The sequence below is a fragment of the Flavobacteriales bacterium genome (genome assembly GCA_016704485.1).
Lineage (GTDB): Bacteria > Bacteroidota > Bacteroidia > Flavobacteriales_F > PHOS-HE28 > PHOS-HE28.
The window spans coordinates 403,700-519,042 of the sequence record JADJAA010000002.1; the positions used below are offsets into that span (position 1 = coordinate 403,700).

Consider the following 115,343-nt stretch of genomic DNA (forward strand, 5'->3'; position numbering starts at 1 on the left):
GGGCCAGAATTGCTGTGCTTGTTCAGTGCTCAGGTTCAATTTGGTGGTGATGTAGGCACTTTTCTGTGCTTTGAGCTCAGCTAGTTTTTCTTTCGGTGGCTGCTGGTCATCATCCGTTTCCTGTGCAACCACTGGCGCGAATACTGCCGCGCAAAAGGCGATCAATACGGTGATCCGTTGAAGTGTTCGTTTCATAGTTCTTCGGTCAAAAAATAGAGCGATAGGTTTTCATTCTCCAGGTAATCGATCAGCACCTCGTCGTCCATGGAAAGATCCACATCGGCCATGGTATTGTCGGAATTCGCGAATAACGCAGAGAGATCTTGGTCGTCAAGGTCTTCCACAACGAGGATCTCGGCCTCCTGCGCGATCTTCTGTTGTGCAATTTCCGGTGCTTGATCAGTAGGCTTCCAGATCCACCAGCTCAACAACGCCATAAGGATCATGCTGATACTTCCGATCAATGCAGGTTTGGATAGAAGCCGCGACCAAGCGGGAGCGGAGCCCTGTGCTTTTGCTGCGACAATGTGGCTTTGGACCTGATGTGGGAACTGTTCGAAGAATCCATTGGGTACCACAAAAGGGTTTTGTTTGGGAATGCTCCGGAGAAGCGGGGCATCATTAAATTCGTTTTTGGAGTGATCGTTCTGCATGGTATTGCTTGTTGGACGCATCAACTGCTATTTGGTTTGATCCGTTCGAACACATAGTATCATAACGAACAAAACCTCCGGAAAGGAGGCTTTGTCGCTTTGATATGTGCGGATCAGAAGATCTTGTATCACCAAGGTCAAGGCAGTTGTTCCAAAATGGAATTAGTTGGAACTACGCCTCCGATATTTGTAAGGATGATGTCGCGGTCATTATCCTGTCCAGTGTAAACAACGGATCCATCCATGTTCACGTCTTCAGCGCGATAGCCGGCTATGGTATTGGTAGGGACAATGCCGCCGATCGCTGTTAGGATCTGGTCCCGGTCGTTACCTGAATTGGTATAGAGGATCTCGCCATTGAATGTGACGTCGCCTGCCCATAGGGCTAGTGTAGGAAACGCTCCGGTGATCGATCTTCTCGCGTTGCTACCGAATGTTGCAGTCCCTGATTGAGTAAGATCCACAGTAGCAGCAACCGCGCTAAGTGGAACAGGGTTCAAGGTCACAATGCCGAGGTGGTTCCTGTGGCGCACCACGACGTGATAATTTCCTGCCGCAAGTCCGAAGCTAACGGGAGAGGTGCCATTCAAGTCCACAATATCGCCATCACGTTGGATCAAAGCGCTTCTCGATGCTGCGATGGCGGGGATCAGGCCAGTTCTTAACTCAAGGATCACCCAATCCACGATCGCATTTGCACCGGTCACAGTAAATACGGAAGGTGCAATGGTCTCTCCACCTCCACCTTCAAAGCTATATCCAAGTAGCGTAAACGGTTCCGTGGTGGGGATCAAGGTAGCAAGGCGAAGATCATCTTTCATGAGTCCGGTCGATGCATCATACGGACCATTCAAGAATGCTTTTGCGGCAACTTGGATCGCAGAAGGCGCATTGAAGATGATACCGTATTCTTCAACCTGTCCGTATTGTAGGTTCGTGCATGGACCCGCTGTTGTGTTAGTGAAATCGGTGATCACGCGCATCCGCAACAACGTGCCGGTAGTTGGTGCAACCGGTGTCGTGAAGGATCCACTGCGAACACCTGTACCAGTGGCTGGTGTGAAGATCTCCTCGCCTGGATCCACGAGGTCACCATCGTTGTTGTAATCCACGTAAGCCCGTAACCACTGGTTGTTCGGGCTACCTACCGTCACTGAGATGGTGTACAATGTGTTCGCACTCAAGGTGGTTGCATCGGAGCATGTGTAGTCGTTCATGACCGCACCGTTGTAGACCGTGGTCTTGTTGATCGTGTTCAACTGCACATTCGTGATCCCGATACCCGCAGCGGGAGAGGTGCTTCGAGTTACCGTACAACCCGACGTAGGCACAGCAAGCACGGTAACGTGATCGGTCTTTGTTCGCGTTGTTCCAGTTCCATTCCCGTTGGAGGCGATCAATGTAACAGTGTAGGTGCCAGGACCTGCATAGGAAATAACCGGGTTCTGCGCTGTTGAATTCGAAGGAGTACCACCCGGGAAACTCCATGACCAAGAAGTAGGGCTAAGCAAGGATGCGTCAGTGAAAGTCACACTATTGCCTGCGCATAGTTGCGTAATACTTTCATTGAATTCAGACAAGGGCGGACCTGTGACAACCATGATAACTGTGTTGGATAAGGCCGGTGATGCGATCACACCAGCAAGGTTCGACGCCATGGAACATTGGATCGTTTCACCGGGAAGTAGATCGTTGCTCACGTAGGTTGCACTTGTTCCCACATCCACTCCATTGCGCAACCATGTGTACAGCGGGGCACCACCGCCATTTACTGGTGTTGGTGTGAATGTTACCGAAGTGCCGTACGTGATGGTGCTACCAGGAGCAGCCGCTATGCTCACCGCTGCAACGCTGTTGGAAATATAAACGCCGTAATCTTCAACATCACCAATAGAGAATGTTGATGTGCAGTTGCGCTTGGTCGAACTGACCGCAGAGAATGTTTCACCATAGATCCGCATGCGCAGCAACGTATTGGTAACCGCAGTTCCGGGAATGGTAACGTTAGCAGTTACTGTACCTGAGCTATTCACAGGTTGGGAACCGGATGCGACCAACTCACTTGGATCCTCGAAAGCTCCATTGTTGTTGTAATCGATGTAGGCATTCATGAATTCGGCACCACTGCCCCCAGCTCGCAAAGAGATTGCCAATGAATACGTGTTTCCAACAGCAACCACTGTGTTTTGGGCACAAGAGAAGTCGGTATAAGCAACATTCGTAATGGTGCTTGTTGCATTCGAAATGCTATTGAAGACAACATTATTAACCGTTTGTGCGAAGTTGCCAGCGTTGCTTGATGTGGGCGTACAAGCATTCACCGGAGTTGCGGCCACAACTACAATGCCTTGCTCTGTTCTAGTGAAGGTTCCAAGACCAGTGTTAATACTTACTGAAGCGTTGTAAACGCCCGCACTAGTCAATGTAAAGACCGGATTTTGCTGAACGGAAGTATGTGTTTCGGTGCCGTTGGTGATGCTCCATGAGAACGTGATGCCCGGTAGGCCTGTTCCACTCAGGAACGTGTTCGGTATGCAGGAGGACTTATCGAATAATTGTACGCTTTGTCCGGTTCCGCACAAAAAGCCCTGAGAAGAATAAAAATCCAACATAGGCGCTGCTGGTGGCACCAATGACAGGTTGCCATTTACAGCCAGGAAGGATGCCCGTGGTCCAATGATCGCTGCCTGAATACGTGTGTTCTGCCCAGTGGTGAACATGTTCTGGCACGCATCTCCAGCGTAGTCCATGTAGTTGTTCTTGAAAAGTGAGATTGCCGAACCACCATCACAAGCGTTGGTACCGCTGAAATCACAATCGCTGTTACTGCGGATATGTGGTGGGGTGTCGCAGACCAGATCTCCATCAGCATTACAGTCGCCATTGGCGGGGCACGAGGCTCCTCCATCATCTCCTTGGAAGGTGTGGTATACATTGAACGCATGGCCAAGCTCGTGAGCCAGTGTAATGCCATCGCGGTTCTTATACGCATTCACCAGCATTACGGTGCCATCATTGGGTTGGCCGTGGCTACTGCTGAAGTAGGCATAGCCTTGGGTACCGCTACCACCATTGTTATTATCGAACTCGGAGATCAGCCAGATATTATAGAACTGCGTTTGTGGCCAAACATCCAAAAGCTTCAACGATGCATCGGTAATTCCCGAAACATCATCGAATACACCACTGGCCATGTAGGTTGCGTTGCCGGTCATATCGCGCCGCGTTATGCCATTGGTGCAATTACCATTCGGATCGCGCACGGCCAGAGCGAACTCGATATTGATATCCACGCCATTCCCATCACCAGGTGTTCCAGGAACTTTACGGTACCGTTCATTGAGCCATTTGATACCGTCCTGAACCTGATCATCGGTGATCGCCGTGATCGCTGTACCCGTTTCCATCACGTGTACAACTACTGGAACATACAAGGTGCCACCACCTCGCTGTGCATCCTGAGTGAAGTTCAAGACCTGTTGGTCAAAGGCGTTCACACGTTGTTGGTACCCTTGATCAGTAAGCATTAGCTCATTGTGGCGATGATCGAAACCACAGCTTTCCTGTTGAGGGTTGTGCGTTGTTTGTGCGGAGAGGCCAGGCATGTTCAACATGCATAGGACCGAGGTTCCGTACACGGAGAGTTCACGGTAGTTGGAGAGTATATTCATTTGGTTCAAGAAAGTGATGTTTTTTTAAAATAGACGGTACCTGATCGGATCGAATGATCCACGCAAGGTCCTCAAAGAAAAGTAGCGGGATCCAAGATACCTAATTGAAAAAGCGAATAGTTGTCTGTCCGATCTGGTAGGCAAGGAATTACCTGTTCCATCGCTCGGTCGTAAGCCAACTTTCTATCTTTTTCACCGCAATATGATAACTGCTTTTCAGCGCGCCAACGCTGGTTCCCGTGATCGCGCTGATCTCTTCATACTTCATTGCATCGAAGTATTTCATGTTGAATACCGCACGTTGCTTATCCGGTAATCGCATGATCGCCTTTTGCAGTTTCCGTTGGATCGCATCTCCGGAGAAATGTTCACTGCTATCCAAGGTGGTCGTGAGCTTTTCAAGGACGATGGCTTCACTTGTGAATAGGCCGCGCTTCATTTTGCGCAAATGGTTGAGGCTCTCGTTGTGCGCTATACGGAAGAGCCAACTGTAGAGTTGAGCGTCGGCCCTGAAGCTATCCAGACCGTTCCATGCTTTTATGAATGTGTTCTGCAACACGTCCTTTGTCTCGTCATGATCGGTGACCATACGACGAATGGATGTGTACAAGCGTTGCTGATACTGACGCACCAACAAATTGAATGCGTAGTGTTTCGAATCCTCCTTTCGGAATAGCGCGAGCAGTTCACCGTCTGAGAGGTCGGTCATACTACTCCGATCGCATGTTCTAGTTTTTCCGCTTCATCACCTTGTTGGTGGCAGCCACGATATCCGGAACATCCAACCCGTATTTCTTCAGCAATTCGTTTGCTGTCCCACTCTCCCCGAAGCTGTCGTTCACCGCGACGTATTCCTGCGGTGCTGGAAATTGCGTAGCCAATGCTTGAGCAATGGTATCGCCCAAACCACCATACTTGTTGTGTTCCTCGCAGGTCACCACGCATCCGGTCTTCCTAACGGAACGTAGGACAGCTTCCGTATCCAAAGGTTTGATCGTGTGTACGTTGATCACTTCGGCCTTAATGCTTTGCTTGGCCAATTCCTCTGCTGCTTGTAACGCACGCCAAACGAGGTGACCACAGGCGAAAATGCTTACATCTGAACCTTCGATCAACAGTTGCGCTTTACCGATCTCGAATGGCATGACAGCTGGGATGAACACCGGCCATTTCGGTCTACCGAATCGCAGGTAAACAGGACCTTCATGGGCGCCAATGGCGATGGTGGCCTGCTTGGTTTGATTGTAGTCGCACGGCACGATCACGGTCATGCCCGGCAACATGCGCATCAAACCGATATCCTCCAGGATCTGGTGTGTTGCACCGTCTTCACCAAGGGTAAGTCCTGCATGGCTAGCACAGATCTTCACGTTCTTACCGGAATAGGCGATGCTCTGCCGGATCTGATCATAAACGCGTCCGGTCGAGAAATTCGCGAACGTACCGGTGAAGGGGATCTTACCTCCAATGGTAAGACCGGCGGCGATGCCCATCATATTGGCTTCAGCAATACCAACCTGGAAAAAGCGATCGGGGAAGTCCTTTACGAAGGCATCCATTTTCAACGAGCCGATAAGGTCTGCGCACAATGCCACAACGTTCGGGTCCTTCTTACCGAGTTCATGGAGTCCTGCACCGAAACCACTACGTGTGTCTTTTTGATCGAGTTGGGGGAACGCTGTCATTTCTTAGAAATTAACGGTTGTTGAACGTCCGCTTTCAATGGTGACGTCCTTGGTGATGGATAGTTCGGTTCGTTGTGCCTTACCACTTCTATAAAGCACTTGGTAGTTGCCGGGTAATAACCGGTATTGGGATCGCACGGAAAGCGGGTCCATATCAGCGACCCATTCCAGTTCATCGCCACGTTTTACGAATATGGCACCCGGCCCACTTGCCGAGGGCAGAATGTTCAATGTGCCAGGACGTGGAACCGCGATCTCAGTGGTCTTGCCTTGTTGGACCTTTACATCGGTGATCAAAAGGCGGGGTAGGGTAAGCACCTCCAGATCGTAAAAGCCGGTGCGCAGTCGTTGGCTGGTTCCTAGGGATTGGACATGAAGCGTTGATAGTTCATCTTTGCGACGGATGATGCATGGAATTGTCTGCGCATCCGGAGGGCCACTCCCCAAGTTGAGTTGTAAGGTCCCAAGGCCTGCATCAACGGCAATGATGTTGTGTATGCCAGGCCGCACCTTCACATCTTCGCGTACGCTAGGGGGTAAGGTATGAGCTACCACGCGGTAGGTATGGATCGGGTCTATGCTCAGGGTATCCGGAATATTCCGGTCGTTCATAGTGTGTACGAAGTGATACAATGGTAGACCGGTTTTCTGATCATAGAACGTCACGGGTACGTCGGTCTCAGTGGGTTGGCCGTTCTCGGTCATTAAGCTTACTTGAGCCGTTGTGCTGTTCAACGCTTGCGTCACCACCACTTTCAGCACGTGTTCGAAAAGTTCCGGTGTGCTTGCATCAAAATAATTTCCAACGCACTGAAGGCTGTACTTGTCCGCTTCGATCAGGCCAACACCGATAACGAAGGGTTTCAGCGTGATCCCTTTTGCTTGCAGTGCGCGACTGACCGCACAGGGATCCTCATCGCACGCTTCAATGCCATCTGTAATAAGAATGATCACGTTCCTCACCTTTCGATCGCCCGGACCGGTCGCAGGAAAATCGCCACCGGATTTTTCCAATGATCGTGCTATTGGTGTAGTGCCTTGGCAACGCACGCTGTTCAATACGTTGCGCATAGCTGGAATTGCGTTCGCGCTGAACGGAACTTCCAACTTGGTATCATCGCAATCCTGATTTCCAGGGACGATCGCGGTCTGGTGCCCGTACAACCGCAATGCCAGTTCGAGGTCCGGTTGCCCTTCCAATTCCTTTAGGCTTTTCAGTAAGAGTTCACGCGCGGTGTTGATCTTCGGTTGATTGCCCCAGAACGCATTCATGCTATTGCTGGCGTCCATTACGAACAACATGCGCGTAAGGGCAGGTTCGGGTGCTTGTTCTTGGGCAAACGCGTTTCCTCCGATACCCATAGCGAAAGCAATAGCCAAGAAATGCTTCGGGAAAAAACGCGAATAGTACCACATTGTGTTAGTCATTCAACCTACAACGAGAAAAGCGTGCCGAACTCTCCATTCGTGCTGAGGCCCCATGATCCCGTTCCATTCAATTCTTTGCTCATTCTTACCGCGACAGCGTGTCTTCCTTATTCTGATCAGTCACCCCGGAGAGCGTGGAACGATCATCCGGGGCTGATCTTCTGATCATTTTTCAGTAATCACCAAGTGTTTCTTCCAACTGTGCCAGCGCGTCCTTCAATTGTTGGTCATTCGGTGCGATACCGTGCCATTCATGACTGTTCATCATGAAATCCACGCCTTGGCCCATTTCGGTGCGCATCAGGATCATCACTGGTTTTCCTTTGCCAGTCAATTTCTTGGCTTGATCCAAGGTCTTCACGACTTCGGCCATAACATTCCCGTTCATCGCCAGAACGGTCCAGCCGAATGCTTCCCATTTACCACGCAGGTCTCCAAGTGGCATCACATCATCAACATCCCCATCGATCTGTCGACCATTGTAGTCTATGGTGCTTATCAGGTTGTCGACTTTCTTACCCGCAGCGAACATCGCGGCTTCCCAGATCTGCCCTTCTTGTAACTCTCCGTCACCATGCAAGGTGTATACGATGCGGTCGTCATTGTTTAGCTTCTTCGCCAACGCAGCCCCGATGGCAACACTAAGTCCTTGACCCAAGGAGCCACTTGCAACGCGAACGCCCGGCAGGTCTTCGTGTGTTGTTGGGTGACCTTGCAAACGCGTATTGAGTTTTCGGAACGTGGAAAGCTCCTCCACAGGAAAATAGCCACTGCGAGCAAGAACACTATAGAATACCGGGCTGATATGGCCATTGCTCAAAAAGAACAGGTCCTGTCCTTTTCCATCCATATCCCATACCGAAGGATCATGCTGCATGACATGAAAATACAATGCTGTAAGAAAGTCGGTACAGCCAAGCGAACCACCGGGGTGACCGCTTTGTACTCCATGAACCTGTCGTACGATGTCCCGTCTTACTTGGGAGGCCGTGCGTTCCAGTTCGGCAATGTTCAATTGAGTAACAACGGTCGGGGATGTAGGCATCTATTGTGGGGCTATGCTAAGCTGCCAAAAGTAGCCAGCACAGAACGGGGAGAACCGGTGTGTGCAGAACTTTTCAAAAGTGCTGTTCATACATTGCAGTTGCGCCAGAATTGTTCATGTTGTTCGATCGGGCGAAAAGGGTCTTTGATCGTTAATTAATTCCGTGCTCGTCGAAATAATGCATTCACGCAGGCAACACATTGACATTCCTGCGTTGTCTATATGTCACCAAGGGAGTTGATCAAAGGTTGGTACTTTTGGTTTTGGACCAACCTCAGTTAGAGCGGGAGCAGTATTGCTTCCGCTCTACTATTTTGTGGATGTTGATTGTTTTGGTTCAGGTACCTTCGCGCCCGCCTGCCAAAGCAGGGCCCGAAAACCTCCACCATGGCATTGAAATGCGGCATTGTAGGCCTACCGAATGTAGGCAAGAGCACTTTGTTCAATTGTTTGAGCAATGCGAAAGCACAAGCAGCGAATTTTCCGTTCTGCACCATAGAACCCAATGTTGGCATCATTACAGTACCTGACGCTCGGTTGAATAAGCTTGCGGAACTCGTAAAGCCACAACGCATTCTACCTACAACGGTGGAGATCGTTGACATTGCCGGTCTGGTAAAAGGAGCGAGCAAGGGCGAAGGACTTGGGAATCAATTTCTAGGAAATATTCGTGAGTGCGATGCTATACTGCACGTATTGCGTTGCTTCGATGACCCGAACGTGGTTCATGTGGATGGCAATGTGGATCCTGTCCGTGACAAAGAAGTGATCGATATCGAATTGCAATTGAAGGATCTGGAAACGGTTGAGGCGCGGATCAAGAAAGTTGAGAAAGGAGCGAGCACTGGTGATAAGGATGCAAAGAAGCGGTTCGAACTGCTCTCCAAGATCCGCGAGCATTTGCTGAAAGGCGAAAGTGCCCGCGCAGCGATCGATGAGAATACCGATCCCGTATTGTTGAACGAGTTCCAACTTCTTACCACCAAGCCCGTGATGTACGTGTGCAACGTGGATGAGAAGAGTGCGGTAACCGGTAATGCATACGTCGAGAAAGTGAAGGCGGCAGTGGCACATGAGAATGCAGAAGTGATCTTCGTCACTGCTGCGATCGAAGCGGAGATCGCATCGCTGGACACCCCGGAAGAGCGCGAAATGTTTCTTGCTGACATGGGTTTGAATGAGCCGGGGGTGAACAAATTGATCCACGCAGCATACCACCTGTTGAAACTTCAGACCTACTTCACTGCGGGTGTTCAAGAAGTCCGTGCGTGGACGATACACCAAGGCGATACAGGTCCTAAGGCAGCTGGTGTTATTCACAGCGATTTCGAGAAAGGCTACATCCGAGCCGAGGTCATGGCCTACGCTGATTTCATTACGCTAGGCAGCGAAGCTGCTTGTCGCGCTGCGGGTAAACTGCGCGTGGAAGGGAAGGAGTATATCGTAAAGGATGGGGATGTGATGCACTTTTTGTTCAATGTGTGAGTCTTTGGTGCAAAGCGATTTCGGATACTGAAGGCCGATACGAACACAAGCTCACCGCTTCATTATCTGCCTAGCCATAGCCCTTCCTTATCCTGATCCAGCCGCAATGTTCAATGGCGCAATAGCTCCATGGACGGGCGATCGGTACTCCGTGGTACCGGTAAATTTGCGACCCCTTAGTTTCAGAACGAATGAAGAATAGAGCTTCCATGATCGGCACCACGGCCGTGCTATCATAACTAATTTGTGCTTGTGGCGATAGGAATGTTGAGAAAACCACAATAGAGACCCGAATGAATCCCTTCGCAGCAGAAAGTACATTGCCCTTTCATGCACCACCTTTCGATAAGATCAAGACCAGTGATTTCCAACCGGCGATCGAGCAGGGTATGGCTGCACAGTTGAAAGAGGTGGAAGCTATTGCGAACAGCGCGGATGCTCCTACATTCGAGAATACGATCGTGGCCATTGAGAGAACAGGTCAAATGCTCGTACGTGCTTCATCCACGTTCTTCAACCTGACTGGAAGCGCAACAAACGACAGCTTGCAAGCGATCAAAGAGGATCTAGCACCGAAGTTGGCAGCACACGGTGATGCGATCAGTTTGGATCCGAAACTCTTCGTCCGCATTAAAGCATTGTACGACCAGCGCACCACATTAGGTCTGGACCCTGTTTCTGACCGTTTGTTGGAGCGGTACTACACCCGCTTCGTGCGTTCTGGTGCCTTGCTGGATGAGGAGGCCAAAACGCAGATGAAGAAGTTGAACGAGGAAGAAGCTGGATTGAAGACCAAGTTCGAGGATAACATATTGAAAGAGCGTGCGGCATTGGCCGTTGTCGTGGATGATGTGAAGCAGTTGGATGGCTTAACTCCAGATGCGATCGAAGCGGCAGCAGCGGCGGCAAAGGCAAAAGGGCAGGAGGGCAAGTGGTTGATCGATCTGCGGAACACAACGTCCCAACCAGCATTGACCGACTTGAAAGATCGCGCATTACGCGAGCGTGTTTTCAAAGCGTCGATCTCGCGTAACAGCCACGGCGGCGAATACGACAACAGCAAGATCATTACCCGGTTGGCACAGTTGCGCGCGGAAAAGGCCAAGCTGTTGGGCTTCCCGAATTGGGGTGCGTATGTGATGGACGATCAGATGGCGAAGGACCCGGCCACCGCGATGAAGTTATTGAGCGGCATGGCCCCGGCGGCCGCCAAGAATGCAAAAGCGGAACTCGCAAAATTGCAGGCCTTGGCAGACAAACAGAAAGCGGGTATCCAAGTGGAGGCCTGGGATTGGGACTTCTACGCCGAGCAAGTGCGCAAGGCCGAATTCGATCTGGACGAAGCTGCCGTTAAGCCCTATTTGGAGTTCGAAAGCGTATTGCAGAACGGTGTGTTCTACGCAGCGAACCAGTTGTACGGACTGTCATTCAAAGAGCGCAAGGACCTACCGGTCTATCAGCCGGACGTGCGCGTCTTCGACATCATCGACACCAACGGTGAAGCGATCGGTCTGTTCTACGGCGACTACTACGCACGCGACAACAAGAACGGCGGTGCGTGGATGAGCAGCTTCGTGGACCAGAGCACCTTGCTTGAAAATCAGCCGGTGATCACCCAGAACTGCAACTACATCAAGCCCGCTGCTGGTCAACCCTTGCTCTTGAGCTGGGACGATGTGACCACGCTCTTCCATGAGTTTGGTCATGCGCTGCACGGCATGATGTCCGACCAGAAGTATCCGAAGTTCAGCGGTACCGCTACAAGCACCGACTTTGTGGAATTCCCAAGTCAGGTGAATGAGAATTGGGCTATGGTGCCGCAGGTCTTCAACAACTACGCGAAGCATTACGATACCGGTGTAGTGATGCCGAAGGAGCTCGCAGTGAAACTACGGAAGGCCAGCAAATTCAACCAAGGCTATGCCACCACTGAGTACTTGGCCGCTGCATTGCTCGATCTGGAATGGCACAGCTTAAGTGCCGATGCACCGCGTGTTACCGACGTTGCCGCATTCGAAGCCGCTGCCTTGAAGAAGTACGGTTTGGACATTGCGCAGGTACCACCACGCTACAAGAGCTGCTACTTCAATCATAGCTGGACGGATTATGCGGCCAACTACTACGCCTACATCTGGAGCGAAGTGATGGATGCCGATGCCTTCGCGTGGTTCAACGAACACGGCGGATTGACCCGTGCGAACGGAGATAAGTTCCGCGCAGCGATCCTGAGCCAAGGTGGCAGTAAGCCGGAAGAGCAGATGTACCGCGACTTTACAGGCAGGGATCCACGCGTGGAACCGTTGCTCGTGAAGCGGGGACTGAAGTAGATCGCGAACGGATATCCTATTTTCCCACAGCACTTCAGCAAAAGTGATCTGAACGAATACCATTGGGTGAAGGTGATCAGGCCATCGGTGGTGAGGTTCCGATGCAGACCATGAAAATTGATCGGATGATGACTGAATACAGTGGTCTTCATATCTTTTTGTGATCGATCCGGCGAATTTTACTGTTCCTGTCCTTGACACTTGCTTAGTTTTGGGTTTCTTGCTGCAATGGCTGAACACTTCCCCGTTCAACGCATTTACTGCTAGTTCACTCTCCCACAGTGACACTATCTCCTCTGTTTTTGTAAGTGCTGATCGGATCAAAAAATTCCATGATGAGGATATTCCTACTTAGTCTTAGTGCTGCTCTTGTGTTCTCTAATTCATATTCGCAGGAAGCGCATCATGGCGGTTTGGTCGCTAAGCGGATCGAATTATTGACCGCGAAAGGGACCCGTTTCGTTCCAGTGGATCTTTTCAAGGTTGTTCCGAGTTCATCAAGTACCGATGCCCTTTGGAAGGATGCATGCAAAGCGGCAACCCTCTTACAGTTGGATGCAACCAAGTGTACCGAGCTCATCGCGGAAGTTGATGCTTTTATCCGTTTAACGCTGCCATCACCAACGGGTAACGTGGTACTGGAACTTGAGCGCATTGACATTACGACGGATGATTTTTCCTTAATAGCGGCCAGCACAGGGCGCCGCGTGGAACTGGCAAAAGCTGCACATTACCGAGGCATGATAGCGGGTGACCCGAATTCAGTGGTCGCACTAAGTGTTTTTGAAGAACAGGTGATGGGAATTATCAGTAATGGATCGGGCGAGCGGGTACTTGGTCCACTTGAAAATGACAGGACCGGTTTTCATATTCTATATCATGAAGATGACCTCCTCGGAATCAACAATACGATGTGTGGCACTACGGAAGCTACGCATTCTGTTGTATCGGATCATGGAACGGACCCGGTGCCGGATGCTTCGCGCACAACGAAATGTGTTCGATACTATTGGGAGGTCGGCTATGACATTTATCAGAACAAGGGAAGTCTGGCTGCAACCACATCTTTTATAACCGGTTTATTCAATCAGTCGGCAACATTGTTCGCCAATGATGGTATCGATGTAACACTATCCGAAGTATTTGTTTGGGATGTAGCAAGTCCTTACGGACAAACAACTTCCAATGGTAGGTTGAATCAATTCGGTGTTACACGTACCAGTTTTAATGGTGACATGGCGCATTTGATCGACCTAGGGAGTTATGGTGGGGTTGCATGGCTTAATACGCTATGTAACGCGCAAACGAGATACCGCATGGCCTACAGTGGAATTTATTCCAGCTATTCGAATGTCCCTACTTACAGTTGGAGCGTTGAAGTAGTTACGCATGAACAAGGCCATAGTCTGGGAAGTCAGCATACGCATGCTTGCTCATGGAATGGGAACAATACGGCGATAGACGGCTGCGGCCCCACCTACGGTTCACAGTACTCCGAAGGCAGTTGCCCAATAGGCCCGGTACCTACATCTGCGGTGGGTGGCACGATCATGAGCTATTGCCATTTGGTCAGTGCAGGAATAAAGTTCGTCAATGGCTTCGGTCCTCAACCTACTGGCCGGATCGTGACTGCTGTCAATGGTGCGTCCTGCTTAACAGTTTGTGGAAATTCATGCGATGCTCCCGGAAGCCTTTTTGCAGCTGGAGTTTCCGCAACAGCGGCTACATTGACCTGGGCAGCGATCGGAGCTACAACTTATACGTTGCAGTGGAAACCGACTTCAAGCGGGACGTGGACAACCGTAACGGGAATTGCGGGCAACACCTATCCGCTTACAGGATTAACTGCGACCACATCCTATGACTTTCGTGTACTAAGCGTTTGTGGAGGCACCAATTCTGGTTACTCCGCAACATACACTTTCATTTCAGCAACTCCATGTCCGGATAATTTGGAACCCAATAATTCGATCACAACTGCCGGTGCAATAGTGCTTCCAAGAGAATTGAATGCGTTGATCGCAACAGCTGTGGATGTTGATTATTATTCATTCACGACCACTGTTACAAGCGATATTTATATTACCCTATCGGGTCTGGCCGGTGACTATGATCTTTATCTTAGGAATAGTTCAGGTACCCAACTGGCATACTCACAAGCTTCAGGAACGTCCTCCGAATCGATCAATTATCCGAACGCAGCGCCTGGGAATTATATCATCCACGTTTTTGGCTACAACGGAGCATTCAGTGCGGACCAATGTTATTTACTGTATGCCAATGCCGTTGCGCAGTCCTGTCCTGTGCCATCGGATCTAAATGCTGATTCAATAACCTATAATGGTGCGTTATTGGAATGGGGATCGAATGGGGTGCTAGGTGAATTCTCATTACAGTATCGGGTTGCGCCGCAAGGCAACTGGACAACGGTCGCTCCGGTCACACAGACCTCGTATTCGGTTACAGGGCTACTACCCAGTACAGCCTATAATTTTCGTGTAGCAAAGATCTGTGCGGGTGGGCAATTAACGTATTCGGGTATCGGTAATTTCGTAACGCTTGCGTTACCCTGCGAATTGGCGCCTACCGTGGTCGTTGCAGCGAAAGTGTTTTTGGATGGTCCGTATAATTCAAGTACCCAGCTCATGAATGATGGGTTGCGTACGAATGGTCTTATCCCCACAACACAACCTTACAGCCAACTGGGATACACGGTCCTTGGTGCATTGACCACTACTTCAGCTGTTCTGGCCGTGTCCGGTAATAACGCCATTGTTGACTGGGTCCTTGTCGAGTTACGCGGAACCAGTTCGCCCTATGCAGTTGTAGAAACCCGGGCGGGACTTTTACAGCGTGATGGAGATATCGTAGCAGTGAATGGAACGAGTGCATTAGGATTTTGTGTGAATCCAGGAAATTACAGGATCGCCATCCGTCATCGCAATCATTTGGCCTGTATGTCCGGATCATCCTTTGCGCTCAGCAGCACAGCAACTTCCATTGATCTCACAACGTCCACGACGATCACCTACGGCACTAACGCACGCAAAATTTCGGGTAATAAAATGCTGCTTTGGGCGGGAAACACTGAGCCGGACCAAGAGCTCCTTTACACGGGGCAGAACAACGACCGTGACCTCATCCTCCTGACTATCGGAGGGATTACGCCTACGAACTCCGTAACGGGTTATCTCCTTGCCGATGTGAACTTGGACGGTACCGTACTCTACACCGGACAGAACAACGACCGCGATATCATCCTCACGAATATCGGTGGCGTAGTGCCCACCGCCACTGTTTTGGAGCAGATGCCGTAGCGGCGAGCACCAATTTTCTGGTCAATGGGTATGGTCCATTTCCACTGGTAATGAGGGCGCTTCGCCGCGTCTGTTCGGGATAAAATGACATGGCTCCCAAGTTTTCAACACCCTTCATCGGCCCGGCCCTAAGCGCTAATTTCGTCCCATCAAAGGAAAAGCGTTGAGAATAGTGGGTTCCAGAAGGTGGAAGAATGAGTGAAGCGATCTATAACGAAGACAATATCCGGTCCCTCGATTGGAAAGAACACATCCGGTTACGACCGGGTATGTACATCGGGAAACTAGGCGATGGTAGCAGTTTCGATGATGGTGTGTACATCCTGATCAAGGAAGTGCTGGACAATTGCATCGACGAATTCGTGATGGGCCACGGTAAGAAAGTGGACGTCATCATTGAAGGAACACGCGTGGAAGTGCGAGACTATGGGCGTGGTGTGCCGTTAGGGAAGGTGGTGGATGTTGTGAGCAAGATCAACACCGGTGCCAAGTATGACAGTAAGGCATTCAAGAAGAGCGTGGGACTGAACGGAGTAGGTACCAAGGCGGTGAATGCCTTAAGCGGTTATTTCAAGATCGAAAGTGTACGCGATGGCCAGATGAAGCGGGCTGAATTTGATCGCGGTGTGTTACGGAAGGACGAGAAATTGGTGAAGACAGACGAGTCCAACGGAACCCGAGTGGTGTTCGAGCCGGACGCGGAGATGTTCAAGAGCTACCAGTTCAGGACCCAGCACATAGAACGCTTGCTTTGGAATTATTGCTACTTGAACACGGGTCTTGCGATCTACTTCAACGGGCAGAAGTATCAAAGCAAGAATGGACTCTTGGATCTGCTGGAGGTGAAGATGGATGGCGACCCGCTTTATCCGATCATTCACTTGAAAGGCAATGATATCGAGGTGGCCATCACACACGCGAACCATTATGGTGAGGAGTATTACAGCTTCGTGAATGGCCAGCATACCACGCAAGGAGGTACGCACCAAGGAGCGTTCAGGGAGGCAGTTGCCAAAACGATAAAGGACTACTTTAAGAAGGATTGGGAAGCAGGCGATGTGCGCACCGGTATAGTGGCAGCGATCAGCGTAAAGGTGATGGAGCCGGTCTTCGAAAGCCAGACCAAGACCAAGTTGGGAAGTTTGGAAGTGGAACCAGGTGGGCAGAGCATGCGCTCGTTCATTGGTGATTTCATGGGCCGCGAGCTCAATAACTTTCTTCACAAGAATACGGAAGTAGCAGATGTGCTTCAACAACGCATCCTCAACAACGAACGGGAGCGTAAGGAACTCAGCGGCATTCGCAAACTGGCCAGGGATCGTGCGAAGAAGGCAAGCTTGCACAACCGCAAATTGCGCGATTGCCGCATCCACCTCAACGATCCGAAGAAGGACGACCGCAAAGAGGGTAGCACGCTCTTCATCACGGAAGGAGACAGTGCCAGTGGTAGTATTACGAAAAGCCGCGATGTGAATCTGCAAGCCGTATTCAGTTTGAAAGGAAAGCCATTGAACTGTTACGGATTAACGAAAAAGGTGGTTTACGAGAACGAGGAATTCAACCTGATCCAAGCGGCGCTGAACATCGAGGATGGCATGGACGGTCTGCGCTACAATCGGATCGTGATCGCGACGGATGCGGACGTTGACGGTATGCACATCAGGTTATTGCTCATGACCTTCTTCCTGCAATTCTTTCCGGACCTCGTGAAGAACGATCACTTATACATTCTGCAAACGCCGCTGTTCCGTGTGCGGAACAAGAAAGAGACCATCTACTGTTACAGCGACGAGGAGCGGCAACGTGCGCTGATCAAGTTGGGCAAGACCGCGGAGATCACCCGGTTCAAAGGATTGGGTGAGATCAGTCCGGATGAATTCAAGAACTTCATTGGCGAGGATATCCGCTTGGAGCCAGTGATGATCACCAAGGATGCCGTGGTGCAGGAACTCCTCGGTTTCTACATGGGCAAGAACACGCCTACACGCCAAGAGTTCATCATTGCCAATTTGGTGGTGGAGAAGGATCTTGTGGAAGAGATCGCGGAAGATCCGGTAAAGACCATTGCGCGCAAATTGGAGGCGAACGAAGTGGAAATGGACGTATGACCTTGCGCAGTGCATACCTGTATCTTTTTTTAGTTGCGCCATTCGTGGTATCCGCGCAATCCGCGGGCAAGATCCGCTTATTGGTGGATCCTGGACACAACTTCAAATTCGTAGTGGACAAGCAGTTCAAAATGGAGCAACGGGAAGTGGAGTTGTCCGAGGGGTTGCATCATTTCTCGGTGTGGGCACCTGAACGTATGGTTGTTGATACGCCTGTATTCGTTGTGGCTGATCACACCACCGATCTTGTGGTAAGGCTACCGTATAGTCCGGAGTATGAACACTACCGGAATGCGTTAAGCCGGTATAATTCAGTGCGTAGGAGTCGGATCATATCGACCGTAGCACTTGCAGGCGGTTTGGTCTGGACGGGGGTCAGTTACAGTATATACGCGTCGGCAAAGAACCAATTGGATGCGGATCGGATGGCCTATGAAGAGCTAAGTACCCCAGGAGAAATATCCGTGCTGAAGGATAAGACCATTCCTGAGCATAACGATGATCTTGTAAAAGCAAGAACAGGGCTTTATGTGAGCGCCGCCATTACAACAGTGGCAGCGGGAGCCATGGTGTATTTCAGGCTTGTTACGAAACGTGGTGATAAACCCGTATTCGAGGATAAGGAAAAGGTCCGGTTCGAAGGATTGGCCTGGGTCCCTGATGCGCAGGGAAGTTTTTGGATGGCTGGTATTACGATCCCGATCAACAAATGAAACTAGGAGCATACTGCGTTGCGATCGGTATTGGTCTGCTAGCATTAGCGGGCTGTGGCAAACAGAAGATCGATATTGATACACTCACGAACAATCCTTTTGATCCTGATTACGCGGGTCCATCTTTATTTGAACTTGCGGATAGCCGCACAGTGACGTATACGGTCGATGGACAGGTGCATTATGATCTTGAGGTGGACATTCGTGTGCGCGAAGACCTTTTCCTGAGCCCAATTCCGGAGTATGAAGTTTACGTGACCGGAACCGGGGTATCCCCAGAGGCCTTCTCAGGTCATCCATTGTTGACCTTCACGATATCAGATGTTGGGCTTGGTGCCGTGATCTGTAGGGATCTTGCGCTGCGAAGAAGCCAAGGAGGACAGGGAGCGAGTAATAGCGTGTGTGCAATTGCGGCATTGTAAAAGATCGGATGAGCGAAGAATTGGACCAGAACGAAGAACAGGAAGAGACCGGTGGTGAAGACCAACCGGGTAAAGGCATTCCCGGAACAGGCGGCAACGCAGCGTTCTCGGTAAGCGGTATGTACCGGACATGGTTCCTGGATTATGCGAGCTACGTGATCCTGGAACGTGCAGTGCCAGCATTGTACGATGGACTGAAACCCGTGCAACGCCGTATCCTGCATAGCATGGATGATCTGGATGATGGCCGCTACAACAAAGTGGCGAATATCATCGGACATACCATGCAGTACCATCCGCATGGTGATGCCAGTATCGGTGATGCGCTGGTCCAACTTGGACAGAAGGACCTGTTGATAGACTGCCAAGGAAACTGGGGCAACACACTTACCGGCGATAGTGCAGCTGCACCACGTTACATCGAAGCACGACTCAGCAAATTCGCGAAGGATGTTGTCTTCAACCCGAAGACGACCGAGTGGCAATTGAGCTATGACGGCAGGAACAAGGAACCCGTTAATCTACCTGTGAAATTCCCGTTGTTGTTGGCGCAAGGTGGAGAAGGAATTGCCGTAGGTCTGAGTTGCAAAGTGCTTCCGCACAATTTCGTGGAACTCATCGATGCAAGTATTGCATGCCTTCGGAAACGTTCATTCGATCTGGTGCCCGACTTCCCAACAGGCGGCATGGCCGATGCGCAGAACTACAATGAAGGGAAGCGCGGTGGTCGCATACGTACGCGAGCTCGGATCCGAAAGGAGGATAACAAGACGCTGATCATCCACGAGATCCCGTTCGGTACGACTACCACCAATTTGATCGAGAGCATCATCAAGGCCAATGACAAGGGCAAGATCAAGGTTCGGCACATCGAGGATAACACCGCCGAGAATGCGGAGATCCTTATCCATTTGGCAGCTGGTGTTAGTCCGGATACGACCATTGATGCATTGTATGCGTTCACCGATTGCGAGATCAGTATTGCGCCCAATGCTGTTGTGATCGAAACGGGTACAGGCCCGAATGGTGGTGATAAGCCACGCTTTATCGGAGTGATCGAACTGTTGAGGATCAGCACCGCGAATACGTTGCGGCTGTTGGAGTTGGAGCTGAAGATCAAGAAGGGAGAACTTCAGGAGCAATGGCATTTCTCATCGTTGGAGAAGATCTTCATTGAAAAGAAAGTGTACCGCAAGATCGAAGATGCTGAGACCTGGGAACAGGTGATCTCATTCATTGATAAAGGGTTGAAGCCGCATATCCATGAATTGCGTCGCCCGGTTACGGAAGAGGATATCGTGCGGTTAACGGAGATCAAGATCAAACGGATCTCCAAGTTCGATGCGTTCAAAGCCGATGAACACATCCGCAATTTGGAAGACACATTGGCCGAAGTGCAGAACAAGCTGGATCATATCGTGGACCACGCCGTTGAGCATTTCAAGGACCTAAAGAAGAAGTATGCGGCGGGCCGCGAGCGCAAGACCGAGATCCGCACGTTCGATACGATCGTTGCTACGGCAGTCGCCGTTGCTAACCGTAAGCTTTACGTGGATCGTGCCGAAGGATTTGCCGGATGGGGTCTACGGAATTTCGAGCTGGTAGGCGAGTGTTCAGATATTGATGATATCATCGTATTCCGCGACGATGGAACGATGATGGTGACCAAGGTTGCCGATAAAAAATTCATTGGCAAAGGAATTCTGCACGTCGGCGTTTGGAAGAAAGGTGATGACCGTACGATCTACCACTTGATCTACCAGGATGGTCCGAAGGGTGCGTATTTCATGAAGCGCTTTACGGTAACGGCCATTACGCGGGACAAGGAGTACGATATGACCAATGGTGTCAAAGGCTCCAAGATCGAGTACTTCACGGTGAACCCGGACGGTGCTTCAGAGACCGTTCAGATCCTGCTACGTCCACGGCCGAATCTGCGGAAGAACAAGTTCGATATTGATTTTGCGAAACTGGGTGTGAAAGGTCGCGGATCCAAGGGAAACTTGCTGACGCGTTATTTGGTGAGCAAGATCACCCAAAAGGAACGTGGCGGATCAACGCTTGGAGCGATACCGATCTGGTTCGATGAAACGATACGTCGGTTGAATGATACCGGCCACGGTCGATACCTCGGTCGGTTCACAGGCGATGATCGGATCCTTGCCATACTGAGCAATGGTACCTATCAACTTTTCCCGTTCACATTGAGCACGCACTTCCCGGATGCGGCATTGACCATCGTGAAATGGAATCCGAAGGTCGTTGTAAGTGCGGTGTATTGGGAAGGTGAGAAGCAGCAATACCAAGTGAAGCGATTCATGGTTGAGCAGAGCAAGGAACCGGTGCACTTCATTACGGATCATGCTGATAGCAAATTGGCGATCCATAGCTTGGTTCCGCATCCGAACATAACCGTTCGGTTTGATAAGCGCAGCAATGATCGACCCGATGAGGTTGTGGACCTGGAGGACTTCATCACGGTAAAAGGTTATAAAGCATTGGGTAACCGACTTACACAGTACAAAGTGAAGGATCTTGAACTTATGGATCCGGTCTTCACACCGATGACCCCGGACCTGGAGGAAAAACAATCCATGTTGATCTCCGATGATGAGATAGGCAATCTTGATCCACCGGAGGAAGAAGGGTTGGAGGAATCGCCGATGAAGAAATTCCGTCGAGCAAAAGCTGCTGAAGAAGATGAACGTTCGCCTAACGATCCGCTACTAGGAGATTCCCCAGGCAAGCAGATCAAACTAGGATTGGATTGAGTCGCTCGTGATCCTTGGTTCTGCCTTAGGAACACGCATTAAAAAACGATAGCCCGGCATTCAATGCCGGGCTTTTATTTTTTCTTGGGTCGGATCAATATTGGCCCGATGTTCTGCTGAACGTAGATGTCATTCTCAATTCACCTTAACGGCTTTCAGGTAATGAACGCTGCCATTGAGCAATACGCTGATGCTGTACGTGCCGTTCGCTTCATTGCTTAGGTCCAACGTATGTATTGTTGAGCCTTGTACCGCTATCGTATTGCTCAATACCAAACGTCCAGTAGCATCGCGCACATCGATCTGGGCTTTGCCCGTGCCATGAACCGTGAGCATACTTTGTGTATTGAACGGATTCGGCGAGAGTGTGATCCCTACTTCCGAGGGTAATTCCTCAATTCCAACGCACAGATCTACCACTACGTTGATCGAGGTTGATCCTGCACACATGCCGGTCTCTTGTGCGATAAGTATTACGGGCCACGTGCCTTCTCCCTGTGTCGATGGGTCAAAGGTGATGCTTGACCCGGTTCCATTGACGGACCCGGACCACGTGCCCGATAAGGATCCCACGATCTCAAATGCCGGATGGTTCAAACACACCACACCGATCGGAGTGATCGTGACAGGCGTATTCGGAAGTATCTCCGGCACCACCATACCACTTGCAACGATACAGCCATTCACATCCGTCCAGGTGTATTGCAAGAGGTACATTCCTTCCGTGTAGAAGAAAGGATCGAACACACCATTCGATGTAACGTCTCCACTCCAAACTCCACCAGCAGGTGTTGCAGTGAATTGAACCGGTTCATCGACAGTACAGAATTGCAGGTCATCGGCATTCCAGTCCAGCACGATATCAGCAACGAATTCCACGGTGACCTCAGCAGAATTAGAACACCCTTCAGGTGCTTGATACACGTAGTTCACAATGTGTGTTCCAGGGCCAACAACGTTCGGGTCCAACTGCCCATTGATGACTCCATTACCATTCCATTCGCCACCGGTCGGTGTTGCACCGCTCAGATCTACCGGCTGTCCTGCACAATAGGGCGGGAGTGTGGTAACATCGATCTGCGGTATTGCGTCACTTACAGAAATGATAAGCGTGTCAGTGGCACCGCATTCTTGCGCCATTGAACCGTTGCGTTGCAGCACTATGGTGTATTCACCGGGTCCTTGTGTCGGGTCGAAGAACGCGGTATTATCACCAGTTACGTTCACGTCACCCATCCAGTTATTATTGGGGAGTTCGATCGCTGGAAAGATCTGTTGAGCCGTATCCGTAACACAGAACGGACCAGCGGGTAGAAGCTCTGCAGAAATGGAATTCCAAACATTGAACGGACCGACCACGGTACCACAAACGATACCGGAAGGATCTTCGTAGACGCAGTTGATCACTTGGCCAGCGTAGGTCATGGGGTCAAGAATGTTTCCAGGCTCTAGTCCGTTCCACACGGTGTTCGATGGCTCAGAGGTCATGAGGTACGGACCGGTTCCGCGGCATATCACCGGGCCTAGAACGGGTTCAACGATCGGGGCTGTTACAACATGCAGGTCAGCAAGTCCAGCAACCGGGCAACCCTGTACTTCACGGACCGTATAGGCCACAGCAACATCTGTTTGGAAACCGATGTTACTTCGGTAGAATAGGCCGTTGGTTACCCAAGGTCCGCTCCACTCTCCATCTGAGGGAATTCCTTGTGGTAATTCGATCGGTGGTCCTGATTTACAGTAGGTCTCAAATGTCGGAAGCTCAATGACCGTGGTAGGCGGTTCAACGATGCTGAAGTACACTTCTGCTCCGACCGAGGTGGTCATGATAATATCGTCCCTACCATCGGCATTGACATCGGCCAGGATCAAGTTCGAACCGCGGGGGACATTCTGCAACTCCACGCTACCGGTAAATCCATTTGTTGCGGGCAAATACGTATCCCAGTTAACAGGAAGTTGTGGATCGGCTGGAACATACACCACCGAGGATCCTATGCCACAACCGACCGAACCGAAAGCTCCGTTTCCAGCAGAAGTGAATGGTTCAAGCTCGTGTGTATTGAACGCATCGAATTGAGGATCCGTATTCAAAATGTTCTCCGCCCATTGAACAACGGAGCTACTCGCTTCTGCTATGTCGAGATCACCATCACCATCAACATCGATCAGCTGCGGGTTGGTATACGGGTAGGAGAATATCTGAAAAAGAGTGTCCAATGTCCATTCCGATCCATCTCCATTGGTATTCAGCGCTGCCATGGTCAAGCCCTCTGAATTGATCACGAACATGTCCTTTCCTTCCTCATCGTCCAGGTCGCCCGTAAGCAGCACAGTGGGGACATCTCCCATGAACCATTCAGGAAGCTCGATCTTCGGTTGGAACACCCCGGCAACATTCGGGAAGATCGCTATATGGCCCACACCGTTGCTCTCTAGTGTTACGATGATCTCAGGTAACTCCGTGTCATTCACATCGGCCACTTTCAGGGCACCAATTGAACTGTTGGGCAATGCGCCAATGATCACAGGCGTTTCGAAATTTCCTGCATTGTTCCAGGAAACGCGCACTGTTGAATCGTTCGCATGATACCAGACCAGGTCATGATCAAGGTCACCATCAAGATCCGCGAAAACGGCGAATTGGCTGGAACCTCCAGAATGGATCAGTTCAGTTGTTGGTGCAAAGGTGCCGGCACCATCCGTGTTCTCGTTCCATTTGAAAAAACCGTCCGTATATGACCCGGCCAGATCAATGTCGCCGTCGCCATCAAGGTCCACGGCTTGGAGCAATGGTGTATCCACGATGGAATTGACCAACGTTCCCGTCGCGAATTGACCAAAGGAAATTGTTGTGGTGGAAAGGAACAAGATCGACCAGAGAACGGAACGTAGAATATTAGCCATGCATTCGGCTCACCGTAATGGGCGGAAAAGCCGCCGCAAAGGTATGATCTGGCACAGGAGAAGTACACCAGTATTCGTAATGAATTTGTGGTCCACAATTGCAGTGTATTCTAAAAGCCGTTCTGCGGCACGAAAACAAGAATGTCCACCTTTAGTCACCATCTTCATCAAAAGGATCAGGATACCTCCCTACATTGCAGCATGATCTTCAAACACACTCTAGCAGCGGTCATCGTCGGCACGCTGTTCTTACTCGACCCTGGCACCTCGAAGGCGCAGATCAACATTACGGAATTGGGTCGATTGGATTACCAAGCAGCACGCAATAGCGATCTCAGCAACCTTTGGGGCTATACGGATGAGGAGGGGAATGAATACGCCATTGTAGGCGTGAACGGGAATAGCAATGACCCTGGTGGGGTTGCTGTTGTGGATGTTACCGATCCCGCGAACCCGGTAGAACTCTTCTTTTTTCCTGGCCCAGCGAGTATCTGGAGAGAGATCAAGGTGTATAATGACCATGCGTATGTTACAACTGAAGCGAACAGTGGCGGGCTCACCATCGTGGATCTAAGCCCATTACCGCAAAGCACTGCCCTGCCAGCAACGGTATGGCAAGCACCCGATTGGGAAACATCACATTCTTTGTTCATCGATGAGAATGGGCGGTTGTACGTTTTCGGATCATCTCGTGGAGTAGGAGGGGCCATCATGTATGACATTACTGGAGATCCCATGGTACCAGTGGAGGTTGGTGCATTTGAACAATGGTATGTACATGACGGATACGCAAGAGGCGATACCTTGTATGCGGGGCATATCTATGATGGATTCTTCTCCATAGTGGATGTTTCGGATCCAGCGGCACCTGTGTTGTTGGGCACGCAAGCCACCCCGAACAATTTCACGCACAATGTGTGGTTGGATGATAGCGGTGACCACCTCTACACGACGGATGAACGCACGGATTCCTACGTAGGTTCCTATGATATCAGTGATCCAACGGATATTTTGTACGAAGATCAACTTCAAAGCGATCCGGGCTCAGGTACCATACCGCACAATACATATTGGTTGGATCATTATGTGGTAACATCCTACTACACGTATGGCGTGGTCATTTACGATGTGACCCATCCGAATAACATGATCGAAGTGGGGCATTATGATACTTCTCCGAATTTTCAGGGAGATGGTTTCAATGGTGATTGGGGCGTGTATCCTTATTTTCCAAGCGGCAATTTGATCTGCAGCGATATTGAGCGCGGTCTCGTTATCCTCGGTCCCGACTATCAGCGCGGATGCTACTTGGAAGGCATGATCACGAATGCGAATACAAGCGCTCCTGTCGGACAGGCCACGGTGATCATCGAAGGTCTTTCAGTCTCTGACATCACGGAATTCGATGGTAACTATGCGACCGGTTATTACCTCGCTGGAACGTATCAAGTAACCGTTTCGGCTCCAGGGTATGTTAGCCAGACCTTGGATAATGTGGTGTTGGTGAACGGTCAGATCACGGATCTGGACGTTGCACTGGTACCCTTGGTGTCATTCGCGCTACAAGGCAGTGTTGTAGATGAGTTGACCAATGACCCTGTGCCGAACGCCCAAGTTCTGGTGTACAATGATGCTTACGCATTCACTGCCACAAGTGATGCATCCGGAATGTTCGAATTGTCAGCGGTTTATTCGGATGACTATGACGTGTTAGCGGGGGCTTGGGGATGGCATACCGTGTGTCCTTCAACACAGTCAATTAATACGGGGACCGGCGTATTGACGATCCAGTTGCCATCAGGCTATTATGACGACTTTGCGTTGGATCTGGGATGGGACGTTGAGACCAATGGTGCCACCGCCGGGATATGGGAGCGTGGCTTTCCGATCGGTACTGATCTACAAGGCAATACGTCAAACCCGGATGTTGATGTGAGCGGGGATTGCAGCGGCCAAGCCTATGTTACCGGTAATGGTGGCGGTGGAGCTGGTGATGATGATGTGGACGATGGAAGTACGAGCCTTGTTTCACCGGAATTTGATGCATCCAATATGATCGAACCTCATGTTCGGTATAGCCGTTGGTTCTTTAATGCCGGTGGAAGTGGTACGCCGAACGACCAAATGCAAATATCGTTGGATAATGGCCTTGAATCCGTTGAGGTAGAGTTGATCACAGCACAAACAGCTGGTATGGGCTCTTGGCAGTCTGTGGACATACGGATCTCCGATTTCCTTGTTCCGACCGCTAATATGCAGCTGCGTGTTTTAGCTGCGGATGATGCCCAGGGTCATTTGGTAGAAGGCGGTTTGGATGTATTCGAGGTGGTGGACACTGGTATTGACCGCATATCCGATGTGCCTGAACTAGAGGTGTACGTGAGACCAAATCCGAGCAATGGACAATTTGATGTGCGTTCAACGGCGATCAACGCAACTGCCCGATTGTTGGATGCAACAGGCCGTGAAATGATCGTTCCAATACGTAGTCTGAACGGAATGTGGACGATCAACGCGGATCACCTCCGTGCCGGTACCTATCTGTTGGTCATTGAAGAAACCGATGGCGGGCGCAGCGTACAGCGGGTCGTGCTGCAATAGCGGGTCAAACGTAGGGTAGATTTCAATAGCTCACCGAGGAGCATTGTCAGAGGCGCAATGCTCCTTCACTAATCTGTCCACTTCGGGTATTTCACCAAGTGCTTTGGCAAGCGTAAGGTCTTCACAGGCTTTCTCGCGGTCACCTTTTCGGATACGTAGTAACGCTCTTGTGCGCAAAGCATAAGGGTTAGCGGGATAGAATCGCAGGCTACGATCAATATCGTGATCAGCCTCTTTGATACGATCCATGGTGTAGTAGATGTAACCTCTATTGCTCAATGCCACAGGTTCATCCTTGTCGATATCCAGGGCTTTTTCCACCATGATCAGTGCTTCAGGATAGCGTCCCAGAGCGATCAGCTCGAAACTGCGGTTGCTCCAATGGCCAACATCCGTAGAATCCTTAACACAAAGCGAGGTCAGAATACGTAATGCATCTTCATGCCTACCCGCAGCGTCATACAACCTTGCCAGGGTCCGCAACACCTCCAGGTCACTGTCGTCAACAGCAGTGCCGGCCTCGAGATCCAGAATAGCAGGGATGGTGCGCTTAAGTTCCGCACGCGTTTCTCCGCGTAGGATCAGTGTTCTGGTCTGAAGCTTTTTGTCAGTGGCATGGTTCAGTGCCTTGGTAGCGTGGTAATCCGCCATGGCCAGGTCATTCGCTCGATAGGCATACATGGCCCGGTTGAAGTGTGCTTCAGCATTACCCGTATCCAACCGCAGCGCCTTGTCAACATCCTTCAGGAATAGGTCCAGCCGGTCCAATTCGTAGTATGCCCGGGCCCTTGCAATGTGGGTCTCTGCAGTACTAGCTTTTTGAACCGCCTGCTCGTACACATCCAACGCCCGCTGAGGTTTATCCAATGCGAGCAGCGAATCTCCCGTTGCGATGAGTTGTTTGGCATCCTGAGCGTTCCCTTGAAATGCGCAACTGAGCATCGCGCAAAGCGAAACCGCTCGCACAATAGGTCGAAGAAGCAAATGGGTAGAGGCTAGCATGTACCGGTGCAAATGTAACGGAGCCAACCCTTGCGGATCGCGTGCCACGGTGCAGAAGTTGTCACCAACGCGCCATTGGAACTGTGTCCAATGCTGCGAAAATGCTGCTTTGATAGAGAAAATGGCCACTTATGGCGATCATGGCCGCATTATCCGTGCAATACGCGAACGGCGGAACGAAAACGGCCCATCCTTCGCGGTCACCCATTGCTTGTACTTGGGTCCGCAATGCACTGTTCGCGCTAACACCACCGGAAATGGCAATGCGAGTAATAGCGTGCGCGCGTGCAGCCTTGTACAGTTTTTTCATAACGGTGTTCACGATCGTAGCTTGCAATGATGCACAGAGATGCGGTAACTCAACTTCAATGAAACCTGGTGTCTTCTTCTCGTTGAATAGCACCTTGTCCCGGAAAGCGGTCTTGATCCCGCTGAAACTCATGTTGAAACCCGCCATTTGCGGCTCCGGTAATTTGTATTTCTTGGGATCACCATTTACTGCGTACTTATCTATCAACGGGCCACCGGGGTAGGGCAGTCCCATCACTTTTGCACCTTTGTCGAACGCTTCGCCAGCGGCATCATCCACTGTAGTGCCAATGATCTCCATATCCAGCGGCCCGCGTACAAGAATTAGCTGCGTGTGGCCTCCACTCACGGTAAGGTTGATGAATGGGAATTCAGGCGTAGGCCGTGGATCATCATCCGTTATGAAATGCGCTAGTACGTGCGCCTTCAAGTGATCTACTGCGATCAACGGTATACCAAGGCCCTGAGCAAAAGACCGCGCGAAACAGGCTCCTACCAGCAAAGAACCCATCAGGCCGGGTCCTTGTGTAAAGGCAATGGCACTCAATTCCTCCTTCGTAATACCAGCTTTTTTAAGCGCTTGATGAACGACCGGAACAATATTCTCCTGATGGGCCCTACTCGCCAATTCGGGAACAACGCCACCCCATTCCCGGTGTACATCCTGCCCGGCCACCACGTTACTGCGCACCACACCATCCACCAGAACAGCTGCGGCCGTGTCATCGCAGGAACTTTCTATTCCTAGAATTATGATCGATCCGTTCACAGGCATGGCAGAGAGGCTACTTTTGGGAGATCTTGTAAAGGGTAATGCGATCAGGCTTAATGATTGCTAAGGATAGAGGACAAAACTAAGGGCGTTGGCGGAGAACAAGGCATATCACTGGCTCAAATTGATACTGCGTGGCATTGGCACCATTGTGCTCTTTGTCCTCGCTTTGGTAGTCATATTCCTGCTGTTGATCTCCATACCCGCCGTACAGCGCAGTGTTGCTAAGTATGCCGGTCAATTCGCAACGGAGCAATTGGGTGCCGAGGTTCGTATTGGTAGCATCTATGTGCAACCCCTAGGTCCAATAGTACTCAAGGACATCTATGTGGGCGATCTTAGGAATGATACGCTTTTTGCCGTTGGCACGCTCAAAGTGAAGGGTATCGGGATAGATGCGGATGCCAATACGATCAACCTGAATGCATTCGAGTTAGAGAATGGGCGCTTTGCTTTGGCTATAGCAGCGGACGACGAGCACAGTAACCTTACCAATTTATTCGCCCAATTCAAGGATGATGACACGACAACAACCGCCGAGATCTGGACGATACGAGCAAACAGGTTCGTGATAGATGGGTTGCATTTTTCGTTTCACGATGCGCGTGTTCCGATAAAACCGTTCGGCATTGACTTCTCCCATGTGGATGTGAACAAAGCGAGTTTGGCCGGCTACGAACTTGCCGTGATCGGGGATTCCATAACCGCACATCTGGAACAGTTCAGTTTGCGTGAACGAAGCGGTTTCCGAGTGGACCAACTTACAGGCATCGCCAATGTCAGTGGCTCGGGTATCATTATTGATAGTCTAGCCTTGCGCACACCTGTCACCTCGGTCGAAGGGCGCATGCAATTCAGTTCTGAGAATTGGTCGGCCTACAGCCGTTTCATTGATGAGGTAATGATACGTGTCGACCTGAAACCTTCACGATTGGATTTTGCGGATATCAGCTACTTCGCACCAGAGTTGGAAGGTGTACACTTTCCGATAGATGTCCAGGGCAACATCCGTGGAACAATTTCTGAGCTTAAAGGCCGCAACCTGGACATAGCGTTCGGTGAACGGTCCATCTTTCGGGGTAGCGCAGAGCTGAGTGGTCTTCCGGACATTGAGAATACGTTCATGTTGTTGGACCTCGACGAGCTATTGACGGATCATCAAGATCTTGCGCAACTACCGGCGCCACCTTTCATATCCGGCGATCGGCTAAAGGTGCCACAGGAGTTGAAGGAACTTGGTACGATCAAGTTCCGAGGAAATTTTACGGGTTTCATCCGCTCATTCACGGCATACGGAGTGGCCAATACGGCTATCGGTGGAATGCGAACGGATATTTCGTTCGAACGGGATACGTTGCGCAAGGACTTCTCATTGTCGGGTAGGCTGGCAACGGACAGTATTCGATTGGGTCCCTTATTGCATGCTGATATTCTCGGCCCTTTGGCTGCTAATATCCGCATCAACGCGAAAGGAAAGGATATTGCTGGCATGCGGGCTGAAGTGGAAGGTGACTTCCCGTTCTTCACGGTGAATGGAGTACGTATAAAGGGCATCTCCGCCAAGGGGAAACTGGAACGCAATCTGTTTAATGGTGCATTGTCCGTGAACGATAATGCGTTGATCCTGGATTTCGAAGGACTGGCTGATATGCGAGGTAGATGGCCTTTGGTGGATTTCCATGCAGAATTGGGGCATGCCAACCTTACAGCACTCGGTATTGCACCTTTTGATGGGTATAACACATTGCGGATGGATGTCGATGCACAAGGGCGATTATCCCCTGATAGTTTATTGGGCAAATTGTCGATGCGTGATATTGCATTCTGTCGCGGGGATCAAGAGCACGAATTGGGCGATATTGATCTTGTAAGCAGCCGCATGGATGGAGAGAATGTATTGAACTTGAATGCGTCTTTTGCGGATGTGGAGGTGAGCGGAGAGTTTCTGCCGACACGGTTGCCCCGCACTATTGAGAACGTGATCTACAGCGTATTCCCATCGCTGGAGGATAAAGTGGACTTCGCTGAAGCCGAACAGAATTTTCGGTTCACATTGGAGACCAAGAATACCGGACCGGTATTGGATCTGGTAATGCCAGGGTTGAAGATCGACAGCGGATCAACAGCAAAAGGAGCCCTGGATAGCCGTTCGTTGGATATTGAATTGGTCGCGGATCTGCCTGGAATGTCTTACGGTCATATGCGGATCAACAATATGAAGGTGGTTACCGAAAAGACCATGGATGTTTTCCTGTTCAGCGTTAAAAGTGATCGCCAGATCTGGAAGGACAGCATTTGGTTCGCTGGCACGTCGCTCACCGGAAAAGCATATCAGGATGAATTGGAATTCGCCCTTGGATGGGATGATAGCAATGGCGGCACCAATGGCGACCTCTATCTTTTAGGCGACGTTGATTCACCCAATTCGCTTTCACTGGATCTCCTCCCCAGTCATTTGCAGTTCGGCAGGGGAGATTGGTTGAATCTGAAACCGGCACATGCAAGGATCGAAGGATCCACCATCCGTATCGATTCACTTACACTGCTGAATAACGGGCAGCGGATAACCTTGGATGGCACGATCTCCGATGACCCTGGAGATGCGCTGCACTTCGATCTATTGAACGTTGATCTACGCAACATCGATCCGTTCTATGAAGGGCCCCAACTGAGCGGTATGGTATCCGGCGATGGCGCTGTATTCGATATCCGTAATACGCCGAAAATGTTCAGCTATATGTGCTTGGATAGTCTTAAGGTACAGGAACATCCAATTGGAGATCTGCAATTCGCTGCGCAATGGGTGGATGCAAAAAAAGCCGTGGACCTCAGCGGTGTCCTCAGTCGAGGAGCGATCAAGGCATTGGATTTCAGAGGAGAGATCAGTTTGAAGGATGATCAAGAAATGGATATGGAATTGATCATGGATCGCTTCGACCTTGGCTTCATAGATCCCTATCTGCCGAAAGGAATAAGCGAGATACAAGGGCTTGTATCCGGAAGCATTGCGGTGAACGGAAAACTGATCGATCCGCAGATCGCTGGTGAATTAGCGCTAACGAATGCCGGTCTTCGCATCGATTACCTCAATACGCTGTACAGGTTTTCGCATGAGTTGAAGGTGCGTCCGGATATGTTTGCGTTGGACCAGGTAGTCGTACGGGATGAAGAAGGACATAAGGCGGTGATCAATGGAACCATCCAGCATAAGGGATTGAAGGATTGGAACTTCAACGTTTCCGGTGAATTGGATACGATGCTTGTATTGAATACGGATCTGTCCCAGAATGAACTCTTCTACGGTAAGGCATATGGCACTGGAGATTTTGAACTAAGTGCCTATGCTGGGAACATGGAGATCACCGTCGATGCCAAGACTTCACCGGGCACATCGATCCATTTACCGCTCGGCGGTAGCACCGATGTTTCGGACATCGGTTTCGTGCAATTCGTAAGCGGCGATAGTTCTGATGTGGAGGTGCGGGTAGTGGATCTGACAGGGGTGACATTGGACCTGAATGTGGAGGTAACGCCGGACGCCATGTTCGAGTTGATCTTCGATCCAACAGTGGGAGACATACTCAGAGGTAGAGGAACCGGGAATATTGAAATGAGCGTTGATCAAGCTGGTGGTCTGGACATGAGAGGTGCGGTGCAAGTGAATGAAGGAGATTATCTCTTCACCCTACGGAATGTAGTGAACAAACGATTCCAAATTGCACCCGGAGGAACCATTACCTGGTTCGGCGACCCCTTGGATGCACAATTGGATCTTGAGGCCGTCTATCGACTTCGCGCACCGCTGTATGACATCATGTACGAGAAGAACGATGTGTACCGCAAACGTGTGCCAGTGGATGTGACCATGCGCTTGAAGGATCGCTTGTTGAACCCGGAGATCGGTTTCAGTGTGAGGCTTCCAACCGTAGATGAAAGCATCAGGACCCAGGTGAACAGCGTTCTAAGCACCGAACAGGAATTGAATAGACAGGTCTTCGCATTGATCGTCATGAATAGATTCGTTCAACCGCCGAACTATACCGGAGCAGGTTCACCCGGTACGGGAGACCTTGGAGCAAGTGCGACGGGGTTCGAGCTTATGAGCAATCAAGTGAGCAACTGGCTATCGCAGATCAGCAGTGATTTCGATCTTGGCTTGAATTATCGACCCGGAGATAACGTAACACAGAAGGAACTCGAAGTCGCCTTGAGCACGCAGCTCTTCAATGAACGATTACTGTTCAGCACGAACGTAGGCGTACAATATGGGGCAGCTCAAACAACCCAGAACTCCAATGCGTTGGTAGGCGATTTCCAATTGGAATACCTGCTGACCGAGGACGGTAAATTGCGAATGAAAGGCTACAGCATCAGCAACGACCGTAATTTGAACAGGGCCTCACAAGCATCCACGACACAAGGAGTTGGTATCGGCTACCGCGAAGAGTTCAATACGTTCAGGGAATTCCGCCAGAAGATCGCGAACATCTTCCGCAGCGATGCGAAGGACATGAAGTTTGATTGAAGGCAATGGTCGAAGTACATATTTACTTAGGCACCACCTATCCGGATTGTTCGGAGGATAGTTACAACTCCATTGCCCTGAATGAAAGTCAGCCTAGTTATACGGCACAGGCAAAAAATGGTCAACAGGCGCTGCAGTTGCAATTTGCCCCTTCTGTTTTAGTTGAACACTACTTGAAAGTAAGTCCGAATCCCTTTCAGTCTGATATCGTCGTATCGTTACCCTCAGAAGCGACCGGTTCACTTCAACTCGTTGATCTATTGGGCAAAAGTCTGGGCAGATGGAAGGCCATTCCCGGCAATTCTACCATCGATCTATCATCTCTAACTAACGGAGCTTACCAACTCATTTGGAGAGCGCTAGAATGCACAGAGAGCATTACGATTCTTAAAAGCAACTGAACATGACTTTAGTTAAGATATTTCTGGCGCTAAGTGTGAGCATCACCTTGCTTTTTCCGACAAGTATCGAAGGCCAAGATCTTCAGTGGGTGCAACAGATAGGTGGTAATTGGTCGGAAACAGTGAACGGCGTTTGCGAAGATGCAAACGGAAATGTTTACGTAACAGGCGCTCTTGGTGGCTACAATGCTCCTGGTGGCACAATCGGCGGCGTTTTATTCCCTGTATTAGGAACTAGGGATATTTTCTTGGCGAAATTTGATGCATCGGGAAATTACGTATGGGGCGTTACTGCGGGTGGTGAAAAGGTTCCTGAGGATGTAAATGAAGCAGAATACGGTCGCAACATCCTGTATGACTCTATAACGAACACGATAGTACTTCAAGGAACTTACGACTCCGAAGATGCCTATTTTGGGCCAGGCATAAGTGCCGCAGGGCGCGGTATGTTCGTCGCTAAATATGACCTGAATGGTACGTGCTTGTGGTTGCAAACCGTTCCATGGGGCATTGTTTATGGAATGACGATAGATGATAGTGGGAATATTTATGCTGAGACGGCCCGAACTGTTTTATTTGATGATTTGCTTCTTGTAAAGTATTCGCCTGGAGGTGAGGTTATATGGTCGAAGGACATCGGATACAATATTGGGGATGCTTGGGCCGCAGATGATAATGGCACGTTAATTATTGCTGGTGCTTGCTTTGAGAATTCTAATTTGTTGGGAACAACATTCACGCCCGCAGCATCAGGCTGGGATGCATTGATAGCGCGGATCGATACTTCTTGTACTCAAGTTCTTGCAACCCAGCAACTAGGTGCAGATAGTCTTGCATTATATCATGATCTTGAAATTCTTTCCAATGGAGCATTGATCATCACTGGAGCTTTCATAAATCGTTTGTATGTACCAAATGACACAGTGGTCTCAATTCCTGACCAGTTGGTTCGGTTTCTAATGAAAGCAGATAGCGCTGGTAATCCAGAATGGGTAGAAACTTTGCCAATGGTTGGCACGATCAATTCGGCAGCACTACTATCAATGAGCGGTGAAAGCACATTCTAGGTTGCTTTTGAAATCAATTCGTCTACTACGATCGGTCAATTCGTTATTGAACCAACCACCAATAGGGATTTTGTAATTGCACGTTTCGACCTGAGTGGAAACTGTTTAGGCGTATTGCATGGTGGAGAGGTTAGACCGGCGCGGGTCTACGTTCTGGGTACGAATGATGGCGGAGTGGTTATTTCTGCTGGCTTCACCCAACCTTTACAGTTAGGTCAAGGCTTAACCACATCTGGTGCAAATGATGGCTTCATCGCCAAATTCAGCGCCATAACCGGCATACAAACCTTCGGAAATCTTGGTGGAGGGCAACTGCACATTTACGCCAATCCCAACAACGGGTTATGCACTGTTGATCTACCACAAGACCTGCGGTATACTTCGGATCTGGTGCTTACCATTTTCGATGCACAAGGCCGCGCCGTACAAAGTAGCCCCGTGCGTTCTTCCGAAACAGGCATTAAACTGGATATTACCGCACAAGCCAAAGGCAGTTACTTCGTAGAACTGAGCGATGGGCAACAACGGTATACGGGTACGATCGTGTTTGATTGAATGCGTACAACCTCGCATGACGAAATCGTATAACTGGTATTTGGTACCCAATACGCTGTACCCTATACCCTGTACCCAATACCAGTGACCAAGACCTACTCCCCCAACTTCAACGAATGCCCCATGCGCTCTTTCTTCGCTTTGAGGTACTTGTGGTTGTGCTCGTTACTTGCAATTTCGATCGGAACATTCTCCGTGATCTCCAGGCCATAGCCTACTAGCCCCGTGCGCTTTTTGGGATTGTTCGTTAGCAAGCGCATTCTTCGCACGCCAAGGTCGAATAGGATCTGAGCGCCAACGCCATAATCCCGTGCGTCCATATCGAAGCCGAGCATCAGGTTCGCATCCACAGTATCTGCTCCTTGTTCCTGCAGTTTATAGGCTTTCAATTTATTGAGCAATCCAATGCCGCGACCTTCTTGCTGCATGTATACGATCACGCCCTTTCCGGCCTTTTCGATCATCTCCATGGCCTGCTGCAACTGTGGTCCACAATCGCACCGGCAACTCCCGAAAATATCACCGGTAACACATGAGCTGTGTACGCGCACAAGGATCGGTTCATCCGGTTCCCAAGTGCCTTTTACCAAGGCCAAATGCTCTTCACCTGTCGTGCTTTGCTTGTATGCTACAAGGTCAAAATCACCGTGCAGCGTAGGAAGTTTCACATCGATCTGGCGTTCCACCAAACGCTCAGTGCGCATGCGATAGGCGACCAGGTCTTCGATACTGATGAGCTTCAGGTCGAATTTTTCGGCGATCAATTGTAGCTCTGGTAAACGGGCCATGGTGCCGTCGTCGTTCATGATCTCAACGATCACACCTGCGGGTTCGAATCCTGCCAAGCGAGCGAGATCAACAGCTGCTTCCGTATGTCCGGTTCGGCGTAGAACTCCGCCCTTACGCGCCTTCAACGGAAAGATGTGACCGGGTCTTGCGAGATCGTTGGCTGTAATTTCTGGATCGATCAACGCTAACATGGTCTGGGATCTATCACTGGCGCTAATGCCCGTGGTGGTCCCGCGTCCCTTGACATCAACGCTCACCGTGAAAGGGGTTTCATGCAGCGCAGTGTTGTCATTCACCATCAGGTCCAGCCCAAGTTCTTCGCAACGTTCTTCGAGAAGCGGCGCACAGATCAGTCCACGCCCATGTTTGGCCATGAAGTTGATCACTTCCGGTGTAGCATTTCGGGCAGCGGTCAAGAAATCACCTTCATTCTCACGGTCCTCATCATCCACTACAATAACCACCTTTCCTTGGCGGATATCAGCAATGGCTTCTTCAATGGTATTGAACGGCTTCTTCATACACTAACGGCTTAATGGTGTAAAGGTACGTAGGTGCAGGGTAGCACAGTCTTTGGTCAATGAACCGGACGCGGGTCACTCACCAAGGCATCCAAGGCTTGCGCAGCGCGGTCCCAATCGAAATGGGAACGAACGAAATCGTAACCACTTTCCGCAACTCGTTGGCGTTCGGCAGGGTCATTCAGTAAGCGCAGAATGTGTTCTGCGTAATCTTCCGGCGAGTTGCCTATCAGTATCGCGGTGCCTGCAGGTGCGCCGACCGCGTTGTTCGCCAAGGCCGATGTAACGCACGGTATGCGCATGGCCATAGCTTCCAGTAGTTTATTCTGGAGGCCGGTTCCGATCTGCATGGGAGCGGCAAAGATCCGTGCGGTAGCGTAGGATACACGAATGTCTTTCACCCAACCGGAAACGGAGATCAATGGATCATTTTTGGCAAGGTCACGTACGGCTTGGCTGGGATCAACACCGGAAATAAGTAGGCTGGTCTCCGGACGCACCTTTCGCACGATCGGTAATACCTGCTCAGCAAGGAACACCACACTATCAATATTCGGCGGATAATTCATATTGCCTGTGAAGAGCAGATCGAATTTCGGTTCCAGCGGCAACGGAGCAAAATGGTCCGTGTCCACGCCATTTGGGATCACGGCCATCTCATCACGCAAAGGATGGTAGATGTAATCGCGGTCCTGCGCGCTGATGATGACACTGTGATCGAACTGGTCGAACATGAGATTCTCGTACCGGATCAATCGCCGTGTTTCGGTCTGGAACAAGGGGCGGAACAACCAAGGAGCATTCTCGGTTCTTCGTTCCATACCCTTGCTCAAGGTGTCCATGTAATCCAGCGTCTTCGGCAGTGCATATTTGCGTCGCACGTACTCCGTTGTCCTCACGAGCTGGCACAATACGTGATCGGGTTTGAAGCGTTCAATGGCAGCATCCATCCGTTGCTGTGCGCTGCGGTGATGGAAATAGGCCACCTGAAATGGTAGTCGGGAAAAGATCGCGCCGAACAATTTCAAGAAGATGGACCACCGCCTTAACCGTACCACCTCGATGTGCTTACAGAACTGATGGAGATGATCCAAATGTTCAGGTTCGGTGTTCGTATCGCTCAAGCAAAAAAGAAAGACCTCATGTTTGTCTGCCAAACGACGGATCAAGTGATATGCTCTGAGCTTATCACCCTTCTCCAACGGATACGGAACACGGGAAAGGATCACCAACAACTTCATTCTCCTGCGAACTGCTATTACTTGCCCAAACGCTTGTAGAATGCCACAAGGTCTTTGATGATCTTCTTCTCTTCATATGCGGATTCGATCAACGCGCGGGCATGTTGCCCTAATTCTTCCAACCTTTCAGGGTGATCGATAAGTGCGATCATGTGTTCAACGAATTCCTTTGCATTGCGGGCAATTAAGATCTCCTTACCCTCCGAGTACGCAATGCCTTCCGCACCGATGGGTGTGGAAATGATCGCTTTACCCAGTGCCATGCCCTCAATGATCTTCACGCGCATGCCGCCGGCACTGAACAATGGCACTACCATGATGTCCCTGGCCTTCATGTAGTCGAACGCATCTTTCACGCGGCCCCGGCAAAGCACACCTTTGTTCTTGGTGCCCATGAGGTCTTTCGGCATTCGGTTCCCGGCAAGATTCAAACGCGCTTCAGGTCGTTTTTCCATCACTTTTGGCCAAACCGACTTCAACAGCCATCTCACTCCTTCTTCATTAGGCAACCAATCCATACTTCCCAAGTGGAAGAATACGGGCTTTTTGGAATGAGTTCGCGGTGCCCATTCGTAATCATTGGGTTCAACACCGAACGGTATGGAGATGATCGGGGTTTTAGTTCCGTGGGCAACGAAATGCTTAGCGTCCGCTGGGCTGATCGCCGCGACGCCGTCCACGCGGTCGAGAACGGCCATTTCATATTCCTGCAATTGCTTGGCAAGGAATTTTCGGTAGGGTTTCTTAAGAAAATTCTTCTCGCCAATAGCGATCCGTTCCTGGATCACATGTTCCAGGTTATGAGAACGCAGAACAATGGGCGCACCGGTATACCTGCGAAGGGTAGGTATGTACGGGGTCATGAACAAGCTCTCCAACTGAATGATATCGAACTTCTCTTCGCTCAATAACCGGATCAATCGGATATCCATATCGGGCGAGAAGAATCGGCTGATATTATAATTGTCCGCATTGAGCAGATCATTGAACGCATCCACCACGTTCAGGGAAGTATCCACGAAAACGCCTTCAATACCGGTGCTTTCGCGAAACTCTTTTGGCAATGCATCCATGTTCAACGCATGCTTAGCAGTGGAAATGCACAACACCTTAACATGGTGCCCTGCATTGATCAACCCCCTGGCCAGGTTGTGCATGGCCATGGTGCCGCCATCAATGGGCGGGTAGGGGGGTTTATTACAAAGCTGAAGAATTCGCATCGGACCGCTTAAAGAGGGAGAGAATACGTTGCCAACCGCGATAATACGAATCGGCATCGAAGAGTGGGCTATCAGTTGCCGCTTTCCACGTTAATAGAACACCGACCGGGAGGAGGACCAATGTACTGATCCACATGCCTGGCCAAGGTGTAATGCCTCCTGCAATGGCTAATTTTTCCATGGAGAATGAAATGATGTGGAATACCAGAAAGAACATGATAGCGAAGACGGTTGGTAGTCCCATTCCACCTTTTCGGATAATGGCTCCCAGAGGCGCACCAATGAAAAAGAATACAAGACAAGCGAAGGCGAGCATCAATTTACGATGCCATTCGATCCGGAACCTGTTCACCTGTTCAATTCGGCCTTTCCTTTCATCCAAACTGCGTTGGATGTAATTGACGTTGTTCCGCACCATATTGGTCGCAACGTCATACACAGCGTTCCGGGCTTGGAGGTCGAGCTCGGGTTCCAAGGCCTTTTCCGCAGGTTCAAGCAATAGCTCACTCTTCGAAAGAACGGGAGGTGTATCCTGCTTATGCAACTTCTTGTCCCGCAAAATGTAAAGACTGTTCCGTAAATGTGCTTGTTGTTCACTCATGCGCATATCCAATGATCGCAACAAGCTATCCTCTGCCACCTGTAACTGGCCGATGGTAAGCATCTTGTAATGGTCCTTGAAGAGGTCCTCATCCGTCCGGACCATACCCAGGCCAGTAAGGTCCAAACGCAACCTATCCTCTTTGAACGTCCCGCGAATCATGGCATATTTGGCATCATCATTACCGGCTGGTCCGTGTTCATCATAGAAATGACCATCGTGCAATGAAAGGAATAGGTAATGATCATCCGGGCTGCGGCTCATAGTACCGGTCTTTGCACGCACCACGGTCCGGTTTCCTTGGAACGCTGCTCTGTGGTCGTAGATCAACACGTCATACAATGTACCGGTTTCCTTGTCCTTGTCCTGCACACGGATACTGAAGCCATCAATACCGTTGTAAAAGATACCGGGGCGTAAGTTCAGGGCAGGCTTTTTACGCGTAACATCCCATAAAAGCGATTGGAATTTCAGATTGGCTATTGGCAACAGGTTGTTGCTGAAATAGAATGAGCCCAACGAGAGCAGCCCAATGAAAATGACCAACGGGCTCATGATCTTGAAAAGCCCAAGACCTGCGGATCTCATCGGCACCAATTCGGAGTTCTCTCCCAGGCCACCCATGGTCATTATGCTGCTCAATAGAATGGCCAGTGGCAGTGCTAAGGGCACAAAACTGGCCGTAGCATAGGTCATCAATTCCAATAGAACGTACCACTCGAGTCCTTTGCCCATAAGGTCATCGACGTACTTCCATAGGAATTGCATGACCAGAATGAACAGCACGATCAAGAATGTGATCAGCAAGGGCCCTATAAAAGCCCGGATGATCATGATGTGCAACCGTTTCATTCCGGAATGGTTCGGATACAAAGGTCGGGAGTAAAAGAGTAGGAAGGGATGAGCGCTATCAAGCCCCAAGTACACGGATGAGTGACCCGATCTGTGTATTCCACAGATTACGCACGGATTCCACTTCGCGCGGCCAAGCATGATCCGTTACGATCAACGCCACATCATTGGTCATATCATCAATACGGATGCGGAACTCAAAGAATGAATCCGGATCATCCTCATCATCATTTCGGTGGAAACGGATCACCTCGCCCAGTTTACGCCCGATCAACGTTGTGGCCTCTTCTTCACCATCCTCCCATTTGAACGTGTACTGGTCATCCTGAACATCAACATCCACACAGTACCATTCCGCAAATCCACTCGGAGTGGAGATCAAGTCGTAGAGTACGGTAGGCGCACTGCGCACGTTGAATTCCATCTGGACCCGCTGCTTCAGCGGCTTTTTGGCCTCTTTTAGAGGTACTGCGGGGCTGTTCTTTATTGCTTTGGCCGGAGCGGCCGCTTCAGTTGGCTTTGCGATCGGAGCTGTGGCTTTCTTAGTCACTGTTTTGGCAATGATCTTGGGTTTCGCAATAACTTTTTCAACCACAGGCTTTGGTGTCTTTGCGGTCTTCTTGGTTGTGCTGGCCAGTTTTTTCGGAACCTTGGATGCAGCTGATGGTTTGGGTGAATTTCCCTTTTTCGGTGCCGGACGGGCTATTTTCTTCGCCACTTTGGGAATTGCCGCCTTGGCTGCTTTTTTCTTTACGATGGTGGTTTTAGTACGAGAAACAGGTTTCGATGCACTTTTTTTCGCTACAGGCTTCTTACCGGCAACCTTCTTGGTCGTGGCTGGTTTCGCTTTGCCTGCACTTTTTTTGGCAGCTATGCGCCCAGTTTTCGATGTTGCAGCTTTTTTCACAGGCGCAGTTTTTTTCTTGGGTGTAACAGTTTTTCTCTTCTTCTTAACCGTTGAATTCTTCTTAGGCGAGTTCGGTCTGCCTTTTTTAATAACGGTCTTCTTCTTGGCCATGGTGGTAATATTCGCGTACACTGCGTTGCGGCTAAAGATAGAGAAAACCAGTGCCTTTGCAAGTCGATGTAATTTTCAACCATTTCCATGACTATCACAGGTTTCGTGGAACCTATGGCATCAAGTTTTATATTTGCCGCCCCTTGGATCGCAGCTTGGGGACTTATGGCGCGGTAGCTCAGCTGGTTAGAGCGCAGGATTCATAATCCTGAGGTCGGGAGTTCAAGTCTCCCTCGCGCTACTGGAATTTTGAGAAAGGCCTCGGTATGATACCGGGGCCTTTCTTGCAACGCATTTCCTAGTAGTTATATCGGCATGTGGAAGTATTTTCCGATCATTGTCCTATTCAGCTGTGGTGACGGGCCAGTAGTACGCGATCAAAGCGCTATCCGAGTGGCCATGACCGAACAACAAAAAGCTTGGAACGCAGGAGACATCAAAGGTTTCATGAGCAGTTATTCGGATACGATCTGTTTCATCAGTTCCAAAGGAACCACGTGCGGAAAGGAAGGTGTTACAGCGAATTATGAGCGCTCTTATCCGGACAAAGCCGCCATGGGGCAGTTGAACTTCGGTATTAATGAGGTTGTTCCCGTAGGCAATGAGCATGCTTGGGTGACCGGGACGTGGGCGTTGGCACGCACGGCGGATACGTTAAGTGGTGGATTTTCATTGCTTTGGACAAAGGAGCGGAAAGGTTGGCGGATCGTGCGTGATCATACGTATTGATCCGAAGGGGATATCTTCGGCACATACCTTGGAATTTTGACCATCTCGATCACTCTGATCATCATCATCGTTACCGCAGCGGTATCGATCATAGCCTTCAGCAATAGGGAATTCTACACCTATTTGTTGTTTGAGCCGTATGTTATCAATGCGCGTAAGGAATACCATCGCTTCATTTCACATGCATTCGTGCACGCCAACTGGACGCATCTTGCCGTGAACATGTTCGTGCTTTGGATGTTCGGCACGAGCGTGGAAATGTTGTACTCCATGATCACCGATGGAGGTCGGCTACTACCGTTTCTAGGGCTTTATTTCGGTGGAGTGTTGTTCGCGTCGATCCCATCCTACAAGAAACATATTCTGAACCCTTCATATAGAGCAGTGGGTGCAAGCGGAGCAGTGAGTGCCGTATTGTTCGCCCAGATCTTAATGTTACCGACCCGATCCGTGGAAATGCTATTCATTCCGGTGCCAATGCCAGCTTGGGTATTCGGTGGTCTGTATTTGGCCTATTCGTGGTACATGGATAAGCAAAGCACGGACAATGTCGCGCACGATGCCCACTTCTATGGAGCGGTATTTGGCCTTGTGTACACAGCCTTATTGGAGCCTCAGCTGATCATTAGCATTGGTAGTTTCCAATCTTCACTTGGTCTATGAAGCGCAGAGCACTTTTCCTGGATCGCGATGGAGTGATCAACAAAGAGCGCGGGATCCATACGTGGAAGGTTGAGGATACGGAGCTATTACCGGATGTTGCGCAAGCGTTGCGAAAGGCACAGGATGCAGGATTTGCCTTGATCGTAATTACCAACCAGAGCGGCATCGGTCTGGGTATGTATGGGCATGATGATGTTGCCAAAGTACATGCGTATCTTGAGGCCGAACTTTCAGTAGCAGGTGTTCACTTGACCGATATTTTCTATTGCCCGCATCATCCTGAACAAGGAAAGTGCCTTTGTCGCAAGCCAGGATCATTGCTGTTAGAACGAGCTATTGCTCGGCATGGCCTTCAACTGGAAGGGTCCGCTATGATCGGAGATCGGGATCGCGACGTGCAAGCAGCCGAAGCAGCGGGAGTTCGTGGTATTCTTGTACCTGCAAATGGGGAGTTGCTTCCTATTGTGTTGAACGTAGTATCAAGAGGATGAAAGACCTAGTGAACGTGAATGGTAAAGTTGTGCCCGGAAACGAACCGGTCATAACGTTACGTAACCGCGCATTCCATTATGGAGATGGGTTGTTCGAGAGCATGCGCATCATTAAAGGTCGCTTGTGTTTCGCTGATTCGCATTGGGCAAGACTAGTAACGGGTGCAGGATTGTTGCGGATCGGGCTCCCAGTTGGTCTGGACGTACGTTCTTTTGAACAATACGCATTGGAGTTGGCCGAGCAGTGCGGTCTTCACGGAGGGAGATGCCGATTTACACTATATCGTGGCGGAAATGGAAATTACCGACCGACTTCGAATACCGGAGGATTCACGTTTGAAGTAACGTCTTTGGAGGATCAACATCACACATTGAATGAACAGGGGTTGATGGTGGATATTTGGCCAGAGACCCGTAAGCCAATCAATGAACTTTCGGTTCATAAGACGTTGAACTGCCAGCTTTATGTGATGGCATCATTGTGGTGTACGGACCGTGGCCTGGATGATTGCATGCTGCAGAACGAGCGTGGAAATATCATTGAAAGCAGCAGCGGGAATATATTCATTGTTAGCAATGGTGTGCTATATACACCTTCACTGACCGATGGATGCATAGGTGGTGTGATGCGCGCACAGGTGATCAATTTGGCACTGAAACACGGGATCAAAGTTTATGAGTGCTCGTTGAACCCACAGAATTTATTGGCTGCGGATGAGTTGTTCTTTACGAACGCCGTCTCCGGAATTCGCTGGGTTGCGACATACCGCACAAAGCGTTACACGCATAGATTGGCAGGTACGTTATTGGAGCATTTGATCAAGAAGACACTAGACCAGTGATCGGGTCAATTCAACGCCGGGTCATCAGGAAAATTGGCGAGTGGAGCAAATTCCGGTCCCATATCGCGCAGCGTTTCTGCCCAAATGTTCTTTTTACCGGTGTGCATGATCCGCTTTTTGTCGACATTGGCGACCAGCCATGCACGTTCAGCTAACTCCTTATCAAGCTGACCTTCGGTCCATCCGGAATACCCTACGAAAAAACGCACGTGCCTTGCCAGTTTTGGATCTGTGCTGAGGATGGATCTCAACTGATCGAAATCTCCACCCATGTGGACACCATCAACAACTTCAGTGCTGCCATCAAGGTGTGGTCCGAGCGTGTGCAAGTAATAAAGATTGCTGCTCTGCACGGGTCCGCCGATGCTCACTTTCGATCCTATCGGTGGCATTCTATCCATAAGTTGATCGATGTCCATATCCATATGCCGGTTCAATACGAATCCAAAAGACCCTTCATCGTTATGCTCACAGAGAAGTACAACGGTTCTTCGGAAATAGGGATCCGGTAGAAACGGTTCGCTGACCAATAACCTTCCTCGCGCTGGTTCGAGTTTGTTCTCTGGTCGTAGATCAAGAAAGTTATTGCTCATATTATGCTACAAGGTACGGTCTTGGCTTGGAAACAATACCGGATCAGGCTTGCAGGATAAGCTTGGCAGCGGAATTCCTTTTCGTGAATATCAGTGATCAATTGAAATTGGTAGGGTGTATTGAACGCTTTCGAGTAGTGTGTGTTTGGCGAATAACTTAGCGGCCAAGAAATTCGAGAAGAGAATGGATCAGGATAACAAGCGAACGGATTTTAGAAAGCATAAATTGATCGAGAACGAGGCTGGTAATGACCCCATTGCCTTGTTCGATCGCTGGTACGGAGAGGCCAACTCTGAAAATGTTCTGGAACCGAAAGCAATGTCGTTGGCGACGGCTGGCTCGGTTACGATAAGCTGCCGTATTGTTTATCTACAGAAATTCGATCAGAACGGATTCGTGTTCTATACGAACCAGAATAGTCGCAAGGCAATGGATCTGGAACGCGACCCGCGTGCTGCGTTAACATTCTTCTGGCCGGAATTCGAACGGCAAGTACGAATTGAGGGAAAGGCAGAACATGTCACTGCCGAAGAGAGCGATGCATATTTTGCTTCACGGCCACGCGAGAGTCGGATCGGTGCGTGGGCAAGTGATCAGAGCAGAGCCGCAGGGACAAGAGAAGAAATGGATGAACGGTATTCGCGGTGGGTTGAACGTTTTGGAGAAGAGGATATTCCGCGCCCGTTGCATTGGGGTGGGATCCGTGTTAAGCCAGTACGGATCGAATTCTGGCAGGGACGCGCAGATCGAATGCATGACAGGATCGTATTCGAGCATGCAGGAGATGAGTGGATACGTTTGCGTCTACAACCGTAGTAGGACCCATTACCATTTCGAATTATGGAATAGTCCGAAGAGCGAGTAGATCGGCGGATTCTGTAGTTCGAATGGGTATAATATCCATAATGCAGAAGACCCCTCGTTGATGAGGGGTCTTTGCTTCTGTAACGAATTTAGAATTACTTCTTCTTCGCAGCGGTGGTCTTCTTTGCAACCTTCTTAGGCGCTGCCTTTTTTGGAGCAGCTTTCTTAGCAGTTGGCTTCTTTGCGGCAGCGCGCTTTACAACCTTCTTCGCGGTCTTCTTAGCAGCTTTCTTCGGAGCAACTTTCTTAGCGGTCGGCTTTTTCGCGTCAGCACGCTTAGTAACCTTCTTACGGGTAACTTTCTTCGCGGTCGGCTTTACAGCAGATGCTTTTTTAGCAGCCGCTTTTTTCGGGGCAGCTTTTTTAGCAGCCGCTTTTTTCGGAGCGGCTGTTTTAGCCGCAGCCTTTTTCGGAGCGGCTGTCTTGGTCGCAACTTTTTTCGCAACTACTTTTTTCGGAGCAGCCTTTTTAGCGACCTTCTTCGGTGCCGCCTTTTCAGCGGTCGTTTTCTTGGCAGCAGCTGCACGTTTCTTACGTTTCGAAGGACGACTAACACCAGCGCTTCCGATGGTGCGTTTTCCTTTCTTGGTTTTCTTATCACCTTTTCCCATTGTTTTGTTCTTGTTAATGATTTCGCCAAATGTATTCGCGTGCTTCAACGAGGGTCATACGAATTAGGTTTCACTTTTCAACGCGGATATGTCAACAGCTTCATGGGAGACGTGCATGTGCCGTTCAAGTTCGATCGCAAAGAAGCGATCGATCCCATGATGCTTCATTGAACGACACGATCGTAGATGATCGTTGGTACCATTGATGATCTCCGGGTCAATGGTCAGTCGAAGAAGGATCTGATGTGCGTCTGAAATGTTCTTCCAAATGCGCTGCGCTTTGTACTGTTTTTCTCGTCCATTTCAATTTCAGTTCGAACAGTTCTTTCTCCGATAAGCGCCACTTGATGTCGCTTGTGCGTAGTCTTTCCATCACGGTGTACAACGTAATGGCGGCAGAGACCGAGATGTTATAGCTCTCCGTGAACCCGTACATCGGTATGCGCAATTGGTGATCAGCATGTTCCATCAACTCGTCACTAGCCCCTGTCAATTCAGTTCCGAAACAGAATGCCAATGGCTTATCCAGGGCAATGGTGCCCGGTGTGATTTCTGGGGCACGGGGTGAAGTAACTACGATCCCATAACCTTGATCGCGCAGTTTTTCAATACACCGCATCGTATTGTTCTCATGTTCATGATGCCGTTCTATGTCCACCCATTTGGAAGACCCCAATGTGACGTCGGGATTCACGGTGAACTTGTTGCGGTTCTCAATGATATGCAGCCGTTGAATTCCGAGTAGGTCCGCAGTACGGACCACGGCACTGGCATTGTGCGGTTGATAGATGTCCTCCATTACCGCAGTTATATGATAGGTTCGCTCAGCAGCAAGCTCATCGAACAAGTTGCGTTTATGGTCCGTGACAAAGGCTGAAAGCTTCTCGTAGAGTTCTTGATCGGTCATTGATACAAGTGTAATGCTCAATGGATGATCCATGTACAACTCTTGCAGAAGAGCAGGGGATCGGACGATGGTATATCCATAAAAAGAGGATCCCCCGCCGAAGCGAGGGATCCTCAAGAATGATAAGTGGAAGTTCTTACTTCACTTTGCTGGAAAGATCCGCACCAGCTTTGAACTTCACAACTTTCTTAGCTGCGATCTTGATCTCCTTACCGGTCTGTGGGTTACGACCTTTGCGTGCAGCACGCTTGGTGATGGAGAATGTACCGAAGCCAACGAGAGCTACGCGCTCGCCTTTCTTCAACGCTTTGGTAGTGCTAGTTACAAATGCATCCAATGCACGCTTTGCATCAGCCTTTGAAAGTTTTGCATCTGCTGCGATCGATTCGATCAATTCTGCTTTGTTCAATCCCATGTCAGTTAGTTTTTGAATTGGTTAGTTGTTAGTGGACTCTGGGACAAATGTATTTGGAAATGCCCGTCTGTCAAGGGTTTCAGGCGTAAAAGGGTCAGAATGTTGATAAACAGGGCGTTTTGTTGATAACTGTCTCTGTATCCCGCCCCCAGCAAGGTTTTTAGAAACCGCTCGTTTTGAACTTACTAGTCGTTGAGTCAACGGTAGTTCAGCGCTTATCTTAGCAGGACCCATATCAAAGTGAACGTAAATTCACAACAGTGAGATACCATGAATGGTTCGAAGACCGTGTACGAATTCTTTAGCGTTCATCCGTCGTTTGCCTTCTGCTTGTACCTCCATTGCTTCTATCCATTTGTCTGAACATGCAATTTGCATTACACCTTCAAGAATGCGCACAGTACCCGGTTCCTCTGTACACGATGTATTGGTCATTCGTGTCCGCAATACCTTGAAGTGAGAAGTAGTTCCTTCACTTTGCCAGTGGCACCAAGCTCCTGGGAATGGAGACATACCGCGCACAAGATCATGAACTGAACGTGCTGTTCCGTTGAAATGGATCCGGGTTCGTTCAGGTCCGATCTTGGGTGCAACACGCGGTTCGCGATCTACTGGTAGGACTTGTGGTCTGGCTATTGCGGTACCATTGAACAGGTCATGAACTGTACGGACCATGAGTGTCGCACCAATGACCATCATTCGATCATGCAGTTCACCAGCGGTTTCATCCGGTCCGATCTCCAGTGGCGCTTGTAAAAGGATATCACCAGTGTCGATGGCATGCTGGATCTTGAATGTGGTAACGCCCGTGGTACGTTCACCATTGATCACCGCCCAGTTGATCGGAGCCGCTCCACGATAGTCAGGTAATAGGGATGCATGCAAGTTGACCGTACCATATTCCGGTCTGTTCCATACGACCTCTGGCAACATGCGGAATGCAACAACAACATAAAGCGACGCATTGATCTGGTCCAGTTCTTCCAAGAATGCGGGGTCCTTCAACTTGGGTGGTTGAAGTACAGGAATATTCAATTCCAATGCGCGCTCTTTAACTGCCGATCCACGCAACTGCCTCCCACGTCCTGCGGGTTTATCGGGTGCCGTGATCACAGCCGCTACATCTAACCCAGCAGAGACCAATGCGTTAAGTGTACCCACAGCAAACTCTGGAGTACCCATGAAAATAATGCGGTCGTTGTTCATAGTAGGTGCGAAGGTGCGATCCGGAATCGATATGGCAATAAAGCATCCGGTCCGGCATAGTCGATCCCGATACGTGGCCCAACGATCACGTGCGATGGCGTTACAGTAATTCCATGATCCTCCAACCGAATTAGGCCGGAAGAAAGGTCTGTTCCGGAATGATCGGTCCGAATGCCGAGCGCTTGCGTCAACGTACCCGGACCAGCGGTGGTGAGCGTATCGGAACCACGTCTTTCCTTCATGGTTGGTAACCCCGTTGTCGGATGCATGGCCCTTACCAAGACCGCATGCGGGACACCGGTAACATTGGTCACCACATTGAATAGATGATGGATCCCATAGCATAGATATACATAAGCAATTCCTCCCGCTGCGTACATGGGTTCGTTACGCGCTGTGCGTTTGCCTCCGTGAGCATGAGAAGCTTTATCGGTCGCTCCTGCATATGCTTCGGTTTCCGTAATGATACCAGAAGTGCGTATCCCGTTAAAGTTGGTCACGATCACTTTTCCAAGTAGTTCACGTGCAATACGAACAACATCCGTTCCTTGATAGAAGCTGGAAGGAAGCGTGTTCAGAACAGAATTCATTGATCTTTTGCTGATGGCTTTTCGAATTCGTCATTCCTCCACCGTTTCTCACGATCGGGTATATCGAATTCCGTCAAGGGCTCATTCACTGCGCTACTGACAGGACCCGGTGTATAAGCAACCGCCGCTCGACATACATCGCATTGGCCACAATCATTGAGGTCGGGCTCATCGAAATAGGAGAGTAGGACGCGGACCCGACAGGTGCTCGTATTCTTTACGTATGCCAACATAGCTTCTAAACGTTGCATGGCACGTTGTTTCCGCAGTTCCAAAGCGGCCGGGTCAAGCCTAAGCCGGTCGGAATCCACGCGCGGTGTGAGCAGCGTTACCGTAGGGGCATCATTCTTTGGTTTGTAGGCTATCATTTTTTGATGGTCCAATTCCTTCAATAAGGAATTGACCTTGCGGGCATCAGTACCTATCAGTTTTGCAAGACGAACTTCATCAACAACCGCACTTTCCTCGTAGAGACCACCATAGAGTCTTAGCAATGCTTCCAAGATGGGTCCATGCTTTTTGCTGGTAACACGCAAGTCATAGACAACCTTATGTGTCGTACGAATGAACACACGAGAAGGAGAACTAACGCCTTCTGATAACACGATCTTGCCATCGAGCTCCAATGCTTTGAGCGAATGGTGAACAACGGTTGGCGGCAAGGAAGTGCGAGTGCTCAACGCCGCTGTATCGAGATCATACGTTTCCAGCTCACCTGAACCAAGTGCGATCCCATGGATATCCGCGAAAGCTTGGTAAACACGCCTCACATCCGTAAGTTCAGGGAAAGCCGCCAGTGTGCGGTCGCGCAAATTCTCATCATCTCCAGGTCCTACGATCAGGAAGGCATAAGCCATTTTTCCATCTCGCCCACCGCGTCCTGCTTCCTGGTACAAGCTCTCCATATCCGGAGGTAGCTCCATATGCACAACGGCACGTACGTCGGGCTTGTCGATCCCCATCCCGAAAGCGTTCGTAGCTACTACGCACCGTAGTTTTCCGGAAGTCCATTCCTTTTGGATACGATCACGCTCGGCGGAACTTAGCCCCGCATGATATGCTTCTGCCGAGATGCCGTGATGGTGTAGGAATCGGGCTGTACGGATCGTTCCTTTTCTGGTCCTTAAATACACAATGGAACTACCATCAACCTTTTGCATTACCCGAAGCAAACGTCCGTGCTTATCATCTCCTTGGCTGGTCCATAGGACCAATTCAGGCCGTAGAAAACTGCCTCGTACCATGTGCGGTCCACGGAAGGCGAGTTTCTCCATGATATCCGTTGCCACCACGCTGGTCGCTGATGCCGTAAGTGCAAGCACGGGTATGTTCGGCACCCGCTCCCGTACAAGTCGGATCTTTAAGTACGCCGGCCTGAAATCATAACCCCATTGTGAAATACAATGTGCTTCATCAATGGCAATCAAACCCAAAGGAAGCCGTGGAAGACGAGCTTCGAAAAGCTCACTTCCCAACCGTTCCGGCGAAACATAGAGGAACGAAAGTTTGCCAACGGCTGCGCTTTCGAGCACATTCTCCATTTCCGGATAGGACATTCCGGAAGTGATCGCGCGTGCTGCCACACCTGCCTTTTGCAAGTGTTCAACTTGGTCTTTCATCAATGCGATCAATGGTGACACAACCAAACAAAGTTTCCCCATGGCAAGCGCGGGCACCTGGAAACACACGCTTTTTCCACCTCCTGTTGGTAAAAGGGCAAGTGTGTCCTTACCGGCCATCACAGCGTGAATGATCTCTTCCTGCTTGGGTCGAAAATCAGTATGTCCCCAGTATTTTTGGAGGACCTCATTGATCGATAGTGGCGAATAACCGCCCTTAGTTAGCATCTTTTATATCTTGTGGAACGGATATGTCAGTTCGTGGCATGTCCAAAACGCTACATTTGTTATTAACAGATAAAGACGAAGTTGGATGATAACCACCGGGCAAAAGATAGCCATACAACCGACCACTGCCTCACGATTGCCTGATACAGACCTCGCGAATATCAAGTTCGGTCGAGTATTCTGCGACCATATGTTCATGATGGACTATAAGGATGGAGAGTGGCGGACACCTACAATTTCACCGTTCGCAGATCTTCGGATGAGTCCAGCAAGTTTGGTGTTGCATTACAGCCAGACCATTTTTGAGGGAATGAAGGCGTACAAACAAAAGAATGGTACGACCGCCATATTCAGACCGAAGGAGAATATAGCGCGCATGAACAAGAGCACGGAACGCATGTGCATGCCGCATATACCGGAAGATCTGTTCTTGGAGGCATTGATCGAACTTGTGCGTTTGGATCGCAATTGGATCCCGGACGGAGAGGAATCCGCGATGTACATCCGTCCGTTCATGTTCGCCAGTGATGAATACATCGGAGTGCGACCGAGCGATGGTTATAAATTCATCATTTTCACTGGACCTGTGCGAGGTTATTACGCCAAACCAGTGAATGTAAAGATAGAGACCAAATACAGCCGGGCATTTCCAGGAGGTACTGGTGAGGCGAAGTGCGGAGGAAATTATGCGGGTGGTCTTTATCCCGCGATGTTAGGAGCTAAGGAAGGTTTCGATCAGCTGATCTGGACGGATGGACTTACCCATGAACACATCGAAGAGAGCGGCACGATGAACGTATTCTTCAACATCGATGGTACACTGGTGACCCCTGACCTGGATGGGACCATACTCCATGGCATTACACGCGATAGCATTCTACGCATCGCCGGTGATCAAGGAAACAAAGTGGAAACCAGGAAGGTCAGCGTAAAGGAAATAGTGGAAGCGGCACGAAAAGGAACACTGCGTTCTGCATTTGGAGCTGGAACTGCTGCTACGATCGCACACATCCAAAGCATTACGCACAACGGAGAACGTTTCGAGCTTCCCGAAGTTTCGAACCGTGAGATCGCGAATAGTATTGGCACTGTTCTGAGCGATATCCGTCTGGGAAGGATTGCTGATCCATATGGATGGATGGTCCCTGTTTGACGTAATTCAAATGATCTGAACAAGAAAAGACCTTTTTAAGGTCTTTTCTTGTTTTGGGATATTGAACTTATCACAGAAGCGCAATATCATCACGGTCTATCCGTATTGCTGCGCATTGCGATCCTCAACCCATCAATACTATCGGGAATTACTACTAGACCGGGTACGGTCAAGAGCATTACGTATGCTGGCCAATCAAGCAATGTGTAGCCGGCCATAACGCCAAGAACGATCGAAATGCCAAAGATCAAACCTGTAAGATGGAGTCCGACAAATGCAAAATAAGGCACACTACGATCCTGTTCCGCGTCGTGTTGATGCGAAGCTTTCCGGCGTCTATCCGTTGCTTTAGGAGTGACGTGTTTTGAACAATGACCGACCAAATGATGGTCGAAGATCATGCGGCGATACGGGTCGCTAAGCACGTTGTAGGCCTCGCTGACCAGGATGAACCGCGTGTGAGCACCAGGCGAAGCATTCACGTCCGGATGACATTGTTTCACACGATCACGATACGCACGCTTAATGGTTTCCGAGCTTGCGTCATTGCGCACACCCAGCACTTTGTAATGGTCATAGTTGAGCCGTTCTGCCATGCAAAGAATTGATCGGACACGTAATAATTGAGGTGAATTTATGCAATATCAGAATGCCATGCATCCTAAATTAGTAACACATTGGGGATGAAGATCCATATCATGTTGGTCATTTTACTGTTCTCCATGGGACCGTTGTGCAACGCACAAAATGGATCCTACTCGGGACTGGTATTGGATAGCGCAGGAGGCTTTCCATTGGCCGGAGTGCATGTAAAAGGTGGAGAACACGGCGATGCGATCACAGATAATGTAGGGGAATTCAAATTACGTTCCAGCTCGAAGCGAAGTGTTGAGCTCGAGTTCTCGTTCACTGGTTACTACAACCAACGTCGAACGATCAAGTGGAGCGAAGTTGATCAGGACGAACAATTGGTTGTGTACTTATCATCAAGGTCCGAAGAGCTTTTGCCTGTTGTGATCAGGTCCGGGCCGGAAGTGGTGTATCAACGAAAAGACCTGCATGTTGGGGCTTACCATGTGAACGGTGATGGCCTGTGGGTGCTGGTCTATGAAAAGCCAAAGCTCTGGCATAGCACTGGATCGGTTGGCGAGCAAGTATTCAAAGGCGCACGGATGTATTTGTTGGATACGCTGTTCAATGAACGGTCTGTTGTCGACCTGGATGGAGAGGTACTTGCACTGTACCATGATCGCGATCAGCAGCCGATCATTGAGGGCCGTTCAATGGCTTGGTATGCCCATGAAGAAAGCGCGGATATCATCCTGCATCCAATAGATAAACAAGTGCTTCATGACGGGATCCTTCCATGGACCGACAGTGTGCCTGGCTATTTATTGGGCAGCAACCTTTCCCATACCTATCCTGCATTCAGCCACATTGCGTATGACCCGGAACGAAATGAAGCAAACGCCTTTTGTTCCGTAGAGGATGAATTTCTGGTTGAGCTGTTCCGCAGTGAATACAAGTACATGACCGGTACCAACAAAGTCATCGCCATGAACTTGGAAACAGAACTTGGCATCGACAAGGAGATCATTGCGGGCTATATGACACGATTCTACGAACACCTTTATTTCAAAGTGCCTTATGCGCCATTGTTCCGGATGAACGACACGTTATGCGTGTTCGACAAATACAAGCAAACCATCCGCAAATACGCATTGGACTTGCAACCCGCAGGCGAAGTGCACTTCAGTGAAAGCTGCGGGCGAGAGCGTTGGGACCACTTAGTGCAGGATGCAAGTACTGGAACGGTCTATGCGCAATTTTCACATGGACCGATCACCACGCTACGTGCTATAGATACCACTACCGGTTCCTTCGGTAAAGCATTTGCGCTGGGACATCCGTTTCCGGAAGAGGTACAAGTGAATGACGGGTTTGTCTATTTCGTTTACCGGACATTCGGGTCTTTGCAGCGGCGGACCTTGTATCGGGAGCTGGTGGAGTGATCTTGTCATATTAGAAGCCATCTCAAAAATAACTTTTGAGAATTATCATTACGCAAGCCAACTGCACCATGCCTAAGAAGAGGTCTGCATGGTATTCATACCGAACGAATGTACGGCGCGAGTTAAACAACCACGCGAACAACCTTTCGACCTTCCAGCGGCGTTTGTAGCGCCGTAATTCCCGTCCATCTTGATGCACTTGTCGTTTTCTGTTACTCCTGTGCGGACATACCAGTTGGATTCCGCGTTTCTTCAATGTGCGTCTTAGTTTGTCACTGTCGTACGCCCTGTCGGCGATCACACGTTTGGGCTTTATGGCACACGAACGGATCGTCCTATCGGCTAGCTTTACTTCATGGGTGCTGGCGCTAAAGGCCCGTACGGTGAGAGGAATACCAACAGCGTCTGTGACTGCCATGATCTTGGTGCCTTTCCCTTTCTTAGTAGGTCCAACACAAGCCCCCCTTTTTTGGCACTTGCGAAGGTGCCATCGATAAAGCATTCGGTAATGTCGATCTTCCTCGATCGCGTAGATCCGATGCAAGAGCATGCAGCAGTTTATCCCAAGAACCGCTCTTGCACCAGTGTTTGTGGTACCGATGGCAAGTCTGGTATGGCGGGTATCTGCCAGGTAGATCTGCCCATGGTGCACCGGTCCGGCATATCCACAAGATCCCGTTAAGCACCGCACGTGGATCTTGTCTGGGCCTGCCACGTGTTTCGCTCTTATGAAAAATACTTGTAAGCGGTTTTTCCAACACTTCCCATTGCTTGTCGCTGATGTCCATCGCTTTTCTTAGCGAAGTACATTGCGCCAAAGAAGAAGATCAACTGGAACATTAAAAAGTTGATCAAAGCCCAGTGTTCATAGATAACTTAGGCAATGCTTATTTTTGAGATTCCTTCTAGTAGTATGATTAGGCTTAATGTCAAGACGCTATGCATTAATGCAGCGGAAGTTCTGAAATTGTGATTACCTATGGTCATGTCACCAGCCCATTGGACACACTATGGTTCTTCTACGTATTGCTAAGGGCGTATTTCAGTGCCATAAATGCATTGGGATAGTCTTCAATTACATACCACAATTGTTCACATCTGTCGGATACAGGAGCTATCAACGGATTTTGATAGGTTGTGTGATGTACAAAGGTTCTTCGCGTAGATCAGTCATTTGCACAGCAACGCGCGGATTAAATCTGCCGATATACAAAGCTCTATGCTGCGCCCCGACCATCACTCTTTAGCAGATCTGAGAAGTTTCGCTTCTGTTCTGTAGCTTCGGTCCAACGTAAATCGAAACAGCACAGATCCACGCACTGTCATGAAAAAGCATAAAATTGCAGTTATCGTAGGAAGTCTTCGTAAAGAGTCCTTTAACTTAAAAATAGCCAAAGCTATGATGGCTATGGCACCAGGGGCATTGTCAATGGAACTGGTGGATATATCAGGCCTTCCAATGTTCAATGAAGATCTAGAAAGCGATCCGCCTGAAGAATGGCTATCGTTCAAGGAACAGATCAATGCTTCAGACGGGCTTCTATTCTTCACTCCTGAATACAATCGCTCTGTACCTGGGGTCTTGAAGAACGCCATAGATGTCGGTTCTCGACCTTATGGACAAAATTCCTGGGGCGGAAAACCTGGCGCTATTGTAAGCGTATCCATTGGTGGTATCGGTGGCTTTGGAGCCAATCACCATTTGAGGCAGTCTCTAACGTTCGCTAACGTGCCTACTATGGCACAACCAGAAGCTTACATCAGTGGAGCTACCGAACTTTTTGACGCTGAAGGAAACCTGAAGAACGACTCCACCAAAGGATTCTTGAAGAGCTTTATCGAAGCCTTTGAAAAATGGGTTGGTACGAATGCACAGAAATAGAGAACGTAAAATATTCACTAACGTTAAATTCATCAACCATGAAGAAGAAGTTTTTTAATGCGAAAATTTATCGCAACGAAGCTGCAACTGAAATAATTGTAGAAAATGGAAAAATCAGTCAAATAGGAACTGATTTGCCCAAATGCGATGAAGAAATTGATCTTAATGGCAAACTAGTATTGCCACCTTATGTAGATCCACATTTACATTTAGACTATGTTTATACATTATCGGAACTTGGGCAAGAAGGTGCTGGTTCTGGAACCTTGTTCGAAGCGATAGAATTATGGCCACAATTCAAAAAAACGCTAACTGTAGAAAGCGTAAAAAGGTTGGCTATGAAGGGGATTAAAGACGAAGTTTCCCAAGGTGTACAACATATTAGAACACATATAGATGTGACAGATCCCAACTTTACAGCGCTAAAAGCAATGTTGGAAATGAAACAAGATTTAAAAGATATTGTTGATATTCAAATTGTTGCCTTTCCACAAGAAGGAATGTACATGTATAAAGGTGGACGAGATTTAGTGGAAGAAGCACTTAGAATGGGAGCTGATGCAGTAGGTGGAATTCCACATTATGAACCTGCTAGAGAGTTTGGTGAAAAATCCATTCACGATACTGTTGAGCTTGCTCTAAAATATGACAAATTGATTGATGTACATTGTGACGAAACTGATGATCCGCATTCGCGCTTTTTAGAACTATTAAATGCACTTGTTTACTTAGAAGGTTATGGTAGTAAAGCCACAGCAAGTCATACGTGTTCTTTTGGTTCCGCAGATGATTCTTATGCCTTTAGAATGATGGATATATTCAAAAAGAGTGAGATTAACTTTATCTCGTGTCCAACTGAAAATGTCTATCTACAAGGTCGTCAAGACACCTATCCTAAACGTCGTGGATTAACGAGAGTGAAGGAATTTATAGAATACGGAATAAATGTAGCTTTTGCTCAAGACTCTATCAACGATCCATGGTATCCAATGGGGAATGGTAACATGATGAATATTTTGGACAATGGAATTCACTTAGCTCAAATTATGTCTTCGGATGATGTAAAAACAAATTTTGATCTAATCACTTATAACGGTGCACGTTGCATGAACATTCAGGACAGTTATGGTTTAGAAGTAGGTAAAGCAGCCAATTTTATTGTGTTGAATGAAGATTCGGTTTACGAAGCCATTCGGAAAAGAGTTGATGTATTGGCTTCTGTACGTAATGGGGACTTCCTATTCCGCAGAAAGGAAATGGCGTACTCAATTCCATTGAGTCTATAAACATACTTCTGCATTATTGCGCATTAACACAAAAAGACCGTTATCAATAAAGATAACGGTCTTTTTCATTACAAACTGAATTTCTATACAAAGCTAACCTAACGTCTTTTTAGCAAAAAAGGAAATGAGCAGACCCGGTATAGCCAAGGCAATTGCAAAATAGATCAAACTCATGGGAGAATAAATTCCGAGTAGCAGCCCTGCTACAGAAGTTGCAAGCATTATGGATGAATTAAATACGGAAGACTGTACCGAAGTGGCTACATCTATCGCACTCTCTACTTGCCTGCTTACGGCCGCTTGTAACAAGGTCACTAGCGGGCCAAACGACAGCCCCCATAAAAAGAAGGCTAAATGCCCCATACCTATAGTTCTACCGAACATGAGAAAAACAGCCATAGAAATAATTAGCAAAGCAAACATGGATATCGTTAGCAGTCTCAAGTGCTTGTCGGTGTATTTTATTGCCAACAAAACAGAAATCAAAGAGCCCGTACCAAAAAGTAGCAAGGCACTTTCGATCCCTCCGGCCAGCTGAATTTCATCTACTAGGCTTGTGATATACACGTATACCCCATAATGCCCGATCACACCAAGCAGTGTAAGCAGAACTACAAGCAATACTGCCGGTATTTTTAAGAGTGCTAAGGGCGAGGAGCTATTGGTAAGTTTCTCTCCCGGTGTGGATGGCAATGTAAAAAAACTGATCAAGGCAATAATAAGAATAACGACTCCAAGACCAATAAATTCGGTACGCCATCCATAGTTGTTTCCGATAGAAGTAACAATGGGCATTCCGATACTAATACCCAACGTATTTCCTGCCATTATCACTGCGATGGCCTTCCCGTGTTGCTTTTCATCTACAAGTCGCATTCCGTAAGCTGCTATCATTGGCCACATCACACCAGCACAAATTCCTCCGACGACCCTTAGGGCAATAATAGCGGTATAGTCATTTAAAAACCCTGCTACAATATTGGAAATAGCAAACCCACCAAGCAAGATCAACAATAAATATTTGCGGTTGAAACGCATTGTCATTGAAATGAGAGGTATTGCGAAAATAGCAGAAGCGATGGCGTAGTAACCCACCAGGTTACCGGTTTGCACCTCACTAATATTTAAATCGGCCATTATTTGCGGAAGAACCCCCGATGGCATCAACTCAGATAGTATGCCAACAAAAGTTACGGAAGACATCAAGATCATGATTAGCCATGGAAAAACAACTTTAGTTTTTTTAGTTAAGCTTTGTTTGCTCATGGCTAATGTTTTTCCTGGTTAACAATTGGAAATTATTCGGATGTTAATTTAAGCATAATTCGAAAGGCGGGAGACATTTTGGCGCAATTTCTATTTAGGGTATCGATAAGAGATTAAAGAAGTACAAATCACCTGCTCTGAATTGAAGATAGCCGAATTTCAGAATGACAAATGGGCCTTGAAAAACCAAATTTAAGTGTAAGTCGACGTTCAATGGAGGTGGCATTGTTGAGCCCAGAAAAGGGTGGGTACGTCAGTATTTGAAGCTCTTTTGCTAAGCCTCGACTTTCTTTTATTCCTTTTCTTGATTTTGAACATACCGCTTGGTCAAATCTCTACCCGAACCTATTATACTCACGAAATGCCCATTTGCTTAAAAGTGATTCCCAAGTCACTGCCGTCCGGAACAATAGAACGGACCGGATAATTTTGCACTGCTAAAATAGGAAAGGGACCCCTGATTGCGTCGCGGATCCCTTTCCATAATTAATGGTACCATGGGCAAAATTAAGGCAAAGGCTGGAACTCCGGTTTACGGACAGCTGTTATCGCTTATCAACCGAAAAGACTTCCATAATGCGGTAGTTGAAACCGGTGCAGACTTCGCTGTAAAGAAGCTCAATACATGGACCTTGATGGGGTCTATGATTTTTGCCGTGTTGCAAAGAACTTCAGGGCTTCGCGAACTCACCAGTGGTTTAGCGGGTTATAGCGAAGGTCTGAAACACTTGGGGTTTACTCACCTGCCCAAACGCAGCACCGTAAGCGATGCGAATAAGAAGCGGCCACCAGAGTTGTTCGCTAGGGTTTTTGCGGACATATACCGCCGATATAGACACTATTTATCGGACAGCAGTTTGCCAAAGAACGAACGTTGGCTACGTAATTTGTTCTTGGTAGACTCAACCACAATTACACTTTTCAAAGAGATCATGAAGGCTTGTGGGCGCACTCCTGCCGACGGAAAACGCAAGGGCGGGGTGAAGGTCCACATGGGTATGCACCTTACTGAAGAAGTGCCATCTCTGATTCGGATTACCAAAGCGGCCACCAACGACAAGCAGTTCATGCCTGAGTTCAAGAACATGGCCAAGGGAACCATATTGGTGTTCGACAAGGCGTACATGAACTACCCTTTGTATAGGCACTGGGGTAAGACCGGGGTGCATTTTGTTACGCGCCTAAACCTGCGAAGCACAGGTGCAAATACTTCGCGATCGCACGGTAAGCGCAAGCGCCAAGAAGGCTGGAGTACTCAAAGACCAATGGGTTCTGCTGGGCCACGAAGGCGAACTCAACCCTATACTGTTGCGCTTGATAACCTACTACGACCAGACCTTCAAACGCACCTTGCAATTCATTACCAACATGGGTAAAATGGGACCGGTGAACGTAGCCCAAGCCTATAAACAGCGGTGGCAAATTGAGATACTATTCAAGCGTCTCAAGCAGAACCTGAAGTTTACCGACTTCCTAGGTGACAATGAGAACGCGATCCGGATCCAGATCTGGTGCGCCTTGATCGCGGATCTATTGGTAACGATCAAGCGCAAATTATTCTCCTTCAAGATCCAGCCAGCATATTCAACGATGGTGGGCCTAGTGCGATTGCATTTAATGCGTTATGTGGATCTAAAGGAATTGTTGCTGAGCCCTGATGATCCTACACTTTTCGGATCGCCACCAACTCAACAACTTACGTTTTTTAACTTCGGACCACCCTAACTTTAGTGTCCAGCAGACCAGTTCAACAAAACCAGGTCTTCCAGAACGTCAATCTGCCGAGCTAGGATTGTTCCGGACGGCAGTGATTATGAAATCACTAAAAAACATCATCGTTGCAACCGACTTTAACGACTCTTCGGTCAATGTTCTGGATAACGCAATACATCTCGCCCAAGCATTCAAGTCCAAGGTCACCCTCAAACACGAAGACGCATTCGAAATAGCGATGACCACCTAGCATTATGAAATAGTATCGCGAATGTTGAAAAAGCCGACCACCTATATTTCCGAGTACCTCAAGGAGCTACTACAAATCTTAAAGAGTACCAGTTTCTCAAGAGCTGTACTGGTCGGAATTGCAGTCTCCCTACCTATCATACTGGGCATACGGTTCGACCAGTACGAGATCGGTCTGGCTCTCTGTTTCGGAGCATTCTGGAGTTCGCCCAGCGATATCAGTGGGAGTTTCCGCCACAAAAAGATCGGTATTCTCACCTCAGCGGCACTGGCCATGGTCGTTGGATTCATCGGGGGTTATCTGCACTATGAGACCTGGCTTGCCCTGTCCGTGATCGGTTTTCTCGGCTTTGGTATCGCTTACCTCTCGATCTATGGATTCAGGGCCTCGCTCGTCAGCTTCTCTGGTCTACTGGCTTTAGTACTCAGCTTTGCTCACGACGCCGAAGAAATTGCGATCTATCAATTCGCGCTGTTCATTGGCCTAGGAGGTGTCTGGTATTTGCTATTAGCTAAGATCTGGTATCATATCCACCCTACCGAAGAAACAGAAGAATTGTTTTCGGAGACTTATGTGCTCACAGCTGAGTTCTTAGAAACTCGCAGGAAATTGGTCGACCCGTACAACGACCGCGAAGACTTGATGTCCAAGAACATGAAGTTGCAAAGCGAGCCTACTACAAAGCACGAGTCTCTAAGAAGGATACTGATCAGTAAGAGATCTACTCGTGGTCATTCCGACTATCAGGATAGGCGGCTGTTAGTATTCGTACAATTGGTCGAAATGATGGAGACTGCCATCGCCAATCCGGTAAACTACGATCGTATGGACGTGCTCTTCAGCGCTAATCTTAGATACCTTCAACTAATTCAGGATCTAATATACGAAATGGCGCGCCAACTGCGAAGGATCTCCGAGGCGGGAAACGATACAAGAAAACTCCCAGCAAGCGATGCATTGGAAAAATGTTTTGAAGCAACACGCATTGAATTATCCTCAAGATATCGAACACTAAGGTCTGAGGAATATCTCATGCTCGAAAATCTGCTAGGCTATCAGGAAAAGCAATTCAAAAAACTAAAAAGGATAAAGCAACTATTGGACGAAAAAGGCACCATAGATATCAATATCATCGATAGAAAAGCAGCTAAACGATTTGTTGTTTCTCAAGAATTAGATCCGGATCTTGTACTCAGGAACTTCAGTTTCAAGTCCACCATATTCAGGCACTCTCTACGCTTGGCCGTCACTATCATGATCGGCTATACACTGGGTTCGCTCTTCCCATTTCAGAATCCATACTGGATCCTGCTGACGATCATCGTCATAATGCGACCTAGTTACGGCCTCACAAAAAGTAGGGCCAAAGACCGTATGGTTGGCACACTCATCGGGGGGCTTGTCGCCATCGGCATGGTCTTCTTCATACAGAATCCCTATGCCTACGGAGTCTTAGCTATCGTCTTTCTCGTCTTTGCCATTGCACTCGCGCAGAGGAACGCCAGGTCGGCAGCCATCTTCATCACCTTGAATGTGGTCTTCATCTTTGCCCTGCTCAGTCCTGATATCATGACCGTGATCAAGTTCCGCATTGTCGACACCCTGGTCGGTGCAGGATTGTCGTATGCCGCGATGCGCTGGCTGTGGCCCACGTGGGAGTCGACTGAGATCAAGGCGAGCATCGAGAAAAGCCTGCGGGCCAATAAGGAGTTCCTCCACGAGATAGGCGAATACTATCAGAAGAAGGGTGACCTTCCGATCGGCTATAGGTTGGCACGCAGAGAAGCATTTTTACAGACCTCCGATCTGAATTCAGCCTTTCAACGCATGGCACAGGAGCCCAAGTCCAAACAGTATGCGATGGAAAGGAACTATGAACTAGTTGTCCTCAACCATACTTTTCTCGCTTCACTCGCTTCTTTGAGTACCTTTATTCAGAGCCATGAGACCACCGAGGCATCGGAACAATTCGAACATGCTATCGGGAAGATCAGGCAGAACTTGGATATGACGCTGCAATGCACAAAAGACGCTTCTTGCGAAGTGGCGAAGACCTATACTGACAATGCAGCATTTTTCGAGGATCAGCTACCAGACTTCAGCGCAACAGGGTCAGAGCACTTTACCGCAAAGAGCGAGCGTATGATACGTATTTTACAAGAGGCGCATCTGGTGTGGGAACAATTGCAGTGGCTGTACTCGATAAGTGCGAGAATGCTCAAGGTGACTGTATCATGAGTTGGCGATAGAGAGTGGTAGATGTAGAAGAAATACGATAAACAATACAAAGAGAACGAAAACATGAAAAAATCAGCAAAAGCTGTAGTAGACACCATGTTCGCGGCATTCGCCAGTGGCGATGTGGACGCATTCGTAGCCACCGTCTCTGAGGACACCGTGTGGATATATCATGGCACACAGATCATTCCCAGTGGAGTGTTCGAGAAGAAAGAAGGTGTGCGGGCATTCATGAACAGCATCCTCAACAGGACCGAGATCATCAACTTCGAACCACTCGAATTCATCACGGAGGGCAACAAGGTTGTAGTCCGGGGTAGGGAGCATCAGCGTGTGAAGCGATCGGGCCGCGAGCTCAAACAGGAATGGGTGCAGATCTATACCGTTGAGAACCACCTGATCACGCAGATGGAGGAGTTTGCAGCTTCAGAAGAAGTGAAGAAATGAAACGATGAAAATCCGACTGGATCTCTTTATACTGATCACGTCACTGCTCAGCCTTACAGCATGTCAGGGACAATCAAATGCAAAGAACATGAACGAGGACAAGACAAAGAACAATCCCTTGCTATGCGACCCTGAAACGGGTAGCTGTGAACTTCCCGGAGGCGAAACCAAAGAGGCGAGCATCACCCCATCTCCTACCACTGATAAGAAAGTGAAGCTCGTCTACTTCACTGATCCCATCTGCTCTTCCTGCTGGGGCATCGAGCCTCAATTGAGAAAGATCAAACTCGAATATGGTGATCACATCGATATCGAGTACCGCATGGGCGGCCTCTTACCCGATTGGAGTTATAACAGCGGAGGCATCAGCGGGCCTACTGATGTGGCCGGTCATTGGGACGAGGTGAGTATACATTATGATATGCCTATTGATGGCGACCTGTGGCTGGAAGACCCACTCGACTCTTCATATCCTCCATCGATCGCTTTCAAGGCTGCTCAACTGCAGGATGAAGCCAAAGCTCAATTGTTCATGCGAGAGATACGCGAGATGGTCTTTCTACAGAAAAAGAACATCGCTAAATGGGAGCACCTGGCCACGGCCGCAGCCGCAGTCGGGCTGAACGTAGAACAATTGAAAACAGACTTCGATGGCAAGGCCAAGTCGCTCTTTGAAGAAGATCTGAAGCTATCCAGAGAAAGCGGTGTCAGAGGATTTCCAACGATCATCGTTCTGGACAATTCTGGTCGGCAAGAAGTTGTTCATGGATCCAAACCCTATGCCTTCTACGAGATGGCCATTCTTAAGCTCGACCCGAACATCAGCAAGAATGAATACAGCAAGGATCCGGGGTCGCTCTTCTCAACGTATCATACGCTTACCGCCAAAGAGTATTCTGTGCTTTCGGGTACCCCAAGAGTGGAGAGTGAAGTGCTACTCAATGAGCTAACAGAAAAGGGAGTGCTCACTAGATCGACCACTAAGAATGGGTCGATCTGGGTGCGAAAGAACAGCAAGTGAACAAGCATGCAGATGTAGATGTCTTTGATCGAGAAACACAGCCAATAAATTATGGAAGAGTACTTCAACTCACACAGTTCAGATCTTATGTATGCCGCTTTGGTGGTTGCTGTGGTCATAGTACTTATTATAATTACACGCCTCTTAAACAAACGCTTTTTCAAAAGGAGGATGCAGCGAGCAGGTTATGACCTCATGCCCTCTCTTGACATAGCACAGCGACTGCTTACCCTACTTTGGATAGTCCTCGGTGTGATGGCCATCAGCTTCATCTTTGTTGATGATGGGTCTTATGGTATCATAGATGCTAATTTCAAGCTGGTCTTTTACTTAGGGGTGTTGACTGTGGTCACGATCATCGGTTCCGCAGCGATCAACCTTTGGTTTAAGCATGTGATACAGCGTAAGATCAGAGAAGGAGAAGACCCTACCAATGTCAAGTTTCTGCAATATGTGGCCGTAGGTGGAGTATATCTCACAGGTATACTATTTGGCTTGCTCGCCATACCCTCACTGCATGGAGTAGCGCAGACCGCGCTCGGTGGTGCAGGTGTCATTGCACTTATCGTAGGTATCTCATCACAAGAGGCATTATCCAACCTCATAGGCGGCATGTTTATCATCGCATTTAAGCCTTTTCGAATGGGTGATATCGTATCCATTGATGGTTCAATTGAAGGGGTCGTCACAGATATTACTTTACGTCATACGGTGATCCGTACTTGGCAGAACAGAAGAGTGGTCATTCCCAATTCGATCATCAATAAAGAGAAGGTGGTCAACTTCAATCTCGATGAAGAAAAATGCTGCGAGTACGTGGTCATTGGTATCTCTTATGACAGTAATGTAGACCTCGCCAAAGAGATCATGCGTGAGGAATGTGCCAAGCATCCATTCTACCTCGACAATCGTACCGAAGCGGAAAAGGCAGACGGAACTTCACTGGTAAGAGTTGCGGTGGTAGAGCTAGGAGACTCTGCTGTTAAAATACGTGCCTGGGCTTGGGCCGCGACTTACGGGCAATCCATTGCCATAAAGCGAGATGTATTTGAAACCATTAAAAAACGCTTTGACGCAGAAGGAATAGAAATACCATTCCCGCATAGCACGGTCTATGTAAGAGATGGTAAGAAAAAACAGAAGGAGACCGTATCAACAAGTGAGTAGAAGACGCTAGTGGATCAAGATCATTGAACCTGGTCAACAAAGTGCAAGAACTAACTATTCATCACACCAATGACACACACCTATCACATACACGGAATGACCTGCCAAGGCTGCCGCAGCCATGTGGAAGGAGTGCTCTCGAAGGTCAAAGGTGTTTCCAAGGCAACGGTCGACTTAGAAAAGGAAGAAGGTACCATCGTGATGGAGGAGCATATTTCCATTGAAGAACTTCAAACTGCACTGAAAAACGATGGTGGCAGCTATAGCATTCACCCGCTCGGAGATATGCCCAGAACAACTGAGAAGAAAGCGTCAAAAGGAACAGGCACCGGCAACTTCTATTGCCCCATGCACTGCGAGGGCGACAAGACCTACGACTCATCCGGAGACTGCCCCGTATGCGGCATGGACCTAGTAGTGGAGCAGAATTTATCCACTGTGTCATCAGCGCAATGGACCTGTCCGATGCATCCGGAGGTGGTGAAGGATGAATCAGGTTCCTGCCCGGTCTGCGGCATGGACTTAGTCCCTATGCAGGTTGACCTTTCTGCGGAAGAAAAGAACTATAAGGATCTTCTCCGAAAGTTCTGGATCGCAACGGCCTTCACTTTACCCATCTTCATCATTGCGATGAGCGAAATGATCCCGAAGAATCCGCTCTATGATCTCATGGAGCAGAAATATTGGAACTGGATCCAATTTGCGCTCTCCATCCCAGTCGTTTTCTATGCCACTTGGATGTTCTTCGAGCGAGCTTATCGTAGCATCAGGACGTGGAATCTCAACATGTTCACACTCATTGGGATCGGTGCGGGGGTGGCATGGTTGTTCAGCCTTATCGGGATGTTCTTCCCCGATGTATTTCCTGATCAGTTCAAGTCTCCTTCAGGCGCGGTACACGTCTATTTTGAAGCAGCAACCGTCATACTCACATTGGTTCTATTGGGCCAACTGCTAGAAGCCAGAGCGCATAGCCAGACCAATACCGCAGTAAAAGAACTCTTGAAACTCGCGCCTAACAAAGCCACACGCGTACTGGATGGGCACGAACAAGAAGTCAGCATTGATGAGATCCAATTGAACGATATACTCCGGGTAAGGCCGGGAGAAAAAATACCGGTCGATGGGAGTATCACTGAGGGCCAAACGAGCATCGATGAGTCCATGATCTCGGGCGAACCCATTCCAGTGAGCAAGGTGCAAGGCGACCAAGTGAGCAGCGGCACCATCAATGGCAATCAGACCTTCCTCATGAGGGCCGAGAAAGTAGGTAGCGACACCCTGCTCTCTCAGATCATCCACATGGTCAATGATGCCAGCCGCAGCCGGGCACCCATACAGAACCTGGCCGATACGGTATCCGGGTATTTCGTGCCAGCGGTGGTCATCATCTCGGTCATCACCTTCATAGTATGGGCGCTATGGGGGCCAGAACCCGCTTATGTCTATGCATTTGTGAATGCCATCGCTGTCCTGATCATTGCTTGTCCCTGTGCGCTGGGCCTGGCCACTCCAATGTCGGTGATGGTAGGCGTAGGTAAAGGAGCTCAAAACGGGGTCTTGATCAAAAATGCCGAAGCTCTAGAGAAGATGGATAGGGTGGATACACTCATCATCGACAAGACAGGTACCATCACCGAGGGTAGGCCAAGGGTGGAGAAGATCGGTGCTTTCGGCCAAGCGCTAAGTGAAAATGAAGTACTGCAGTACATTGTCTCACTCAACTCCAATAGCGAACACCCACTGGCCGATGCCACGGTGGAGTATGGCAAGGAGAAAGCAGTGGATATCGGGTCAAGTGGACTTGAGTCGGATAATTTCACGGCCGTCACCGGTATGGGCGTAAAGGCGAGTATCAAGGGGAAGCATGTGGCGCTGGGCAACCCGAAGATGATGGAGCAGGCCGAGGCAGAGATCGGTCATGAAATGGAATCGGAGGCGAAGCGCTATCAACAAGAAGGCAAGACCGTTTCCTATCTCTCCATTGATAAAACAGTAGTCGGCTATGTGGTCATAGGCGATAGGATCAAGGAGACGAGTGCAAAAGCGATCCGTGCACTTCAAGATATAGGGATCGAAGTCATTATGCTGACTGGCGACAATCACAATACCGCACAGGCAGTGGCCACTGAACTCGATCTGGCCGAATTCAAGGCCAGCATGTTGCCTGAAGACAAACTCAAAGAAGTAGAGCGACTACAAGCAGCTGGTAAGGTGGTGGCGATGGCCGGTGATGGCATCAATGATGCACCCGCCTTGGCCAAAAGCGATGTGGGTATCGCCATGGGCACAGGGACAGATGTGGCGATAGAGAGCGCCATGATCACCTTGGTGAAGGGAGACCTACAAGGCATCGTAAAAGCACGACATCTGAGTGATGGAGTGATGAAGAACATCAAGCAAAATTTATTTTTCGCCTTTATCTATAATTCCATCGGAGTGCCGATAGCAGCAGGAGTGCTATTCCCATTCTTCGGCATCCTTCTGTCACCCATGATCGCTGCATTGGCCATGAGTTTCAGTTCAGTTTCCGTGATTGTTAATGCCTTGAGATTAAGGAGTCTAAAACTTTGAATTTCATTCTATCCCTTTGGTGTTTTCTCTTTAATATATTCTCTATCGGTGCAGGGCTGAGGCAATCTAATTTCACAAACAACTCTTAACCACAGCTACGCTGACAGAAGTCATTAAAAGGGCAGATCAATACATATATAACAATTCACTCGAATCATCCTTTAATTTCGTAAGTTTGAAGTTCATAGAAAAGGAAGAATTATGGCAACTATGAAAGCCGCTCGCTGGCATGCAGCAAAAGACATTCGGGTAGAGGAGGCCACCATTCCAACACCCAACGACGACCAAGTAAAAATAGAAGTGAAATTCGCAGGTATCTGTGGCTCTGATCTCCACGAGTACAACCACGGCCCACAACTCATTCCCATTGATGCGCCATACCCCCTCAACGGCCATCAGGGCACCACAACACTGGGTCACGAGTTCGCAGGTGTTGTGAGTGAAGTTGGAAGAAACGTGACCAAGGTCAAGATCGGTGACCGAGTGATCGTAGAGCCGATCTTCAGAAATCCAGAGAGCCCTTTTATTGAAAGTGGAGAGTATAACCTCTCAGAGCCGTTGGGATTTGTAGGGCTCACGGCCAATGGTGCTTTCGCCAAGTATGTGGTGGTGGAGGAGTATATGGCGCACAAGATGCCTAAGAGCATGTCCTTTGAGCAAGGGGCCATCGTAGAGCCCGCAGCAGTCGCAGCCTACGGACTCCAGCAGAGCGGAATGAAGATGGGTGACACGGTGCTCGTCACAGGAGCTGGTCCGATCGGCTTGCTCACTGTTCAAGTCGCCATAGCCAGTGGTGCATCCCAGGTATTTGTTACGGATGTTTCAGAGGCCAGGCTGGTGAAGGCCAAAGAAGTTGGAGCCACGCAGACCTTTGATGCCAAGGATAAGGATATCCCAACGAAGATCCGAGAGATGACAGGTCATGGTGTCGATGTTTACATTGATGCCGCGGGTGTACAAGCATCATTCGACACGGGCATCAAGAGTTTGCGCAATGGAGGTACGGCGGTCTTGGTCGCACTCTTCTCCAAAAATGTTAGTCACGATGCCTTGGATCAGGCCTTGCGGGAGTTGACGATAAAAGGCATCATCGGTTATCGCAATATCTTCCCAGAGGTCATTGCGCTCATCAGCAGTGGAAGACTACCTGTGGAGAAGTTGGTCACCAGGACCATATCACTGGACGAGATCGTGGAAAAGGGCTTTGAAGCACTCGTCAATGACCCTTCAGAAGTAAAGGTCCTTGTTGATATGGCTCGATAAAATTCACACAAGACTCACCCGTTAAAACTAAGAAAATGGCAAAATTGAATGCGATCGGACTGGATATCAAGAAGTCCAAAGTCCTAGCAGATAAACTCAATGAACTGTTGGCGGACTATTCGGTCTTCTATCAGAACGTGAGAGGGTATCACTGGAATATCAGAGGAGATAAATTCTTTGAACTCCACGATAAGTTCCAGGAGATGTATGAGGATCTATTCATAAAGATCGATGAAGTGGCTGAGCGCATACAAACGCTCGGACACACGCCTAACCATCAGTTCTCCGCTTATCTAAAAGAAGCCAAGGTAAAAGAGAGCGCTGAGGTAGCCGATGGAATAAAGGATGTGAAAGACACCCTCGATTCCTTGAAGATCATCATCGCTCTCCAACGTGAGATCTTGGATCTATCTGCCGATGCTGATGATGAAGGAACCAACGCACTTATGAGCGACTACATCCGCGAGCAAGAGAAATTGGTCTGGATGTACTCTGCTTATTTGAATTGATCTTTTGTGGATCGATCTCCCGTCATTAAAACCAACATAGAACTATGGCTAAGAAGGATGATAAGAAGAAATTGGCCTCCGTTTCGGGCAGGCCTATCGCGGAGAATCAAAACGTAAAGACAGCGGGAAAGAGAGGCCCCATGATACTAGAAGACTTTTGGTTTCTAGAAAAACTGGCCCACTTCGATCGAGAAGTGATCCCTGAAAGGCGTATGCACGCCAAAGGTTCAGGAGCTTTTGGAACGTTCAAGGTCACGCACGATATTTCCAAGTATACACGAGCAAAATTGTTCTCAGACGTTGGAAAGAAGTCCGATGTCTTTGTTCGTTTTTCCACTGTAGCTGGAGAGCGGGGCGCAGCCGATGCAGAAAGAGATATTCGAGGATTTGCGATCAAGTTCTACACCGAAGAGGGCAATTGGGATCTAACGGGAAACAATACACCTGTATTCTTCTTGCGCGACCCCTATCGATTCCCTGACCTCAACAAAGCGGTGAAACGAGACCCCAAGACCAATTTGCGCAGTGCTAACCATAATTGGGATTTCTGGACTTTATTGCCCGAGGCATTACATCAGGTCACGATCACGATGAGTGACAGGGGAATACCTAGATCCTTTCGCCATATGCATGGATTCGGAAGCCACACATTCAGCATGATCGATGCTGATAATAAGAGGGTATGGGTCAAGTTCCACTTCAAAACGGAACAGGGAATCGAAAATCTGAGCAATGAGGAAGCGGGAGCCATCATAGCTGGTGATCGAGAAAGTAATCAGCGCGACTTGTTCGATGCCATTGAGAGAGGCGACTTCCCTAAGTGGAAAATGAAGATCCAAGTTATGACCGAGGCACAGGCAAAGGACTGTCCTTTTAACCCCTTCGACCTGACCAAAGTTTGGCCACATGGCGATTATCCCCTCATCGATGTCGGTGTAATGGAGTTGAATAGAAACCCCGAAAACTACTTCGCCGATGTAGAGCAAGCAGCCTTCAACCCGGCCAATGTAGTGCCTGGTATCGGCTTCTCTCCTGACAAGATGTTACAGGCCAGACTGTTTTCTTACGGAGATGCTCAGCGGTATCGACTCGGTGTGAATCACTATCAGATACCCGTGAATAAACCGCAGTGCCCCTTCCATAATTCATCCCGAGATGGAGCTATGCGCGTAGATGGCAATGAAGGTGGAACACTGCATTATTTCCCGAACAGCTACAGCCAATGGGAAGAACAAAAGGAGTTTACAGAACCGGGACTGAGCATCGAGGGCGAAGCCGATCATTATGACTTCAGGGAAGATGATAGCGACTACTTTTCTCAGCCCGGAAACCTTTTCCGATTGCTCACTGCGGATAAAAAAGAGCTCTTGTTTAAGAATACAGCGGCTGAAGTGGGTGGTGCCGAGATCTTTATTCAAGTGCGACACGCTCATAATTGCTATAAAGCGGATCCAGCCTATGGTGAAGGTGTGGCGAAAGCACTTGGATTGGATATTGAAGAAATCTTAAAAAAATAAACAACATGGAATACACGGAGAACATAACGGGGATCAAGATCAACGTGCAAGCGGTAGACATCACCATCGGAGAGGATGTGAAGGACGCGATACGCAAGTCCATTACGCGCTTGAGGCGCTATTTTGACCACATCGAATGGGCGGATATTTACTTGGAAGATAAAACGGAGAAAAAGACCGAGCAAAAGCAGGTAAGCATCCGCTTGGGCATTCCTGGTAATGATGCTTTCGCTTCAGAATACGGGGACAACTTCCACGCGCTATTGACGAGCGTAGAGGATAAGTTGAAAAGTCAATTAGAGAAGTGATAATGTTATTAAGCTATCTCATTCTTGAAACAAAGTCGAGTAGCTTTATTTTTCCTTGATAAACCATCTGCTTTGCTTGTGGTCATGTGCTTGAGGCCATGCCTATGTTTGCCTTCTGGGTAAATATAAGCGACTCAGCCATGTGGTTTATTAGTGCGATTACCATATGTGTGGGTGCCCAAGTACCGGTTTCGGATATTGAAAGGTGCAGTTAAGGAGCTGGTAGAGCATGATGATTGAATGCTTTGTGAGTGGAAACGATGCGTTGTTGAAGACTTAAGCGTTCAAGAGGATCATATCCATTTGCTTGTGTCTGTTCCATCGAAGATTTCTATATCGCAGCTTCTGGGAGTATTTGAAGGCAAACTGGCGATCAAAATATTCAGGAGCTATCCACAATTCAAACAGAAGCCGAACTGGGGGAATCACTTTTGGGCAAGAGGCTATTTCGGGAGCACGCTAGGTCTGGATGAGGATATGATCAAGCGGTACGTTCAGCATCAAGAAAAAGAGGAAAAGAAAGTCGAGGCTCTCCAACAGAGTTTCGAGTTCTGACGTGCCGCCCCTTAAAGGGACTTCTCAACACCACCTTCTATGAAGGTGGCTTTTTTACTTCAATTCGTACTAAAGTTACTAATTTTTGCTGATCTTCGATCAGAGTAAAAAGCAAAGAAAACAGTCAAAATGATAGTTAGCGAATTTAGCGATACCTGTAGGTTGTATGAGGGTTTCCAGGTGTGGGAGATCGAAAGCATAGATGCGTTCTTCAAAGGGAGTGAAATATTAGCCACCATCCTGAATGATTTCTATAAGATTCCAATTCAGGAATTTTCTGAAAAACGAAAGGACATTCCGGATAGCGACTTTGACATCATGAAAAACCTGTTAAGCCTAGTGGATAACAAATCGTTCTATCTATTTACCCTTCATGATGAGAACCATGTGGAACTAGTGGGGATGCAGAAAATGAAGACAATGGATTTCGGGATGGATATTGAGCATATAAGAAATGATCGTGTCTATGCCATGATAATGGACAAAAGGAAATAGGTGCAGTTAACATTGTAGGGTTAATGGACAAAACGAATGGTAAAACCTTCTGAAAGTCCTACCTGGCTTAGGTTAGAGGCCTTTCAAAGGTCATGAACCAAAAAAGTGCTCTTTGTGTGGTGGTCCAGTTATTAACAAATACGGCCAAGGTTCGGGGTAAGCAACGGTACCGTTGCCGCACTTGTGGTAAGCAATTTTTAGGCGGCCAAACAAAGCAGCCCGAAGAACTATGGTTTGAGTATCAAGCTGGCAAACAGACTTACAGGCAGTTGGCTCTCAAGTATGGTTGTTCTATTCGGACCATACAGCGGACGTTGGACAAATACACAGGCACTGAAGCCAAGGCTGTTCTGCCATCTTCAGCCGTGGTTTTAATGGATACGACCTACTTCGGGAGAACCTTCGGTGTAATGGTGTTCAGGGATGCAACTACAGGCACAGTCCTGTATAGGAAATACGTAAAACATGAGACCAACCAGCTTTATGCGGATGGTCTGAAATTCCTTCGTGGACAAGGCGTGGAGATAAGCGCCGTTGTTTGTGATGGCCGACGAGGCCTGTTGCAACTCTGCAGAGGAATCCCGGTGCAAATGTGCCAATTTCATCAAGTAGCGATCATTACCCGCTATCTCACTAGAAGGAATCTCAAAAATAAGCATTGCCTAAGTTATCTATGAACACTGGGCTTTGATCAACTTTTTAATGTTCCAGTTGATCTTCTTCTTTGGCGCAATGTACTTCGCTAAGAAAAGCGATGGACATCAGCGACAAGCAATGGGAAGTGTTGGAAAAACCGCTTACAAGTATTTTTCATAAGAGCGAAACACGTGGCAGGCCCAGACAAGATCCACGTGCGGTGCTTAACGGGATCTTGTGGATATGCCGGACCGGTGCACCATGGGCAGATCTACCTGGCAGATACCCGCCATACCAGACTTGCCATCGGTACCACAAACACTGGTGCAAGAGCGGTTCTTGGGATAAACTGCTGCATGCTCTTGCATCGGATCTACGCGATCGAGGGAAGATCGACATTACCGAATGCTTTATCGATGGCACCTTCGCAAGTGCCAAAAAAGGGGGGGCTTGTGTTGGACCTACTAAGAAAGGGAAAGGCACCAAGATCATGGCAGTCACAGACGCTGTTGGTATTCCTCTCACCGTACGGGCCTTTAGCGCCAGCACCCATGAAGTAAAGCTAGCCGATAGGACGATCCGTTCGTGTGCCATAAAGCCCAAACGTGTGATCGCCGACAGGGCGTACGACAGTGACAAACTAAGACGCACATTGAAGAAACGCGGAATCCAACTGGTATGTCCGCACAGGAGTAACAGAAAACGACAAGTGCATCAAGATGGACGGGAATTACGGCGCTACAAACGCCGCTGGAAGGTCGAAAGGTTGTTCGCGTGGTTGTTTAACTCGCGCCGTACATTCGTTCGGTATGAATACCATGCAGACCTCTTCTTAGGCATGGTGCAGTTGGCTTGCGTAATGATAATTCTCAAAAGTTATGTTGAGATGGCTTCTAGAAAGCCCAAGTTGCCAGCAGCCATTGAGCTGCGCCAATTGACACAGATGCTGAAGAAGACCGATAAGGAAAGCTTCACTGGGGGTCTACAACTATGGCATACCAAATGGAAGGCCTTCCTCGCTGAACGAACTGTGGAATCAACCACCGGCAAGTCACGTTATACGCACGGTCGCCTGCGGAGCGCACACCGGAGCCTATCGTGCAATCTGCCTTGGTTGTTCACTTGGTACGACTATCCTGAACTGGATATTCCCAACACCACCAATGCAATAGATGGCTACTTCGCAGACCTGAAGAACAAGCTTCGCAATCACAATGGCCTCTCCTTGACTCGGAAACAAAAATTTATCGATGAGTTTTTGAAGGCATGCGGACCTCGCGATGGGAACGGTTGATCCGAAGGTTCCGTTCCCATCCGATCATCGCTCAGTCATCAGGTTTATCCCTGGCAGGTTGCTCTCCAGCAGAGCCTACTTCCGTTTCGCCAGACACCCAAAGATCAGAATCGCAATTAGGTTCTCCAACAACGGTTGATAACTCGCCATTCGTTTTGTCCATTAGAGACAAACGTCTCCCAAAAGCCATTCGTTTTGTCTATTACACCACATTGTATGAAGTCAGTGCACCCTATGGGATGCATCACTTCAAATACAGAGCGTTCGCTGGTCTGCGCACAATTCACGCCTGCCCAGGATGCCGCTTCGGGTACTCGTGCCAGACCATGTTCCCCAGTCCTTTGCTAGCGTGCTCCCATTGATCAATTTCCAGATCGATGCGCACCATGGCGCACGTGGAAAGCGCGATCGGATCTTCGTCACAGAGATAGTAAGCGAGTTCAGAAAAGCCAGGATTGTGTCCGAAGAGCATTACGTGTTCCGCATGATCCGGTAGTGCTTGAACAATGCGCATCAACGAACCTACGGATGCTTCATAAATAGAAGCATTAAAGTGAATTTGATCGGTTGGGATGTTCAATTCCTTTGCAAAGAAGCTTGCCGTGGTCTGCGCTCTGTTCGCCGGACTGGAAATGATAAGTTCCACAGGTTCATTCAGCGCTTTGAAGACTTTCGCCATCATAGGAGCATCATGCATACCGCGTTCGTTCAACGGTCTATCATGGTCGCGCATGCCTGGATCGGCCCAACTGCTCTTGGCGTGCCGAACAACATAGAGCGTCCTCATGGTGAGGTTTTAGACGGTTACTCCCTTCAGGCCATCGTACAAACTGATCAACAGAACGTTCGGATCATTCGTGATCGGCAACTCCATTGTTGCAAGTTTGGCATCGCTGAATTGTGTGGAATTCCGGAAGCCTTTTGAAACGGTCAGGTGAAGGGCTTCGGGATAGATCCCCGTGAAATGAAGTTGCGAAACGTTACCGCCTGCCATGCGCAGCAAGTAGCGCGGGTAGTGGCTTTCCTTATCGTCCCACGATTTATCTTCTTCCAATACGTGGCCTAATTGTCTCAGGTCGGCAGCCCATTCGTCCATAACGTAAAGCAGCACATCCTCCACAAAGATCTCTGGATCCCGCGGCAATTGCTGCTGGCTGAAATCCAACGGTGCAAGAAGGCGGGAACGCGTGTTCCGAAGTGCATCCACCAACGTATTGATCTGGGCAGTAAAAGTCATCATATCCAACTCTAATTCGAGTGCAAACTACTCGATGGAAAACTGTTCGCACCAATTTGAGTAAACAGGTTATGCACGATCCCATCAACGATCCGCCCTAAATTAACAAATGCCTCTCCAGAATACTGGGAAAGGCATTTGTTTAAAAAGAAGGGGTTAGCGTATTCAATGCGCTGCTCACGTTCGGGTAGCTTGTCAAGCTTTCTTTAATTTCTTTCCGTTCCGGTTCTCATCTCGGCCATCTATCCGGGTCTCCTTCTCATCGATCGGCTTCCGGAACACGATCTTGCCATCAAACACATCTATCACCTGTGGAATACTGGTCTCAACAGTTCCCGCAATGATCTGCGTCGAAAGCGCATTCAGCAATTCCTTTTGGATCATCCGTTTGATCGGGCGTGCCCCGAATTGTGGGTCGTAACCACCTTCCACGATGTGCTCGACCAACTCTTCGCTCGGAGTAAGATGAATATCCTTTTCCTCCAACTTTTTCATCAGTTGGTCCAACTGCAATTCCACGATCTGTTTTACATCGGTTTTGCTCAACGGGCGGAACATGATCAGTTCATCCACACGGTTCAGGAATTCCGGACGCACCGTTTTGCGCAACAGGTCCATCACTTCGGCTTGCGTTTTTTCAACCACCGCTTCCAGATCCTTGTCTTTCAAGTTCTCGAAGTTCTCCTGAATGATGTGCGATCCGATGTTGCTGGTCATGATGATGATGGTGTTCTTGAAGTTCACCACCCGGCCTTTGTTATCCGTAAGGCGACCATCGTCCAACACTTGCAAAAGGATGTTCCAAACATCCGGATGTGCTTTCTCGATCTCGTCGAGCAGCACCACACTATACGGTTTACGTCGTACCGCTTCGGTGAGCTGGCCACCTTCGTCATAACCAACGTAGCCCGGAGGCGCACCTACCAAGCGGCTTACCGCGTGACGTTCCTGATACTCGCTCATGTCGATCCGCGTCATTGCGTTCTCGTCGTTGAACAGTACTTCGCTCAGCGCTTTCGCCAATTCGGTTTTTCCAACACCGGTAGTACCCAGGAAAATGAACGAACCGATCGGGCGTTTTTCATCACCCATACCGGCACGGTTGCGTCGCACGGCATCGCTTACGGCGCGTACCGCATCATCCTGACCGATCACACGTTTATGCAACTCGTCCTCCAGTTTCAAGAGCTTCGAACGTTCGGCTTCGAGCATCCGGCTTACGGGAACACCGGTCCAACGGCTCACCACATCAGCGATCTCTTCAACGTCCACTTCCTCTTTGATCATCTTGGAGCTGGACTGCATCTCTGCAAGAGCTTCTTTTGCTTTGGCCAATTCATCTTCGGTCTCGGTCATGCGACCATAACGGATCTCGGCGACTTTACCAAAATCCCCGTCACGTTCAGCTTGGGCAGCATCGAATTTCAGTTGTTCGATCTTGTCTTTTGCCGTGTTGATATTCTCAACCAACCCGCGCTCACTTTCCCATCGGGCTTTCATGCCATCGCGCTTTTCGCTCAGGTCGGCAAGTTCACGGTTGATATCCGTTAACTGTGATTCATCTTTTTCACGTTTTATCGCTTCACGTTCGATCTCCAATTGCATTACACGTCGATCGATCTCATCCAACTCCTCGGGTTTGGAATTGATCTCCATGCGCAGTTTGCTCGCGGCCTCGTCGATCAGGTCGATCGCCTTATCGGGTAGGAATCGATCAGCGATGTAGCGGGTACTCAACTCCACAGCGGCAATTATCGCTGCATCCTTGATCAACACTTTGTGGTGGCTCTCGTATTTCTCTTTCAAGCCGCGCAGTATACTGATGGCATCTTCGCGTGAAGGTTCATTCACCATCACCTTTTGGAAGCGACGCTCCAACGCCTTATCCTTCTCGAAATACTTTTGGTATTCGTTCAATGTGGTTGCACCAATGGCACGTAATTCTCCTCGGGCCAATGCAGGCTTCAGGATATTCGCGGCATCCATGGCGCCGTCGCCACCACCTGCTCCAACGAGTGTGTGGATCTCATCAATGAACAACACGATCCTACCTTCGCCACTGATCACCTCTTTCACAACGGACTTCAACCGTTCTTCGAACTCTCCTTTGTATTTAGCTCCGGCGATCAACGCGCCCATATCCAAACTGAATACTTGCTTGTTCTTAAGGTCATCTGGAATATCTCCACTCACGATACGTTGCGCAATACCTTCTGCGATCGCGGTCTTGCCTACGCCAGGTTCTCCGATCAGGATCGGGTTGTTCTTTGTGCGTCTGCTCAGGATCTGCAACACGCGGCGGATCTCTTCATCACGCCCAATGACCGGATCGAGTTTATTTTGTTTTGCAAGTTGATTGAGATCCTTCGCATACTTGTTCAGCGCGTTATAGGTCTCTTCTTGACTTTGGCTCGTAACGGTTTGGCCCTTCCGAAGCTCTTTGATAGCTGCAATAAGATCCTTCTTCGTTACACCGTTATCCTTGAGCAATTGTGCAATGGTATCTCCACTTTGTAATATGCCTAAAAGCAAATGTTCCACGCTTGCGAATTCATCGCCGAATTCGGGCATGGCAGCAAGTGCTTTTGTTAGGGCATCTTGTGCCGATCGGCTCAGGGTGATCTGGCCTCCGGTTACTTTAGGGTAGCCTTGCACAATGCGATCCAGCGCTTGTTGAAGAGAAGGAAGGTTAACGTTCAATTTCTTCAATAGGAAAGGCGTAACGTCCGCATCCACTTCAAGAATACCTTTCAGGAAGTGTCCGTTCTCGAGCACTTGCTGTCCGTAACCGCTAGCAATGGTCTGTGCTTGCTGTATGGCTTGTTGGGAGCGTATGGTGAATTTGTTCAGGTCCATTTTAGGTTGAATTGTTATGCTTGCACGCTCCACATAAACCACGCCGTGATCAAAACTCCATCAATTTAGGAAATTTCGTCAGCACTTGAGCAATAACACGGCCATTCGGACAGCTATATGAATTTCGGAACGCCAAAAGCGCATGTTTTCGGAAGGCAATTGGCCTTCTACATTTGCGCCCATCACGAATATCGGTACATATGCATTGATCGCTTCTGGTGATCGGAATGCTTTTGAGGAAGCGTTCAGAATGTATTACGCGCCACTTTGCGCGTTTGCAGTGCAGTATGTCAAGGATCAGGATGTAGCAGAAGATCTGGTTCAAGACCTCTTCGTCCGCATATGGCAGGATCGCGAGAAGATCAACGTGTCGACATCATTGAAGTCGTATCTATTTGCTTCTGTAAGGAATAGAGCGTTGAATGCAATGAAAGTGAGCGCACGCATGCGGCCCTTGGACGAGCAGAACATCGGTCATGTGGCCGACTCCGATAGGGACGAAGCAGAGTATACAGATCGGTCTGCTCGGGTTCTTGCTGCAATAGAGCTGCTTCCGGAAGAACGCAGAAAGGTGTTCAAACTTAGTCGGAACGAGGGGTTGAAATACCACGAGATCGCAGCACGGTTGGGCATTAGCATAAAGACGGTGGAGAATCAGATGGGCAAGGCTTTGAAGACGTTAAGGGCCGAATTGGCGGACCTGGTGCCAGCCGCATTGATCGGTTGGCTTATCTGGTTTTTTGGAGGGCAATAGGGGTAAATGGGAAATGGATTGTCATAGAAAGGAACACACGTGAATAAAGGACCACATATCGATAGCGATCTGCTCGCGCGTTACCTCGCTGGGGAATGTACTCATGAGGAACGCCTTGAGGTTGAGCAATGGGCCGATGCGGATATTTCGAATGCTCAAGAGCTCGAGGTATTGCGTGCCATCTGGAGCGATGCCGGGACCGGTATTCGTTCTGCTGTTGATGTGCATGCTGCTTGGCAAAACGTCAGTGATCGCATGGAGGTTTCAGAGGGTAGGGGCCGGGTAATTCCGATCTTACGTTCTAGGATCTTATTGCGTTTGTTGGCTGCCGCTGCTGTGGTTACTGCTGTTTTCGTTGGGGTTCGTTCTCTATTGACCAACCAAACTCAAGATCTCATGGCTACAACGGAATACCTACGGTCCACATTACCCGACAGCAGTCACATAATCTTATCTCCAGGATCTCGTCTTAGTTCGCGCATGAGCGATGTAAGACATATTGCTCTTTCCGGTGAGGCCTATTTTGAGGTTGAACGAGATACTGCAAGGCCCTTCGTGGTGGAGACGGATGACGTAAGGGTCACCGTTCTGGGAACTGCATTCGAAGTGAGTTCGATCGATACGAGCAATAGCGTTCTTGTGCGGGTTCGGCATGGAAGAGTGCAAGTGAGTACATCCGAGGATACGGTCATCCTGAACGGTGATGAATATGCGCGGTATACTAAGTTGGCCCATTTGTTAGAGCGAATGCCAGCACCGCATTCTCAGGTCTGGGGAGACCGGATCATCCAATTCAAGGAAGCGCCACTTTCTGAAGTTGTTGATCAGCTTGAAGTATTATATCATGTGCGTATTCGCTTAGCTAACGAAGGGTTGATACATTGTAAGCTCACGGCAACCTTCGATGACGAGCCTATCGATTATATACTTCGCGTGATCGCCGATACATATGGGTTTACGCTAACAATGGGATCACCAGGGTCATACACATTGGATGGCGATGGCTGCTGACCTGCGCCTATTCTTATTTGTCGTCTTCCTTCTGCCTGTGACCGTCTTCGGCCAGAAGATCATTGAACGCCACGTAGAGGTCAATGCTTCTCGCGTACGCTTGGGCGAAGCTCTTGCTTGGTTGCAAAGGATGGTGATTTCAAGCTGAGTTATAATTCTGCTGTGGTGAATGGCGATAGTGTAGTAAGCGTTAACGCCAACGGTACTGTTGAAGAAGCGCTGAGAACGTTGGTCGGTTCTGGGTTTCAGATAAAGGAAACCGGTGAACACATCATCCTATTAGGCTCACGAGGCGATCGAAAACGATCCACCATAAGCGGTACGATCTACGATGCTGACTCTAAACGGCCAGTTCTGCATGCGTACTTGCATGAAGTAGGTGGAAGTGCCATGGTAACGACTGATGGTTCTGGGGCATTTGAACTGACCGTTTCAGGAGACCATGATCGTACGGCGATCCTGGTAATGCGGAAAGAATATCATGACACCGTTATCTATGTCCCAAAGGGCAGTGCGTTCGGTCAAGTACCAATGCGCAAACGGGACATATTGGAAAGGGTAGAACCGATATGCTTATATGAGCGCTGCCAGGTAGAGGATCTTGGCGTAACGCGCTTATTAGTCCCGCGGTCCGAATTGGATCAAGCGCAGAATATCACCATCGAAGAGGAGCGGCCTTGGCAGATCTCGCTGATACCGAATGTCAGTACTAACGGTCCAATTGCGAGTGCGGTGGTGAATAAGTTATCGCTCAATATTCTTGGTGGTTACGCACGCGGGTTGAACGGGTTGGAGGTAGGAGGTCTTGCGAACATCATAGGAGGGGATGTAAGAGGGATGCAGATCGCTGGAGTAACGAATCTGGTGGGAAGAAATACGCAAGGCGTGCAGATCGCTGGGGGTGTCAATCACACCATGCGGTCGCTGGAGGGTGTGCAGATCTCGGGCCTAGCGAACATCGTATGGGATACCTTAACAGGCGTGCAGATAAGTTACGGTGTCAATGTTGTGAAAGGTGGGTTACGAGGTACACAGATCTCGGGTTCCTGCAACGTGGCTACGCAGAACGTTGATGGCATGCAGGTGTCTTACGGTGTGAACGTAACACCGAAGGACGTGCGAAAATTACAGATCGCTGGTACTGGGAATTATGCCCGAAATGTTTCAGGTGCGCAGCTCGCGATCGGTGTGAACATTGCGCGTGATACGGTCGGTGGTGGTCAGGTGGGCTTCGGTGGGAATTATGCGCGTTATGTAACAGGTGGTCAGTTCAGTTTCGGTGCGAACATTGTACCAAGGACCGTAAGTGGAGGCCAAGTTGGATTCGGTTTGAATTATGCAGGTTCCTGCACGGGTGGTCAGTTCTCTTTCGGTGCCAATATCGTCCCAGGTTCCGTAATGGCTGGCCAAGTTGGATTCGGTTTGAATTATGCGGGAAATATTACGGGAGCGCAGTTCTCATTTGGGTTGAATGCTGTTGGAGGAACAGCAAGAGGAACGCAGGTGGGTGCCTTGAATTTTGCGCGGAAATGTGAGGGTGGTCAGGTCGGCTTTCTCAATCTTAGTGATTCACTTTCGGGGTTCGCGATCGGATTATTGTCGGTTTCATTGAGAGGATATCATCGCTTCGATGTGATCACTGGAAATGTGATGCCACTGAGCGTGCAAGTACGAACGGGCACAAAAGGCTTTCATAATATCTTGGGCTATTCGCCAGCGATCGAGGCTAATGGGCGATGGGGATTCCTTTACGGGATCGGGACGGAACCACGCATTAGCAAGAATGGTTTCATGAACATTGATCTTACGGCCGAACAGATCGTGGAACAAAAGGAATGGGTCGATGCCGTGAATATCGTTGGGCGTTTTTCACTGAGTTACGGACATCGCATTGCTGGTCCTCTGGTGATCAGTGGAGGGGCTGTGCTCAATACGCAATTCACGGATTGGCGTAGTGCGGAGAACGGACTTTATTTGAGCCAATTATCGCCCTCGGTCCGGCTATTCACTGGAGGCAATGGTGCTACGCGCATTTACGGGTGGATAGGTTGGAAAGCAGCATTAGGAGTGCGGTTCTAGCTGGATCGGGGCAAGTTTTTCAGAACGTGTTGCCCACTCATTCACACATCGGAAAATTGATCGAAATTTAGTTGAGAATGGAGTAGGGGTATTTGAAGGAACGGTTGTCCTATTAAAAAACAACCAATACCTGAACCCCAAATGAAATCCCTTTCTCATCGGATCCTGTTGAATTTTCTTTTCCTGCTTCCTCTTCTGTGCCATGCTCAAGAAGACCAAAAGCCACGAACACTTTTTGGTGGTGATCAAAAGGTGAGTCATGGAGGTTGGGGCGCTCCATCGGCCATGTACACACGTATCATGGATACAGATGCATTGTTGGTCGGCGGCCGTGCGGGTTGGTTGATCAACCATCGCGTTACCATCGGTTTGGCGGGATATGGCCTCACTACTGCTTTGCCCAATTCCAAGTACGATGATCACCTGCAAGGGCTTGGTGATTCCCTTACGCGTGGATCTCAATTCGAGATGGGTTATGGCGGGCTATTGATCGAGCCTATCATCGCGTACCGATCACCTGTGCATGTGAGTTTACCGATACTGATCGGTGTTGGTGGTTGCGGCTACCAGTATTCGTCACGCAGTCCGATCGAGGTGGACTACGCCAACTACCGCGACCTGGCCCAAGCATTTCTGGTGGTGGAGCCGGGCGTTGATCTGGAGATCAACGTTGTACCCCTCGTACGCTTGGCATTGGGCGCATCCTACAGATACACGAGCGAACTGGATCTGCCTGCTACACCAAAGGATGCACTCCAAGGAATGAACGCTTCGTTCACCATCAAGGTCGGCTGGTTCTGATCGATCCGTATTTCAGAGACTATCAATAAGAAAGCAACATGAAAATGCTAGTGTCAATTCGGTCCGTTCTAATAGTTCTGATCTCGGCTTTTGCCGTGAAAGCGTCAGCCCAAGGCAACACCCAGACCGTGCGCGGTAAAGTGTTGGATATCGACTCTCGACAACCACTGATCGGCGCCACAATAACTATTGTGGGCAGCGAACCGCTTTTAGGCGTAAGCACGGATATTGACGGTCAGTTCGCCATTCCGCAGGTGCCCACGGGCCGCATCGAACTGCTGATCAGAATGCTCGAATATGACGAACAAAGGATGCCAGATCTGCTTGTGAACAGCGCAAAGGAATTGGTCCTCACCATTCGCATGGAAGAATCCTTGACACAGTTAAAGGAATTCGCAGTGCATGGAGAGGGGAACAAGGGAGAGGTCCGAAATGATATGGCTACCCTTAGTGCGCGGCGAATTAGTGTTGAGGAAACGTCCAGAGTTGCAGGCGGAATAAATGATCCGGCCCGTATGGTAAGTTCCTTCGCAGGGGTGGCAGGGGATGCGACCGGCAATAACGACATCATTGCAAGAGGAAATTCATCCAAAGGTGTTCTTTGGAGATTGGAAGGAATAGAGATACCCAACCCCAATCACTTCAGTGATGAAGGGAGCACGGGTGGTCCGATAAATGTTCTGAATAGTGATATGCTTGATAACTCCGATTTCTACACCGGAGCATTTGCACCCGAATATGGCAATGCATTAAGCGCGATCTTCGATATGCGATTACGTGATGGTAACGACACGGAACAGGAGTACACTTTTAAGTTGGGTGTGCTGGGCACGGATCTCACTGCGGAAGGACCAATTCCAGGAACGAAAGGTGGTTCATATTTGGCCAACTTTCGGTATTCCACATTGGCGCTGTTGGATGGCGCTGGGATCGTAGATTACGGTGGTGTTCCAAAATATTCGGATGCCTCATTCAAACTAAAACTACCAACGGCCAAAGCTGGAACATTCTCATTGTTCGGGCTCGGAGGGAAAAGTCATATTATTGATCAGGACCAAGGCGAAGGGGGAGATACACTATTCTCTCGTGCGGATTACGGATCCCGCATGGGTGTCATCGGTCTCACCAATACGCGCACCTTGAGCGATAATAGTTTTGTTTACACTACCGTCTCATTGAGCGGAAACGGCAGTAGTACGGAATATGATGAAAGCGACTTTACAGGAATTTCTCCTTTGGAACGAAAGCACACAAGTGATCTTGGAAAGTGGACGGTTCGGGCATCTACAGTTGTCAATAATCGCTTAAGCGCGAGTCATAAATTGAGAACAGGGGTGATCCTGTCATCCGAAATGTTCCGAATGGGGTCAGCAAGTTTCGATGATGATCTTCAACGGAATGTAACGGAGCTTGAAGGGCAGGGAGCTTCAACAACGTTGCAAGCGTTCACAAGCTGGAAGTGGCGAATGAATGAAAAGTTGACCATGACCAGTGGGGTGCATGTTCTGCACTATTCATTGAACAATGCCACAAGCGTAGAACCAAGGCTTGGTCTGAAATATCAATTCCATCCCGGCAAGGCCATAAGCATTGCTGGTGGGTTACATTCCAGAACCGAAGCCATCATGACCTATAACGTTCAAATTCCCGGTGCTGATGGTAAACCGATCCGACCGAATGAAAAGCTCGGACTTTCAAAAGCTGCGCATGCCGTGCTTGGTTACGAACACATGTTCGCCGAGGACATACAGATGAAGGTGGAGGCTTACTACCAACACCACTTCAATGTTCCAGTGGAGAATGATGCGAACAGTTCATATAGCCTAACGAATTATACGGGTTGGTTCACAACCAAGCCCTTGGTGAATAAAGGTGTTGGACGCAATTACGGATTGGAGGTCTCACTGGAGAAATTTTTCACGCACGGCTATCATTTCATGGCTACGGCCTCGTTGAGCGACACACGGTACAAAGCGTTGGATGGCGTTTGGCGGAATTCCCGTTTCAATATGGGTATTGTCGCAAATGCACTTGCGGGAAAAGAATGGAAGCTTGGTCCTGTCGGAAAGGACAGGGTATTAACGACGGGTTTCAGGTATTCCATACTTGGAGGGCAATACGGAACTCCGATCGACTTACAAGCAAGCCTAGCCGCAGGAGAAGAAGTTGCTGGTGGACCGGCTTGGAGTAAGAAGGGCGATCCCATCCATAAGTTGGACCTGGTCATTTCATACCGTGTCGGAAGGCCGCGCGTAAGCCACGAGTTCAAAGTGGATGTTCAGAATGTATTGAATGGTAAGACGAACGTTAACCAATACTTCAACAGGCAGGACGGCAGAATTGAAGGCAATTCACAGTTAGCAATACTACCTGTAGTTCAATACATGCTAAGGTTCTGACCGAGCTGGAACAGATCAAAAAGGGCGCAGTGTTCGATCACTGCGCCCATTTTTCTGATAGAGTGTTTGTTACAACATCCGCCGTACCATCCTCAACTTATGAGAATAGCTATTCTCCTCCTTGTTGAATATCCCTTGCTGATCGAAGTTGTCGATCCTCACGCGGCCACTGGCATGAACTATTCGCAGATCTCCTTCTTCCGATCGTGTAAGGATCATTCCTACATGGATGATCCTTCCCTCTTCATTATCGAAGAATGCGAGGTCTCCAGGCTCTACCAGATCCAATAGTTCCACCACATCGCCTTCTTCAGCTTGCTGCGAGGCATCGCGAGGCAAGTAGATCCCTTGAAAGATGTAGAGCATTTGGACCAGTCCACTGCAATCGATCCCAGTAGGTGTGCGTCCGCCCCATAGGTACGGTGCACCGAGATATGGATGTAGATGAAGGTCGATCAATTCTGCCCGCGTACTCTCGCTTGGTTGATTCGTCAATGCACTAACGGGAATGCGCCTGTCCTGCCAAGTGATCTGTTCATTCTCATAGAATGGTAGAACAGAACCGTAGGGGAGTATCACCTGCCTTTCACCTAGGTCCACTATCGCGGACTGATCGATCACCCGAAGGTCGGGCTCGTTGTTCGGTGTTGTACACACCGCGATCTGTTTATTGTCAACCCAACCTGTGTAGCCATCATGATCGAACTCGAGCTTGGTCCATTTGGGAGTACGTTCCAGCACTTCTGCGGTTTCACCGAAAAGCCATTGGCTTACCATTTCCGACGTGTCCGTCGGGTCCTTACGCACAGGTACTATTGAAAGTGGGCAGATGACTGCTGTCATGGTTTCTGGGTCTTTCACAGCAATTCGATGACGATCGCGCTTGCTCCGCCTCCGCCATTACAAATTCCAGCTGCACCGTATTTGGCTTTGTTCTGCTTTAGCACGTTCAAAAGCGTTACTACGATCCGTGCACCACTGCATCCCAATGGATGACCCAGGGAAACCGCGCCTCCGTTCACATTCACTTTTGATGGATCCAGGTTCAACATTTTTGTATTCGCAATACCAACTACTGAAAAAGCCTCGTTGAGTTCGACATACTGAATATCGCTCATTTTCAATCCAGCTTTTTCTACGGCGATCGGAACAGCCTTGGCAGGCGTTGTGGTGAACCATTCCGGTGCTTGTTCTGCATCTGCGTATCCAACCACTTTCGCCAACGGGGTCAAACCAAGCTCTTTGGCTTTGTCAGCGCTCATTAACACTAAAGCTGCCGCACCGTCATTAATGGTACTTGCGTTACCGGCCGTAACGGTTCCATCTTTGGTGAAAACGCCTTTCAAGGCCTTGAGCTTGTCAAAGTTCACGTTCTTGAATTCTTCGTCCTCGGACACTACGATGTCGCCTTTTCGTGTCTTTACGGTGACAGGAACCACTTCATCACTGAATTTTCCGGCCTTCCATGCATTAGCGCTTCGGGTATAGCTTTCGATCGCAAAAGCATCTTGCTCCTCTCTGCTGATCTTGTTCTCCGTTGCACACAGATCCGCACATACACCCATGGCTTGCTGATCATACACGTTCATTAAGCCATCCTTGCTTATACCGTCAATTAGCGCACCATCGCCGAATCGGTATCCGTATCGGGCTTTCTCAAGATAATATGGTGTACGGCTCATGCTTTCCATACCTCCGGCAACCACGATCTCGGCATCACCTAATAGGATGTCCTGGGTCGCCATCATAATGGCCTTCATACCGCTCGCACACACTTTATTCACAGTGGTGCAGGCTACTTCATTCGGCAATCCAGCTGCTTTGGAAGCTTGTCTAGCTGGGGCTTGGCCCAGATTTGCCTGTAATACACTGCCCATGATCACTTCATTGACGAGTTCAGGTTTGATCCCCGCCCTTTCAACAGCGGCTTTAATTGCCGTTGCTCCAAGTTCAGTTGCAGAAACTTCGGCCAAACTGCCGCCAAAGCTGCCAATAGGTGTTCGCACTGCGGATACAATTACTACTTCACGCGCCATGATCTAAGGAATAGTTGATGTTTTTTGAGGCTGCAAAGGTAACCTTAGAAAGAAGATAGTGCTGATATCAAACCTACTTCTATCTTTGCCGCCCCGCCGAACGTGGTGGGGCCCAAAAGGAGAGGTGGGTGAGTGGCTGAAACCAGTAGTTTGCTAAACTGCCGTACGGGTTATTCTGTACCGGGGGTTCGAATCCCCCCCTCTCCGCAAAAAAAAAAAAGCCCCGCGCAAGTGGGGTTTTTGTTTTTGTTGAAAAGGTCAGAGGTACTAGGTCTTTAGCAGATAGGTTTGCTGTAGTGTGGGCGGTCAGCCCAGAATAAGTGCGATCGCGGTTGGTGGTGTCCGACCTTCTCTCCGATAATCAGATGATCAATTCGATCATCAAGTGATCCCGGTTGGATTGGCTTCGCCTTTCCACTGGGATCCGTGAAGTGGATCAAATTGATCGAAGATCCTGTGCCTGAAAATTTACAAGCGAGCTTGCATCTTCAGACTCCGTATCTTCTGAAGATCAATTCGATCATCAAGTGATCCCGGTTGGATTGGCTTCGCCTTTCCACTGGGATCCGTGAAGTGGATCAAATTGATCGAAGATCCTGTGCCTGAAAATTTACAAGCGAGCTTGCATTTTCAGACTCCGTATCTTCTGAAGATCAATTCGATCATCAAGTGATCCCGGTTGGATTGGCTTCGCCTTTCCACTGGGATCCGTGAAGTGGATCAATTGATCGAAGATCCTGTGCCTGAAAATTTACAAGCGAGCTTGCATTTTCAGACTCCGTATCTTCTGAAGATCAATTCGATCATCAAGTGATCCCGGTTGGATTGGCTTCGCCTTTCCACTGGGATCCGTGAAGTGGATCAAATTGATCGAAGATCCTGTGCCTGAAAATTTACAAGCGAGCTTGCATTTTCAGACTCCGTATCTTCTGAAGATCAATTCGATCATCAAGTGATCCCGGTTGGATTCGAACCAACGGCCGCCTGCTTAGAAGGCAGGTGCTCTATCCAGCTGAGCTACGGGACCAATATTTGACGGCAAATGTCGGTATTTCTTCGGGGTGCTCGGCTGGACGATGGCGATTCTTTTAATACTAGTACACGAGTTGCACCACAGCATGAAGTATCAGTGCAATTCAGGATCATCATTAAGCATCCTGATACAAAAAAGAGCCGACCGGATGGTCAGCTCTTATGTCGGGGCGGCCAGATTCGAACTGACGACCTCCTGCTCCCAAAGCAGGCGCGATACCGGGCTACGCTACGCCCCGAAAGGGCGGCAAATGTATGCTAAATATCCTATTCAATACTATTTGTTTTTAAAGATCCACTAGATCAGGTCGGGTATTAGTAATGAAGCACTTTTTCAACACCCTCATTCACGTCAAATAACGAACCGTCACGGAAGTACTTGCATTGATTGAAATCGGCACCCATCTAAGCAAAATCGGTTGGCCGCTGCCGTAAGGTCCACATTTTCAGGACAGATCGTTGGGCATGCACTTGGATCCATCGGGCACATAGGAGAACTGGTCGAAATGTTGATCAAGACTCCGTTGGTGGCATCGGTAGTAAGGCAGGAAGCGCAACCTTCGCGGCGTCAATAAAGAAAAGTTGACTTCAATAATGACCCGCAATTTTCAGATCTTTCTTGCGCTACTGTTGCCACTTCATTTAGGAGCGACCAACTATTACGTCTCTGCCACTGGCAATGATGTTAATGCCGGTACCTCGGAAGCTACTGCATGGAAGACCATTGCTCGCGTGCAGCAGCAAATGGTGAACCTCGCTCCCGGCGATCAGGTGCTTTTTCAGCGTGGTGGTACGTTTCCAGGGGAACTGGATATCTACCAGAACGGCACGGAAGGCTCACCGATCGTATTTGGTGCATATGGGACAGGTGAAGCGCCTATCATTAGTGGAGGCCTTCCAGTTGTCAATTGGACGCCCTATCAGGGTAATATTTGGCGTGCACCCGCACCTGGGCCCGTTAAGTACCTATTGGTGAATAATGAACCAATGACATTGGCACGCTACCCGAACACCGGATGGTTGAGAAACGTCAACGGTAGTACTACGCAGATCAATACAGGTGGTGCGCTGACACAGTCTTCGGGTTATTGGAACGGGGCTCAGGTCGTGGTGAGGAGCACCAATTGGTGTTATGAGACTGGCACGGTTACAGGTTACAACAACGGAACGCTTACGTTCAGTGCGATCACAAGTAGCTTGAATAATAACGACTGGGGCTTCTTTCTTACGAATAAATTGAGCGAACTGGATTCGCCGGGCGAGTGGTATTACGATGCGACCTCGGGACAGGTGTTTTTCTGGGCACTCAATAATGAGAACCCTAATGCATTGAATGTAATAGGGTCCGTTTATACACAAGGAATCATTCCAGGTTGGCAAAAACACCACTTTCTGATCGAGAATTTGTGTTTTCAAGGTCAAACCGCAGCGGGAGTAAGTACCGAGACAAGCAACAACGTAACGGTGAGGAATTGCACTTTCCGACATTTGTATAAGGCGATCAGCAGTTCAGGACACTCGAATTCCTACATCAACAATACGATCTACGATGTATATGCTACTGCGGTGAACATCTACGATGACAACACCTTGATCGAGGGAAACACCTTGACGGATTGCGGAAATCGTCCTGGACTTGGAGAGAATATCTGGGGGCAGATCGGTATAAACATTACCGGAATGGACAATGTTGTTCGGAGCAATCGTTTGGAGAGTATCGGCTACATTGGTATTGCCGCCCGGAACAATACACTGATCGAGAAGAATGTGGTCAGCAATGCCATGTCCAGCTTCAACGATGGAGGGGGAATAGCTTTCGATAATGCGGATGGCATGATCATTCAGGACAACGTGGTAACTGACCTGGTCGGCAACGTGGAAAGCGCAGCACCCAATTATATCAGCTATCACAAGATCTGTCATGGTCTTTACTTCGGAAATACCACGATAAAGAATACCATTGTTAGGCGTAACACTGTGGCCCATTGCAATGGTGCAGGCATTCATGTCGACCACACAATGGTGTCTCAGGGCAATCAAGTAAAGGATAATGTGTTATTCGATAATTTGATCCAGCTCAGTATATCCGATTTCAGCAATCCCGCAGGCCCCGGTGCAACAGCACCGTATTATGTGCCTAATTTCAATACGGTCTATACGGGAAATCAGATGTACAGCATTCGCCCGGAACAGCTTTGCATGCACCAATACAATGTGTATGATCCAGGCCCAGTGGATTTCGGTACGTTCACGAACAATAAATACTTCAATGCATACGAGGAGCTTAGCATTGAGATCTTCAATACGAATAGTGGCTGGCGTAAGACCTATACAATGGAACAATGGCAGCTGGAGCATTCTGAAGATGTGGGTAGTGCGAGGAGTCCATTACGCTCTTCCAAATATGCGACCATCAGTGAGTTGAGTGGTGATCTGATCGTAAACGGTGCGATCGATGCATCCATTTCAGGTTGGTCCGCTTTCCCGTCGAACGGTCAGTTAACACGGGATGATTCGTACTTGGATGGCGGATCGCTCAAAACGTATTTGCCGGACAATAGTCTGTATTATGACATGTTCACTCAGAATACGAATCTGTTCAGCGTGCAGAACGGCCAATGGTACCGCATGCGATTCAGCATTCAGTCGGATATTCATGGCGTAGTTCGTTCCGGGATAAAGGGTGAATCAGAATGGGGCTTGCCGCACGGAATTGAAGAGAAGCCAATTCCATTTTCTCCAGAACGGAGGGATGTGGAAATGTATTTCCAATCAGATCTTACGGACCAGGCGCATATGCTGTTCATCAGCAACTATTTGGAGCCACGTTATTGGGTTGATAATGCTCAATTGCACAAGGTTACCGTTGCTGAATTGGATCCAACACTGGACCACGTACTCTTACTGAACGATCAAGCAACGTCGCAGACGTTAGCATATCCTTCAGGCTGTTGGAGTGACTTGAATGGCAATGTCGTTACGGGTTCAGTTCAGCTTGCTCCTTATTCCTCGAAGATCGTATACCGGATCCCTGGAACAGGATGCAACCAAAGTCCATCAAATTCGGTATCCGCGAAGGTGTTGCTTTCCGGTCCTTTGGACACGAATACCGGTTTAATGCGAACCAACCTGCGCATGCAAGGGTTGTTGCCAATGACCGAACCGTATTCCGCAATGGGAGTTGCACTTGAAAATGCAGGAACTGGCATTGAAACGTCTGTTCTTGTAGGCACCGGAACGCAGATGTTAGTGGATTGGGTGTTGATGGAACTCTGGAATGCGGATGGTACGATCTCCGCTCAACGTGCCGCATTGGTACGCGCAGATGGTGTAGTGATGGCCGCAGAAGGTGGCTCCGTTGTTCAATTCAACACAACAACCCAAGGTAAGCGTTTGGCGATCCGTCACCGGAATCATTTAGCGGCAATGGCAAATTCAGTGCTTTCATCGAATCTGGATATGATCAACATGACCTCGGCCAGCACGCCCATGTTCGGTCAAGATCCGCTGAATGAGGAAAATGGCTATCGGGCACTTTGGAGTGGTGACGTGAATTTTGATGGTGTTGTCCGGTATACAGGTACGGACAATGACCGGGATCTGATCCTGATGACCATTGGTTCGATCGTACCTTCGAATACCATTACGGGTTATTTGCCCGATGATGTGAATCTGGACGGCGTCATTATGTACACCGGCACCAATAATGATCGTGATATTATTCTCCAGAATATTGGTGGCGTATCGCCTACGGTTGTGCGCCTGGAGCAACTTCCGTAAAATTTTATTGAGCAAAGGGGCTGCGACCATCCTTAGGGTGGTCGCAGTTCCTTTTGTGATCAACTGAAACGGTATTCTGCTCTTGCCTCCGCCATAACGTATACAAAAACCAATTGCCTAGATCCGCTCCAACGTTGCCGGCGGCATCCAGCCTACCGTCCCGTTCGGTAACGAAACTTCGAACCAACTGTTCGTCTCCTGAAGAATATCGACCTTGGTTCCTTTATGCAGTACGAAAAGTACCGTTGATCCTTCTCTAGGTTCGCTGCGGACATCGACTTTTGGAGTTAGAATTATTGCCTGGGAATTATCGTCGATCTCGAGATAACGATAAGATGCGAATGAGATAACTATGATGCTCGTGATCACTGCCACTGTACTAAGGGCAAATAGGAGCCTACGTAGCATCCGTTGTTTGAAGTAAAGTGCGCATGCCAGGCATACGAATATGGCAAGCACGGACCACAACGCATAACGTGCCCATTGATCCGGATCACCGCCAGCGCGGAATCGGCTCCATGCGGAACCAAGCGAAAACGCTTCGGGTGCATTTACGCGGTCAACGATCTGTTCACGTGCCAACCTCAAATTGGAGAGCACATCTTCATCCCCAGGTGCTAACCGTAGTGCTCTTTCAAAGAACAATATGGCACGTGGAACATCTCCCAACTTGAAGTGGCAGTTACCAATGTTGTAAAGCAGTGTTGTTCCTGAATATTCAACATTCAGAGAGTCATAAATGGCAAGTGCTTCAGTGTAGTTTCCTTCGGCATAATTTTCCTCGGCAAGCTTCATCAACGTGTTCGCATGATCCTGACCTATGCCGTTTGCATTGGAAAATGGAATAAGACAAGCAATTGCCAACAGGGATACGAAATGGAATAGGCGCATCATTTCTTTTGATCTTGTTCGATCTTTCCGATCAATATAACAGCATCGCCGAACAACTCCTTGCGTGATCGATCCTCAACAGGCGCGAACCGTGCCATATCGCACGCAGTGATCAGTCGTACATAATCATCGGCCAGTGCATTGCCGTTCTTAAGGTCGGCCAGTTTTTCGCGGACCAGGGTTTGATTCAATTGAGCCAGCCCCAATCCGAATTTATTGGCCATGTATCCCTGTAAAGCTTTTGAAAGCGCGGCATAGAATGGTGCACGGTCTTTCTGTTCCACTAATTTCCCGGCTTCCGCCATGTGCTTTCTGGCGATCCGGTCGGCTTGTTTCCGCCGTGTTCCTTCTACATCAGCAAGTGCGGCTTCGTGCCTTCTTCGCCAGGCAAGGAAGATCAGAAAAGCAAGTACTGGAGCACCGAGCCCCGCGAACCAGAAAGTCGATCCGAATAGCCATTTCCCCTTTAAACGAAGATCTGGATCTCCGGTGCGTATGTAACGAATATCTTTTTCAAGCTGTGTTACATCCGATCGATCCTGTCGTTGGACGGAACTGGTTCCACCACTTTCTCCCGCTGCAATGGAAAGGTGCAATGGACCGGAGGAAAGAGTCTTATAATCATTGCTTTTTGGGTCAAAGTAGCTGAACGTGATCGGCTCCAGGTCGAACTCTCCCTCGTGCCGCGGGATCACGATGTATTCGAATTCACGGGAGCCGGACATTCCTGTGCCGGTAACACTGATCTTGTCATTCACCTTCGGATCGTACGCTTCCAGATCACCAGGTAGATCCAGCTTCGGTGCGTCCAATAGCTTGAGGTTTCCGCGACCACTGTATTTCACGTTTAGCTGAATGGCTTCGTTCGCTTTAACGGAAGTGCGATCCAAATTCACCACCATTTCCATATCGCCTACTGTTCCATAGAAATCCGAAGGTGTGGGAGAGGGTAGGCTCGCTACTTGCAATTCTGCCGTATTACTGCGGAAGTTGATCTCGGTCCCTGGGTTGAAGAAGGATCGATCCACCACACATCCAAGTTCCATTGGTTCTATACGGAGCTTGCCACTTTTCTGTGGGAAGAGAACTTGCCTTTTCAGGATCGCGACCTTGTATTGAATGCCATTGATCGTCTGTAGGTCCCGCTCCCAGTCCAGTTTACCGGTATCGATATCCTCAGACCAGAACCCGGTCATCTTGGAGTACTCAAGTTTGTTCAGGTTCAAATTGGCATAATGAGAGTAGAGTGAATATGTGGCCACCACTTGTTCACCAACAAAAGCCTTGCTCTTGTTCAGGGAGATCGACGCGAAAATGTATTTGTCCTTGCTCTGGGCTTGAGATCGGGTGGCATCAGGTCCTGTAGAAGATGCCTTTGTTACCTCTATTTGGATCGGATCGGTCGACATGATCCCACCTCCGATCTTAACCTGAGCTGCACCAATTGTGTAGTTGCCCGGAGTCTTGCCGGTCAAGACCCAAGTGCGGCTTAAAGCGAATGACATTTGCCCGTTGATCGTGGTGATCTGTTGACTTTCGCTAGGTCCACGTAGCACGGACAGCCCACCGAGATCCGGAGCACCGTAACCCTGCTGACTATTGGAAAGTGTAATGGTCAGTTTCAAATACTCACCTACCGCAATGGAGTTACGATCCACTGTTGCGGTAAAGCTGATCTGCTGTGCAACTGCATTTCCGCAACCTGCAAGCAGAACAAACCCCAAAATAATATGCTGAAAGATCTTATGCATCACCAGTCCTTATCGATCGTTCTGCGTTCCGTGGGTCGTAGTTTTTCGCGCACTTTATCCTGAACTGCTTTTTCTTCTCGGTCCATGGCATCAAGTATACGCTCCGCATCCTTTTCGGAAATGCGCCCCGGCTCCTGTTTCTGCTCTTCACCACTTTTCTTTTCTTCCGCCTCCTTTTCCTTGCTATCCTCCGGCTTTTCCTTTTCGTCTTGCTCTTTGCGGTCTTCTGGCCGTGACTCCTGCTCTTTCTGGTCTTGTTGTTGTTGCTGCTCCTGTTGTTGCTGCTGTTGTTGTTGCTGCTGCTGCTGTTTATTCTCTTCTTCTTTGATCAGTTCTTCCGCAAGTTTCAGCAGTCGGGGGTCACCGGGATAAGCTTTTAACCCTTTATCCAGCGTCTTTAACGCTTCGATCTTCTGTTCCTTCACGTATTTCTTGCTCGCTGTGTTGAAATAATCCGTTGCCTCCAATTTCTTTCCGGTGCTATCCCCAACCGCAATTCGGGTCTGCGCCAAGGACCAATGCGATGTACACAGGAACAAAGCCCATAAACCGTATTTGATCCACTTGCTCATTTCGTTCTCAGCAACCATCATCTATTCGGCTTTCGCCGCATCCGTTACCGTTTCCAACTTCTTCATGTATTCTTCTTCTTTCTTCAAGGAGGGGTCTCGTTTCAACCCACCTTCCAGCACATCAAGCGCCTCGTTGAATCTGTACTGCTCCACAAGCGAATCCGCTCTTTGTACCAATTGGAGTGCCATAGCGGTCAGTTTTGTTTCTTCCTTGTCTTTATCGTCTCCATTTTTCTTCCTTCGCTCTTCCTCTTCCTTTTTCAACTTATCGATGGTGTTCTGTACCACCATCAAATTGTATCGTGCATCTTCGTTCGAAGGGTCCACCTTTAAAGCGTTCCGGAGTGATGTTTTCGAAGCGACCAATGTTGAGTCAAAGACCTTACTCATCTGAATGCTCAGTTTCCAAAGTGAATCGCGCATCACGATACCTTCTACCTTCTGTGCAATATCATTCCCTTCGATAACGATACCCGTGAAATCCTTGGCGGCTTTCTTTGAAATACTATCCGCTGCGAATGCATACCGGGCCTGGGTGGTTCCCAAATTGTAGAATGTCGGTCCCTTAACGCTGTCTGGTTGCAATTGCAACGCATCGTTATATGCAGCAGCACTTTCCAGCCATTTAGCAAGTCTATGGTTCGCGTTGCCCAGGCCGAATAGTGCGCTCGGGTCCTTCGGTGCTGCTGAGTAAGCGGTGATCGCATCCTCGTAGCGTTCAGCGTGGATATCCGCATTGCCCGCTTGAAGTGCTTTATGCACAGCACGCTCCGATGAGGTGCCGCAGGCAACCATTGAAAAGAGAGCTATGGCTATGAACGGTTTCATCTTCCAAATGAAAGGTTCCGAACACTCCAACTTCGTGTCCCGAATGAAAACGATAATGCGATCAGCAACATACCGAGCGCGAGTGGATATTGATACTGGTCCTCATGCGCTGTGTATTGATAGGTACCGACCTCCGTTTTTTGCAAAGCCTTGAGGTCGCTGATGATCTGATCCATTCCGGTGGATGAGGAGGTAGCACGGGAGTATGATCCTCCTCCTGCTCCTGCGATCGCACGAAGCATTTCTTCGTTCAGTTTTGTAATGACCGTAGTTCCGTTGCTATCTTTTTTGAAGCCAAGCATCTGGCCATTTCTGCGGATCGGGATCGGTCCGCCTTGTACGGATCCCATACCCACCGTGTAAACGAGGATCTTGTCGGCAGCCGCTTTCCGCGCAGCGCCTTCCGCATCATCCTCAAAGTTCTCACCGTCGGTGATCACCACGATCGCCTTGCTGGAACCGTTCTTCATATCGAAACATTCTGCTGCTAATTCGATCGCGTCGCCGATGGCAGTCCCTTGTGTTGCGATATTTCCAGGGCCTACACCAGCAAGGAACATTTTAGCTGCGGATCGATCCGCGGTTATAGGGAGTTGAACGAATGAATTGCCTGCAAAAACAACGATCCCCAATCGGTCTCCCTGCATTTTTTCGATCAACTGACCCATTGCGCGACGTGCTACCTCCATGCGGTTGGGGATAAGGTCCTCACAAAGCATACTATTGCTCACATCAATTGCCACCACCACATCAATTCCTTCGGACCTTACCGTATTCGGTCTGGATCCGAATTGAGGGGCGGCCAGAGCAAGAACAACAAAGCCTAGTCCATGTCGAACCAAAAGAAAGCGCAATAGTGATCGCCTGCTTGAAATGCCCGGAACCATCCGGACCAAGGTGGATTCCGAAGCAAAACGGCTCATGGCCCGGTTTCGCCAAGCCATGTCCAATAGGAACAGAAGAACCATCACTGGACCGATCACCATCGCCCAAAGTGCGCGTGGTTCATTGAACCGGAAGGCAGGGACCTCTCGATCCAAGTACCACCAAAGGCTCAGCATAATTGCCCAGGCGACCAATTCCAGAATGATGGCGATCAATGCCATTACCCCGATCTTATATGTGCCTGGCCTCATCATGCCATACTGCGTAAAAAGGTGCGGTCAAGTAAGAATGCGAGCAACAGAAAAGCCGCTCCGATGGCAGCGAAAGGGAAGAACTCCTCGTTCCGCTGGCTGTATTCGGTCACTTTGATCCGTGTCGTTTCCAAACGGTCGATCTCACCATATATCTCACGGAGCTTTTGTTCATCGGTCGCGCGGAAATACTTACCTCCGGTCATCTCCGCGATCTGCTTCATGGTCGGTTCGTCGATCTTCACGTCCACATAATCAAAGCGGTACTTGCCTGGGGCATAGATATCAACCGGGTACAGCGCTTTACCGATCGTGCCAACGCCAATAGTGTAAACACGTACACCCATGGTCTCTGCTATTTGTGCTGCATCCAAGGGTTGAAGGGATCCGGTATTGTTCACACCATCGGAAAGCAGGATCACCACTTTGCTTTGGGCCTCACTTTCCCGTAAACGGTTTACTGCTGTGGCAAGCCCCATTCCGATCGCAGTACGTCCCTCGACCAGCCCGATCTGCAGGTCTGCGAAGAGTTGTTTCAATACGCGATGATCCGTTGTAAGCGGACATTGTGTATAGGCCTCGCTCCCATACACTACAAGTCCGATCCGATCGTTCGGGCGTCCATCGATGAAGTCCGCGGCTACGGCTTTCGATGCTTCCAAACGATCAGGGCGAAGATCTTTTGCAAGCATGCTCTCGGACACATCCAGTGCAATTACGATGTCTATTCCTTCGCGCTGCACATCTTCCCAATCCTCTTTGCTTTGCGGGCGAGCCATTGCCAATACCAAGAAACCCAGACCTGCCAGACCAAGTGCGCTGGGCAACGGTTGCAGGAGTGCGAACAGGTCCATTGGACCGTTGATCAATGCACCAAGTGTGGGCAATTGTACCTGCGGTGTTCTGCGTTTGGAACGCCATAGGTTTAGCGCTCCAAGCAGAATAACTACCGATAGACCCATCAATAACTTGGGTTGAAGTACATCGAACCGTCGGAACATATACCAACCTGCAACAGCCACGGCCGTGGCAGCAATGATCAACCAGAATGGTCCCGCTATGTTATCGCGATCACTTCGCATGCGATGATCTGTTTGGCATTTCCGGCAGTGGTGCGGTCTGCTGTATGAATCTGATGGCTTCCGTCATCATTTGTTCATTTTCAGCAGGGGCGGGTAGTGCTTTGGCGAATTTCACCATGTCCGCAAGACGCAGCACATTGGCCAATTGGTTCTGTTGATCGCGATCAAGTGGACTCACCTTCAACTCGTGGATCAACTCATCCGTAGTGCGCTCCAATGCAGGAATATTGTACCGTTCCTCAATGTATCCGCGCAATAGATCGGTAAGGCTGGATTGGTATTCCTTGTGTGAACCAGCTTGCCATAGTCGTTTGCCTTCAAGTACCCGCAGTTCCTGAAGATAACGCTCGTGAATGGCGACTTCGATCGCCACTGGAGCAGCAGCCTCGGCCGGTTTTCTATTCTTCAGATAGCGGAGTACGATCAGCGCTAATAAGAGGATCGCACCTATGAACGCGAACCAATACCAGTTCTCCAAGAACCAATAGCCAAAATGGAATGGGACATCGATCACATCGTGGATATCATGCAACGAAGCGGGAGTACCTACAGGAATTCCTTTCACGTAGATCAACAAGGGTGTGGTTTCCTGTGAGGTGCCATTCACGGTTAGTTTCAACGGTGGTATCGCCCAATATCCGGTATCGAATGAAGTGATCACCAATTCACGTACGAGTAATTTTTGGTCGTTAGGGGCATTGGCAATGGTATCGATCCCGTTGTCATGAACGACTTCCACGTGTTTCGTCAGTGTGTCCTGGATCAGAGGCCAATCAACTGACGCCTCACCATCGTGTACGATCAATTTCAGCGTGGTCTGTTCACCAATAAGGATGGTATCCAAGCCAAGTTCAACAGCAACGCCGCCGCTCTGCGCGACCGCTTCAGTAATGAATAGGATACTGAGAAGGAGAACTGTGCGCATTACCCTGCTTAACGCTGTTTGAAGAGGTTCATCAGTGGTTTTACATAGCCCGCATCCGTGCTGATGGTCGTATTGTCCACACCCGATCTGCGCAATAGTTCGCGCGTACGGTTCTGATGTTTCAGCGCAGTTGCCCTGTATGAATTCCTGATCGCCCGGCTGCTTGTATCGACCCAACGTACAACACCAGTTTCTGGATCGATGAATTGCACCAGACCAACATTCGGAAGTTCTCCTTCACGGGGATCGGTGGTGCGTAGAACAACCAGGTCATGTTTGCGATTTGCGATCTTCAACGCATCATCATAACCTTCATCCATAAGGTCACTGATCAAGAATGCAATACTGCGTTTTTTGATCACATTATTCAAATAGCGCAACGCCTCTGTTATATCGGTTCCCTTACTGGTAGCACGGAATTCCAGTAGCTCGCGTACCATACGAAGGATATGGGATCTGCCTTTTTTCGGTGGAATGAATTTCTCGACCTTGTCACTGAACAGGATCAAACCCACCTTATCGTTGTTCTTGATGGCGCTAAAGGCTATCGTGGCGCACACTTCGGTGATCAATTCACGTTTCAATTGCAACGCTGTTCCAAAATCCGCAGATGCACTAACGTCCGCTACCAGCATTACAGTAAGCTCACGTTCCTCTTCGAATACCTTAACGAAGGGATGCCCGAACCGAGCGGTCACGTTCCAATCGATCGTCCGCACTTCATCGCCAGGCGTGTATTCCCGCACCTCACTAAAGGTCATGCCTTTTCCTTTGAAGGCACTGTGGTATTCGCCACTGAAAATATGCTCACTCAAGCCGCGTGTTTTCAACTCGATCAAGCGCACCTTTTTCAGGAGTTCCTTGGTATGTTGGGCGGTATCCATGCAATCTCTGTAGATCGGAAAGCCAGGGCTATTGAATGGTCAGAGTGTTTGTGAAGATCCCAAAAGCAGATTGAAAATGATTGGTTCAATTTCTGCGTCTTCGTCAAAATATAGAATACGACTAGCCACTTCATTGAACCATTCAGCCCGCCATTTATCAGCATTGATCATATTGATCTGCGTCATCAGCGTTCAAAAAGATCATGGAACTTCAACCGTATTCATCACTCGTTCAATGATCTCCATAACGGAAATATTCTCTGCTTCTGCCTCGTAGGTAAGGCCGATACGATGACGCAGAACATCCGGGCAAACAGCACGGACATCCTCCGGAATAACGTACCCACGACGCTTCGTGAATGCCAAGGCTTTTGCAGCCAATGCCATGTTGATACTCGCTCGTGGCGATCCACCAATAGCGATCAAAGATGTCAGGTCCGTCAATTTGTATTGATCCGGTTTACGCGTCGCGTATACGATATCCACGATGTATTGCTCGATCTTTTCGTCCATGTAAACCTCACGCACTAATTGGCGTGCAGCCAGGATCTCTGCTGGCTTCACCACCTTTTGTGCAGTTGGCATACCACCTACGCGTACATTTTGCCGAATAATGGCTTTTTCTTCTTCGCGCTTCGGATAATCAAGAACCACCTTCAGCATGAAACGGTCGGTCTGTGCTTCCGGTAAGGGATATGTTCCTTCCTGTTCGATGGGGTTCATGGTGGCCATTACCAAGAAGGGTTGTGGCAGTTGGTAAGTGCTGGTACCGATGGTTACCTGCCTTTCCTGCATTGCTTCCAACAAGGCACTTTGCACTTTTGCAGGCGCACGGTTGATCTCATCCGCCAATACGAAATTGCTGAAGATGGGTCCTTTCTTAACGCTGAACTCTTCGTTGCGTGGGCTGTAGATCAGCGTTCCGATAAGGTCAGCGGGCAAGAGGTCCGGCGTGAATTGGATACGACTGAAATCAACATCCACCGTGCTTGCAAGGGCTTTGATCGCCATGGTCTTGGCCAGACCAGGTACACCTTCCAAGAGGATATGCCCATCAGCCAACAACGCGACCAATAGCTTTTGGATCATGTCCTTCTGGCCAATGATCACCCGCTCCATTTGCTGATCGATCAGGTCCACAAAAGCACTGGCCTGCTGAATGCGATCGTTAAGTGCCCGAATACTCTCGGATGTAACGGTTTCAGGTGTATCGGAAAATGTCTGTTCCATGTTGCAATAGGTGCGTTTCCCTTAAGTTGAAGTCAAAGATCAACTTACGTTCCGGACGAGCGAAAAATGCGCCGTTAAATGGTGTTAACCGAAACGTTGTTTAGCATCGTAAAATTGGTTGAGGGACGAATAGACCGATCGAAAGACGTGCTGTACCTTCGACGGCATGACCATCACCACAGAAACCTTATCACTTGAAGAAGCAACCGGACATGTTCGCGCATTCCACGATGCGTTCGGGATTTCTAACGCATCGGAACCGACCGGTGCGATCGGTGACCGCGATGCATTGTTGCGGTATAAGCTGATCCGGGAAGAGAACGAAGAATACCTGGATGCCGCCATGAACGGAGACCTGGTGGAAGTTGCCGATGCCTTGGGTGATATCCTTTACATCGTTTGCGGCACCATGTTGAAGCATGGGTTGGAGCACAAAATGGGAGAAGTATTCCGTGAGATCCAGCGCAGCAACATGAGCAAGTTGGATGCGAACGGAAAGGCCATCTATCGCGAGGATGGAAAAGTGCTGAAGAGCGACATGTACTTCAAGCCGGATATTGTAGCGATCCTGGCAAAAGAATGATCAGCATGCACCTCCCTACATTGCTTTCGAAAGCCCGTACCAGCCGGTTTACGCGGTGGTACATGAACCTGGGCTTGAATTGGACGATCCCGTTCAATAGGCCGCATGGATTCAAAGTAGTTCCCTTGGAGCAAGGTGGCATTTCCGTTCAGATCCCGAACTGGCGGATCAATCGCAACCACATCAATGGGATCCATGCATGCGCAATGGCAACCGCATCGGAAATGTGCAGTGGCCTTAGCGTTCTGGAAAAGCTGAATCCGAAAAAATACCGGTTGATCATGCGTAGCCTGCACATGGAATATCATTATCAGGCCAAGCAAAAGGCCAGCGCTGTCTGCGTTCCAACAGATGAGGAATTGGAACAGAGCGTCCTAGGACCATTGCGTACAGCAGATTCAGCGGATCATACGAGCATTGTGAAAGTTCACGATGTAAGTGGTAACCATTTAGCAACAGGTACTGTTACCTGGCAAGTAAAAGAGTGGAGTAAGGTGCGTACGAAGCGATAACGGATGGGTCTCATATTCGTATAAGGTTAACACGCGCGATCAAGTACTGCGTGCAGCCTTTTTTAACGTAGAGGATACTAGAAGGAATCTCAAAAATAAGCATTGCCTAAGTTATCTATGAACACTGGGCTTTGATCAACTTTTTAATGTTCCAGTTGATCTTCTTCTTTGGCGCAATGTACTTCGCTAAGAAAAGCGATGGACATCAGCGACAAGCAATGGGAAGTGTTGGAAAAACCGCTTACAAGTATTTTTCATAAGAGCGAAACACGTGGCAGGCCCAGACAAGATCCACGTGCGGTGCTTAACGGGATCTTGTGGATATGCCGGACCGGTGCACCATGGGCAGATCTACCTGGCAGATACCCGCCATACCAGACTTGCCATCGGTACCACAAACACTGGTGCAAGAGCGGTTCTTGGGATAAACTGCTGCATGCTCTTGCATCGGATCTACGCGATCGAGGGAAGATCGACATTACCGAATGCTTTATCGATGGCACCTTCGCAAGTGCCAAAAAAGGGGGGCTTGTGTTGGACCTACTAAGAAAGGGAAAGGCACCAAGATCATGGCAGTCACAGACGCTGTTGGTATTCCTCTCACCGTACGGGCCTTTAGCGCCAGCACCCATGAAGTAAAGCTAGCCGATAGGACGATCCGTTCGTGTGCCATAAAGCCCAAACGTGTGATCGCCGACAGGGCGTACGACAGTGACAAACTAAGACGCACATTGAAGAAACGCGGAATCCAACTGGTATGTCCGCACAGGAGTAACAGAAAACGACAAGTGCATCAAGATGGACGGGAATTACGGCGCTACAAACGCCGCTGGAAGGTCGAAAGGTTGTTCGCGTGGTTGTTTAACTCGCGCCGTACATTCGTTCGGTATGAATACCATGCAGACCTCTTCTTAGGCATGGTGCAGTTGGCTTGCGTAATGATAATTCTCAAAAGTTATTTTTGAGATGGCTTCTAGCATGATCACGATCGCACCGGTAAGTGCGATCCCCATGTCTTTCTGCGCATCCCAAATATCACCTTGGCTGCCGAGGTATGCCGCACCCTGAGCAGGGAAGAATACATCGGCCACGGCCCATTCTATCAATTCGTAAGCACCGCTGAAACTGAGGGTGATCTCGACAGGCAACACCCAACATACCCATTTGGGCCATTGAAAATGGTTCTTGAAATAATCGCGCATGGGGTAGGCGAGGAGCAAACCGAAACTGCAGTGTACAATTCGGTCGTACGGGTTCCGCTCCAAGATCATCGAGTCCTTCAACCAATAGCCGAAAGGGTTTTCCGCGTACGTATACATCGCACCGTAGATGTGGAGTAGGATGTACACGAACATCATGGTGTAGCTGAGGTCGCTGAACTTGAATTTGCGGTGGCTCAGTGCAAGGCCAACAATGAACACCGCCGTAAGTACATTCTCTGTAACCCAGTTTGCATGATCCGTAGTTCCTAAGAACGTCCAGGCCCAGACTGCCAGAAAAATGCCAAGAAAGACCTTCAGTAAGGTATGCTCACGAAAGGGGACCCGACCAATTGAAGAAGCGGTAGTGAAGGACATCGTGTGATCTATTGGGTCTGAACGAATAGGCTAAAAATTATCTTCTTCGAGTGCATCATCCTTCTCCTTCTTCTTCGTTGAGAAGCGATAGCCAACCGTTACCGCATAGACCACGTTCTGCACCCTAAGAAGGCGATCAAAAGGTGTAAGGCTGGTCTGAGCTCTTACATCGAATGTCATACGTTCACTTTCAAGGCCAATGCCAGCGAGACCACTGAATTGGAATCGTCTTTGGGAATTGGTCAGGTCAATCTTTATATCATCGATTTTCACCCCATTGGTCCAGCTTTTGTACCTACTACTGACCAAATAACCAAAACTAGGACCAATAAGAAGGAAGAGACCATTGGGTTCTTTATTCGTGGAGATCTTGGCAAGAAAGGGAATCTCGATGTAACGATAGGTATTCTGTGTACGATTGCTTATTGCGGGGTTTCGGTAAGCTGAGCCTTTGGTAAGCCAAAGCGCTTCCACCAAAAGACCAACCTGCTGATGAAGTGGCGCTTCGATGTACCATCCTAGAACGGGTGCCAAACGCAAATTACTTGAGTTCTGGAAGAGCGCACCAGTTGTCTGCGTTGCCATGCCCAACCCAATACGCGGGCCATGGTGGCCTCCCTGAGCAAAACAAGTTCCAGCGAAAAGCACGAATGAGAATAGTATTGATCTATACATGCCACGAAGATCGTAGGATCTTGCGTATCCGAAGCGAAAAAGGAAAAAAGGTCGGTCCAAGTAGAACTACGACTTGCTCTTTAACGCAGCCATCTTCAGAACAGCTACGGCACAATCGATGCCTTTGTTGCCGTGTACACCACCACTTCGGGCACGTGCTTGTTCCATGGTATCGTCGGTGAGCACACCGAAGATCACGGGAATACTGAACTTAAGGGCAACATCCATTATCCCTTGCGTGGTTCCGTGGCAAACGAAATCGAAGTGAGGCGTTTCGCCACGAACCACGCTGCCAAGACAGATAACGCCATGAAGGTCTTCTTTCTCCAACAGGTATTGAGCGCCGCTTGCTAATTCGAAGCTACCGGGCACCCAACATTCAATAATGTCGGTTGAAGCAACCCCATATTTCAATAAGGTCTCACGTGATCCCGCACGAAGCGCATCGGTTACGTCCAGATTCCATTCGCTCACCACTAGGGCAAAACGAAGACCAGCGCCACTAGGGACGCTGGACGGATCATGTTCGGAAAGGTTATGTGTTGCTGTGGCCATGGACTATCCGCCCATTGCCTCCGCGCGCCCAGCATACTTTTTCGCTTGGTTAGCATCCGGGCTATTCGGAAACTCAGTTGCTACGCGATTGAAGGCTTTCGCTGCACCAGCCCAATTCCCGGCCTGTTGGTGCAGGATCCCTGCTTTCATAAGGTACATCGGAGTAGTGAATTCGTTGCGAACCATGCTGGCAGCCTTTTCGAATTCCTTCACGGCTTCATCGGTCCGGTCCAATTCAACCAATGCATCTCCAACATTGCCAACGGCCATTACACGAAGCACATCATCATCCAGATCGGCCTTTTTGTAGTGGTCGATGGCAAGTTCATAATCACCCTTTTTCATGTAGATCGCACCCAGGTAATAGTTGGCCAAATTGCCAGTTGGTGTGCTGGAATACTGATCGGCGATCGAAATGAAGCCAGGCCACTCGGTATCGCCGTTCAATGCGCGGTCAAGAGAGTCGATCTCAAAGTAATATTCCGCTTTCCACATCAATTCCGCTGCTTCTTTTGCCTTAGGTCCAGAAACGAAATTCTTATAGAGAAGAGCGCCACCAACTATCGCCAAAAGAGCGACAACGCCGATCAGGATCGCCTGTTTGTTCTTTTCCAGGAATAACTCGGTACGTGTATAGACTTCTCCAAGGTCAACGTCTTGCTCAGTTCCCTTAGGCTTGTCTTGTGAAGTGATCTTATTGCTCATGTAGGTTAGCCGATGTTCACGGCCGGTATTTTTGCTAACGAGGCGCGAAAATAGGCGTTTTCCCGATCCCTGCATGTCTTGGATCGTAGGCAGTTGTGCTCATATGATCGTTCGATCTTGACCGGCGCGGGTTTGGACCAGAAAGAACCATTGAAAATTCCTGCTCAAATGGTCTGTGCTAGGCTCCTACCTTTGTGATCCATGGATTTCCATCTCGGCCGCTTGCATATTCTGAATTTCCGCAATCATCGGGATGCTGAGCTGGAGCTGGGTCCTCAGGTGAACTGTTTGGTTGGCTCAAATGGTACCGGTAAGACCAACTTATTGGATACGGTGCATTACCTCTCGCTGACCAAGAGCTACTTCGATCCCATCGATGTGCACAATATCCAGCACGGTGAGGATCAGTTCATGGTTCAGGGGACACTGCACACTGCAAATGGGGAGGATACCTTATTGTGCAGTGTGCGTAGAGGCCATCGAAAGGTATTCAACCGAAATCGAAAGGAATATCCACGGTTGGCCAATCACATTGGGCGCTATCCCGTGGTGATGGTAACACCGTATGACGGGCAATTGGTGCTGGATGGGTCGGAGGTCCGGCGAAAGTTCATCGATGGGCTTATTGCGCAATTCGACAAGAATTATTTGGATTCCTTGATCAGGTATAACCGTGCCCTGTTGCAGCGGAACGCCATGTTGAAGCAATTCGCGATGGATGGGCGAGGATCAATGGAAATGCTTGAACCGTGGGACGAACAATTGGTGAACCATGGAACGCTGGTCTTTGAAGTGCGCCGGGCATTCATGAAAGAGATGGTACCGTTGCTGGAAAGTCATTACCACGGCATCAGTTCTGGCCCCGAAAAGGTGGCCCTTACATACCGCTCAGCGCTGTTGGAGACGTCGATGCGTGAATTATTGCACAATTCCTTACAGAAGGATCGGGCTGCGCAATACACTACGGTTGGTATTCATCGGGACGAACTGCTCTTTACGATCAATGACCAACCCTTGAAACGATACGGTTCTCAAGGTCAACAAAAAACCTATTTGATCGCATTGAAATTGGCCCAGTTCGATCTTACACAAGCGCGATCAGGACTCAGGCCCATTTTACTGCTTGATGATATCTTCGACAAGATCGATCCGCAACGCATGCGCCATTTGCTGAAATTATTGAGTGATCGCAAGTTCGGGCAGGTCTTGATCACCGATACCGATGCATCGCGCTTGCATACCGCGTTGGACGGGTTGGATCTGGACGTACGTTTCTTCCACCTTGCACACGATATACCCATCAGAAGTGAAAAAGTCGAACGAACAGTCGCTTAGTCAGGTCTTCGACCATTTGATCGATGCATATGGTATGCGCGAAAAAATGGACGAATTGGACATAACCTCTGCATGGGATGATGTTGCCGGCCCCATGATCGCGCGGCACACAGTAACAATTCGTCTGCGTAAAGGTCGCCTCGTGGTTAAGGTGGACTCAGCTCCGCTACGGCAAGAGCTTACCTACATGCGTGTAACGTTACAGGAGATCCTGAACCGAAGAGCTGGAAGAAAGGTCGTGGAAGAAATAATCCTGGAATAGACCAGTGCCGCGGCCGGATAAGCCGCAGATGCGCTTTAGTACCGCTCCCTTCCGCTAAAGAAGAAATTTCCTTCAATGACAGCATTTTGATCGCTGTCACTACCATGCACGGCGTTCTTCGCTTTGCTTTCCGCGAAACGCTTGCGCAGTGTTCCTTCCGCTGCTTCCGCTGGGTCCGTAGCTCCGATCAACGTACGGAAATCAGAGACCGCGTTGTTCTTCTCAAGGATCGCAGCTACGATAGGACCGCAGGCCATATAGTCAACAAGCTCACCGTAGAACGGGCGCTCTTTATGTACTTCGTAGAAAATACCTGCCTCGTCTTTGCTCAATCGCGTGTATTTCAAGGCGATGACCTTAAAGCCCTTGCTAGTGATCATATCGATGATCTTGCCAGTGTTTCCGGCTGCAACTGCTTCCGGCTTGATCATCGTAAAAGTTCTATTGCTCATGGGGGGTGTTGAAAAGAAGGCGCAAAAGTAATCGGTCAGATGAAAGATATGAGGTCTGAAACATTATTCCTTTGTTGTATGTAAAACACTTTTGCGGCCGATCTCCGGTCTCAGGTGTTTCTTGCCCTTAAGAACATGATCATCCGTAAGCTACTTTTTGCATCCTTCATTTTCACGTTACTGTCCTGTGGTAATGATAGTGCTGTGACTGAAAAAGCGACCGACCTTGTCATCGGCGATAATGGTTCGGCCCAAACAACTTCGGTGATCTATCAAATGCCTACGCCGAATGAATTGTTCGTTCTCGTGGAGAACTTGGGTGCGAAACAGACCAAAGCCTCATTAAATCCAACATCCAACGTATCGAGATACGCGAGTTTGAAGGCACGGGCAGTGAACTTTGGTATATATAGTTCTGACCTGGTTTACGCCAGTGTTCATGATCAGCGTGTTGAGATCGCACGGTATTATCTCGCTACGAAGAAATTAGCGGATGGTCTCGGTATCTCCAATGCATTCAGTGATATGGAGTTCGTGCGATTGGAACGGAACATAACCAAAGGCAATGCTGATTCGTTGGAGATCATAAGTACAGAAGCCTACATCAAGGCATACGAGAAATTGCAAGCGGAGAGCATGGGGCCGACTCTGGCACTTGTTGTTGCAGGTGGTTGGGTCGAGAGCATGTATTTGGTCATGGAGAATATGGATCCAGCTGCACCTGACGCGAAATTGATGAAACGCATAGCCGAACAAAAATCAAATCTGGAGAACCTGATCGAGCTTATGGGAGTGCAAAGTGCCGATCCTGAAGTTGCTTCGCTCGCAAAGAGCTTGTCTGGAATACGTGACATCTATGATCAGGTCAATGTCACGCGCAGCGTACATAAAGGAGAGTCTTCATCCGGAAGGATGGTGCTTGGGGATGAGATCACATTGGACCTTACCATTGACAAATATCTTGAACTGTCAAAAGCGATCGGAGAATTACGCACTGAATTGATCAAACCTGAAGACCAACCGAATATCTGACCCTAATGACCATGAAGAACGTAATGTCCAGATCACTACTTACCGGCTTGATCCTCGTGCTCCTTGACCATGGGGCCTTTGCACAGACCCAATGCCCGGATTTTCACAGGTTCAATTGCCAAGGTTCAAGTGATAAGCGGTTTTCGCAGAATGGTCAAAGCAAAAGCGCCAATGTTAAAGTCGGCACAGAAACTGAGTTGAACATCATTATTTATGGAGGTCAGGACTACCACATCTCGCTTTGTCATGATGAAAAAGTGCTTGGGGAGAACCTAGCGATCCGCTTGGTGGAAAAAGTACGCATGCCGGTTGAGTCGGTGGAGGAAGTGAACAGTAAAGAACCAGTTCTGGATGAAAACGGTAACAAGACCGGCACCACACAGGAAGTTACAACAAAGATCACGAAGAAGCTGTTTGAGGAAGTAGAGAAAGTGATCTGGGACAATACGGAACACGAAATGGCCCAATCGCTTGATTTTTCGTGTACTTCAACGAAAAGGATCGCTATTGAAGTGATCGCAGCAGGTGCGGAATCAACTGGGAAGAATACCAAAGGAGAGCAGTTCGATATTGGTTGCGTTGGTATTCTGATACAGCATATGGCCACACCTGAAGTTGGGTTCGAGGCGCCATGATAAGGTAAGTTAAGGAATAAGACCAATGTCATGGGCGGCTACCTTTGCCGCCCATGTCTATTCTTACCGCAGCCGATCCACGCGTTGTTCAATTGAAGGAATTGCTGGCTGGAAGCAAGCGTATTGCAATTGTTGGCCATTACAACCCGGATGGTGATGCCATTGGTTCCACACTTGGTCTTGCCCTGGTTCTCAAGGCAGCGGGGCATACGGTACAGGTAGTAATGCCGAATCCTGCTGGGGCCTTTTTATCGCGTTTGACCGGTTATTCCGAGATCGTGTGTTTTACGGAACGCCCTGCCGCTGCACTTGATGCGATCAAGAAGTGTGATGTCCTTTTTTGCTTGGATTTCAATCGTTCCAAACGCACGGGTGGGTTGGAGGAAGTAGTTGCTGCAGCGCCTGTCCGGGTGTTGATCGACCACCATCAGGATCCGGAAAAATTCTCTCCCGTTATGTTCTCCGATACCAGTGCATGCTCTACATGCCAAATGGTATATGATATCGTCAATGCATTGGGTCTTTCGGAATTGATCACGCAGGACGTGGCAACATGTCTTTATACGGGCTTGGTAACGGATACCGGTTCATTCCGGTTCCGGAGTACAACGGCTCACACCATGAAAGTTGGAGCAGCGTTGATCGAGAAAGGAGTGGATATTGAAGCAGTTCACAGTTCCATTTCGGATGATAATACGGAAGACCGCCTGCGTTTGCTTGGCTTAACCTTAAGTGAGCGCATGCAGGTGTTACCGGAATATTCCACAGTGATCATATCGCTTTCAAAAGAAGATCTGAAACGCTACAACTTCAAACAAGGCGATACGGAAGGATTCGTGAATTATGGTCTGAGCATTCGTGGGATCCGTCTCTCTGCTTTTTTTGTTGAAAGACCTGATATGGTGAAGATCAGTCTTCGTTCCAAGAACAATTTGTTCGTGGACAAGTTCTTGGGCGAGAATTTCCAAGGCGGTGGACATCGAAATGCCGCAGGTGGTCAGGATGAAGGTCCATTGCAAAGCACTGTCGACCGTTTCAAAGCATTGCTTCCAGGACTTATTAATGAATTCCCAGCATGAAGATCTGGCTCATCTCAATTTTCGTTCTGGCCATGGGGTGTGGCGGTGGAAGTATTCCTTCGGAAGTTGATCAACATCCGATGCCGGATCAAGAAGCATTGATCAAATACAACCAGAATGCAGTTCGCCAAGAGAATCAGGACATTGATGACTACGCAGAACAACATGGTCTGAAGGTCTCTAAGACAGGCCGAGGGCTTCAATATTGCCTATTGCGGAATGTCGAAGGACCAAATGCTGTAGCCGATCAATGGGCCACCGTGAATTACCGCGTGGAATTGTTGAATGGTGATACGGCCTACGCCACCAAGTCTGGAGAACCCGAGTCGTTCTTGGTTGAAATGGACGATGTTGAGAGCGGCCTTCATGAAGCAATTCAATTAATGTCTCCGGGAGATAGCGCCGTGGTGCTTATACCATCATACCGTGCACATGGCTTGATCGGAGACCAGGACCGGATCCCGATGCGGAGCTCATTGGTCTACCATATTGGTTTGCTGAAGCTGAGTGACAATAAGCGATGAAGAAGTGGTTCTGCGTAGGAGTGATCGCTGTCCTTTTGGTCGGTTGTAGATCCTCGCCATATGACGGATTCAAGAACGTCGGTGACGATATCCATATCAAATTGCACAAGCTGGGTGATGGTTCTAGCCGCACCTTGGATCAGGATAGTGTGAAGCTTAGGATCCGCGCATCACGCCTTGGAGAAGAGCCGGGAAGTTTCTTGAGTACGGAGAGCTGGTACGCAGGAAAGGACATCCGGACAAAAGCAATGGCCAAGATATTGGACCGCATGAACGAGGGCGATAGCCTTAGTGTGATCACGTTAGGAAGTGCGTTGCCATGGAATGTGATCATAGAACAGCCAACGGACGCGTTAACCGATACAACGCATATTCGAATGGAGGTCACTGTAGTGGAAATACTTACCCCCGCAATGATCAGATCAGCCTTGGAGAACCTCCGCAGATCTGATCCGGACGGCTATGAAATGAAGCTCATCGATGCTTACAAAAAGCTCGAGCCGAGAGAATGGGTACGCTGGGGAACCAGTGAGATATTCTATGTGATCGATGGTGAGATCAAGAATGACATTACAGTTGTTAAAGGTGATGGTGTCACGATCTCATACAAAGGCGTTTGTATTGAGAATGGGAAGGTTTTTGACGATACGGATAGGAATGGAGAGCCATTGAGTTTCCGATTCGGTGATAAGGATCAGGTCGTTTCCGGCCTTGAAGTAGCAATAGCTTTATTGCGCGAAGGTCAAGAGGGTAGCTTCCTCCTTCCATCTTCATATGCCTTCGGTACGAAAGGAATTCCTGGAGTTCTGGAACCTAATATGCCGGTCAAATACACAGTGAAGTTGGTTCGCGTGGTTCGAAGTCCGGTGTAATACGAAGTGGAATAAGTTGTCTCAATTAGTTCAGGCCCATCTACCAAGAATGAGTACGGCAGGCCTTTTGCCCACGGGTTCTTTGTGCAACCGCCATTGCTTTACCGGTCTGGTGATCACGGAGCCATTTGGTTGCGTAATATCAGCTGCAATACACAGAAGTGTTTCAGGTTTACACGTTTGAAGCAGGTCGGCTAGCAAGGCATCATTTCGATATGGCGTTTCGATCATAAGCTGTGCTGCACCTGTACGTTCAACTTCGCCTTCCAACCGCTTTATCATTTGTTTCCGCTCTTCGGTGGACCTAGGCAAATAGCCAACGAACGTGAAATGTTGTCCGTTCAGACCGGATGCGGCCAGTGCAAGAAAAAGTGAACTTGGCCCGGTCAACGGATGAACATGAATGCCATTGGTATGCGCCATTTGCACCAACAATGCACCAGGGTCTGCGATCCCGGGCATACCTGCTTCACTGATTATTGCGCCGTCCTTACCGTTCGCAAGTTCGGCTAATAGTGTGCGTGCTTCTGCTGGTGTGGTGTCCTTATCCAAGCGGTGCATTAATAATGAAGCCATATCGATATCGGGCACCATACGGCGAAGCATTTTCCGCGCGGTCTTTTCGTGTTCACAGAAATAGAGTGTAATGCGCGCTGCAAGAGCAATGTTCTCCGGAGGTAATTGCTCTATGCCGCCATGCTCGCCTAGCCAGACCGGCATCAAGTACAGATCTCCGTTCTTCATGGTGTTAGTTGTTTTACCAAGTTTCCGCAAGCAAGGGTAAGCATTTCGTATACCTCTTCGAAACCCTCATCGCCGCCATAATACGGGTCCGGAACTTCGCGAAGTGGGTGGTCCGGCGCAAGGTCCATGATCAGTCGTGCCTTCTGCGCAAGCTCTGGCGTTGCTACAATTGCGCGCATATTGTTCAAGTTACTTGCGTCCATTGCAAAAAGTAGATCGAATTCCTCGAAGTCGATTGGTCGGATCTGCCTACCGCGCAGGTCGCTGATGTCAATGCCATGGTTCCGCATCGCAGATCGCGCACGATCATCCGGCTTGTGGTCGATGTGGTAGTCGCTGGTGGCTGCGGAATCGGTAACTACATTCAGGCTTTCTTTCCGGATCATCGCGCGAAGAATTCCTTCCGCCATGGGCGATCTGCAAATATTTCCAAGACATACCATTAGGATCTTTTTGGGTTGCATGGTGCGAAGGTGCGAAAAAGAGAAAGCCTCCGGAAGGGGAGGCTTTCAAATTCGATCAAGTTATCGATCAGTGTATGCTCAGTTTCTTTTCAAGGTCTTCCAAATATCCCCTGAACTGCTTATCTGTTTCCTGTAGGTTGTTCACGGTCCGGCATGCATGGAGCACAGTTGCGTGATCCTTGCCACCGCAATGTGCACCGATGTTCGCTAGTGAACTCTTGGTCATTTTCTTAGCGAAGTACATTGCGATCTGACGTGCTTGTACCACCTCGCGTTTCCGGGTCTTGCTCTTCAGAAGTTCGATCGGAAGGTCGAAGTAATCACAAACAACTTTCTGGATGTAATCGATGGACACTTCACGTGCCGTGTTCTTAACGAACTTATCGATCATCTGTTTCGCAAGATCCAGCGTAACTGCTTTCTTGTTCAACGAGCTCTGCGCGATCAAGCTGATCATGGCACCCTCCAGTTCACGGATGTTCGTGGTGATGCTATACGCCAAGTATTCCACCACCTCCTTCGGTAGGTCAATACCTTCTGCATACATCTTATTCTCAAGGATGGCGATCCGCGTTTCCAGACCGGGTGTCTGAAGGTCAGCGCTCAACCCCCACTTGAAGCGGGATAGCAAGCGTTGCTCCATTCCCGCCATTTCGACCGGTGCCTTATCACTCGTGATCACCAATTGCTTACCAGCCTGAT

Annotated in this window: 99 protein-coding genes, 4 tRNA genes and 4 pseudogenes (2 of these 107 running past the window's edge); 57 read left to right on the forward strand and 50 right to left on the reverse strand. The window is 49.1% G+C overall.

Features of this window, described 5'->3' with window-relative positions:
* The 7 genes from IPF95_12800 to IPF95_12830 form a co-directional block, all read right to left on the reverse strand.
* Positions 1-195, reverse strand: partial view of a hypothetical protein gene (locus IPF95_12800; GenBank protein MBK6475567.1) — the start only. Its footprint begins 309 nt before the window's first position; the window shows 195 of its 504 coding nt (coding positions 1-195); its start codon is at positions 193-195; the stop codon falls past the left edge of the window.
* Positions 192-653, reverse strand: a complete 462-nt coding sequence (locus tag IPF95_12805) for a hypothetical protein (protein MBK6475568.1) — start codon at positions 651-653, stop codon at positions 192-194. The genes IPF95_12800 and IPF95_12805 overlap by 4 nt, the downstream gene beginning before the upstream one ends.
* A gap of 137 nt (positions 654-790) precedes the next feature.
* The gene (locus IPF95_12810) at positions 791-4,324 is read right to left on the reverse strand and encodes a PKD domain-containing protein (protein MBK6475569.1); all 3,534 of its coding nucleotides are present in this window, start codon (positions 4,322-4,324) and stop codon (positions 791-793) included.
* A 148-nt stretch (positions 4,325-4,472) separates the two neighbouring features.
* Complete coding sequence (locus IPF95_12815) at positions 4,473-5,033, reverse strand: sigma-70 family RNA polymerase sigma factor (GenBank protein ID MBK6475570.1); 561 nt, start codon at positions 5,031-5,033, stop codon at positions 4,473-4,475.
* A 19-nt stretch (positions 5,034-5,052) separates the two neighbouring features.
* Positions 5,053-6,009, reverse strand: coding sequence for a transketolase family protein (locus IPF95_12820; GenBank protein MBK6475571.1), 957 nt, complete (start codon positions 6,007-6,009; stop codon positions 5,053-5,055).
* A 3-nt stretch (positions 6,010-6,012) separates the two neighbouring features.
* On the reverse strand, positions 6,013-7,425 hold the full coding sequence (locus IPF95_12825) for a VWA domain-containing protein (protein MBK6475572.1): 1,413 nt from the start codon (positions 7,423-7,425) through the stop codon (positions 6,013-6,015).
* Between the two features lie 184 nt (positions 7,426-7,609).
* Positions 7,610-8,482 carry a transketolase gene (locus IPF95_12830; protein MBK6475573.1) on the reverse strand — a complete coding sequence of 291 codons (873 nt, stop codon included), beginning with the start codon at positions 8,480-8,482 and terminating at the stop codon, positions 7,610-7,612.
* A 393-nt stretch (positions 8,483-8,875) separates the two neighbouring features.
* Here IPF95_12830 and ychF point away from each other — a divergent pair, with 393 nt between their 5' ends.
* The 7 genes from ychF to IPF95_12865 all read left to right on the forward strand — a co-directional run bounded on the left by ychF (position 8,876) and on the right by IPF95_12865 (position 21,625).
* Positions 8,876-9,967 carry a redox-regulated ATPase YchF gene (gene ychF / locus IPF95_12835; GenBank protein ID MBK6475574.1) on the forward strand — a complete coding sequence of 364 codons (1,092 nt, stop codon included), beginning with the start codon at positions 8,876-8,878 and terminating at the stop codon, positions 9,965-9,967.
* 293 nt (positions 9,968-10,260) lie between these two features.
* Entirely contained in the window at positions 10,261-12,294 is a 2,034-nt protein-coding gene (locus tag IPF95_12840) for a M3 family metallopeptidase (GenBank protein MBK6475575.1), read from the forward strand.
* A 332-nt stretch (positions 12,295-12,626) separates the two neighbouring features.
* Positions 12,627-15,611: a fibronectin type III domain-containing protein gene (locus IPF95_12845; protein ID MBK6475576.1), complete on the forward strand. Its 2,985-nt coding sequence runs from the start codon at positions 12,627-12,629 to the stop codon at positions 15,609-15,611.
* 194 nt (positions 15,612-15,805) lie between these two features.
* Entirely contained in the window at positions 15,806-17,719 is a 1,914-nt protein-coding gene (locus tag IPF95_12850) for a type IIA DNA topoisomerase subunit B (protein ID MBK6475577.1), read from the forward strand.
* Between the two features lie 2 nt (positions 17,720-17,721).
* A complete protein-coding gene (locus IPF95_12855) occupies positions 17,722-18,432 on the forward strand; it encodes a hypothetical protein (protein MBK6475578.1) in 711 nt (236 codons plus the stop codon).
* Positions 18,429-18,854, forward strand: coding sequence for a hypothetical protein (locus IPF95_12860; GenBank protein ID MBK6475579.1), 426 nt, complete (start codon positions 18,429-18,431; stop codon positions 18,852-18,854). Before IPF95_12855 ends, IPF95_12860 begins: the two co-directional genes overlap by 4 nt.
* An 8-nt stretch (positions 18,855-18,862) precedes the next feature.
* On the forward strand, positions 18,863-21,625 hold the full coding sequence (locus IPF95_12865) for a DNA gyrase/topoisomerase IV subunit A (GenBank protein ID MBK6475580.1): 2,763 nt from the start codon (positions 18,863-18,865) through the stop codon (positions 21,623-21,625).
* Positions 21,626-21,760: 135 nt separating this feature from the next.
* On the opposite strand, the gene IPF95_12870 is transcribed toward IPF95_12865, so the two are convergent.
* Positions 21,761-24,532, reverse strand: coding sequence for a T9SS type A sorting domain-containing protein (locus tag IPF95_12870; GenBank protein ID MBK6475581.1), 2,772 nt, complete (start codon positions 24,530-24,532; stop codon positions 21,761-21,763).
* 201 nt (positions 24,533-24,733) lie between these two features.
* Between IPF95_12870 and IPF95_12875 the strand changes: the two genes are divergently transcribed.
* Positions 24,734-27,133: a choice-of-anchor B family protein gene (locus IPF95_12875; GenBank protein MBK6475582.1), complete on the forward strand. Its 2,400-nt coding sequence runs from the start codon at positions 24,734-24,736 to the stop codon at positions 27,131-27,133.
* A gap of 30 nt (positions 27,134-27,163) precedes the next feature.
* On the opposite strand, the gene IPF95_12880 is transcribed toward IPF95_12875, so the two are convergent.
* Both IPF95_12880 and tsaD read right to left on the reverse strand, forming a co-directional pair.
* Positions 27,164-28,264, reverse strand: a complete 1,101-nt coding sequence (locus IPF95_12880; GenBank protein ID MBK6475583.1) for a hypothetical protein — start codon at positions 28,262-28,264, stop codon at positions 27,164-27,166.
* Positions 28,197-29,219: a tRNA (adenosine(37)-N6)-threonylcarbamoyltransferase complex transferase subunit TsaD gene (gene tsaD / locus IPF95_12885; protein MBK6475584.1), complete on the reverse strand. Its 1,023-nt coding sequence runs from the start codon at positions 29,217-29,219 to the stop codon at positions 28,197-28,199. The genes IPF95_12880 and tsaD overlap by 68 nt, the downstream gene beginning before the upstream one ends.
* 88 nt (positions 29,220-29,307) lie before the next feature.
* On the opposite strand from tsaD, the gene IPF95_12890 reads away from it, so the two are divergent.
* From IPF95_12890 to IPF95_12905, 4 genes are all read left to right on the forward strand, one after another.
* On the forward strand, positions 29,308-33,741 hold the full coding sequence (locus IPF95_12890; protein MBK6475585.1) for a translocation/assembly module TamB: 4,434 nt from the start codon (positions 29,308-29,310) through the stop codon (positions 33,739-33,741).
* 5 nt (positions 33,742-33,746) lie between these two features.
* On the forward strand, positions 33,747-34,142 hold the full coding sequence (locus tag IPF95_12895; protein ID MBK6475586.1) for a T9SS type A sorting domain-containing protein: 396 nt from the start codon (positions 33,747-33,749) through the stop codon (positions 34,140-34,142).
* A 122-nt stretch (positions 34,143-34,264) separates the two neighbouring features.
* Positions 34,265-35,209, forward strand: coding sequence for a hypothetical protein (locus IPF95_12900; GenBank protein ID MBK6475587.1), 945 nt, complete (start codon positions 34,265-34,267; stop codon positions 35,207-35,209).
* Between the two features lie 114 nt (positions 35,210-35,323).
* Positions 35,324-35,764, forward strand: coding sequence for a T9SS type A sorting domain-containing protein (locus IPF95_12905; protein MBK6475588.1), 441 nt, complete (start codon positions 35,324-35,326; stop codon positions 35,762-35,764).
* Between the two features lie 95 nt (positions 35,765-35,859).
* Here the strand turns inward: IPF95_12905 and IPF95_12910 are convergent, their stop codons facing one another.
* The 5 genes from IPF95_12910 to IPF95_12930 are packed head-to-tail and all read right to left on the reverse strand — an operon-like array spanning position 35,860 to position 41,538.
* Complete coding sequence (locus tag IPF95_12910) at positions 35,860-37,074, reverse strand: bifunctional 3,4-dihydroxy-2-butanone-4-phosphate synthase/GTP cyclohydrolase II (GenBank protein MBK6475589.1); 1,215 nt, start codon at positions 37,072-37,074, stop codon at positions 35,860-35,862.
* A 56-nt stretch (positions 37,075-37,130) separates the two neighbouring features.
* On the reverse strand, positions 37,131-38,315 hold the full coding sequence (locus tag IPF95_12915; GenBank protein ID MBK6475590.1) for a glycosyltransferase: 1,185 nt from the start codon (positions 38,313-38,315) through the stop codon (positions 37,131-37,133).
* Positions 38,316-38,332: 17 nt separating this feature from the next.
* Positions 38,333-39,478 carry a glycosyltransferase family 4 protein gene (locus tag IPF95_12920; protein ID MBK6475591.1) on the reverse strand — a complete coding sequence of 382 codons (1,146 nt, stop codon included), beginning with the start codon at positions 39,476-39,478 and terminating at the stop codon, positions 38,333-38,335.
* A gap of 34 nt (positions 39,479-39,512) precedes the next feature.
* The gene (locus IPF95_12925; protein MBK6475592.1) at positions 39,513-40,988 is read right to left on the reverse strand and encodes an LptF/LptG family permease; all 1,476 of its coding nucleotides are present in this window, start codon (positions 40,986-40,988) and stop codon (positions 39,513-39,515) included.
* A 58-nt stretch (positions 40,989-41,046) separates the two neighbouring features.
* Positions 41,047-41,538, reverse strand: a complete 492-nt coding sequence (locus IPF95_12930; protein MBK6475593.1) for an SRPBCC domain-containing protein — start codon at positions 41,536-41,538, stop codon at positions 41,047-41,049.
* 100 nt (positions 41,539-41,638) lie between these two features.
* Between IPF95_12930 and IPF95_12935 the strand changes: the two genes are divergently transcribed.
* From IPF95_12935 to IPF95_12960, 6 genes are all read left to right on the forward strand, one after another.
* Positions 41,639-42,097, forward strand: a complete 459-nt coding sequence (locus IPF95_12935) for a hypothetical protein (GenBank protein MBK6475594.1) — start codon at positions 41,639-41,641, stop codon at positions 42,095-42,097.
* 76 nt (positions 42,098-42,173) lie between these two features.
* Positions 42,174-42,247, forward strand: a tRNA-Met gene (locus IPF95_12940).
* Positions 42,248-42,321: 74 nt separating this feature from the next.
* On the forward strand, positions 42,322-42,735 hold the full coding sequence (locus IPF95_12945; GenBank protein MBK6475595.1) for a nuclear transport factor 2 family protein: 414 nt from the start codon (positions 42,322-42,324) through the stop codon (positions 42,733-42,735).
* A 36-nt stretch (positions 42,736-42,771) separates the two neighbouring features.
* Complete coding sequence (locus tag IPF95_12950; GenBank protein ID MBK6475596.1) at positions 42,772-43,398, forward strand: rhomboid family intramembrane serine protease; 627 nt, start codon at positions 42,772-42,774, stop codon at positions 43,396-43,398.
* Positions 43,395-43,889 carry an HAD family hydrolase gene (locus tag IPF95_12955; GenBank protein ID MBK6475597.1) on the forward strand — a complete coding sequence of 165 codons (495 nt, stop codon included), beginning with the start codon at positions 43,395-43,397 and terminating at the stop codon, positions 43,887-43,889. Before IPF95_12950 ends, IPF95_12955 begins: the two co-directional genes overlap by 4 nt.
* Entirely contained in the window at positions 43,886-44,731 is an 846-nt protein-coding gene (locus IPF95_12960) for an aminotransferase class IV (GenBank protein MBK6475598.1), read from the forward strand. Before IPF95_12955 ends, IPF95_12960 begins: the two co-directional genes overlap by 4 nt.
* Positions 44,732-44,736: 5 nt before the next feature.
* On the opposite strand, the gene IPF95_12965 is transcribed toward IPF95_12960, so the two are convergent.
* Positions 44,737-45,324 carry a YqgE/AlgH family protein gene (locus tag IPF95_12965; protein ID MBK6475599.1) on the reverse strand — a complete coding sequence of 196 codons (588 nt, stop codon included), beginning with the start codon at positions 45,322-45,324 and terminating at the stop codon, positions 44,737-44,739.
* A gap of 184 nt (positions 45,325-45,508) precedes the next feature.
* Between IPF95_12965 and pdxH the strand changes: the two genes are divergently transcribed.
* On the forward strand, positions 45,509-46,141 hold the full coding sequence (gene pdxH / locus IPF95_12970; protein ID MBK6475600.1) for a pyridoxamine 5'-phosphate oxidase: 633 nt from the start codon (positions 45,509-45,511) through the stop codon (positions 46,139-46,141).
* A gap of 143 nt (positions 46,142-46,284) precedes the next feature.
* Here the strand turns inward: pdxH and IPF95_12975 are convergent, their stop codons facing one another.
* From IPF95_12975 to IPF95_13000, 6 genes are all read right to left on the reverse strand, one after another.
* Complete coding sequence (locus IPF95_12975) at positions 46,285-46,800, reverse strand: 30S ribosomal protein THX (protein MBK6475601.1); 516 nt, start codon at positions 46,798-46,800, stop codon at positions 46,285-46,287.
* Positions 46,801-47,017: 217 nt separating this feature from the next.
* Positions 47,018-47,707 carry an RNA methyltransferase gene (locus IPF95_12980; protein ID MBK6475602.1) on the reverse strand — a complete coding sequence of 230 codons (690 nt, stop codon included), beginning with the start codon at positions 47,705-47,707 and terminating at the stop codon, positions 47,018-47,020.
* 136 nt (positions 47,708-47,843) lie between these two features.
* Positions 47,844-48,116: an HU family DNA-binding protein gene (locus IPF95_12985; GenBank protein MBK6475603.1), complete on the reverse strand. Its 273-nt coding sequence runs from the start codon at positions 48,114-48,116 to the stop codon at positions 47,844-47,846.
* Positions 48,117-48,374: 258 nt separating this feature from the next.
* Positions 48,375-49,328, reverse strand: coding sequence for a methionyl-tRNA formyltransferase (locus IPF95_12990; protein MBK6475604.1), 954 nt, complete (start codon positions 49,326-49,328; stop codon positions 48,375-48,377).
* The gene (locus tag IPF95_12995) at positions 49,325-49,918 is read right to left on the reverse strand and encodes a DNA-3-methyladenine glycosylase (GenBank protein MBK6475605.1); all 594 of its coding nucleotides are present in this window, start codon (positions 49,916-49,918) and stop codon (positions 49,325-49,327) included. Before IPF95_12995 ends, IPF95_12990 begins: the two co-directional genes overlap by 4 nt.
* Positions 49,915-51,765, reverse strand: a complete 1,851-nt coding sequence (locus tag IPF95_13000; GenBank protein ID MBK6475606.1) for a RecQ family ATP-dependent DNA helicase — start codon at positions 51,763-51,765, stop codon at positions 49,915-49,917. Before IPF95_13000 ends, IPF95_12995 begins: the two co-directional genes overlap by 4 nt.
* A gap of 85 nt (positions 51,766-51,850) precedes the next feature.
* Here IPF95_13000 and IPF95_13005 point away from each other — a divergent pair, with 85 nt between their 5' ends.
* A complete protein-coding gene (locus IPF95_13005) occupies positions 51,851-52,918 on the forward strand; it encodes a branched-chain amino acid aminotransferase (protein ID MBK6475607.1) in 1,068 nt (355 codons plus the stop codon).
* An 89-nt stretch (positions 52,919-53,007) separates the two neighbouring features.
* On the opposite strand, the gene IPF95_13010 is transcribed toward IPF95_13005, so the two are convergent.
* Positions 53,008-53,514 (reverse strand): J domain-containing protein, encoded by a 507-nt coding sequence (locus IPF95_13010; GenBank protein MBK6475608.1) that lies wholly within the window; start codon positions 53,512-53,514, stop codon positions 53,008-53,010.
* Between the two features lie 87 nt (positions 53,515-53,601).
* Between IPF95_13010 and IPF95_13015 the strand changes: the two genes are divergently transcribed.
* On the forward strand, positions 53,602-54,930 hold the full coding sequence (locus tag IPF95_13015) for a carboxypeptidase-like regulatory domain-containing protein (protein ID MBK6475609.1): 1,329 nt from the start codon (positions 53,602-53,604) through the stop codon (positions 54,928-54,930).
* A gap of 22 nt (positions 54,931-54,952) precedes the next feature.
* On the opposite strand, the pseudogene IPF95_13020 reads toward IPF95_13015, so the two are convergent.
* Positions 54,953-55,718 (reverse strand): annotated as a pseudogene (locus IPF95_13020) (IS5 family transposase).
* 536 nt (positions 55,719-56,254) lie between these two features.
* Between IPF95_13020 and IPF95_13025 the strand changes: the two are divergent.
* Together IPF95_13025 and IPF95_13030 are read left to right on the forward strand one after the other, a co-directional pair.
* Positions 56,255-56,812 carry an NAD(P)H-dependent oxidoreductase gene (locus IPF95_13025; protein MBK6475610.1) on the forward strand — a complete coding sequence of 186 codons (558 nt, stop codon included), beginning with the start codon at positions 56,255-56,257 and terminating at the stop codon, positions 56,810-56,812.
* Positions 56,813-56,850: 38 nt separating this feature from the next.
* Positions 56,851-58,098 carry an amidohydrolase family protein gene (locus tag IPF95_13030; GenBank protein MBK6475611.1) on the forward strand — a complete coding sequence of 416 codons (1,248 nt, stop codon included), beginning with the start codon at positions 56,851-56,853 and terminating at the stop codon, positions 58,096-58,098.
* A 93-nt stretch (positions 58,099-58,191) separates the two neighbouring features.
* On the opposite strand, the gene IPF95_13035 is transcribed toward IPF95_13030, so the two are convergent.
* On the reverse strand, positions 58,192-59,364 hold the full coding sequence (locus tag IPF95_13035) for an MFS transporter (protein MBK6475612.1): 1,173 nt from the start codon (positions 59,362-59,364) through the stop codon (positions 58,192-58,194).
* 497 nt (positions 59,365-59,861) lie between these two features.
* Between IPF95_13035 and IPF95_13040 the strand changes: the two genes are divergently transcribed.
* The 17 genes and pseudogenes from IPF95_13040 to IPF95_13120 all read left to right on the forward strand — a co-directional run bounded on the left by IPF95_13040 (position 59,862) and on the right by IPF95_13120 (position 75,351).
* On the forward strand, positions 59,862-60,740 hold the full coding sequence (locus IPF95_13040; GenBank protein ID MBK6475613.1) for an IS4 family transposase: 879 nt from the start codon (positions 59,862-59,864) through the stop codon (positions 60,738-60,740).
* Complete coding sequence (locus tag IPF95_13045; GenBank protein MBK6475614.1) at positions 60,715-61,089, forward strand: transposase; 375 nt, start codon at positions 60,715-60,717, stop codon at positions 61,087-61,089. The genes IPF95_13040 and IPF95_13045 overlap by 26 nt, the downstream gene beginning before the upstream one ends.
* A gap of 88 nt (positions 61,090-61,177) precedes the next feature.
* Complete coding sequence (locus IPF95_13050) at positions 61,178-61,327, forward strand: hypothetical protein (GenBank protein MBK6475615.1); 150 nt, start codon at positions 61,178-61,180, stop codon at positions 61,325-61,327.
* 21 nt (positions 61,328-61,348) lie between these two features.
* Positions 61,349-63,565 (forward strand): FUSC family protein, encoded by a 2,217-nt coding sequence (locus tag IPF95_13055; protein ID MBK6475616.1) that lies wholly within the window; start codon positions 61,349-61,351, stop codon positions 63,563-63,565.
* A 63-nt stretch (positions 63,566-63,628) separates the two neighbouring features.
* A complete protein-coding gene (locus IPF95_13060; GenBank protein MBK6475617.1) occupies positions 63,629-64,012 on the forward strand; it encodes a nuclear transport factor 2 family protein in 384 nt (127 codons plus the stop codon).
* A gap of 88 nt (positions 64,013-64,100) precedes the next feature.
* On the forward strand, positions 64,101-65,033 hold the full coding sequence (locus tag IPF95_13065; GenBank protein MBK6475618.1) for a DsbA family protein: 933 nt from the start codon (positions 64,101-64,103) through the stop codon (positions 65,031-65,033).
* Between the two features lie 51 nt (positions 65,034-65,084).
* Positions 65,085-66,200 carry a mechanosensitive ion channel family protein gene (locus IPF95_13070; GenBank protein ID MBK6475619.1) on the forward strand — a complete coding sequence of 372 codons (1,116 nt, stop codon included), beginning with the start codon at positions 65,085-65,087 and terminating at the stop codon, positions 66,198-66,200.
* A gap of 69 nt (positions 66,201-66,269) precedes the next feature.
* Positions 66,270-68,774 carry a copper-translocating P-type ATPase gene (locus IPF95_13075; GenBank protein ID MBK6475620.1) on the forward strand — a complete coding sequence of 835 codons (2,505 nt, stop codon included), beginning with the start codon at positions 66,270-66,272 and terminating at the stop codon, positions 68,772-68,774.
* A 201-nt stretch (positions 68,775-68,975) separates the two neighbouring features.
* A complete protein-coding gene (locus IPF95_13080; GenBank protein ID MBK6475621.1) occupies positions 68,976-70,037 on the forward strand; it encodes a 2,3-butanediol dehydrogenase in 1,062 nt (353 codons plus the stop codon).
* 35 nt (positions 70,038-70,072) lie between these two features.
* Complete coding sequence (locus IPF95_13085) at positions 70,073-70,546, forward strand: DNA starvation/stationary phase protection protein (GenBank protein ID MBK6475622.1); 474 nt, start codon at positions 70,073-70,075, stop codon at positions 70,544-70,546.
* 44 nt (positions 70,547-70,590) lie between these two features.
* Entirely contained in the window at positions 70,591-72,063 is a 1,473-nt protein-coding gene (locus IPF95_13090) for a catalase (GenBank protein ID MBK6475623.1), read from the forward strand.
* Positions 72,064-72,068: 5 nt separating this feature from the next.
* Complete coding sequence (gene raiA, locus IPF95_13095) at positions 72,069-72,371, forward strand: ribosome-associated translation inhibitor RaiA (GenBank protein ID MBK6475624.1); 303 nt, start codon at positions 72,069-72,071, stop codon at positions 72,369-72,371.
* A 115-nt stretch (positions 72,372-72,486) separates the two neighbouring features.
* Positions 72,487-72,926: pseudogene (tnpA, locus tag IPF95_13100) on the forward strand (IS200/IS605 family transposase).
* Positions 72,927-73,055: 129 nt separating this feature from the next.
* Entirely contained in the window at positions 73,056-73,421 is a 366-nt protein-coding gene (locus IPF95_13105; protein ID MBK6475625.1) for a hypothetical protein, read from the forward strand.
* Positions 73,422-73,690: 269 nt separating this feature from the next.
* A complete protein-coding gene (locus tag IPF95_13110; GenBank protein ID MBK6475626.1) occupies positions 73,691-74,098 on the forward strand; it encodes a hypothetical protein in 408 nt (135 codons plus the stop codon).
* 77 nt (positions 74,099-74,175) lie between these two features.
* Positions 74,176-74,931 (forward strand): annotated as a pseudogene (locus IPF95_13115) (IS5 family transposase).
* Positions 74,917-75,351, forward strand: a complete 435-nt coding sequence (locus IPF95_13120) for a transposase (GenBank protein MBK6475627.1) — start codon at positions 74,917-74,919, stop codon at positions 75,349-75,351. Before IPF95_13115 ends, IPF95_13120 begins: the two are co-directional and overlap by 15 nt.
* A gap of 283 nt (positions 75,352-75,634) precedes the next feature.
* On the opposite strand, the gene IPF95_13125 is transcribed toward IPF95_13120, so the two are convergent.
* The 3 genes from IPF95_13125 to clpB all read right to left on the reverse strand — a co-directional run bounded on the left by IPF95_13125 (position 75,635) and on the right by clpB (position 79,444).
* On the reverse strand, positions 75,635-76,138 hold the full coding sequence (locus tag IPF95_13125; protein MBK6475628.1) for a histidine phosphatase family protein: 504 nt from the start codon (positions 76,136-76,138) through the stop codon (positions 75,635-75,637).
* Between the two features lie 9 nt (positions 76,139-76,147).
* Positions 76,148-76,591 (reverse strand): hypothetical protein, encoded by a 444-nt coding sequence (locus tag IPF95_13130; protein MBK6475629.1) that lies wholly within the window; start codon positions 76,589-76,591, stop codon positions 76,148-76,150.
* A gap of 192 nt (positions 76,592-76,783) precedes the next feature.
* A complete protein-coding gene (clpB, locus tag IPF95_13135; protein ID MBK6475630.1) occupies positions 76,784-79,444 on the reverse strand; it encodes an ATP-dependent chaperone ClpB in 2,661 nt (886 codons plus the stop codon).
* A 142-nt stretch (positions 79,445-79,586) separates the two neighbouring features.
* Here clpB and IPF95_13140 point away from each other — a divergent pair, with 142 nt between their 5' ends.
* From IPF95_13140 to IPF95_13160, 5 genes are all read left to right on the forward strand, one after another.
* Positions 79,587-80,198 carry an RNA polymerase sigma-70 factor gene (locus tag IPF95_13140; protein MBK6475631.1) on the forward strand — a complete coding sequence of 204 codons (612 nt, stop codon included), beginning with the start codon at positions 79,587-79,589 and terminating at the stop codon, positions 80,196-80,198.
* Between the two features lie 39 nt (positions 80,199-80,237).
* The gene (locus IPF95_13145) at positions 80,238-81,209 is read left to right on the forward strand and encodes a FecR domain-containing protein (GenBank protein MBK6475632.1); all 972 of its coding nucleotides are present in this window, start codon (positions 80,238-80,240) and stop codon (positions 81,207-81,209) included.
* Positions 81,210-81,326: 117 nt separating this feature from the next.
* Positions 81,327-83,288 (forward strand): STN domain-containing protein, encoded by a 1,962-nt coding sequence (locus tag IPF95_13150; protein ID MBK6475633.1) that lies wholly within the window; start codon positions 81,327-81,329, stop codon positions 83,286-83,288.
* A gap of 141 nt (positions 83,289-83,429) precedes the next feature.
* Positions 83,430-84,089, forward strand: a complete 660-nt coding sequence (locus IPF95_13155) for a hypothetical protein (GenBank protein ID MBK6475634.1) — start codon at positions 83,430-83,432, stop codon at positions 84,087-84,089.
* A 44-nt stretch (positions 84,090-84,133) separates the two neighbouring features.
* The gene (locus IPF95_13160; GenBank protein ID MBK6475635.1) at positions 84,134-86,488 is read left to right on the forward strand and encodes a TonB-dependent receptor; all 2,355 of its coding nucleotides are present in this window, start codon (positions 84,134-84,136) and stop codon (positions 86,486-86,488) included.
* Positions 86,489-86,557: 69 nt separating this feature from the next.
* Here IPF95_13160 and IPF95_13165 read toward each other — a convergent pair whose 3' ends face one another.
* Together IPF95_13165 and IPF95_13170 are read right to left on the reverse strand one after the other, a co-directional pair.
* Positions 86,558-87,331, reverse strand: coding sequence for a C40 family peptidase (locus tag IPF95_13165; GenBank protein ID MBK6475636.1), 774 nt, complete (start codon positions 87,329-87,331; stop codon positions 86,558-86,560).
* A gap of 14 nt (positions 87,332-87,345) precedes the next feature.
* On the reverse strand, positions 87,346-88,524 hold the full coding sequence (locus tag IPF95_13170) for an acetyl-CoA C-acyltransferase (GenBank protein ID MBK6475637.1): 1,179 nt from the start codon (positions 88,522-88,524) through the stop codon (positions 87,346-87,348).
* Between the two features lie 118 nt (positions 88,525-88,642).
* Here IPF95_13170 and IPF95_13175 point away from each other — a divergent pair.
* A tRNA-Ser gene (locus IPF95_13175) sits at positions 88,643-88,731 on the forward strand.
* Between the two features lie 746 nt (positions 88,732-89,477).
* Here the strand turns inward: IPF95_13175 and IPF95_13180 are convergent.
* A tRNA-Arg gene (locus IPF95_13180) sits at positions 89,478-89,551 on the reverse strand.
* Positions 89,552-89,721: 170 nt separating this feature from the next.
* A tRNA-Pro gene (locus IPF95_13185) sits at positions 89,722-89,795 on the reverse strand.
* A gap of 355 nt (positions 89,796-90,150) precedes the next feature.
* Here IPF95_13185 and IPF95_13190 point away from each other — a divergent pair.
* Positions 90,151-93,336: a right-handed parallel beta-helix repeat-containing protein gene (locus tag IPF95_13190; GenBank protein MBK6475638.1), complete on the forward strand. Its 3,186-nt coding sequence runs from the start codon at positions 90,151-90,153 to the stop codon at positions 93,334-93,336.
* Positions 93,337-93,453: 117 nt separating this feature from the next.
* On the opposite strand, the gene IPF95_13195 is transcribed toward IPF95_13190, so the two are convergent.
* The 10 genes from IPF95_13195 to IPF95_13240 all read right to left on the reverse strand — a co-directional run bounded on the left by IPF95_13195 (position 93,454) and on the right by IPF95_13240 (position 102,635).
* Positions 93,454-94,230 (reverse strand): tetratricopeptide repeat protein, encoded by a 777-nt coding sequence (locus IPF95_13195; protein ID MBK6475639.1) that lies wholly within the window; start codon positions 94,228-94,230, stop codon positions 93,454-93,456.
* Positions 94,227-95,978, reverse strand: coding sequence for a protein BatD (locus tag IPF95_13200; protein MBK6475640.1), 1,752 nt, complete (start codon positions 95,976-95,978; stop codon positions 94,227-94,229). Before IPF95_13200 ends, IPF95_13195 begins: the two co-directional genes overlap by 4 nt.
* Positions 95,978-96,550 (reverse strand): hypothetical protein, encoded by a 573-nt coding sequence (locus IPF95_13205; protein ID MBK6475641.1) that lies wholly within the window; start codon positions 96,548-96,550, stop codon positions 95,978-95,980. Before IPF95_13205 ends, IPF95_13200 begins: the two co-directional genes overlap by 1 nt.
* Before the next feature lie 21 nt (positions 96,551-96,571).
* Entirely contained in the window at positions 96,572-97,378 is an 807-nt protein-coding gene (locus tag IPF95_13210; protein MBK6475642.1) for a tetratricopeptide repeat protein, read from the reverse strand.
* On the reverse strand, positions 97,375-98,517 hold the full coding sequence (locus IPF95_13215; GenBank protein MBK6475643.1) for a VWA domain-containing protein: 1,143 nt from the start codon (positions 98,515-98,517) through the stop codon (positions 97,375-97,377). Before IPF95_13215 ends, IPF95_13210 begins: the two co-directional genes overlap by 4 nt.
* The gene (locus tag IPF95_13220) at positions 98,514-99,515 is read right to left on the reverse strand and encodes a VWA domain-containing protein (protein ID MBK6475644.1); all 1,002 of its coding nucleotides are present in this window, start codon (positions 99,513-99,515) and stop codon (positions 98,514-98,516) included. The genes IPF95_13215 and IPF95_13220 overlap by 4 nt, the downstream gene beginning before the upstream one ends.
* A 70-nt stretch (positions 99,516-99,585) precedes the next feature.
* Positions 99,586-100,521, reverse strand: a complete 936-nt coding sequence (locus IPF95_13225) for a hypothetical protein (GenBank protein MBK6475645.1) — start codon at positions 100,519-100,521, stop codon at positions 99,586-99,588.
* Positions 100,522-100,529: 8 nt separating this feature from the next.
* On the reverse strand, positions 100,530-101,405 hold the full coding sequence (locus IPF95_13230) for a DUF58 domain-containing protein (GenBank protein ID MBK6475646.1): 876 nt from the start codon (positions 101,403-101,405) through the stop codon (positions 100,530-100,532).
* A 39-nt stretch (positions 101,406-101,444) separates the two neighbouring features.
* A complete protein-coding gene (locus IPF95_13235; protein MBK6475647.1) occupies positions 101,445-101,591 on the reverse strand; it encodes a hypothetical protein in 147 nt (48 codons plus the stop codon).
* 15 nt (positions 101,592-101,606) lie between these two features.
* Positions 101,607-102,635, reverse strand: a complete 1,029-nt coding sequence (locus IPF95_13240) for a MoxR family ATPase (protein ID MBK6475648.1) — start codon at positions 102,633-102,635, stop codon at positions 101,607-101,609.
* 166 nt (positions 102,636-102,801) lie between these two features.
* Here IPF95_13240 and IPF95_13245 point away from each other — a divergent pair, with 166 nt between their 5' ends.
* From IPF95_13245 to IPF95_13255, 3 genes and pseudogenes are all read left to right on the forward strand, one after another.
* Positions 102,802-103,218: a nucleoside triphosphate pyrophosphohydrolase family protein gene (locus IPF95_13245; GenBank protein MBK6475649.1), complete on the forward strand. Its 417-nt coding sequence runs from the start codon at positions 102,802-102,804 to the stop codon at positions 103,216-103,218.
* A gap of 5 nt (positions 103,219-103,223) precedes the next feature.
* Positions 103,224-103,730: a DUF4442 domain-containing protein gene (locus IPF95_13250; GenBank protein MBK6475650.1), complete on the forward strand. Its 507-nt coding sequence runs from the start codon at positions 103,224-103,226 to the stop codon at positions 103,728-103,730.
* Between the two features lie 198 nt (positions 103,731-103,928).
* Positions 103,929-104,695: pseudogene (locus tag IPF95_13255) on the forward strand (IS5 family transposase).
* On the opposite strand, the gene IPF95_13260 reads toward IPF95_13255, so the two are convergent.
* The 4 genes from IPF95_13260 to IPF95_13275 all read right to left on the reverse strand — a co-directional run bounded on the left by IPF95_13260 (position 104,642) and on the right by IPF95_13275 (position 107,242).
* Positions 104,642-105,307: a DUF2238 domain-containing protein gene (locus tag IPF95_13260; GenBank protein ID MBK6475651.1), complete on the reverse strand. Its 666-nt coding sequence runs from the start codon at positions 105,305-105,307 to the stop codon at positions 104,642-104,644. The pseudogene IPF95_13255 and the gene IPF95_13260 overlap by 54 nt on opposite strands.
* Positions 105,308-105,337: 30 nt before the next feature.
* Positions 105,338-105,982, reverse strand: a complete 645-nt coding sequence (locus IPF95_13265) for a PorT family protein (GenBank protein MBK6475652.1) — start codon at positions 105,980-105,982, stop codon at positions 105,338-105,340.
* A gap of 66 nt (positions 105,983-106,048) precedes the next feature.
* Positions 106,049-106,537: a 6,7-dimethyl-8-ribityllumazine synthase gene (locus IPF95_13270; GenBank protein MBK6475653.1), complete on the reverse strand. Its 489-nt coding sequence runs from the start codon at positions 106,535-106,537 to the stop codon at positions 106,049-106,051.
* 3 nt (positions 106,538-106,540) lie between these two features.
* Complete coding sequence (locus IPF95_13275) at positions 106,541-107,242, reverse strand: tetratricopeptide repeat protein (GenBank protein ID MBK6475654.1); 702 nt, start codon at positions 107,240-107,242, stop codon at positions 106,541-106,543.
* A gap of 201 nt (positions 107,243-107,443) precedes the next feature.
* On the opposite strand from IPF95_13275, the gene IPF95_13280 reads away from it, so the two are divergent.
* Both IPF95_13280 and IPF95_13285 read left to right on the forward strand, forming a co-directional pair.
* A complete protein-coding gene (locus IPF95_13280; GenBank protein ID MBK6475655.1) occupies positions 107,444-108,577 on the forward strand; it encodes a DNA replication/repair protein RecF in 1,134 nt (377 codons plus the stop codon).
* Positions 108,549-108,839 carry a DUF721 domain-containing protein gene (locus IPF95_13285; GenBank protein MBK6475656.1) on the forward strand — a complete coding sequence of 97 codons (291 nt, stop codon included), beginning with the start codon at positions 108,549-108,551 and terminating at the stop codon, positions 108,837-108,839. The genes IPF95_13280 and IPF95_13285 overlap by 29 nt, the downstream gene beginning before the upstream one ends.
* 35 nt (positions 108,840-108,874) lie before the next feature.
* On the opposite strand, the gene IPF95_13290 is transcribed toward IPF95_13285, so the two are convergent.
* Positions 108,875-109,291: a nucleoside-diphosphate kinase gene (locus tag IPF95_13290; GenBank protein ID MBK6475657.1), complete on the reverse strand. Its 417-nt coding sequence runs from the start codon at positions 109,289-109,291 to the stop codon at positions 108,875-108,877.
* 135 nt (positions 109,292-109,426) lie between these two features.
* Here IPF95_13290 and IPF95_13295 point away from each other — a divergent pair, with 135 nt between their 5' ends.
* Genes IPF95_13295 through IPF95_13315 form a run of 5 tightly spaced genes read left to right on the forward strand, consistent with a single transcriptional unit; the run spans position 109,427 to position 113,433 of the window.
* A complete protein-coding gene (locus IPF95_13295; protein MBK6475658.1) occupies positions 109,427-110,323 on the forward strand; it encodes a hypothetical protein in 897 nt (298 codons plus the stop codon).
* 23 nt (positions 110,324-110,346) lie between these two features.
* Positions 110,347-110,958, forward strand: coding sequence for a hypothetical protein (locus tag IPF95_13300; protein ID MBK6475659.1), 612 nt, complete (start codon positions 110,347-110,349; stop codon positions 110,956-110,958).
* A gap of 53 nt (positions 110,959-111,011) precedes the next feature.
* On the forward strand, positions 111,012-112,037 hold the full coding sequence (locus IPF95_13305) for a bifunctional oligoribonuclease/PAP phosphatase NrnA (GenBank protein MBK6475660.1): 1,026 nt from the start codon (positions 111,012-111,014) through the stop codon (positions 112,035-112,037).
* A complete protein-coding gene (locus IPF95_13310; GenBank protein ID MBK6475661.1) occupies positions 112,034-112,561 on the forward strand; it encodes an FKBP-type peptidyl-prolyl cis-trans isomerase in 528 nt (175 codons plus the stop codon). Before IPF95_13305 ends, IPF95_13310 begins: the two co-directional genes overlap by 4 nt.
* A complete protein-coding gene (locus IPF95_13315) occupies positions 112,558-113,433 on the forward strand; it encodes an FKBP-type peptidyl-prolyl cis-trans isomerase (protein MBK6475662.1) in 876 nt (291 codons plus the stop codon). The genes IPF95_13310 and IPF95_13315 overlap by 4 nt, the downstream gene beginning before the upstream one ends.
* Before the next feature lie 30 nt (positions 113,434-113,463).
* Here the strand turns inward: IPF95_13315 and IPF95_13320 are convergent, their stop codons facing one another.
* The 3 genes from IPF95_13320 to dnaA all read right to left on the reverse strand — a co-directional run.
* Positions 113,464-114,177, reverse strand: coding sequence for an SAM-dependent methyltransferase (locus IPF95_13320; protein MBK6475663.1), 714 nt, complete (start codon positions 114,175-114,177; stop codon positions 113,464-113,466).
* Positions 114,174-114,641, reverse strand: a complete 468-nt coding sequence (locus tag IPF95_13325) for a low molecular weight phosphotyrosine protein phosphatase (protein ID MBK6475664.1) — start codon at positions 114,639-114,641, stop codon at positions 114,174-114,176. Before IPF95_13325 ends, IPF95_13320 begins: the two co-directional genes overlap by 4 nt.
* Before the next feature lie 67 nt (positions 114,642-114,708).
* Positions 114,709-115,343, reverse strand: partial view of a chromosomal replication initiator protein DnaA gene (dnaA, locus tag IPF95_13330; protein ID MBK6475665.1) — the final stretch only. 796 nt of this gene lie beyond the right edge of the window; the window shows 635 of its 1,431 coding nt (coding positions 797-1,431); its start codon lies beyond the right edge, outside the window; it ends in the stop codon at positions 114,709-114,711.

Bases quoted from the DNA above. Each gene is read 5' to 3' on its own strand.
- IPF95_12805 (MBK6475568.1), bottom strand. From the start codon at position 653: ATGCAGAACGATCACTCCAAAAACGAATTTAATGATGCCCCGCTTCTC.
- IPF95_12810 (MBK6475569.1), bottom strand. From the start codon at position 4,324: ATGAATATACTCTCCAACTACCGTGAACTCTCCGTGTACGGAACCTCG.
- IPF95_12815 (MBK6475570.1), bottom strand. From the start codon at position 5,033: ATGACCGACCTCTCAGACGGTGAACTGCTCGCGCTATTCCGAAAGGAG.
- IPF95_12820 (MBK6475571.1), bottom strand. From the start codon at position 6,009: ATGACAGCGTTCCCCCAACTCGATCAAAAAGACACACGTAGTGGTTTC.
- IPF95_12825 (MBK6475572.1), bottom strand. From the start codon at position 7,425: ATGTGGTACTATTCGCGTTTTTTCCCGAAGCATTTCTTGGCTATTGCT.
- IPF95_12830 (MBK6475573.1), bottom strand. From the start codon at position 8,482: ATGCCTACATCCCCGACCGTTGTTACTCAATTGAACATTGCCGAACTG.
- IPF95_12840 (MBK6475575.1), top strand. From the start codon at position 10,261: ATGAATCCCTTCGCAGCAGAAAGTACATTGCCCTTTCATGCACCACCT.
- IPF95_12845 (MBK6475576.1), top strand. From the start codon at position 12,627: ATGATGAGGATATTCCTACTTAGTCTTAGTGCTGCTCTTGTGTTCTCT.
- IPF95_12850 (MBK6475577.1), top strand. From the start codon at position 15,806: ATGAGTGAAGCGATCTATAACGAAGACAATATCCGGTCCCTCGATTGG.
- IPF95_12860 (MBK6475579.1), top strand. From the start codon at position 18,429: ATGAAACTAGGAGCATACTGCGTTGCGATCGGTATTGGTCTGCTAGCA.
- IPF95_12865 (MBK6475580.1), top strand. From the start codon at position 18,863: ATGAGCGAAGAATTGGACCAGAACGAAGAACAGGAAGAGACCGGTGGT.
- IPF95_12870 (MBK6475581.1), bottom strand. From the start codon at position 24,532: ATGGCTAATATTCTACGTTCCGTTCTCTGGTCGATCTTGTTCCTTTCC.
- IPF95_12875 (MBK6475582.1), top strand. From the start codon at position 24,734: ATGATCTTCAAACACACTCTAGCAGCGGTCATCGTCGGCACGCTGTTC.
- tsaD (MBK6475584.1), bottom strand. From the start codon at position 29,219: ATGCCTGTGAACGGATCGATCATAATTCTAGGAATAGAAAGTTCCTGC.
- IPF95_12895 (MBK6475586.1), top strand. From the start codon at position 33,747: ATGGTCGAAGTACATATTTACTTAGGCACCACCTATCCGGATTGTTCG.
- IPF95_12910 (MBK6475589.1), bottom strand. From the start codon at position 37,074: ATGAAGAAGCCGTTCAATACCATTGAAGAAGCCATTGCTGATATCCGC.
- IPF95_12915 (MBK6475590.1), bottom strand. From the start codon at position 38,315: ATGAAGTTGTTGGTGATCCTTTCCCGTGTTCCGTATCCGTTGGAGAAG.
- IPF95_12920 (MBK6475591.1), bottom strand. From the start codon at position 39,478: ATGGCCATGCACAACCTGGCCAGGGGGTTGATCAATGCAGGGCACCAT.
- IPF95_12925 (MBK6475592.1), bottom strand. From the start codon at position 40,988: ATGAAACGGTTGCACATCATGATCATCCGGGCTTTTATAGGGCCCTTG.
- IPF95_12945 (MBK6475595.1), top strand. From the start codon at position 42,322: ATGTGGAAGTATTTTCCGATCATTGTCCTATTCAGCTGTGGTGACGGG.
- IPF95_12955 (MBK6475597.1), top strand. From the start codon at position 43,395: ATGAAGCGCAGAGCACTTTTCCTGGATCGCGATGGAGTGATCAACAAA.
- IPF95_12960 (MBK6475598.1), top strand. From the start codon at position 43,886: ATGAAAGACCTAGTGAACGTGAATGGTAAAGTTGTGCCCGGAAACGAA.
- IPF95_12965 (MBK6475599.1), bottom strand. From the start codon at position 45,324: ATGAGCAATAACTTTCTTGATCTACGACCAGAGAACAAACTCGAACCA.
- pdxH (MBK6475600.1), top strand. From the start codon at position 45,509: ATGGATCAGGATAACAAGCGAACGGATTTTAGAAAGCATAAATTGATC.
- IPF95_12975 (MBK6475601.1), bottom strand. From the start codon at position 46,800: ATGGGAAAAGGTGATAAGAAAACCAAGAAAGGAAAACGCACCATCGGA.
- IPF95_12980 (MBK6475602.1), bottom strand. From the start codon at position 47,707: ATGACCGATCAAGAACTCTACGAGAAGCTTTCAGCCTTTGTCACGGAC.
- IPF95_12990 (MBK6475604.1), bottom strand. From the start codon at position 49,328: ATGAACAACGACCGCATTATTTTCATGGGTACTCCAGAGTTTGCTGTG.
- IPF95_12995 (MBK6475605.1), bottom strand. From the start codon at position 49,918: ATGAATTCTGTTCTGAACACGCTTCCTTCCAGCTTCTATCAAGGAACG.
- IPF95_13000 (MBK6475606.1), bottom strand. From the start codon at position 51,765: ATGCTAACTAAGGGCGGTTATTCGCCACTATCGATCAATGAGGTCCTC.
- IPF95_13005 (MBK6475607.1), top strand. From the start codon at position 51,851: ATGATAACCACCGGGCAAAAGATAGCCATACAACCGACCACTGCCTCA.
- IPF95_13010 (MBK6475608.1), bottom strand. From the start codon at position 53,514: ATGGCAGAACGGCTCAACTATGACCATTACAAAGTGCTGGGTGTGCGC.
- IPF95_13015 (MBK6475609.1), top strand. From the start codon at position 53,602: ATGAAGATCCATATCATGTTGGTCATTTTACTGTTCTCCATGGGACCG.
- IPF95_13025 (MBK6475610.1), top strand. From the start codon at position 56,255: ATGAAAAAGCATAAAATTGCAGTTATCGTAGGAAGTCTTCGTAAAGAG.
- IPF95_13030 (MBK6475611.1), top strand. From the start codon at position 56,851: ATGAAGAAGAAGTTTTTTAATGCGAAAATTTATCGCAACGAAGCTGCA.
- IPF95_13035 (MBK6475612.1), bottom strand. From the start codon at position 59,364: ATGAGCAAACAAAGCTTAACTAAAAAAACTAAAGTTGTTTTTCCATGG.
- IPF95_13040 (MBK6475613.1), top strand. From the start codon at position 59,862: ATGGGCAAAATTAAGGCAAAGGCTGGAACTCCGGTTTACGGACAGCTG.
- IPF95_13050 (MBK6475615.1), top strand. From the start codon at position 61,178: ATGAAATCACTAAAAAACATCATCGTTGCAACCGACTTTAACGACTCT.
- IPF95_13055 (MBK6475616.1), top strand. From the start codon at position 61,349: ATGTTGAAAAAGCCGACCACCTATATTTCCGAGTACCTCAAGGAGCTA.
- IPF95_13060 (MBK6475617.1), top strand. From the start codon at position 63,629: ATGAAAAAATCAGCAAAAGCTGTAGTAGACACCATGTTCGCGGCATTC.
- IPF95_13065 (MBK6475618.1), top strand. From the start codon at position 64,101: ATGAACGAGGACAAGACAAAGAACAATCCCTTGCTATGCGACCCTGAA.
- IPF95_13070 (MBK6475619.1), top strand. From the start codon at position 65,085: ATGGAAGAGTACTTCAACTCACACAGTTCAGATCTTATGTATGCCGCT.
- IPF95_13075 (MBK6475620.1), top strand. From the start codon at position 66,270: ATGACACACACCTATCACATACACGGAATGACCTGCCAAGGCTGCCGC.
- IPF95_13080 (MBK6475621.1), top strand. From the start codon at position 68,976: ATGGCAACTATGAAAGCCGCTCGCTGGCATGCAGCAAAAGACATTCGG.
- IPF95_13085 (MBK6475622.1), top strand. From the start codon at position 70,073: ATGGCAAAATTGAATGCGATCGGACTGGATATCAAGAAGTCCAAAGTC.
- IPF95_13090 (MBK6475623.1), top strand. From the start codon at position 70,591: ATGGCTAAGAAGGATGATAAGAAGAAATTGGCCTCCGTTTCGGGCAGG.
- raiA (MBK6475624.1), top strand. From the start codon at position 72,069: ATGGAATACACGGAGAACATAACGGGGATCAAGATCAACGTGCAAGCG.
- IPF95_13105 (MBK6475625.1), top strand. From the start codon at position 73,056: ATGATAGTTAGCGAATTTAGCGATACCTGTAGGTTGTATGAGGGTTTC.
- IPF95_13120 (MBK6475627.1), top strand. From the start codon at position 74,917: ATGATAATTCTCAAAAGTTATGTTGAGATGGCTTCTAGAAAGCCCAAG.
- IPF95_13125 (MBK6475628.1), bottom strand. From the start codon at position 76,138: ATGAGGACGCTCTATGTTGTTCGGCACGCCAAGAGCAGTTGGGCCGAT.
- IPF95_13130 (MBK6475629.1), bottom strand. From the start codon at position 76,591: ATGATGACTTTTACTGCCCAGATCAATACGTTGGTGGATGCACTTCGG.
- clpB (MBK6475630.1), bottom strand. From the start codon at position 79,444: ATGGACCTGAACAAATTCACCATACGCTCCCAACAAGCCATACAGCAA.
- IPF95_13140 (MBK6475631.1), top strand. From the start codon at position 79,587: ATGTTTTCGGAAGGCAATTGGCCTTCTACATTTGCGCCCATCACGAAT.
- IPF95_13155 (MBK6475634.1), top strand. From the start codon at position 83,430: ATGAAATCCCTTTCTCATCGGATCCTGTTGAATTTTCTTTTCCTGCTT.
- IPF95_13160 (MBK6475635.1), top strand. From the start codon at position 84,134: ATGCTAGTGTCAATTCGGTCCGTTCTAATAGTTCTGATCTCGGCTTTT.
- IPF95_13165 (MBK6475636.1), bottom strand. From the start codon at position 87,331: ATGACAGCAGTCATCTGCCCACTTTCAATAGTACCTGTGCGTAAGGAC.
- IPF95_13170 (MBK6475637.1), bottom strand. From the start codon at position 88,524: ATGGCGCGTGAAGTAGTAATTGTATCCGCAGTGCGAACACCTATTGGC.
- IPF95_13190 (MBK6475638.1), top strand. From the start codon at position 90,151: ATGACCCGCAATTTTCAGATCTTTCTTGCGCTACTGTTGCCACTTCAT.
- IPF95_13195 (MBK6475639.1), bottom strand. From the start codon at position 94,230: ATGATGCGCCTATTCCATTTCGTATCCCTGTTGGCAATTGCTTGTCTT.
- IPF95_13200 (MBK6475640.1), bottom strand. From the start codon at position 95,978: ATGCATAAGATCTTTCAGCATATTATTTTGGGGTTTGTTCTGCTTGCA.
- IPF95_13205 (MBK6475641.1), bottom strand. From the start codon at position 96,550: ATGAGCAAGTGGATCAAATACGGTTTATGGGCTTTGTTCCTGTGTACA.
- IPF95_13210 (MBK6475642.1), bottom strand. From the start codon at position 97,378: ATGAAACCGTTCATAGCCATAGCTCTCTTTTCAATGGTTGCCTGCGGC.
- IPF95_13215 (MBK6475643.1), bottom strand. From the start codon at position 98,517: ATGATGAGGCCAGGCACATATAAGATCGGGGTAATGGCATTGATCGCC.
- IPF95_13220 (MBK6475644.1), bottom strand. From the start codon at position 99,515: ATGTTCCGACGGTTCGATGTACTTCAACCCAAGTTATTGATGGGTCTA.
- IPF95_13225 (MBK6475645.1), bottom strand. From the start codon at position 100,521: ATGCGCACAGTTCTCCTTCTCAGTATCCTATTCATTACTGAAGCGGTC.
- IPF95_13230 (MBK6475646.1), bottom strand. From the start codon at position 101,405: ATGGATACCGCCCAACATACCAAGGAACTCCTGAAAAAGGTGCGCTTG.
- IPF95_13235 (MBK6475647.1), bottom strand. From the start codon at position 101,591: ATGACGCAGATCAATATGATCAATGCTGATAAATGGCGGGCTGAATGG.
- IPF95_13240 (MBK6475648.1), bottom strand. From the start codon at position 102,635: ATGGAACAGACATTTTCCGATACACCTGAAACCGTTACATCCGAGAGT.
- IPF95_13245 (MBK6475649.1), top strand. From the start codon at position 102,802: ATGACCATCACCACAGAAACCTTATCACTTGAAGAAGCAACCGGACAT.
- IPF95_13250 (MBK6475650.1), top strand. From the start codon at position 103,224: ATGCACCTCCCTACATTGCTTTCGAAAGCCCGTACCAGCCGGTTTACG.
- IPF95_13260 (MBK6475651.1), bottom strand. From the start codon at position 105,307: ATGTCCTTCACTACCGCTTCTTCAATTGGTCGGGTCCCCTTTCGTGAG.
- IPF95_13265 (MBK6475652.1), bottom strand. From the start codon at position 105,982: ATGTATAGATCAATACTATTCTCATTCGTGCTTTTCGCTGGAACTTGT.
- IPF95_13270 (MBK6475653.1), bottom strand. From the start codon at position 106,537: ATGGCCACAGCAACACATAACCTTTCCGAACATGATCCGTCCAGCGTC.
- IPF95_13275 (MBK6475654.1), bottom strand. From the start codon at position 107,242: ATGAGCAATAAGATCACTTCACAAGACAAGCCTAAGGGAACTGAGCAA.
- IPF95_13280 (MBK6475655.1), top strand. From the start codon at position 107,444: ATGGATTTCCATCTCGGCCGCTTGCATATTCTGAATTTCCGCAATCAT.
- IPF95_13290 (MBK6475657.1), bottom strand. From the start codon at position 109,291: ATGAGCAATAGAACTTTTACGATGATCAAGCCGGAAGCAGTTGCAGCC.
- IPF95_13295 (MBK6475658.1), top strand. From the start codon at position 109,427: ATGATCATCCGTAAGCTACTTTTTGCATCCTTCATTTTCACGTTACTG.
- IPF95_13300 (MBK6475659.1), top strand. From the start codon at position 110,347: ATGTCCAGATCACTACTTACCGGCTTGATCCTCGTGCTCCTTGACCAT.
- IPF95_13305 (MBK6475660.1), top strand. From the start codon at position 111,012: ATGTCTATTCTTACCGCAGCCGATCCACGCGTTGTTCAATTGAAGGAA.
- IPF95_13310 (MBK6475661.1), top strand. From the start codon at position 112,034: ATGAAGATCTGGCTCATCTCAATTTTCGTTCTGGCCATGGGGTGTGGC.
- IPF95_13315 (MBK6475662.1), top strand. From the start codon at position 112,558: ATGAAGAAGTGGTTCTGCGTAGGAGTGATCGCTGTCCTTTTGGTCGGT.
- IPF95_13320 (MBK6475663.1), bottom strand. From the start codon at position 114,177: ATGAAGAACGGAGATCTGTACTTGATGCCGGTCTGGCTAGGCGAGCAT.
- IPF95_13325 (MBK6475664.1), bottom strand. From the start codon at position 114,641: ATGCAACCCAAAAAGATCCTAATGGTATGTCTTGGAAATATTTGCAGA.